The sequence below is a fragment of the Micromonospora haikouensis genome (assembly GCF_900091595.1).
GTDB lineage: Bacteria > Actinomycetota > Actinomycetes > Mycobacteriales > Micromonosporaceae > Micromonospora > Micromonospora haikouensis.
The window spans coordinates 1-112,225 of the sequence record NZ_FMCW01000028.1; the positions used below are offsets into that span (position 1 = coordinate 1).

The window sequence follows — 112,225 nt, forward strand, 5'->3', positions numbered from 1 at the left end:
CAACCTGGGTCACCTCGGCGACCGCAACGACCACGACTCCCTCGGCCTGTTCCAGCAGCGCCCGTCCAGCGGCTGGGGTTCGCCGGAGCAGATCACCGACCCGCAGTACGCGACCACGGCGTTCCTCAAGGGCCTCCGACAGGTCGACGGCTGGCAGGACATGCCCCTGACCGACGCCGCCCAGACCGTCCAGGTCTCCGCCTACCCCGACGCCTACGCCCAGTGGGAACAGCAGGCCGCCGACCTCGTCACCCAGCACTGGAACAACAGCTGACACCACACACGCACACACACGCTGCCGGCCGGGCCCCGACAACAGGGGCCCGGCCGGCAGCGTCTCCACCTCACCCAGCCGAGTGTTAGGAAGGGGCCCCTCCTATACAGAAAGCGTTAACAAGGGGCCCTTCCTTGCAAGCGCTCCTAGGTGGCGGCGATGGTGCCCGTCATCAGGAGGGCGAGCACGAGGGTGCCCAGGGCCACCCGGTACAGCACGAAGACGTAGAGGGTGTGGTGGGCGACGTAGCGCAGCAGCCAGGCGATGGCCGCGTAGCCGATGACGAAGGCGATGAGCGTGGCCACCACCATCTGCGCCCCGCTCGGCGTGGACGTCCCCGGTGCGGACGGCTCGAAGACGTCCCCGACGCTGAAGATGCCGGACATCACGACCGCCGGGATGGCGAGCAGGAACGAGTACCGGGCCGCCGCCTCCCGGGTGAGGTTGAGCAGCAGGCCGGCGGTGAGCGTGCCGCCGGAGCGGGACACCCCGGGGATCAGCGCCATCGCCTGGGCGAAGCCCATGACGATGCCGTCGCGCATCCGGAAGTTCTCCAGGGTGCGGCTCTGCCGCCCCCAGTACTCGGCGAAGGCCAGCACGAACGCGAAGACGATCAGCGTGGTGGCGACCACCCACAGGTTGCGTCCGGCGGTGCGGATCTGGTCCTTGAACAGGAAGCCGAACAGCCCGATCGGGATCGAGCCGACGATGACGTACCAGCCCATCCGGTAGTCGAGGCTGGCACGCACCGAGCGGTCCCAGAGCCCGACGATCCAGGTTCGGGTGATCCGCCAGATGTCCTTGGCGAAGTAGATGAGCACCGCCGCCTCGGTGCCGAGCTGGGTGACGGCGGTGAACGACGCGCCGGCGTCCCGGCCGAAGAAGATCGCCGAGGTGATCCGCAGGTGCCCCGACGAGCTGACCGGGAGGAACTCCGTGAGCCCCTGGACGACGCCCAGGACGATGGCCTCGATCCAGGTCACTCGCCGACCCCGGACATCTCGAGGGCCTCGGCGACGGTGCGCAGCGTCTGCACGCCGCTGTCGCGGTCGGCGACGAAGAGGGTCACCGACAGGGTGGTGACGCCGGCGGCGGCGTACTCGCGCAGGCGCTCGGCGATGCGCTCCTTGGGCCCGAGCAGCGAGGTGCGGTCGATGAACTCCATCGGCACGGCGGCGGCCGCGTCGCGCTGCCGCTTGGCCAGGTAGAGGTCCTGCACCTCGCGGGCGGCGTCGCCGTAGCCCATCCGCGTGGCGAGCTGGTTGTAGAAGTTCTGCTGCCGGCTGCCCATGCCGCCGACGTAGAGGGCGGCGTACCAGCGGACCAGCTCGGCACAGGTCGCGACGTCGTCGCCGACGACCACCGGCACCGACGGCACGACGTCGAAGCCGGCCAGCTCCTTGCCGGCCTTCGCCCGGCCGGCGGCCACGGCGGCGAGCTGCTCGTCGGCGAACTCCGGGGCGTAGAAGACGGCCAGCCAGCCGTCGGCGATCTCGCCGGCCAGCTCAAGGTTCTTCGGGCCGACGGCGGCGAGGTAGATCGGGACCTGCTCGCGCGGCGGGTGGAAGCCCAGTCGCAGCGCCTTGCCGGGGCCGTCGGGCAGCGGCAGGGTGTAGAACTCGCCGTCGTACGCGACCTCCTTGCGGGCGATGGCGAGCTTGACGATGTCGACGTACTCGCGGGTGCGGGCGAGGGGCTTGGCGAAGCGCACCCCGTGCCAGCCCTCGGAGACCTGGGGGCCGGAGACGCCCAGGCCGAGCCGGAACCGGCCGCCGGAGAGCGCGTCGATGGTCGCCGCCGTCATGGCGGTCATGGCGGGGGTCCGGGCGGGGATCTGCATCACCGCGCTGCCGATGTCGATCCGTTCGGTCTGGCCGGCGATCCAGGCCAGCATGCTCGGCGAGTCGGAGCCGTACGCCTCCGCCGCCCACACCACCGAGTAGCCGAGCCGGTCGGCCTCCTGGGCGAGCGCCACATGGTCGGCGGGTGTGCTCCACGCCGTCTGGTATCCGAGACTGAGCCCGAGTCGCACTGGTCCTCCCCCATCGGCGCACCACAGGTCGCATCAGGTTACGCAATGCGGGCCGCCCGGCCGATCACCGGCTCACCCCCCGAACCCGCCGCCCGGCCGGGTGCAGGGTGTCGCCCGGAGGGCGAGCAGGAACTTGACGGGAGCGAGGATATCCGTGGCGGCGGGTTCGAAATAAGGTTCACCCATGCAACAGCGACCGCTCGGCCGAAGCGGGCTGGCGGTTTCCCGGCTCGCGCTCGGCACCATGACCTGGGGCCGGGACACCGACGCCGACGACGCGGCCGCCCAGCTCAAGAGCTTTCTCGACGCGGGCGGCAACCTGGTGGACACCGCCGACGTGTACGGCGACGGGGACGCGGAGTCGGTCATCGGGTCGCTGCTGGGCAGCCTGGTTCCCCGCGACGAGCTGCTGATCGCGACGAAGGCGGGGCTGCGGCCGGGCAGCGGCCGGCGCCGGGACGGCTCCCGGGGTCACCTGCTGCGCACCCTGGACGCCTCGCTGCGCCGGCTCGGCACGGACCACGTCGACCTGTGGCAGGTGCACGGGTACGACCCGGACACACCCCTGGAGGAGACCCTCGCGGCGCTGGACCACGCGGTGGCCAGCGGCCGGGTCCGCTACGTCGGGGTGTCGAACTTCTCGGGCTGGCAGACGGCCCGGGCGGCGGCCTGGCAGGCGGCCTGGCCGGGGCGGGCGCCGGTGGTGGCCGCCCAGGTGGAGTATTCGCTGCTGGAGCGGGGCGTCGAGCGGGAGGTGCTGCCGGCGTGCGCGGCGCTGGGGCTGGGGGTGCTGCCCTGGTCGCCGTTGGGGCGGGGGGTGCTCACCGGCAAGTACCGGCACGGCCGGCCGGCGGACTCGCGGGCGGCGTCGCCGCACTTCGAGCCGTTCGTGGCGACGTACCTGGAGCCGCGCTGCTCCAGCATCGTGGAGGCGGTGGCCACGGCGGCCGGGGGGTTGGGCGTGTCGCCGCTGGAGGTGGCGCTCGCGTGGATCCGGGACCGGCCGGGCGTGACGGCGCCGATCCTCGGCGCGCGGACGGTCGGGCAGTTGCTCGGCGCGCTCCAGGTGGAGCGGATGACGCTGCCGGCGGAGATCATCGTCGCGCTCGACGACGTGTCGGCGGTGCCGGTGGGCTATCCCGAGCGGGACGGCTGAGCGGATCCGGCCAGGCCCCCGCGCTGCCGGGCTGGGCCGGGCGGGGCGCGGAGGGTGGCGGACGGCCGCCGGGCTGGGCAGCATGGAACGCATGGACTACGAATACGCGCCGCTGCGGCTGCCCTCGAACGTCGACCGGCTGACCGCCGCGGCGCAGTTGGCGATCCAGGCGGAGTTCTCCGGGTGGGAGCTGGCCCGGGTGCGGTTGTACCGGGACGGCACGCGGCAGGTGGTGCTGCGGCGCCGTGTGGTGAACCAGCCGCAACCCGGCCTGTCGTACTGACCCGGGCGGCACGAGCCCGGCGTCCCGGGGCCCGGCCGGCTGGCCGGGCCCCGGGACGAGCCCGGCCTAGTGGTGGTGCCCCGCGTGGTCGTGGCCCGCGTGGTCGTGCTCCTCGTCGGTCAGGTCGAGGAACGGGTGCTCGTCGAGGCGGCCCACGAGGCGGTCGTCGGCGGCCGGCTGGAACGGGCCCACCGGGTCGTCGTCGTCGAAGGACTCCAGGTCGACGGGGGTGCCGACCTCGCTGACCATCACGACCCCGTCGAGCGGCTCCAGCTCCGGCACGTCCAGCGCGGACAGCGAACCGTCGCCGCTCTGCAGCAGCTCCAGCACCGCCTCGCCGACGCCCTCGACGGGTGCGGCCTCGTCCTCCTCGGGGGTGCCCTCGCGGCGGGCGGCCTCGGCGGCCCGGATCAGCGCGGCGACGCTGGGCACCCGGTAGTCGCGGCGCTGGCGCACCGAGATGACCCGGGGGTGCGGGTCGGTCGCCTCGACGCCGTCGGCCGCGCCGAAGCGCTCGTCGGCCTCGTCGGGGTCGATGGACTCGACGTCCCAGGGTGTGACCTCGCCGAACGCGTCGAGCAACTGCTCGTCGTAGGCGAACGAGGCGTTGTTCAGGGCGACGTACGCCTGCCAGACGTCGTCGTCGTCGATGCGGCCCTGTGCGGCGCGGACGGCGGCCAGGTGGTGGCGGGCGGCGTCGATCACCCGCTCCAGGGCGGCGTCCAGCTCACCGTGCTGGTCGGTCATGTGCGTTCCCTTCGCGATGGGGGACGATCCGTGCCGGGCGGGATGGGGCGGCCGACACGGTCAGCAATTCCGGAGGAAGCGGTCGAGAACCCGCACGCCGAACTGTAGTCCGTCCACCGGCACCCGCTCGTCGATGCCGTGGAACAGGCCGGAGAAGTTGAGGTCGGGCGGCAGCCGCAGCGGGGCGAAGCCGAAGCAGCGGATGCCGAGCTGGGAGAACGCCTTGGCGTCGGTGCCGCCGGAGAGCATGTAGGGCACGGGCCGGGCGCCCGGGTCCTCCGCGCGCAGCGCCGCCGACATGGCCTCGACGAGGTCGCCGTCGAAGGTGGTCTCCAGGGCGGGCTGGCGGTGGACGTACTCGATGGCGATGTCGGGGCCGACCAGCTCGCGCAGCTGCTGTTCGAGGAGTTCGGACTGGCCGGGCAGGCTGCGGCAGTCGATGGTGGCGGTGGCCCGGCCGGGGATGACGTTGTCCTTATAGCCGGCGGCGAGCCGGGTCGGGTTGGCGGTGTTGCGGATGGTCGCGCCGATGATGTTGGCGATGGGGCCGAGCTTGGCGATGGCCGTCTCCGGGTCATCGGGGTCGAGTTCGACGCCGAGCAGGTCGGAGACCTCCTCCAGGAAGGCGCGCACGGTGTCGGTGACGACCACGGGGAAGCGGTGCCGGCCGATGCGGGCGACGGCCTCGGCGAGCGCGGTGACGGCGTTGTCGTCGTGCACCATCGAGCCGTGGCCGGGGCGGCCCTTGGCGTGCAGCCGCAGCCAGTCGATGCCCTTCTCGGCGGTCTCGATGAGATAGAGCCGCTGGGAGTCGTCGACGGTGTAGGAGAAGCCGCCGACCTCGCCGATGGCCTCGGTGCAGCCGTCGAAGGCGTCGCGGTGGTGCTGGACGAGGTAGTGCGCCCCGTAGTCGCTGCCGGCCTCCTCGTCGGCGGTGAACGCCAGCACGATGTCGCGGGCGGGCCGGACGCCGGTGCGTTGCCAGTTCCGCACCACGGCCAGCACCATGGCGTCGAAGTCCTTCATGTCGATCGCGCCCCGGCCCCACAGGTAGCCGTCACGCAGCTCGCCGGAGAACGGGTGCACCGACCACTCGTCGGCGTCGGCGGGGACGACGTCGAGGTGGCCGTGGACGAGCAGGGCGTCCCGGCCGGGGTCGGCGCCGGGGATGCGGGCGACGAGGTTGGCCCGGCCGGGGGCGGACTCGTGGATGCGGGACTCGACGCCCACCTCGGCGAGCTTATCCGCGACGTACTCGGCGGCGACGCGCTCGCCCGCGCTGGTGGCGTTGTCCCCGGTGTTGGTGGTGTCGATGCGCAGCAGGTCGCGGCAGAGGTCGACGACCTCGGCGGTGGGGTCGGGCGGGGCGGAGGCGGCGTCGCTCGTCATCGGTTCTTCATACCAGCCGCGCCGGTCGGGCAGCTCCCCCGGCCGCCCGACACCGCCGCCGGCGCCCCGGGCGGCCTGGTCGCGCGGGCCCGCCGTTTCGGCGGTACGCGGTCTGGGTACCGCCGCTGCCGTCCCGCACCGCTCACCGGGCCGCCTTCTCCTCGCAGCGCGCGCCCGCCCGCCGAGGAGGGCACCATGACCGTTCCCCTGCCGCCGCTGCCGCCCGTACCCGAGGAGGGCTACCGACCCGGCGGCCCGAGCGTGGTCGACCTCGTCGGCCGCGAGCACCGGCAGCTGCTCGACCTGGTCGACCGGGTCACCGGTCCGGACGCCGCGCCGCAGCGGCTCGCCGAGGTCGTCGAGGTGCTGACCGCCGTGGTGTCGCGGCACCTGTCGGCGGAGGAGCAGTACCTCTTCCCCGCCGTCCGGGCGGCCGTGCCCGGGGCGGCTGCGGCGGTCGACCGGGAGGCCGGGGCGGCGGCCGAGCTGCTGGCCGCCCTGAAGGCGCTGGCCGGGCCGGCGGATCCGGCGTTGGCCGACGTGGCCGACCGGGTACGCCGGCACGTCGCCGGGACGGCGGCGCTGCTGGCGTCGCTACGCGAGGTGGCCACCGCCGCCGAGCTGATCCGGCTGGGCAACCGGTGGGAGATCGCCGAGGAGGCCGCGCCCACCCGGCCGCACCCGGGGACGCCGGCGAGCCCGCCGTGGAACCGGATCGTCGAGCCGGCGGTGGGGGTGGTGGACAAGGTCCGCGACGCCGTGACGGGCCGGCCCACGTACGCGTCGGACCTGCTTCCACCCGGTGACTGACCGGATACCGGACGGTTACCAGGGGATCACCGACCGGATACCGGGCGGTCACCAATAGACATTGGCCAACTCCTATCCACTAGGGCCCTTCCATCGATCCTTCCGTGGTCATACCGTCACCGTATGAATCTGGAGCTGAGACACCTGCGGGTGGTCTGCGCCATCGCGGAGACAGGGAGCGTGACGAAGGCGGCGTCCACGCTCGGCCTGGCCCAGCCGGCGCTGACCGCCCAGCTCCAACGCATCGAGCGGGCGCTGGGCGGGCCGCTGTTCGAACGGGACCGCCGGGGCGCCCGCCCCACCGCGCTCGGCGAGCTGGTGCTGGCCCGGGCCCGGGTGCTGCTGCCGGCCATGCAGGGTCTCCAGGACGAGGCGGCCCGGCTGGCCGGCGCGGGCCCGACCCCCGCCCGGTACCGCTTCGGCGGGGTGAACAGCCCCATCCTCGGCCGCCTGGTGCACCGGCTCGCCGCCGCGCACCCACAGGCCCAGATCACCACGTACGCCTCCTGGTCCGCCGACGAGCTGGCCCAGCTCGTCGGCGGCGGCCGGCTGGACTACGCGCTGGTCGGGGTCTGCGGCGACGCCGTTCCGCCGGCCGGGTACGGGCTGGCCTGGCGGGAGGTGGCGTTGGAGCCGGTGCAGGTGCTGCTGCCCGAGCAGCACCCGATGTCCGACCACGACGAGGTGCGGCTGGTGGACCTGCGCGCCGAGCAGTGGGTCGCCGCACCGGGCGACGGCTGCTTCGGCGACTGCTTCGCCGCCGCCTGCGCCCGCGCCGGCTTCACCCCCCGCAAGGTGTACGAGGCCGACGTGCGCGGCTGCATCGACCTGGTGGAGGCCGGCGCAGCGGTGGCCCTGTGCCAGGCCACCTTCCGCCCGGTGCCCGGCCTGGTGACCCGCCGGCTGGCCGGGGCGCCGCTGCGCTGGCGGCTGCTGCTGGGCTGGCACCCCGACTCGGCCGGCGCGAGCTTCGCCGAGGAGGTGCTGGAGGCGGCGGTGGCCGTGTACGACGACTCGCTCGCCACGCACCCCGACTACCTGGCCTGGCTGCTGCGGCACCCCGACTTCGGGGTACGCCGGTCGGCCCCGGCCGGGCCGCTCGCCGGGGGCGCCGGTTCCGGGGTGCGAATCGCCTGACGGTGGGTATCACGGGCCCATGACCGATGCCCAGCCGACCGCCGACGACCGGGAGACCCTGCGCGTGGCGGCCGCCGCGCACAGCGCCGCCGCCCGGGACGTGGAGGCGTTCCTGCGCCGCCTGCCCGAGGTCCCCGGCCCCGCCGACGTGACCGAGTACGCCACCCTGCTCAGCCGCGAGGAGCGGGCGCGCGGGGAACGCCAGGCCGCCGCCGACGCCTTCGGCCTGCAGATCGGCAGCCTGGAACCGGAGTGAGCCCGGCCCGGCCGAGGCCCCGCCGCCGTCACCGGGCAGCGGGGCCTTCGCCGGTCGGGCCCGTCGCACGCGGGCCCGGCGGGCCGACGGACGGGAGGTCAGCGTTCCACGAGGGCGTCGTGGCCCAGGTCGAGCAGGGCACGCCGCCACTCGTCGTCGGCGACGCCGTCGGCCGGGCGGGCGGCGGTCAGGGACCGGATCCGGTCGACCGCCTCCCGCATCACCTCGATGTCCTCGCGGGTCAGGTCGACCTTGCGCTTGCGCAGCACGGCCAGGATCTGCCGGCCCGGCTCGGGCAGGTCGAGGTCGGGCCCCGCCCCGAACGACTCCGTGCCGGAGCCGCGGGTCAGCAGCCAGCTGCGCAGCTGCTCGGAGGTCACGTTCACCTCGGCGTGGAAGTCCTCCCAGAGCACCTCGACCTCGGGATCGAGTCGCGCCTCGCGTACCATCACGCCTCCTCTCCGGGCGGCGGCCCGGACGGCTCCGGATCGCCCGTGTGGGAACCCAGGCCCTCCGGCGGCACCCGCACCCGCGCGGGGTTGGCCGTCGGCGGTGCCTCGATCGGCTCGCTGCGGTCCGGGTCGGTCCCGGCCTCCTCGGCGGCCTCCTCGGGCTCGGTCATCTGCGGCCTCCGCCCCTTCACCGGGGGTGGGACGTCGTGGCGGCGGTGTAGCCCCGGTCGCCGGCGCCCACCTCGAAGGCCAGCGCGCCGTCGCGGGCGTCCACGGTGACCCGCTGCCCGGGCGAGACGGCGCTCTCCAGCAGCATCCGGGACAGCCGGTTGTCCACCTCGCGCTGGATCACCCGGCGCAGCGGGCGGGCACCGAACTCCGGCTGGTAGCCGTGCTCGGCGAGCCAGTCGATCCCGGCGACGGTGAACGCGACGTCGATGTCCTGGGCGTGCAGGCGGCGGCGGGTCTCCTCCAGCAGCAGCTCGGTGATCTGGCGCAGCTGCTGCTGCTCCAGCCGCCGGAAGATGATCACCTCGTCGATGCGGTTGAGGAACTCAGGGCGGAAGTTCTCCTGGAGCCGACGCATCAGCCGCTCGCGCAGCTCGTCGCTCTCCCGTTCGGAGCCGGGCTCGCCCGCGCCGAAGCCCACGGCGCGCTGGGTGCCGGTGATCAGCTCCGAACCGAGGTTGCTCGTCATGATCAGTACGGTGTTCTTGAAGTTCACCGTCCGGCCCTGGCTGTCGGTGAGCCGGCCGTCGTCGAGCACCTGGAGCAGGATGTTGAACACGTCGGGGTGGGCCTTCTCGATCTCGTCGAGCAGCACCACCGCGTACGGGCGGCGGCGCACCGCCTCGGTGAGCTGGCCGGCCTCCTCGTAGCCGACGTAGCCGGGGGGCGCACCGACGAGCCGGGCGACGGTGTGCCGCTCCTGGAACTCGCTCATGTCCAGCCGGATCATCCGGTCGGCCTCGCCGAACAGCGCCTCCGCCAGGGCCCGGCCCAGCTCGGTCTTGCCCACGCCCGTGGGGCCGAGGAAGAGGAAGCTGCCCATCGGCCGGTTCGGGTCGGCCAGCCCGGTGCGGGAGCGGCGCACCGCCTCGGCGACCGCGCCGACCGCGTCTTCCTGGCCGACGACCTTCTGGTGCAGGTGCCCCTCCAGGCGCAGCAGCCGGTCGCGTTCCTCCTCGGTGAGCTGGGCGACCGGGATGCCGGTGGCCCGGGACACCACCTCGGCGATCTCCTGCGGGCCGACGGCCGGGACCTGGGAGCCGCTGCCGTCGTCGCCCTTGGCCCGGCTGATCTGCGCCTCCAGCTCGGCGAGCCGGTCGCGCAGGGCCGACGCCCGCTCGTACTGCTCGTCGGCGACCGCCTGCTCCTTGTCCCGGCGCACCTCGTCGAGCTGCTGCTCCAGCTCCCGCACGTCGGAGGCGGGGGTGCGGGTGCGCAGCCGCACCCGGGCCCCGGCCTGGTCGATCAGGTCGATGGCCTTGTCGGGCAGGTACCGGTCGGTGACGTACCGGTCGGACAGCTCGGCGGCGGCGACCAGCGCCTCGTCGGTGAACCGGACCTGGTGATGGGCCTCGTAGCGGTCCCGCAGGCCGCGCAGGATGGCGACGGTGTCCTCGACGGTGGGCTCGGGCACCAGCACCGGCTGGAACCGGCGGGCGAGCGCGGCGTCCTTCTCGATGCTGCGGCGGTGCTCGTCCAGGGTGGTCGCGCCGATCACCCGCAGCTCACCGCGGGCCAGCGCCGGCTTGAGCATGTTGGACGCGTCCATGCCGCCCTCGCTGCCCGCCCCGCCCGCGCCGACCAGGGTGTGGATCTCGTCGAGAAAGATGATCAGCTCGTCGCGGTGGGCGCGGATCTCCTCGATGACCTTCTTGAGCCGCTCCTCGAAGTCGCCCCGGTAGCGGGTGCCGGCGACCAGGCCGGCCAGGTCGAGCTGCACCACCCGCTTGCCGATCAGCGTCTGCGGCACGTCGCCGTCGCAGATCCGCTCGGCCAGGCCCTCCACGATCGCGGTCTTGCCGACGCCGGCCTCGCCGATGAGCACCGGGTTGTTCTTCGTCCGCCGGGACAGGATCTCCACGGCCTGCTCGATCTCGGCGGCCCGCCCGATCACCGGGTCGATCTGGTCGTTGCGCGCCAGCTCGGTGAGGTCCTGGCCGTACTGGTCGAGGGTCGGGGTGCCGTGGTCGGGCTTCGGGCCGGACATCGGGCCGCGCTCGGCGCTGGCCGCCTGCAACGACTCGGGCTGGATCCGGCCGGCGGCCAGCATCCGGCCCGCCGGCGACTCCGGGTTCAGCGGCAGCGCCATCAGGATGTGCTCGGGGCCGATGTAGTTGGCGCCCATCGCGCGGGACAGTTGGTGGGCGTCGAGCAGCGCCCGCTTCGCGGCCGGGGTCAGGGACAGGTTCGGCGGCACCTCTCCCCCGGGCCTGCCCTCGCCGCGCCCGCCGAGGGCGTTGACCAGGGCGTCCGGGTCGGCGCCGGCCCGGCGTACCAGGTCACGCAGCGCCTCGCGCTGCAACGCCGCCCAGAGCAGGTGGTCGGTGTCGAGGTCGTTGCTGTGCCGCTGCGCAGCCCGGCGGGCCGCGTCGGCGAGCATCTCCCGGGCGTCGGCGGTCATCAGCCGGGTGATGTCGACCCGGTGCGCCGGCCGGCGTCCCCCCTCGCCCCGGCCGAAGTACCGGGCCAGGAACTCGTCCCACGGGTCGGAGCCGAGGTCGCCGGGTCCCATCATCGTTGTCCTCCCGCGGGTCGGGCACGCTCGCCGGTGCGGTCGCCGCCGGCACGGTCGGCGGTGGCTACCCGGCGGTCGGCGCGACAAACGCGGCCGGGGCGGGGACGGGCCGGGTGGGAGCGGGGCGGAGGCGCGCAGCGCGGGCGGTAGGGCCGGCACCGGGGCGACGGCGCGGGCGGGTGCCCCGGCGGGCCGGGCGGGGACGACCGCACGGCGGTGGCAGGCTGGGGGCATGGAGCCGACGCCGTTGCTGATCGTGGACGCCGCCAACGTGGTGGGCTCACGCCCCGACGGGTGGTGGCGGGACCGGGCCGGGGCCACCGCTCGGCTGCGCGACGCCCTCGTCCCGCTGGCCGAGTCCGGGGTCCCGCCGCACCTGCCCGGGCCGGCGGAGGTGGTGCTGGTGGTGGAGGGCGCCGCGCGGGGCGTCCCGGCCGTGCCGGGCGTGCGGGTGGTCGCCGCCCCGGGTTCGGGCGACGACACCATCGTCGGCCTCGTCGGGGCCGCCCCGGGCCGCCGCCGCCTCGTGGTCACCGCCGACCGTGAGCTGCGCTCCCGGGTGGGCGCGCTGGGCGCCGAGGTCCAGGGCCCCCGCTGGCTCCCCACCTGACCCCACCCCATTCCGGCCCCGCCGCCCGCCCCGCCGAGGGGGGCGAGTCCCGTGGGTGGGATCGGGTGACGCACGGGCGAGACATTCGGGCGCGGTTTGCGCACGTCAGTGACGTAATCGGACAGCCGGGCAGCAACACCGACAGGGCGGATGTTCTCTGCCCACGGGGGATGGGTTGTAATGGAGATCTCCCCGCCCCCAGGAGGTCCCCGTGGCGAGCGTCGCCGAGCTGAAGGCAGCCATCGATGTCGCCCTCCAACAGATCGGTGACGGGCAGACCGCAGTGCAGGCCGCCGGCGAGAAGCTGGCCGAGGCGCAGCAGACACTGGCCGGGGCGCTGGAGGGCAGCGGGCACGAGACCGTCGAGGCGGCGCAGGCGTCACTGACCCAGGCCAGTCAGGAGCTGGAGGAGTGCCTCGCGGCGACCCTCGTCGCGGTGGAGCAGGCGCAACTCTACGTTTCGACCCTGTAGGGGCGGGCGTGTCCATCATCGAGGACGTCGGGGCCCAGGTGCGGGCCGCCGCGGAGGAGTTCCCGCTGGCCCAGCTCGCCCTCGCGTTGGAGAAGTTCGGTCAGGCCACCGAGCGGCTGCGCTGGGTGCGACAGGAGTCGGCCAACCCGATGGGGGTGCCGGAGCTGTCCGCGGCCGTCGAGCACGCCGAGGCCGCCGGGCACGCGCTGCGGGTGGCCCAGGAGCAACTGTCGACGTACCTCTCGGCCATCGGCCTGGCCCCCGACGGCGCGCCGCCTTCCCGCCCGGCCGGCGACCGGCAGGTGCACGACGCCCCGCGCGACGCGCCGCCCGCCCCCGGCGACGGACCGCCCCCGGCCCGCGACGACAACCCGGTGCTGCGCCGCTGGTGGGCGGTGCGGGTGGCGGAGCTGACCGGCGGCCGGGAGGGCGCGCCAGACGAGCCGGACGAGCGGATCGGTGACTCCCGGGAGCTGCTGCGCCGGGTCGCCGACGGGGTCCGTGGCGGCGACCGGGACCGGCTGCACCGCGAGCTGCGTGCCGCGCACGCCGACGTCGGCCTCGGCCTGGCCGCGCTCGCCCCGCCGCTGCTGCGCGAGCTGGCCGGGGAACTGCTCGGGCACCCGCCCCGCGCCGACGACCTGCCCCGGCTGCGTCGGGAGCTGGACGGCCGGGTGCGCGACCTGCTGCCCGGGCTGCCCCCGCCGGTGCTGGAGACGCTGCTGACCCGGGTCTGCCGGATGCCCCCGCCGCCGCGAGGCAGCGGCGAGGAGCAGCCGCACGCCGCCGACGCGGCCGTCACCGCCGGCGTGGTCACCGCCGTGCTGCTGGCCCGCCTCGGCAAGGACCTGCCCCGCGACGAGGGGCAGGCCGACAAGGAGAGCGGGCCCGCGCAGCAGAAACGCCGCGAGGCCGAACGCGACGCCTGGGACGAGGCGACGCGGCAGCGGGCGGACCGCGAGCGCGCCGCCCGGGAGCGGGCCGCGCAGGGCCTGCCCCCCGTGCGTCCCGCGCCGCCCACCGGGCGCGCCGGCCGGGGGTCCGATGGCTGACCGCCGCACCCAGCTGGTGACCCGGGTGCGGGGGATGCTCTCCGAGGCGCTGGGCGCCACCCGGCACCGGCTCGCCGACGCCGACGCCGAGCTGGCCGCCGCCCGGGACCGGCTGGCCCGGGTGCAGCGCGCCGCGGCGGCCGTTCCGGAGAAGGTGGGGGCGCAGCGGGACCGGCGGCTCGCCGAGATCGACGCCCGGCACACCGCCCGGATCGCCGAGCTGGCCCGCCGGGCCGTCGACGCCGCCCGCCGCGAGGCGCCCGGCGCGGCCAGCGCCGACTGGGCGCGGTGGACCGTGACGCCGGCCGGTCGCGGCGAGACCCCCGGCGCCGCACGCGTCGGCACCGTGCGCATCCCCGGCGCGGAGCCGGTGCCGGCGCTGGTGCCGCTGCTCGACGCCGGGCACGTGCACCTGAGCGGGGCCGGGGCCGACGGCGGGGCGGCCGTGGTGCCGGCGCTGCTGCTGCGCAGCCTGGGCCGGGCCGACCCGGGCGCGGTGCGGCTGTTCGGCTACGACCCGGAGCACCTCGGCGGCGGGCTGGCCGGTTTCGCCCCGCTGGGCACCGCCGGGCTGCTCACCTTCGTCGGCCCCGGCGGGCTGGGCCGGCTGCTGGACGACCTGGTGGAGCAGATCCGCCGGATCAACGAGACCGTGCTCGCCGGGGAGTACCGCTCGCTGCGGGAGCTGGCCGCCGCGACGGGCCGCCGTCCGGAGCCGTGGCGGGTGGCGGTGCTGCTCGGCGGCGACGAGCTGTCCCGGCACGAGCGCGGCCAGCTCGACCGGGTCGTCCGCACCGGCGCGGCGTGCGGGGTGCACCTGGTGATCCGCGGCGTCCCGGTGCCCGACGACCCGACGGTGACCCGGGTCGTGGTGGGCCCCGACGGCGCCCGGATGGGCGGCCCGCCCGGCCTGCCGGTGACCCTGGACCCGCCGCCCCCGGCCACGCTCGTCACCGAGACGTGCCGGCAGGTCGCCGCCCGGGTCAACGCCGGCCCCCCGCCGGCCCCGTTCACCGACCTGCTGCCGCCGCCGGAGCAGATGTGGCGGGAGGATTCCTCGACGGGGCTGACCGCGCCGATCGGCGAGGGCCCGCACGGCCGCCCGGTGCTGCTCAATCTCGGCGACTATCCGCCGCACGCGCTGATCGGGGGGCCGTCCGGCACCGGCAAGACCAACCTGATCTTCGCCTGGATCGGGGCGCTGGCCTCCCGCTACTCCCCCGCCGAGCTGGAGTTCTATCTGCTCGACTTCAAGGAGGGGGTGTCCTTCGCCCGGTTCGCCCAGGGCCGGCGGGACCCGAGCTGGCTGCCGCACATGCGGCTGGTCGGGATCAACGTCAACACCGACCGGGAGTTCGGGCTGGCCCTACTGCGGTTCCTCGCCGAGGAGCTGCGCCGGCGCGCCGACGCGGCCAAGAAGCACGAGGTGACCAAGCTCGCCGAGCTGCGGGCGGTCGACCCGACCGGGCACTGGCCCCGCATCGTCGCGGTGGTCGACGAGTTCCAGGCGCTGCTGGCCGGCCGGGACGTGGTCGCCCGGGAGGCCGCCGACCTGCTCGAAGACCTGGCCCGCCGGGGCCGTTCCCAGGGCATCCACCTGGTGCTGGCCTCGCAGGACGTGCGCGGCATCGAGGCGCTGTGGGGGCGGCCGGCGCTGGTCGCCCAGTTCACCCTGCGCATCGCGCTGCCCAAGGCGCTGCGCATCCTCGCCGAACGCAACGACGCCGCCCAGTCGCTGCCCCGCCACCACGCCGTGGTCAACGCCGAGTCGGGCCTGGTCGAGGGCAACGAGGTGGCGCGCATCCCGTCGGCCAGCGACTGGGACGCGTGGAGCGAGCTGCAGCACCGGCTGTGGCGGATGCGCCCCGCCGACGCGAAGCCGGCCCGGCTCTTCGACGGCGACGCGATCCCCCGGCTCGCCGACGCCCCCGACTTCCGGGCGCTCACCCCGCCCGAGGGCGACGGGGTGCCGCGCACCCCGGTGGCGCTGCTCGGAGAGATCATCGACGTGCAGGCCCGCTCGGCGGCGCTGCGGCTGCCCCGGGCCCCCGGGCGCAACCTCGCCGTGCTGGGCACCCGCGTCGACGAGGCGTGCGCCGTGCTGGACGCCGCCGCCCGGTCGCTGGCCCGCCAGCACCGTCCCGGCACCGCCCGGTACTCCATCGCCTGCCTCGACCCCGACGCCGACCCGGCCGCCCGGGAGCTCTACGCCGACCTGGCCGACGACGCCGCCTGGTACGACGACGAGACCGTACCGGAGCTGATGGCCGAGACGGCGGCGGCCCTGGACCGGCCGGGCACCCCCGCCACCCCGCACTACCTGCTGCTGTACGCGGTCGACGCTGCGGCGGGGCGGCTGGCCGCGCGGGTCGGCGGGCGCACCGGACTGGAGCACCTGCGGCGCATCCTGCACGACGGCCCGGAGCGGCGCACGCACGTGCTGGCCTGGTGGCGCGGCGTGGCCCGGATGCGGGTCGACCTCGGCGGGCCGGCCGCCCGCACCGACCAGATCGGCGCGTGGGTGGCCCTCGACGTGCAGGGCGGCGAGCTGGGCTCGTCGCTGTACCCGGGCAGCGGCGGCCCCGACTGGTATCCCCGGCCGTGGCGGGGGCTCTTCTTCGACCGGGCGGCGCACCGCACCGGGCAGGTCATCATCCCCTACGGACCGTCGGCGTGAACGAACCGGTGACCAGTGAGACGTACGCGGCGCAGGTGCGGCGGCTGGCCGAGCTGACCGACCGGGTGCGCACCCAGCGCGCCGAGGCCCACGCCTGGCACGAGCAGCAGTGCGCCGCCGCCGAGCGGGCCGTCGCCGAGGCCGCCGAGCAGTTGCGCGAGGCCGAGCGGGAGGCGGCCGACGCGCGGGAGCTGGTGGAGCGGGTGGACGCCGAGGCGGCCCACCTGTGGCAGCAGTTGCGGGCCCGGTTGGGCGCGGGTGCCCGCCGGCTCGGCGACCCGCCAGGCCCGGCCCGGGACGCCTCGGGCGACCCGCTGCTGCTGTTGCACGGGGTGCGCGGGCTGCTGGACCGCACCCGGCAGCCCGGCGAGCTGCCCGCCTCGGCGAACCCGCTGCTGGCGCTGTGCGGGGTGGTGGGCGCGGCGCTGATGTTCGCCCTCGGCCTGGGCGCCCGGGCGCTCGGGGCGCGCAACGGCGGGGACCTGGCGGTGGGCCTCCCGGTGCTGGCGCTGGTGGTGACCCTGCTCGGCCCGCTGGTCGGGTTGGCCCTGGCCAAGCGGCTCGCGGACCGTCGGCACGCGGTGCTGTCGCCCCGGCCGGTCACGGTCGTCCTGGTGGCGGGCCTGGTGACGACCGGGGTGCTGCTGGTCCTCGCCCGCTGAGCCGCGCCGCGCGGTGCCGAGCCCCCCGCGCGGTTAGGAAGGGGCCCTTCCTATACCGAAAGCGTTAACAGGGGGCCCTTCCTTACTCCGCAGGAACCGCGATCGCCTCGCGCAGCAGACGGCGGGCGAGGACGACCCGGTCGGCGTCGTCGAGACCGGGCAGGTCGCCGACCCGGGCCACCGTGCCGGTGAGCAGCGCGCGCAGCGCCGGCTCGCAGCCGGCGGGCAGGGTGAGCACCCGGTCGAACAGTCGCAGCGCGACTTTGTCGTCCCCGGTCGGGTCGAGCCGCCAGCGCAGTCCCGGCCGGGGCGCGAGCCGGGTGTCGACGGCGACGGCGGCGAGCGCGGCGGCCTGGGCGAGGGGCCGGATCGGGGCGGGCCGGGCGGCCGGCCAGGCACGTTGGCGCAGCCGCGCGGCCACGGCGGCCGGGTCGGCGCGCAGCAGCCAGTCCCGCAGCGCCTCGACGGTCTCGGTCAGCTCCGGTTCGATCGCGTCGGGGTCGGCCACGTCGGTGCCGAACGGCAGGCCGGCGCGCAGCCGGGCGTCGGCGGCGGCGAGGGCGAGCAGCTCCTCGACGATGGCGTACCGGGTCAGCGCCCGGATGCCCACGGTCAGGTGCAGGGAGCTGGTCTCCTGGGCCTGGGCGCTGTGCAGCCAGCCGCGCGGCAGGTAGAGCGCGTCGCCCGGTTCGAGGACCACGTCGAGCGCGGCGGGGCCCTGGGCGGTCGCGGAGACCTCGTCGGCCCGGCCGCCCCACGGCTGCCGTTCGAGGGGGTCGGGCAGCACCGGCGGGTGGATGCGCCAGTGCTTGCGCCCGTCGACCTGGAGCACGAAGACGTCGTGGGTGTCGTAGTGGGTGGCGAAGCCCTGGCTGCCGGCCGGGGTCAGGTAGGCGTTGACCTGCAGCGGCTGCGCGAGGGCGGTGCCGAGGTCGCGGGCGAAGTCGATCAGGGCGGGCCAGGTGCGGTGCAGGCCCTGCAGCACCAGGGTCGCGCCGGAGGCGTACAGCTCCAGGACCCGCTCGTCGAGGACCTGGTCGCCGATCTCGGCGCCCGCGCCGCCGCCGCCGGTCCAGCGCGCCGCCGGCACGAGCTGGCCGTCCTTGGCGATGCGCAGGAAGGGGGTACGCAGCCCGCGCCGGCTGAGCAGCTCGTCGGCGTCGGCGGGGCCGAGCAGGTCGGTGAAGCCGTCGGCGTTGGGCAGCTCGGCGGCGCGGGACAGCAGCGGCGCCCGGCCCCAGTGTGCGGCGGCGAACTTGCCCGGCTCGACGGCGATGCAGCGCGCGAGGGCGCGGGCGGCGGCAGACGGGACCGCCGGGCGGCCGTGGCCGCCCGGCGGGTCGGTGATCGTCATCGCGAGGCGTCAGCCGGCGCTGCCGTCGGCGCCGCCGTCCCGGTGGCCCGGGGTGGCCCCGCCGTCGGCCGGGCCCTCCGCGCCACCGTCGGCGCCGCCGTCCTGCTGACCGGGGGTCGCGCCGCCGTCGGCCGGGCCCTCGGCACCGCCGTCGGCGCCGCCGTCCTGGTGGCCCGGGGTGGCCCCGCCGTCAGCCGGACCCTCCGCGCCACCGTCGGCACCGCCGTCCTGCTGACCGGGGGTGGCACCACCGTCGGCCGGGCCCTCCAGGCCGCCGCCGCTGGTCGTCTGGATGTCGTCGTCGTTGAGTGCCATGCGGTGCTCCTCGCCAGGTTCCCGCCCCGCCGCGCGGCGGGGGTTCGTCGTGCGACGGGTGGTACCCCCGGCACGATCTTCTCTAACCCCACCGTAGACGGCGCGTCCCGCCGGCACGTCCGGTTCGCCCGGTGTGCCGGCGGGACGCGGGCGGTCAGCCGTTGGCGCAGACCTTGCCGTTGAACGTGAAGCTGGTGGGCGACGGGTTGGACCCGGTGTGGGTGCCCTGGAAGCCGAAGCTCACCGTGCCGCCGACGGCCACGGCGCCGTTGTAGCTGGCGTTGCGGGCCAGCACCTGGGTGCCGGACTGGCTGACGGTGGCGTTCCAGGCGTTGGTGACCTGCTGCCCGGCGGTGAAGTAGAAGCCGAAGCTCCAGGCGTTGACGGGGTCGGGGCCGTCGTTGCGGATCCGGATCTCGGCGGTGAAGCCGTTGCCCCAGGAGTTCGGCACGTACGTCACCGTGCAGCTGCCGTTCGGGGCGGGCGTGGTCGGGGGCGGCGTGGTGGGCGCGGGCGTGGTGGGGGCCGGCGTGGTCGGGACCGGGGTGGTCGGTGCGGGCGTGGTCGGGGTGGTGCCGCTGCCGAGTGCCTCGGCGACCGCCTGGTACGCGGGCTTCGGCGCGTAGTTGTCGTCCCAGATCAGCGCCGCGCCCTCACCGGGGAAGACTCCCGGGATCCAGGAGTACTTGTCGGTGATGCCCCACACGGTGACGCCCTGGCACCGGGCCACGGCGAGGCAGATGTTGAAGACCTTCTTGTAGTCGGCGGCCTGCGTGGCCAGCTTCGAGGAGTTCGCCGGGGTGGACATCCGGATGTCCAGCTCGGTGACCCGCACGTCGACGCCGAGGTCGGTGAAGCGCTGGAGGTTGGCCTGCATGTCGCCGGGGACCTGCCCGATGATCAGGTGCGCCTGGAAGCCGACGCAGTCGATCGGCACGCCCCGGGCCTTGAAGTCCTTCACCAGGTTGTAGATCGCGGTGCTCTTGGCGTTGATCCCGTCGGTGCTGTAGTCGTTGATGCACAGCTTCGCGCCCGGGTCGGCGGCGCGGGCGGCGCGGAACGCCTCCTCGATCCAGCTGTTGCCGATGCGCTGCTGGAGGATGCTGTCGCGGCGTCCGCCGGAGCCGCCGTCGGCGAACGCCTCGTTGACGACGTCCCAGGCGAAGACCTTGCCCTTGAAGTGGCCGGCCACCCCGGCGATGTGGTTCTTCATCGCGGCGAGCAGGTCGGTCCCGGAGAGGTTCGACGTCCAGCCGGGCATCTGGTTGTGCCAGACCAGGGTGTGGCCGTACACCTTCTTGTTGCTGCCCGCGGCGTAATTGACGACCGCGTCGCCCTGGCCGAAGGAGAACTGGTTGCGGTTCGGCTCGGTGGCGTCCCACTTCATCGCGTTCTCGGCGACGACGAGGTTGAACTCGGTGTCGGCGATCTGCTTGTACGGGCTCTCGGAGAGCCGGTTGGGGTCCAGGGCGAAGCCGATGTCGCGGCCCTTGGCGTCGGCGAGGCTCCTCAGGCTGGCGGCGGCCTCGGCGGTGCCGGGTTGGGCGACGGTGATGCCCATGGCGAGCGCGCTCGTGGCGGCGAGCAGGCCGGCCAGCAGGCCCGACCTGGTGCGCCGACCGATGTGGTGGTGGATGCGCATGCGTTCCCTGTCCTTCGTTACGGGTCGCCAGCCACGGCGACGACGAGACGATGGGAGCGCTCCCGATATCCTGTCAGCATCGATATCCGTCGTCAACCGACCGGCCCGCCGCATGCGGCGCCGGGCGAAGGGCCACTGCCGAGCCCGGACCGACTTCCCAGATAGCAAGATAATCGTCTCTCATATCGGGATGGCGGCTAGCCTCGGGCCATGGCCGACTCCCGCCGGTGGGTCATGCTCGGCATCGGCACCGCCGCGCAGACCGCAGGCACCCTCTACCTGTACGGGCTGCCGTTCCTGCTGCCCGCGCTACGCCGCACCACCGACCTGCCGCTGTGGGAGCTGGGCCTGCTGGTGGCCTGCCCCAGCCTCGGCATGGTGCTCGCCCTCATCGGCTGGGGCGTCCTCGCCGACCGGCGGGGCGAGCGCCTCGTCATCGGCCTGGGCCTGACCGGCGGGGCCGCGTTCCTGGCCGGGGCCGCCTCCGCCGCCGGGCCGGCCCTGTTCGTGCTCCTGGCCCTCGCCGGCGCCGCCGGTTCCGCCGTGTACGCCGCCAGCGGCCGGGTGGTGACCGGCTGGTTCGCGCCCGGCGAGCGGGGCCTGGCGATGGGCATCCGGCAGACGTCTCAGCCGCTGGGCGTGGCGGCGGCCTCGGCGGTCCTGCCGGTGCTGGCCGACTCCGGCGGCCCCCGCCGGGCGCTGCTGGTCGCCGCCGTGGTCTCCGCGCTGACCGGGATCGTGGCCGCCCTGCTGCTGGTCGACGGGCCGAGGTCCACCGCCGGCCGGACCAGCGCCGCCTCGCCCGCCGCCGCCCGACCCGCCAGCGGTTCGCCCAGCGCCGCCCCGCCCGCGAGCGGCTCGCCCGGCTCCGACACCGGCGGGGCCGGCGCGCGGTCGCCGTACCGGTCGCCGACGCTGTGGCGGGTGCACGGGGCGAGCGCCCTGCTGGTCGTGGCGCAGTTCGTCGTCGGCGCGTACGCGCTGGACTACCTCGTCACCGAACGCGGCTGGCCGGTGCGTACCGCCGGGCCGTTGATCGCGGGGGCGCAGCTCGTCGCGGCGGCGGCGCGGGTGCTCGCCGGCCGCTGGTCGGACCGGTCCGCCCAACGGCTCCGGCCGCTGCGGGTCATCGCCGCCGGCACCGCCGGCGCCCTGGGGGCCCTCGCCGTGGCCGAGACGCTGCACGCCCCGCCGGCGGCCCCGCTGCTGCTGGTCGCCCTCGTCGCCACGGTCAGCTGGCACGGCGTCGCGTACGCGGCCGTCGCGGACGTGGCCCCGGCGAGCTGGGCGGGCCGGGCCACCAGCGCACAGACCGTGCTGCAGAACGTGGCCGCCACGGCCACCCCGCCGCTGTTCGGGCTGGCCGTGGCGGGGCTGGGCTTCGGGCCGGGGTTCGCCGTCGCCGCCCTGTTCCCGCTGGCCGCCGTGGCGGTGCTGCACGGCCTCACCGTCGACGCCCGTCCCTCGCCCCGCCCGCCCGACGCGGGCGGCCCCGCCGGGGCCGACGCGGCCGACCGACCGCCGTCGTCGGGGTCGGCCGGCCGGCGTCCGGGCGTCAGGGAACGAGTTGGGCCAGGTCCCCGGGCATGGTGGAGCGGACGTCCTCCCACTCCCCCTGGGTGACGTGCCGACGCAGGGTGTCCAGCACCACCTGGACCACGCGCTCCGGGCCACCCTCGACGTCGTACGGGAAGCCCTGGCGGACCTCGTAGAGGAAGTCGTCCCGGTTCAGCTTGATCGGCACGTCCGACGGCTGCCAGCCGTCGAAGTAGATGCCCCGCAGCAGCACCGGCAGCTGCGCGGCGAACTCCACGCTCTCCTGCACCGGCATCCGGTCGCGCAGCAGGTGCAGCACCGTGCGCAGGGCCGCGTACGACTGGTTGCGCTGCTCCTTCGGCCAGCCGTACGCCGCCTCGATGTCCTTCAGGATCAGGTTGGTCTTGTCCAGCGAACTCTCGAACGCCGAGATCAGCTGCTCAGCCATCTGCCCACCCCCGTAGGTCGATCGTGTCCGGTGTCGGTGGTCGTCACCGTCGGTCGTCTTCGCGGCGCGGCGGTCCGGCCGGGCCGCGCCACTGCCGAACGGGGCTGACCCGACCGGGCCGCGCCACCGCGCGCGGGCGGTCGCCGGCCGACCCGACCACGTGCAACACGTCGCTGCGCCGTCGATCCGGCACGTCCCGAACCGTCATCGCGCGCACCCCCTGCCCAGCTCGCGTGGCCCACCGACGGGCCACGCACACCGCCCACCCTGCGCCCCGCCCGGGTGAGGCCGCCTCACCCGGTGGGGGTGAGACCGGCCGCCGGCAGCTCGCAGGGCACGGGCAACGTCAGCCGCCGGTGCCCTCCGCCGCGCCGTCGGGGGCGATGGCGCCGCCACCCGGACCGGCGTCCAGGTAGACATGCTGGTGGCCCTGGCCGGTGTCGATGTTGACCTGATCGAGCTGGGTGGCCGCGACCGACCAGGCGGCCACCGCCTGCGCCGCCTGTCGTTTCGCCAGCTCCGTCAGAGCGCCCCGCTGGGCCGGCAGCCCGGTGACAGCGAGGAGATACGACTCGACAGCAAGGGATGCCTGCTCCACAGCGCCCTTCAGCCCTGCGCGCGCCACGTTGGTGGCGGTGGTGCCCGACGGAGGGTCGGCGAACGGCTCCGCTGCCCGAAGCAGGGTCTGTCGCCACTGGCGGGCCTGCTCCGGGCCCGGCTGCCCACCGTCCGACGGAGCCGCCCGGATGGCGCCGAGAATGGGAGAGATCTCGTCACGTAGGCGTCGGGCCGTCGTCGTCAGCTCGGCCACCTGCTGGATGTCACGCTCCACCTCGGCCTTGCGCATGTCCGCCACAGCCGATTCGACACCGTCCGGCCGGCTGGCCGTGTAGCCGGTGGCGCCGCCCACGAGAACAGCCGCGAGCCCGATCGCCGCCACGATGACGGCCAGACGAGCCTTGCTGCGGCGGCTCGTGTCAGACGCCGCCACCAGGTAGGAGGGCTTGCCGGTACGGCGCGACACGACTTCTCCTCGGGCCGACGAAAGTTAGGTCGCAGCGTAGCTTTCTCCGCCGGCATTAGTCGATAGTCCGCTGCGCCAGGCCGATGCCGCCCACGTCGGCCCGGGACCCTAGGGGTAGCCGACCAGGAAGTTCAGGGATCCGCCCGGGACGGGCCGCCGGCCACAAGCGAGGACCGGTCCCTACGCTGTACGGCGTGACACTCATCGCGACCGAGTCGCTGACCAAGACGTACGGGGGCGGGGTCACGGCGTTGGCCGACCTGACCGTCGCGGTCGAACCGGGCATCATCGGGCTGGTCGGCGCGAACGGCGCCGGCAAGTCCACCCTGATCAAGATCCTGCTCGGTCTCCTCACCCCGACCAGCGGCCGGGCCCGGGTGCTCGGCCTCGACCCGACCACCGACTCCGCCCGGGTGCGCGCCCGGGTCGGCTACATGCCCGAGCACGACGCCCTGCCACCGGACCTCTCCGCCGCGGAACTGGTCACCCACCTCGGCCGGATCAGCGGCCTGCCGCGCACGGTCGCCCGGGAACGGGCCTCGGAGGCGCTGCGGCACGTCGGGCTCTACGAGGAGCGCTACCGCCCCGTCGGCGGCTACTCCACCGGCATGAAGCAGCGGGTCAAGCTCGCCCAGGCCCTCGTGCACGACCCCGACCTGCTGCTGCTCGACGAGCCGACCAACGGCCTCGACCCGGCCGGCCGGGACGCGATGCTGACGCTGGTGCACCGCATCGGCACCGAGTTCGGCATCTCCGTGCTGGTCTGCTCGCACCTGCTCGGCGAGGTGGAGCGGATCTGCGACACCCTCGTCGCCATCGACGGCGGGCGGCTGCTGCGCGCCGACCACATCTCCGCCATGACCTCCGCGACCGACGTGCTCGCCGTGGAGGTCAGCGAGGGCACCGAGGAGCTGGCCGCCCGGCTGGCCGCGCTCGGCCTGCCGGTGCGCCGGGACGGCCGGCTGCTGCTCGTCGAGCTCGTCGACGACGCCACCTACGACCTGATCCTCGGCGCGGTCGCCGAGCTGGACCTGCCGCTGCACCGGCTGGACCAGCGCCGGCACCGGGTGGCCGAACTCTTCGCCACGAGGGAGCCCAGCCATGCCTGAGCCGACCGGCGTCATCCACGACATCGGCTACCAGCGGTACACCGGCCCCCGGCTGGGCCGCCGGGCCGTCTTCGGCGCGCTCTACCTGCACGGCCTACGGACGGCGTTCGGGCTGGGACGCAGCGCCAAGGCCAAGATCTTCCCGTGGCTGGTGGTCGGCATCGTCACGGCGGTCGCCGCCGCCCTCACCGCCATCCGCGCCCAGATCGGCGAGGCGGTGATGACGTACGCCCAGTTCGCCGACAACATGAGCTGGCTGGTCATCTTCTTCGTCGCGGTGGCCGCGCCCGAGCTGGTCTCCCGTGACCTGCGCAGCGGCGTGTTGCCGCTCTACTTCTCCCGGCCGCTGCCGCGCGCGGACTACCCGCTGGCCAAGCTGCTGGCGCTGGCGACCGCGCTCTGGCTGCTGCTCGGCGGGCCGCAGTTCGTGATGTTCCTCGGCGCCGCCTTCAGCACCGGCGACGGCATGAGCGGCGTCGCGGAGGAGCTGCTCGACCTGCTGCCGAGCCTGCTCTACGCCGGGCTGTGGGCGGTGGTCTTCGCCTCGGTCGGGCTGCTGGTCGCCTCCCTCACCGGCAAGCGGGCGTTCGCGGCCGGTGGGATCGTCGCCGTGTTCCTGATGACCACGCCGATCGTCGGCACCCTGTCGGTCATGCCGTCCCGAACGGTCAACGAGCTGGCCTTCCTCGCCTCGCCGTCGACGCTGGTCGGCGGCGTGGGCTCCTGGGCGCTCGGTGACCTGCTGGTCTCCGAGGACCAGCGGGGAGTCCCCATCGGCGGCTTCGGGCCCGTCTACGCGGTCGTCGCCGTGCTGCTCGTGTCCGGCTGCGTCGCCCTACTGTTGCGTCGATACCGGAAGGTGGCCGCCCGATGACCACGACCAGCGCCGCCCCGGCGACGGGGACGCCCACGGCCGCCACCGTCGCCCTCGACCTCGCGGGCGTCTCCCGCTGGTACGGCAACGTGGTGGCCGTCAACGACGTCAGCATGAGCCTCGGCCCCGGGGTCACCGGGCTGCTCGGCCCCAACGGCGCGGGCAAGACGACCCTGCTGCACATGATGGCGGGCTTCCTGGCCCCGTCGCGCGGGATGGTGACCCTGGGCGGGCGGCCCACCTGGCGCAACCCCGAGGTCTACCGCCGGCTCGGCCTGGTCAGCGAGCGCGAGGCGGTGCAGACCTACCTGACCGCGTACGAGTTCGTGCTGGCCAGCGCGAAGCTGCACCGGCTGGCGGACCCGGCCGCGGCGGCCCGCCGGGCGATCGCCCTGGTGGAGCTGGAGGGCGCGCGGGACCGCCGGATCGGCACGTACTCGAAGGGCATGCGGCAGCGGGCCCGGGTGGCCGCCGCGCTGGTGCACGAGCCCCAGGTGCTGCTGCTCGACGAGCCGTTCAACGGGATGGACCCGCGGCAGCGGCTGCACATGATGGAGCTGCTGCACCGCCTCGGCGACGCCGGCCGCACCATCCTGTTCAGCTCGCACATCCTGGAGGAGGTCGAGCAGGTCTCCGGCACCGTCCAGGTGATGGTCGCCGGCCGGCTGGCCGCCTCCGGTGACTTCCGCACCATCCGCCGGCTGATGACCAACCGGCCGCACGTGTTCACCGTGCGCTCCACCGACGACCGGGCGCTCGCCGTGGCGCTGATGGCCGAGGCGTCGGTGACGGGCGTCGAGCTGGGCCGCGCCGGGTTGACGGTGCGCGCCGGCGACTACGGCGCGTTCACCCGCGTGCTGCCGAAGATCGCCCTGCGGGAGGGTGTCCGGGTGCGCCAGCTGGTGCCCGAGGACGAGTCCCTGGAGAGCGTCTTCTCCTACCTCGTGGAGGCCTGAACCCCATGTCCACCGTTTCCTGGCTCACCCTGCGCGGGCTGTTCGGGCGTCGCCGTTTCCTCCTGCTGCTGCCGCTGCCCGTGGTGCTGGTCGGCCTGGCGGTGCTCTCCCGGTGGCTCGGGGTCACCCCGCGCGACTGGGGCCCACCGGTGCTGGTCGGCCTCGGCCTGGCCGTGGTGCTCCCGGTCGTCGCCCTGATCGTCGGCACCGGCGTGCTCGGCGCCGAGATCGACGACGGCACGGTCGTGCACATCCTGACCAAGCCGCTGCCCCGCTGGCAGATCGTGCTGCCCAAGCTGGCGGTGGCCACCGCGGTCACCGGGGTCACCGTCGCCGTGCCGCTCTGCGCCGCCGGCCTGCTGGCCGACTCCGCACGGCTCGGCCTGGCGCTGGCCGCCGCGTCGGCGGTCGGCGCGTTGGCGTACTCGGCGCTGTTCCTGGCGCTCAGCCTGCTCACCCGCCGGCCGGTGCTGCTCGGCCTGGTCTACGTGCTGATCTGGGAGGGGCTGCTCGGCAGCGTCGTCAGCGGCACGCGGGTGCTCTCCATCCAGCAGTACGTGATCACCCTCGCCGACCGGATCGCGCCCACCGACCTGCTGCTGGGTGACGTGTCGGTGCCGGTGGCGGCGTCGATGAGCGCGCTGATCAGCGTGGGCTTCACCGTGCTGGCGATCGACCGGCTCCGCTCGTTCAGCGTGGCCGGCGAGACGAGCTGACCCCTGCCCGGTCAGGGGCAGCCGCGCCGGTTGCGGGGGCGCACACCGGGGCCGGCGTGGCGGGCGTGGGTCGCGGCGGCCAGGTCGAGCAGGCGGCGGAGCCGGTAGGACAGCACCCGCCCCTGGTCGAGGGTGAGCATCAGCTCGCCGGGCTCGGCCCCGCCGACGGCGACCACGAGCACCGGGCCAGCGCCGGGCACGAGCGCCTGCGCCAGCGCCACGTCGGCGGGGGCTTCGACGGGCGGGGCTCCGGTCGCCGGGCCTCCGGCGGTCGGGCCTTTGGTCGCCGGGCCTTCGGCGGCCAGGAGGCCCGTGGGCGGTGCCGGCGAGCGCGGCGTCAGCGGGAGCCGCGTGGAGCGGTGCCGTCGCCTCGCGGCGCAGCCGTCCCGGTCGCACCAGCGGGGATGGGCGTCGCCGGGCGGGTCGGCCAACCCACCGGTCGGGTACCGGTAGACGTGCCCGCAGGGCCGGCCCGACTCGGGGACGAGCGACGTCGGACAAGCGGACCACCCGGCGGCCTCGATCGTCACGGCGATCGGGGCCGCGTGCCCGGCGCACGCGTACGCGGCGGCGTCGAGGCCACCTCCCCCGTACACCTCGATCCGGACGCTGGCCAACTCCCCGCACCCGGGCAACGGCGGAAACACACTCACGGTAAGAACCTCCCCTGTCGACCCAACCCTTCTATGCCAACAGAGTAGTCTCCTACTGGCCAATACTAGAACACTTGCCTGGCCAGTTTCTCGACCGATAAATGGCCAAGATCGCTGGTGTGACAGTGTGACGGCGTGGCGAAGGATCTGGCTTCGGTGACGGCGGCCTACCGGGCTGCCCAGAACGCCGTGGACGCCGCCAAGGCTCAGGTGCGCACGAGCCAGGACGCGCTGCGTCAAGCGCGGCGGGACCTCGGCGAAGCGATCGTGGCGGAAGCGCGGGCCGGCACCCGCATGCGGGACCTCGTCGCCGCCACGGGCCTGTCCCGCGAGTGGATCCGCACCCTCCTGCGCCAGGCAGGCGTGGAGCCAGACTAGGACTCTTGCCGGGGGCGCGGGAAGAGACACAGCCTGTACCCCGCGACTACAAGCGCACGGCCTACGCCGACGAGCCGTGACCGGGGCAGATCTTGGAAGATTTCGGCCCCTGGAGGGGCCGTCCGCTTCCAAGATCTGCTATTCGCGGCGTGGTCGGCGGCGTCGAGGCGGGGCAGCGCGGGAAGATCGTGCTCGATCGCGGAAAGAGTGGCCTCCGCGCCAGGGTGAGGCCACTCATTCCCTGATCGAGCGCGATCTCGCACCCGTTCCCCGCGCGGGAGACCAGGCCGGCGTCAGGGGCCGGCGGCCAGGAGGGACTGGAGGCGCTGGCCGTTGCGCTGGGCGTAGTCCCGGTAGCAGTTGTTCATGAGCACGTGGGTCTCGCCCGCGTCGTCGGCGAGCGCGCGCAGCTTCGGGGCCCAGTCGCGCAGCTCCCGGTCGGAGTAGTCGTAGCCGAACTTCTCGTGGATGTCCTTGCTGGTCCACTTGGCACTGTGGCCGTGGAAGCGGACCACGGCCAGGTCGGCGGTGGCCGCCAGCACCGGCGGCACCGACGAGCGGTGGCCCTGCGGCATGTCCACGCAGACGTACGCCAGCTCGTGCCCACGCAGGAAGCCGAGCGTCTCGTCGCGGTTGTCCCCCGCGAACCAGGAGGCGTGCCGGAATTCGAACACCGGCCGCAGGGGCGCGCACCGGCGGGCCACCTCCAGCAGGTACTGCTTGTTGTCCCGCTTGATAGTGAACCACGGCGGGAACTGGAACAGCAGCGCGCCGAGCCGGCCCGCCTCGACGAGCGGGTCGAGGGCGGACAGGAACCGGGTCCACACCTCCTCGTACGCCTGCGCGGGCAGGTCGCCGGGGTAGACGTTGCGCTTGTCGGTGTCCGGCCGCAGGTCCTTGTAGAGCGCGGAGACCCGCGTCGGTCGGCCGGTCAGCAGGCTGAACGCCTTGACGTTGAAGGTGAACCCGGCCGGGGTGCGCTCGGCCCACAGCCGCGCCGTGCGTTCGGCGGGCGGCGAGTAGTAGGTGGCGTCGACCTCGACCAGCGGGAACTGCTTCGCGTAGTACGACAGGCGCTTCTCCGGGTTGTCCGCTGCCTGCGGATACCACCCGGAGTCGAGCAGGGTCCGGTCGGTCCAGGACGCGGTGCCCACCTTGATCTCACCCATGGGTGGAGTGCACCGCGTCCGCTACCGACCGGCGACCGGAGGGGGCGCCTCAGGCGGCCCGCCGCTCCCGGCTCTGCTTGCAGGTGACGCAGGCGGTGGCGGAGGGGAAGATCTCCAGCCGTTCCACCGGGATCGGGGCCGAGCAGCCCTCACAGAAGCCGTACGTGCCCTCGTCGAGCCGGCCCATGGCCCGCTCGAACTGGGCCCGGCGGTCGAGGATGGTGCGCAGCAGCGACTGCGCGGTGTCCCGCTCGGCGGTCTTGGTGCCGCTGTCGGCCTGGTCGTCGCCGGCGGTGTCGCCGACCTCCACCAGGCGCAGCACCTGGCTCTGCAGCACCGCCTGCTCGTACTCGGCGGAGAGCTCCTCGTAGCGAGCCCGCAGGGACGCCCGGATCTGGTCGGTGTCCGCCTGCGATCGGCCGGTGGCTACCGTGTCGTGGACGAGCATCGCTGCCTGCCTTTCCTGGCTGGTGCGCCGGGGTGGTGCCCGGCCCGGTCGCTGCGTGAGGCGGGTGGAGATCACTCGCGCTCTGTGAGCCGGGCGATTACCCCGAGTGTGGTCGCGCCAAACCACCGAATTCTGGAATCTCCGGCCCGCCTCCCGGGGCGGCGCCCCAGGGGGCGTGCGGCCCCGGGGTCACCGGGCGGCGTCCGGCTCCACGAGGGCGGGGTGGCGGGGGTCGTCGATGCGCACCACCACGTCGGCGAAGCCGGCCGGGGCGACCTCCTCGGCGTAGCGGGCGAAGGCCGGCAGCGTCCAGCGCAGCGCGGGGTCGGTGCGCCGGGCCAGGGCGGCCGGGGAGAGTTCCAGGTGCACGGCGAGGTCGACGGGGAGCCCGCCGCCGAGCAGGAGCGCCCCGCTGACGAGGACGACGCCGTGGGGCGGCAGCGTGACGTAGCCGGCCCGGCTGGCCCGGTCGGTGCGGGGGTCCCAGAGGGACGGCAGGATCCGGCCCGAGCCGCCGGGCCCCGCCGGGTCGAGGACCTCGCGGCGCAGGCCGGGCTCGTCGACCCACCCCTCGTAGTAGGCGTCGGGATTGGTCCGGCCGAACTCCAGCCGCACGGAGGCCGGACGGAGGAAGTCCGCGGCCCGCACGTGCAGCACGGGGCGGCCGAGGGCGCGCAGCGGGTCGACCAGCGCGGCGGCCAGTTCGTCGGGGCCCGCCGCCGGGGCGCCGTCCACCGCGACACGCAGCCGGCCGGGCGGGTCGGCGGCGACGAGCCGCTCGGTCAGCTCGGTGACGAGCCGCTCGGGGGTGATGGGGCGCACGCGCATCCGACCATCGTGCCCGGTCGTCGGGCGCGACGCGGGCCGGGCGGCGGGGCCGGCGCTGACGGGCCCGGCCGGTGGGGTCGTCAGCCGCTGCGGTCGATGGTCACCCGGGCGTCGTCGGCGAGCCGGTAGCCGACGCCGTAGACGGTGGTGACCAGCGGCACGTCCACGCCGACCTTGCCGCGCAGCCGGCGCACGTGCACGTCGACGGTGCGGACCCCGGCGTGTTCGTAGCCCCAGACGGCGTTGAGCAGTTGCAGCCGGGTGAACACCCGCCGGGGGTGGGCGACCAGGTGCAGCAGGAGGTCGAACTCCAGCCGGGTCAGGGGCAGCGGCTCGTTGTCGCGCAGCACCGACCGGGACGACGCCAGGATGTGCAGCGCCGGGATGGTCGGGGCCAGGGGACGCGGCGGCGTGCGCCCGGCGGGCACCTGGTCGGGCCGCCGTTCGGGAGCGGGGCCGGCGGTGACGACCCCCTCGCCCCGCTCCAGCATCTCGCGGGCCGCGTCGAGCAGGCGGCGGGCCGCCGGGGTCAGGGTCTCCTCGGCCACGAGCGGGATGCTGAGGGTCACGGTGAGCACGGGCGTGGTGCCGTTGACGGGACGGCGCTGACCGCCGGGGGGCCGACCGGGAACCGCGGGTTGGGACGTATGCCATCCGGCGCGCGGCGATGCGGGGCTGACCGACATGGTCCTCCTTGGCTGGTCCGGGTATCTCCCCACGGCCCGGGACGCCGCTGCATCGATGCTTCCCGGCGCCCACCTGGCGGTCAAGGGGCGGCTACGTTGCATGAATGTGACAATTGACGAACACATCGGAGCCGGATGCTCGCTCTGCGTACGAGGCCTGATGATTACAGCAGAGTCACCATGATCGTGGGAGACGGGGGGGTACCCGCGCGGCCCGCCGTTCGCGCTCGGGCCGCAGGGTGACCGGCCAGGCGGCGCAGACGTCCGACACGCGGACGCGGCGCACCCCGGAGCCGGGGTGCGCCGCGTCGCCGGCTGCGCGGCGGACGTCTCAGCGGTGCGGGTCGACGCTGACCCGCGCCTCGTCGGCGAGCCGGTAGCCGACCCCGTAGACGGTGGTGACCAACGGGGTGGCGGCGCCGAGCTTCGCGCGCAGCCGTCGGACGTGGACGTCGACGGTGCGGGCGATGGCGTGCTCGTAGCCCCAGACGTTGCTGAGCAGCTGCAACCGGGTGAAGACGCGGCGGGGGTGCTCGGCCAGGAAGTGCAACAGGTCGAACTCGATGCGGGTCAGCGGGATGACGCGGGGGCCCTGCCGCACCACCCGCGAGGCGGCCAGGATGCGTACCTCCTCGGGGTCCTCGGGGGGCGGCGGGGCGGCGGCGGAGACCCGGGGCACGAGCGGTCGCGGCCCCGCCGGGTCGGCCTGTGCCGACCGGAACTCGACCGGGCGGGGCCGGCGCTCCGCCGGGGCCCACGGCTCCGGTGCGCGGCGGCCCTGTTCCGTGGAGCCCGCCAGCAGCGTGCCCTCGCCGGACTCGGCCAGCTCCCCCAGCAGCTCGACCAGCCGGGCGAGGCGGGGCGTCAGCTGGCCGGGGGCGAGTTCGACGGTGACGGTCAGTGTCGGCACGGACCGGGCGTGTCCCGGCGACGGGACCCGGTCGACCCGGCCTGCCGGCGCGCGGTCGGGGCGGCACTGGGGGGCCCGCTCGGCCCGGCCCGGCGGGTGGGGGCGCGAGGAGATGGCGACGACGGACATGGTGCCTCCTCAGATGGCGGTGCCGACCGCCGCGTCCGGTGGGGCGCGGCGGTCAGTGGTGCGCCCGGCCGGCGGTCACCGGCGGCGCGACGGACGGGGAACGGGGCGGGGGCGTGGGGCCGAGCGTGGGCAGGCCGGCGATGCGCCAGGCGGCGAAGCCGCCGACGACGTCGGTGGCGCGGTGCAGGCCGATGTCCTGGAGCGCGGCGGCGGCGAGCGAGGAGGTGTAGCCCTCCTGGCACAGCACCACCACGGGCACGTCGTAGCCGACGGCCTGGGGCAGCCGGGCCGCGCACCGGGGGTCGAAGCGCCACTCGAGCACGTTGCGCTCGATCGCCAGCGCGCCGGGCACCGTGCCGTGCGCGGCGCGCTGCGCGGCCGGCCGGATGTCGACCAGCAGGGCGCCCTCGCGGTACGCCAGGTGCGCCTGCTCGGGGTCGAGCCGCCGCAGCCGGGAGCGCGCCTCGGCGAGGATCTCGTCGATGCCCCGGGAGCCGGGGGGCGGCACGGGCCGTGGACAGCTCTCGGCGCGGGCGGGGTGGTGCGGCATGATCGGGTCCTTCCAGGGAGTCGAGGTGGTCAACGATGTCACCACGCGACGCCGGCCTCGGCGACCTCGGCCACCCGCAGCAGGCCGTCGACGAGGCGGTAGCGGGTCATCCGGGTCAACGCGGGACGGTAGACGTGCACGCTGACCGCCGGCTGGTCGTCGCGGTTGGTGACCACGTGCACGTGGCGGGCGCCGAAGCGGCGGCCGGCCCCGGCGGCGAGGCGGTGCGGGCGCAGCCGACCGCCGCTGACGGTCTCCTCGGTGAGGACGCCGTCCACGACCAGGAAGGCCCCGGAGGAGCCGCCGTGGTCGTGCAGGTCGGTGCCCTGGCCGGGAAGCCAGCTCAGCGCCCAGACCTCGTGGTCGGCGGCGACCGCGAGGCGCGCGTACCACCGGTGTTCGGGGTGGAAGCGCAGCGGCACCGACCAGCCGGCCGGGTCGGCGGCGTACCGGGCGGCGACGGCGAGCAGGTCGGGCTCGGGACGGCGGCTGACTACCATGCGGGACCTCACGGGATCGGTGCGGAGCGTGCGACCACCAGCATAGGAGGTAAAGCCTATAGGTTTAGTAGGTAATACCACATGCTGGGACATCCCGTGACCTCGACGCGCGCCTCAGCGGCGCACCGGCGGCTCCACCCGGTAGCCCGGCACCGACGGCCAGCGCACGGTCAGCAGCACCGACTCGCGCTCGGCGCACCAGGAGTGGTCCACGCCCCGCCCCCACACCACGTAGTCACCCGGCTCGGCGAGCAGCACCGTGCGGTCCGGCAGCTCGACCCGGAACCGGCCGCCGCTGACCAGCACCAGCAGCGCCGTGCGCCGTTCGTCGGTGGCCCACCGCGAGCGGGCCTCCCCCGCCGCGTGCACGCCCCACTTCACCTCCACGTCGCCGCTGCGCCGCGGATCGCCCTCCGGCATGAAGTGGCCCAGCAGCCAGCCGCCCTCCCGGGGGCCGTCCACGTCCGCCTTGCCCACGTACACCCTGTCGTCGCCCATCGCCCCTCCCGCGCCGGCCCGGCAAGCTACCAGGCGACGCGCCGGCCCCGCTCGCGGCGCGCTGGCCGCGCCCGGCCGGGTATACAGGGTCGGTGGACGATTCCCTACCCGAACAGATGCGCGCGGCCGGCACCGCGTTGCTCGGCGCGCTGGACGAGTCGGCGCGGGCCCGCGCCACGCACCGGTTCGACGACGACGGGGCCCGGCGGTGGCTGGAGTACCGTCCCCGGCCGCGCCCCGGGGTGTGCCTGGCCGACCTGGACCGCGCCGGCCGCAAGGCCGCACACCGGCTGCTGGCCACGGCCCTGAGCCCGGCGGCGTACGCGCAGGCGATGGCCGTCGTCGCGCTGGAGGAGGTGCTCGACCGGGCCGAGGGCTGGCGGCGCGGGCGGCACAGCGGCGACTACTGGGTGGCGGTCTTCGGCGACCCGGCCCGCGACGACCGGTGGGCCTGGCGGTTCGAGGGGCACCACCTGTCGGTGAGCATGACCGTGGTCGACGACCAGGTCTCCCCCGCGCCCGTCTTCCTCGGCGCGAACCCGGCCGCCGTCCGGCACGCCGGGCACCCGGTGTCCCGGCCGCTCGGGGTCGAGGAGGACCTGGGGCGGGCCCTGCTCGACGCCATCGGTCCGGCGGGACGGGCGGCGGCGATCGTCGCCGACGACGCCCCCGCCGACATCGTCAGCGCCACCCGTCCCCGCGTCGCCGGGCAGATCGCGCCACTGGGGGTGCCCGCCGACCGGCTCGGCCCCACCGGCCGGGCCCTGCTGGACCAGCTCGTCGCCGTGTACCTGGACCGGTTGCCGCCGCAGTTGGCCGCCCGGGAGGCCCGCCGGCTCGCCGGCGGGCCGCTGCACTTCGCCTGGGCCGGCCCCACCGGGCCCGGGCAGCGCCACTACTACCGGGTGCAGGGCGACGACCTGCTGATCGAGTACGACAACACGGCCGACGACGGCAACCACGCCCACACCGTGCTGCGCCGCCCGGCCAGCGACTTCGGCGCGGACGTGCTCGCCGCGCACCACGCCGAGGCGCACGGCTGACCGGAGCCACGCCGACCGCGGGCAGGGGCACCGCGGCGGTCCCCACGGTCCCCACGGCCGGCGCGGGCGACGCCGGCCGTGGGTCGGCCGGCTCAGGCGGCGGGCCGGACCGCCTCGATCAGGAAGCGCCGGGCGTGGGCCACGAACGGGCCGTCGGCCTCGATCCGGTCGTGCAGGCGGGCGAGCTGGGGTCGGTAGCGCTCGACGGTGAACCCGGGGACCGTCCAGACCACCTTGCGCAGGAAGTAGACCACCGCCGCGACGTCGTGGAACACGGTGCGCAGCCGCGCCTCGCGCAGGTCGAGCACCGTCAACCCGGCCGCCTCGGCGGCGGCGACGGCCTGGCCGGGGAGCTGCCGCTGCGGCGGGGGCAGCGGACCCAGCATCGCCTCGCTCAGCTCCCGCATGGTGCCGCCGCGGATCTGCTGGGACAGGAACGTCCCGCCGGGCCGCAGCACGCGGGCGATCTCGTCCCAGGGGGTGTGCACGGGGTGTCGGCTCACCACGAGGTCCAGGGCGGCGTCGGCCACCGGCAGGCCGCCCTCGGCGACCTGGAGCACCCTCGCGCCGACCGCGCGCAGGTTGCGCCGGGCCACCTCCACGTTGGGCGGCCACGCCTCGGTGGCCAGCAGCACCCGGGGCGGGCGGGGCACCTCGGCGAGGACCTCCCCGCCGCCGGTGTCGACGTCCAGCGCCGCGTCGGCCCGGGCCATCCGGTCGGCCACGAGCCGGGCGTAGCCCCACGGCGGTCGTTCCTCGCTGGCCCGCCCCAGCAGCCAGGAGAAGTCCCAGCCCTGCACGGGCACGGACGCGCCCTCGGCGAGCAGCTCCTCGAATCCCCGCTTTCCGCTCATGGGCGGAAGCATCGTCGCACCCACCGCGCCGGGACAACCGGGTTTCAGGCGCGGGGCCGGACGATCTCCACGGTGGAGCCCGCCACCGGGCCCAGCGCGTCGAGGGTGCCCGTCTCGGCGCGCCCCGCCTCGAACTGACGCATCAGGCGGGCGCCGAGCCACACGCCGGCCCCGCCCAGCCCGAGCGCGACCAGTTCGGCGGCGAGCATGACGCCGGTCGCGCCCCGCTGCGGCGAGTGCGCCCGGATGAGGCAGGTCAGCAGGAACAGCGCGGCCATCGCCGCGTTGACCAGGTTGAAGGTGATCTTGGTGCGGCGGGTCGACTCGCCCGCGGCGTCCCACAGGTCGACCATCCCCGCGACGGTGGACAGCGCGGCCGCCACCAGGGCGGCGACCGAGGTCCAGTAGCCGACCTCGCCGAGGAACGCGGGACCGCCGACGACGTCGGCCAGGTCGAAGACGGTGGCGCTGACGAAGAGCCCGAACGGGAACGTCACCAGCATCGGTTGGATGGGATGCCCGTGCACCCGCAGTCGGCTCTCCATCGCGCCCTCCCCTGGTCGCTTCAGCTCACCAGTCCAGGGTGCTACCCGCCGGTCGCCGTGGGGAAACGGCCGGCCGTCGGATCACCGACAGGCTGGTGGCCGGCGGGCCCGACCGCCCCCGGCCCGGCGCTAGCCCTCCCGGGGCCGGGCGACCGTGGCCACCAGGCGTTCGGCGACCTCGCGCAGCGGGATGTCCAGCGACGTCGCCGCGCTGCGCAGCACCTCCAGGGCCTCCGGAGCGGGGCAGCCGCGCTGGGTCATGATGACGCCGATCGCCTGCCCGACCACCCCCTCGCCGAGCAGCGCGGCGTCCCGCTCGGTGGCCTCGGCGGCACGCCGCTCCCGGCCCCGGACGGCGGCCAGCAGCAGCCCGGCGTGCTCGGCGAGGAGCATCGCCGTGAGCTGGTGACGGGTGGTCAGCGCGTCCGGCGTCGAGGCGTACAGGTTGATCGCCCCGATGACCTGCTCGTCGACGTCGACCGGCGCGGAGATGACGCCACGCACCCCCGCCTGCCGGGCCCGGGCCGTCCAGGCCGGCCAGCGCGACTCCCGCCCGAGGTCCTCGGCGAGGATCATCTCGCGGCGGTGGATGGCGCTCATCGCCGGCGTGTCGGGGCCGTCGCTGAGGTCGTCCAGGCCGGCGAGGGCCGGGTCGGAGGCGGCCACCCCGGCCGGCTCGCCGGCCCGCAGCGCGGTGAAACCGCACCAGGCGACCCCGGCGACGGCCGCCTGGGTGAGCCCGACCAACTGGACGAGCGCCGCATCGAAATCCGTCACCTCGATCAGGCCGGCGGTGAGCTCCCGCAGCAGCGCCGCCGTCTCCAGCACGCTCAGGGTCTCGGTGCCGGCGGCCTGCGCCTCCAGGTTCACCGGGCCACTGCCCCCGCCGGGAACGCCGACCACCGGCGCCCCGTGCCGCCCCTGCGCTGTCTCATCGTCTGTGCTCTCCCGATTCTTTCGACGCGCGCTAGTACCCCCGGCAAGCCGGGTCGAAACGGCCGAAAAGTCGCACCTCAGCGCGGCGCGGCGCTGAGCCGACGCCCCACCGAGGCGATGAGCCGGTCCAGCTCCGAGCCGAACGGGTTGTCGTGGACGAGGTACGTCCACGTCGCCGACGGCCGCACCAGCGTCGAGGCGTCCGGCTCCCAGTCCTCGTCGAACTCGGTCTCGGTGAACGTGGCGATGGTGCGGGCCTCGATCTCCGGCACCAGCGCGTTGAACGCCGGCACGGCCGCCCGGTGGAACTCGTCGAGGGGGTCGAGCCGGCCCAGGGCGCGCAGGTGCACGCCCTCGCGCACCTCGGACAGCTCGGCGAGGTGCTCGGCCCACAGCCGGTCGAGATGGAAGAGGGCGATCGACCGGGCCGCCCGGGCGAGCAGGTCCTCGTCCATCTCCTCGGCCTTCTCCGGCACCCGCTCCAGCAGCATCAGCGCGGCGATGTCGCTGGTCAGCAGCCGCTCCCGCCGCTCGGCGAGAGCCTTGCGCTGCTGCTCGATCACCACGCTGTAGCGCCAGGTGTTGCGGTGGATCTCGTGGTTGACGCCCTCGGCGACCCGCTGGGCGTGCTCCACGGCGTAGTCGACCTGCGGGTCGGTGACCAGGCCGTCGGCGTTCATCCGGGGCGACGCCGGGATGGCGTCGCTGGCGTGCCGGACCACGAGGTCGTCCTCCAGGCTGACGAAGAACACCGACCCGCCCGGGTCGCCCTGCCGGCCCGCGCGGCCGCGCAGCTGGTCGTCGACGCGGCGGCTGTCGTGCCGGCCGCTGCCGATGACGTAGAGGCCGCCCAGCTCGGCGACCCGGTCCCGGTCGGCGGAGTCGCTGCCGCCGAGCCGGATGTCGACGCCCCGCCCGGCCATCTGGGTGGAGACGGTGACCGCGCCGTACGCGCCGGCCTCGGCGATGATCGCCGCCTCGTCGTCGTCGTTCTTGGCGTTGAGCACCACGCAGGGCACCCCGGCGGCCTCCAGCCCGACGGCGAGCTGCTCGGACTCCTTGACGTCGAGGGTGCCGACCAGCACCGGCCGGCCCTTGTCGTGGCAGCGCCTGATCTCGTCGACCAGCGCCTCGTCCTTCTCGGCCCGGGTGGCGTAGATGCGGTCCGGCTCGTCGGAGCGCACGCAGGGGGTGTTCGGCGGGATCACCGCCACCTCCAGGCCGAAGAACTCGCGCAGCTGGTCGCCGACCAGCACCGCCGTGGCGGTCATGCCGCACACCTTCGGGTAGAGCGCGATGTACGCCTGCACGGCGATGGTGCCCAGCACCTCACCCTCGGCGGTGGCGTCGAGCCCCTCCTTCGCCTCCACGGCGGCCTGGAGGCCGTCGGGCCAGCGGCGGCGCTGGGCCACCCGGCCGCGCATCTCGTCGATCAGCTCCACCGAGCCGTCCCGCACGATGTAGTCGACGTCCCGGTGCAGCAGGGCGTGCGCGTGCAGGGCCACGTTGACGGCCGAGAGCTGCCCCACGTGCTCGGTGTCGTACAGGTCGATGCCGCCCAGCTTGGCCTCCACCGCGGCCAGGCCGGCGGAGGTGAACGCGACGCTGCGGCCGTCCTCGGCGACGGTGTAGTGCTTGCCCTTGCGCAGGCCGCGCACCAGCGCCGCGGCGGCGTGCACCGGGTCCTGCTCGCCGCCGACCGCGCCCGCGAGGACCATCGGCACCCGGGCCTCGTCGATCAGGATGGAGTCGGCCTCGTCGACGATCGCCGTGCGCAGCGCCGGCTGGACCCGGTCGTCGAGGTCGGTGACGAGCTGGTCGCGCAGGTAGTCGAAACCGGCCTCGCTGACCGAGACGTACGTGACGTCGCACGCGTACGCGTCGCGGCGCTCCTGCGGGGTGGACGCCTCGCTGACCGAGCCGACGGTCAGCCCGAGCAGGGTGTAGACCGGCTCCATCCAGCGGGCGTCACGGCGGGCCAGGTAGTCGTTGACGGTGAGCACGTGCACCGGGCCGTTGCCGAGCCGGACGTGCCCGTACGCGGCGATCGTGGCGGTCAGGGTCTTGCCCTCACCGGTGGCCATCTCGGCGACCTTGCCGGAGAGCAGGGCCATCGCGCCGAGCAGCTGCACGTCGTACGGCCGCTGGTCCAGCCCGCGCCGGGCGGCCTCGCGGCCGATCGCGCAGATCTCCTCGTAGCCCGTGGCGGAGCCGGCGGCCTCGGTGAGCTCGGCGTCGGTCAGCGCCGACAGCTCCTCCTCACGGCCCTCGATGGCCGGCAGCAGCTTCTCCAGCGGGCCCAGGTCGACCGTCGTCCCCGGGCGCTGGAGGAACCGACGGAACCTGCTCTTCAACCGTTGCGACACACCCATGAGCCGCAACGGTACGCGACCCGGGCCGGATCGTGCGGCCCGGTCAGCCGGTCAACACCACCTGCAACTCCTGTCGGCGGCGTTCGGCCAGGTCGGTGAGCAGCTCCGGAGCCTCATCGAAGGGCACCACCGCCGACACGAGATGCGTGCGGATCCGATCACCGTACGCCCGCAGCAGGTCGACGGTCTCGGCCGACAGCCGCTCCCGGTCCCAGGTCGGGGCGAGCCCGCGCGGCACCCGGCCGATCTGGGCGCAGCGCAGCGACAGCCCGTTGTGGTGGAACTCCTCGCCGAAGCGGACGGCGTCCGCGCCCGCCTGGTAGAAGGCCAGGTCGATCACGGCGCCCTGGGGGCGCAGCAGGCGCAGCGCGAGCTGCAACGCCCACGCCTGCCCCCGGCACTGGAAGACGACGTCGGCGCCCCGGTCGCCCGCGGCGTGGTTCCACCGGGTCTTCAGCACCACCGCCGGGTCGTCGGCGGCCGGGTCGAGGGTCTGCAGGCCGAGCGCCTCGGCGACCGCCCGCCGCTGCGGGGTCGGGTCGAGCACCACCACCGACGCCGCGCCGTGGTGCTGGGCGAACAGGGCCGTGAGCAGGGCCACCACGCCGCCGCCGACCACCGCGACCCGGCGGCCGGCCACCCCGTCGCGCAGCGAGCGCACGTCGGTGCCGTGCAGGTCGGCGGCGGCGTGCAGCAGCCCGTTGGCGCAGATCGGGCCCATGTGCGCGACGTAGACGCCGAGCAGGGGGTCGAGGTCGTCGGGCAGCGGGACGAACCGCTCGGCGAGCGGGTCGGCGACGTGGCCGGTGCGGTGGCCGTACGTCATCGCGCCGACCGTGCCGACGGCGACCGCCGGCGTGCGGCTCTCGACCACCCGCCCCACCTGCATGTAGCCCAGCCGGGTCACCGGGTACGGGGTGCTCGCCTCCCCCGGCTGGAACAGCCCCAGCCCCGAGTTCCAGGTGACGTTGAGGTACGGGTTGGTGCCCTTGACGAAGCTCAGCTCGGTGCCGGCGGAGACCCCGCTGTAGAGGGTCCGCACCCGGAACGTGCCGTCGCGCAGCTCGTCGGCGTCCTGCTCGACCAGTTCGACCCGCCCCGGGCCGCTGACCACCACCACCCGGTCACGCATCGACGCCCACCCGCGTCGCGGTCGGCACGACGGCGTGGGGAGACGCGGCGGCGTGGGGGGACGCGGCGGCGTGGGGGGACGCGGCGGCGTGGGGGGACGCGGCGGGACCGGTCGGCAGGGACACCGGTCGCCCCGTGCGGGCCGACTCGGCGATCGCGAGGGCCAGCCGCTGGGTGCGCAGCGCCTCGGCGTACGGGACCCGCACGTCGTCGCCCACGCGCCGGACCGCGTCGACGAAGGCCCGGTCGACGGCGGTGCGGGCGGCGTCGGGATCGGCGGACAGGTGGCGCTCGCCGTCGGCGTCGCGGACGGTCAGGCCGTCCTCGGTCAGGCTCAGGGCGAGGCCGTCGGCCAGGATCTCCAGCCCGGCCCGGTGTTTCCAGCCCAGGACGCAGGCGGCGGAGACGGTGCCGACCGCGCCGGCGGCGAAGCGCAGGGCGGCGGTGGTCACCGAGTCGACGTCGGCGCCGTCGACCGGCGGCGGGGTGCCGTCGCCGTACGCGGTCACCTCCGTCACCTCCCCGACGAGCACCCGCATCAGGTCCAGCACGTGCGCGGCCTGCTCGACCACAGGGCCGCCGGAGCGGTCCCGCCGCGTCCACCAGGCGACCGGGGGCACCTTGTCCAGCCAGGCGCCGCCGACCATCCGCACCGGCCGGTCGGCGAGCAGCTCGCGGGCGTGCCGGACCACGTGCAGGTACCGCCAGTGGTGGCCGACGCCGGTGAGCAGCCCGCGCCGGGCGACCAGGTCGGCGATCCGCTCGGCGGTGTCCAGGTCCACCGCGACGGGCTTCTCCACGAACATCGGCACCCCGGCGGCGATCACCGCCTCCTCCACCGGCCCGTGCGCGAACGGCGGCACGCACACGTACACCGCGTCGGGGCCGGCGGCGAGCAGCTCGTCGACGTCGGCGAAGGTCCGTGCCCCGTGCGCGTCGGCCAGGGCGGTCGCGGCGTCGCGCGCCACGTCGGTCACGCCGAGGATCTCGACGTCGTCGAAGCCGTCCAGCACCCGGGCGTGGCGCTGCGCCACCCCGCCGGCCCCGACCAGTCCCACCCGGCACCCGCGCATCGGCACACCCTTTCGCCACGCTGTCGCATTCGCGCGATGCACACTCCCCGGTGGGGCGCGCAATCAAACGTTCACCTGCCGAAAACCGGTGGCGGCGCGGCCCGTGATCAAGCTGTTAGCGACAATCCGGTTAGCGTGCGGGCGGAATTGGGAATTCCGTCCTCCGCGTTTTCCGCCACGATCTGGGGGTGCGTCAGTGCGGGATGCAGAGGCGAGTGTGACACCGGTGGTGGAGGCATGGGCGACGTATCGGACCAGTTCGGCGGCCGAGTGGACGTCGCGGCGGCTGCTGCGCGCCAAGGGCGACAGCCGGGTCAGCGTGGTCCTGCCGGCGCGTAACGAGGAGGCGACGGTCGGCGCGATCGTGTCGACCATCCGCGAGCACCTGATGGACCGGGTGGCCCTGGTCGACGAGCTGATCGTGGTGGACTCCCGGTCGACGGACCGGACCGCGCAGGTGGCCCGGGCCGCCGGCGCGGAGGTCGTCGGCCAGGACGAGATGACGCGGGGGCTGCCCCGGCTGACCGGCAAGGGCGACGCGCTGTGGGCCGGGCTGGCGGCGGCCGAGGGCGACGTGGTCGCGTTCGTCGACGCCGACCTGCACGAGTTCCGCCCGCACTTCGTCACCGGCCTGATCGGTCCGCTGCTGACCGACCCGTCGGTCGACTTCGTCAAGGGGTTCTACCACCGGCCGCTGGTGGGGGCGGCCAGCGTGGAGGCCGACGGGGGCGGCCGGGTCACCGAGCTGATGGCCCGCCCCCTGCTCAACCTGTTCTGGCCGGAGCTGGCCGGCTTCGTCCAGCCCCTCGCCGGCGAGTACGCCGGCCGCCGCGACGTGCTGGAGCGGGTGCCGTTCGTCTCCGGGTACGGGGTGGAGACGGCGATGCTGATCGACCTGCTCGACCTGGTCGGCCTGGACGCGCTCGCCCAGGTGGACCTGGGTGAGCGCCGGCACCGCCACCAGGACACGGCGGCGCTGGGCCGGATGTCGGCGCAGATCATGCTGACCGCCTGGTCCCGGTTGCAGCGCCGGGGCTGGGCCAACCCCGGCGCCGTGCCGGCCGGCCTGCTGACCCAGTTCCGGCGGGGCGGCTCCGACGCGCTGCCGAACCTCGACCGGGAGATCGTCGTCAGCGACGTCTCGGTCGAGGAGCGCCCGCCCCTGGCGGAGCTGCGGCACCGGGTGCCGCGGCGCCGGGTGCCCGCGTGACGAAGCCACCGGTGGCCGGCGCGCCGAAGCCGGATGCCGGTGCGCCGACACGAACGGGGTGGCGGCGCGCCGGAGCGTCCGCCGGCGCGACCCGACGGCCCGCCGAGGGAAGGAATCCCGCATGAGCCTCACCGTCCTGATGAACGCCGGCCCGTGGCTGTCCGTGCCGCCGCCCGGCTACGGCGGGATCGAGAACGTCGTGGCCACCCTCGTGCCGGAGCTGCGCAGGCTGGGCGTGCGGGTGGTCCTCGCCTCCGTGGACAGCAGCACCCTGCCCGTCGACGAGAAGATCGCCGTCTTCGACGACGGCCAGTTCCACGCCCTGCAGCGGCCGTACAACCAGGTCTGTGGCATCTCCCAGGCGCACCTGGGCGGCGTGGTGCGCGCGCTGCACGCCCGCGACGACATCGATCTGGTGCACGACCACGTGGAGGCCGTCGGCCTGGCCACCCTCGCGGCGATGGGCCCGCAGGCCCCGCCGGTGCTGCACACCCTGCACTGGGACCTGGCCAAGCACCCCGACCTGTACGGCAACCTCGACGGCGGCGACCGGGTCCGGGTCAACGGGGTGTCCGCCGCGCAGCTGGCCCGCGCCCCCCGCGCGCTGCGGGAGCACTCCGTCGGCCACGTGCACCTGTCCACCCCGCTCGCCGTCGACGCCGACCGGCGGCCCCGGCCGGACAAGGGCGACTACCTGATCATCCTGGGCCGGATCAATCCGGGCAAGGGTCAGGACGTCGGCGCCCGGCTGGCGCGGCGGGTCGGCGTGCCGCTGGTGCTCGCGGGGCCGGTCGGGCCCTACCACCGGCCGCAGGACCTGGCCGCGGCGGGCGACGAGGCCCGGCAGAACCCGGACGTGCGGTTCTTCTACGACGAGGTGGCCCCGCACGTCGACGGCGACCTGGTCCGCTGGGTCGGCACGGTCGCCGGGCAGGAGCGCGACGACCTGCTGGCCGGGGCCCGCGCCGCGCTGTTCCCGCTGCGCTGGGAGGAGCCCGGCGGCACGGCCGTGGTCGAGTCCCTGGCGCTGGGCACCCCGGTCGTGGCGACGGCCCGGGGCTGCCTGCCGGAGCTGATCGAGCACGGCCGCACCGGGCTGCTCACCGCCGACGAGGACGAGCTGGCCGACCTGCTGCTGGCCGCGAGCGTGCTCGACGGCGACGAGTGCCGCCGGGAGGCCGCCACGCGGTTCACCCCGGCGGTGATGGCGCGCGCGTACGTCGGGCTGTACGAGCAGGTCCGGCAGACCGCGGCCCGCCCCCTGCAACCCGCCTGACGGCGGGGTAAGGAAGGGCACCCTGTTAACGCTTTCTGCATAGCAGGGGCCCCCTGCAAACACTGCCGACACTGCCGGCGCGGACCGCCCGCGTTTGCCCGGGGCGGTGGCGGGAACGCGTCGCGCGGCCGGCTGGGCACGCCCGCCCGGCGGTCGGCGGCTCGCGGTGGGCTCGCGGTGAGGAGGTCGTGGTGGCCGGTCCGATGGCCCACGCGCGGGCCCGACGCAACCCGGCCGACGGCCGGGCGCCGGTGCGGCGTGCCGCAGCCACCGTCGGCGTGGTCTTCCTCCTGGTCGGGCTGGTCGGCTTCGTCCCGGGGATCACCACCGACTTCGGCGACCTGCGCTTCGCCGGCCACGGCTCCGGGGCGAAGCTGCTCGGGGTGTTCCAGGTCTCGGTCCTGCACAACGCCGTGCACCTGGCCTTCGGGCTGGCCGGCCTGGCGCTGTCGCGCACGTGGGACGGGGCGCGGACGTTCCTGATCGGCGGCGGGGCGATCTACCTCGTGCTGTGGCTCTACGGCCTGGTCGTCGACCACGGCAGCGGCGCCAACTTCATCCCCGTCAACAACGCCGACAGCTGGCTGCACCTGGTCCTCGGCGCCGGCATGATCGCGCTGGGCGTGCTCACGACGCGCGACCGCCGGCCCCGCTGAGCGCGCCGCCGTTCCGTTTCACCCGGCACCACGCCGGGTACGTCCGGGTCACCCCGAGACGGAAACGAGGACCACGCATGCCGAGCCGGATCACCTGCGAGGTCCGCGACGAGTCGCCCGTGACCGTCGTACGCATCGCCGGCGCGCTCGACCTGGCGACGATGCGGACGGTGCACCGGGTGCTCGACCGCTGCCTCACCGCCCAGCCGGACGCGCTGGTGGTCGACCTCCACGACCTCACCGTCCGGGACGGGCTCGCGCTGTCGGTCTTCGCCGCCGCCGCCCGCCAGGCGGCCGGTTGGCCGGCGGTGCCCGTCGTGCTCTGCGCGCCACCGGCGCGAACGGCCAGCTGGCTGACCCAGTCGAGGGTGTGCCGGGGGCTGCCGGTGCAGCGGGACTGCGCCGAGGCGACCCGGACGGCGGGGGCCGCCGCCGCGCCCCGGCTGCGGGTCCGCCTGGAACCGGTGGCGGGCGCGTGCCGGCGGGCCCGGGAGCTGGTCGCCGACGCCTGCGGCCGGTGGCACCTGCCGGAGCTGGTCGGCCCGGCCTCGGTGGTGCTCAGCGAGCTGGTCGGCAACGTGGTCCGGCACGCCGGCACCCCGATGCAGGTCACGCTGACCCTGCGCCGGCCGTACCTGCAGGTGGCCGTCGCGGACGGCAGCCGCGCCGCGGCGCGCGCGGCGACGCGGACGGACCTGCGGGCCGAGGGCGGCCGGGGCCTGCTGCTGGTGCGGGAGCTGGCCCAGCGCTGGGGCAGCGCGCCGGTGGTCGACGGCAAGGTGGTCTGGGCGATGCTGCCCGCCACCTGACCCGCCGGGTCGCCCGGCTGCCGGTGGACGCGGTCGTGTTCACGGTGACGGAGACCCGCCCACCTGCGAATTGACCGAAATTACCGCTCTCGCCTGGTTACATAGGGAGAGGGGCGGGTAGGCACGCCCGTCCCTTTCTGTCGCCACGACGGGGTGAGAAGCATGCCCAAGCGGGTAACCACGGAGCCTGCCCGAGACCGAGGGCCCGCGATCCTCGCGCCGGCCCGCTTCGGCGGCTTTCCCGGCCCGGTCCGCCCGGCCCTGCCCGGAGCCAAGCTGATCAAGCTGATCGGGACCACCGACGCCAAGCAGATCGGCCTGCTCTACCTGGTCACCTCGTTCGTCTTCTTCCTCATCGGCGGGGTGCTGGCCTTGCTGCTGCGGGCCGAGCTGGCCCAGCCGCGCATGCAGTTCCTCTCCCCGGAGCAGTACAACCAGGCGTTCACCATGCACGGCACGATCATGCTGCTGCTGTTCGCGACGCCGCTGGTGTTCGCGTTCGGCAACTACATCGTCCCGTTGCAGATCGGCGCGCCGGACGTGGCGTTCCCCCGGCTCAACGCCTTCGCGTACTGGCTCTACCTGTTCGGCGGGACCCTGGTCGTCGGCGGCTACGCCACCCCGGGCGGGGCCGCCGACTTCGGCTGGACGGCGTACACGCCGCTGAGCCGGATGGAACACTCCCCCGGCATCGGCGGGAACCTGTGGATCGTCGGCCTGGCCATCTCCGGCCTCGGCACCATCCTCGGCGCGGTCAACCTGATCACCACCACGCTGACCCTGCGCGCCCCCGGCATGACCATGTTCCGGATGCCGATCTTCACCTGGAACATGCTGCTGACCAGCGTCCTGGTGATCCTGGTCTTCCCGCTGCTGGCCGCCGCCCTGTTCGCCCTGGCCGCCGACCGGCTGCTCGACGCGCACGTGTTCGACCCGGCCACCGGCGGCCCGATGCTGTGGCAGCACCTGTTCTGGTTCTTCGGCCATCCCGAGGTCTACATCGTGGCGTTGCCGTTCTTCGGCATCATCACCGAGATCATCCCGGTCTTCTCCCGCAAGCCGATCTTCGGCTACACCGGGCTGGTGCTGGCCACCGTCGCCATCACCGTGCTGTCGATGAGCGTCTGGGCGCACCACATGTTCGCCACCGGCCAGGTGCTGCTGCCGTTCTTCAGCATCCTGAGCTACCTGATCGCCGTGCCCACCGGGGTGAAGTTCTTCAACTGGATCGGCACCATGTGGAAGGGGCAGCTCACCTTCGAGACGCCGATGCTGTTCGCCGTCGGCTTCCTGGTCACCTTCCTGCTCGGCGGGCTCACCGGGGTCCTGCTGGCCAGCCCGCCGGTCGACTTCCACGTCACCGACTCGTACTTCGTGGTGGCGCACTTCCACTACGTGCTGTTCGGCACCATCGTCTTCGCCGCGTTCGGCGGGGTCTACTTCTGGTTCCCGAAGATGACCGGGCGGCTGCTCGACGAGCGGCTGGGCAAGCTGCACTTCTGGACGATGTTCGTCGGCTTCCACGCGACGTTTCTGGTGCAGCACTGGCTCGGCAACGAGGGCATGCCCCGCCGGTACGCCGACTACCTGCCCGGCGACGGCTTCACCACGCTCAACATGATCTCCACGGTCGGGTCGTTCGTGCTCGGCGCGTCCACGTTGTTCTTCATCTACAACGTGTGGAAGTCCTGGCGGTACGGGGCGATGGTGTCGGTCGACGACCCGTGGGGCTTCGGCAACTCGCTGGAGTGGGCGACGACCTGCCCGCCCCCGCTGCGCAACTTCGACCGGATGCCCCGGATCCGCTCCGAGCGCCCCGCCTTCGACGCCAAGTACGGCCGCCTCGTCTCCGACCTGGGCCGGGACCTGCCGCAGCGCACCACGAAGCCGCCGCAGAGCTTCGCCGAGGAGCTGCACCACGAGCGGCACGCGCCCGAGTCGCCGGCCGCCGAGGGCGCGCACGGCGCCCGGGAGGCCGTCGCGTACCAGCCCGCGCCGCAGTCGGGCGCGCGGCCGGTGGACGTGCCGGAGCCGGAGGAGGTGCGCCGGCCCAGCTTCGACGAGTCCGACGCCCCGGAGCCGGGCGGGCTCGGCGCGGAGCGGGCCCCGCAGGAGAACGAGCGGTGGCGGCACCCGCACAGCCGCGGCGACTCGACGGAGCCGTGAGCCCGCCGGGCTCCGGGGTGTGAGAAGGGCTCCCCTCTCTACCTCAGGCGTTAACAGGGGGCCCTTCCTTTCGCCTCAGCCGCGCTTCGTCACCGGTTCCGTCTCGGCCGGGCCGTTCTGCCACGGCGGCGGGGCGTCGGCCAGCATCGCCTGCCGCAGCCAGGTCAGCGCCCGCGACAGCAGCCGGGACACGTGCATCTGGGAGATGCCGAACCGGGCGGCGATCTCGGCCTGGGTCTGGTTGCCGTAGAAGCGCATGGCGAGGATCCGCCGCTCCCGCCAGGGCAGCCGGTGCAGCAGACCGCTGACGGTCACCCGGTCGTCGACCGACTCCAGCGCGTTGTCGCTCTCGCCGACCAGGTCGCCGAACTCGGCGGAGCTCTCCCCGCCGACGGGCGCGTTGAGCGAGGCCGGGCTGTAGCCGGCCGCCGACTCCAGGGCCGCGAGGATCTCCTCCTGCGGCGTCTCCAGCCGCTCGGCCAGCTCGGCGACGGTGGGGGCCCGGGACAGCTCGCTGGTCAGCGCGGCGGTGGCCTGCCCCACCTCCAGGATCAGGTCGCGCAGCCGGCGGGGCACGTGCACCCCCCAGGTGCGGTCCCGGAAGTGGCGCTTGATCTCCCCGACGATGGTGATCGCCGCGTACGCGGTGAACGAGCCCCGCTCCGGGTCGTACCGGTCGACCGCGTTGACCAGACCGAGGCGGGCCACCTGCTCCAGGTCCTCCAGCGGCTCGCCCCGCCCCCGGTAGCGGCGGGCGAGCCGGCCGGCGAACGGCAACGCGAAGCGCACCAGGTCGTCGCGGGCCTCCTGCCGCCGCTCGGGGGGCAGGCCCTCGATCCGCGCCGCGTACGCCAGCGCCGCCGCGTCGAGATCCTCCAGCCCCCGGTCGGTGGGGGGTGGTGCCGTGGTCGTGCTGGGCTGTCCGAACATCCGCGCCTCCCTCAGGAAGGTCCCCCGCCCGGGTCGGGAAACCGGACGTGCGCGTGGTCGAGCCACGCACCGGGCCGGAAGTGGGTCACATGACGGGATCCGTCGAGGAGCGGCGACAGCGGGCTGCGCAGCCTTGCCCGGCCGTCGCAGCCAGCGGTGTTCCCGCTCCGTAGGTACTCAATCACGCCGGCCCGGGTTCGCGAGGATGATTCGGCCGGTCGGTGCGACCGACTGGGCGCGCCGCCCGGGACGTCCCGCGGCGCGGCGGACGAACCGGTCAGCCGACCACCAGGCCGTGCCGGGCGCCGCCGGCCCGGAACGCCTCGACGGCGGTCGCGGCGGGCAGCGGCGGCGGGGCCGGCAGGTCGTACGGCTGGGCGCGGAGCACCTCGGTGGCCCGGCGGGTCGGCACCGTCGCGACCGGGTAGCCCCGGGCGGCGGTGCGGTCCAGGGCCCGGCGGCGGCGGCCGAACGCGGCCACGGCCAGCCACTGCGGCAGGCCCGCGAGGGCCGGCGAGCGCATCCCCGGCGACTCCGGGAGCACGTCCACGGAGCTGAACGGCTCGCTGCCGGCCAGCCACCACTCGGCGGCGTCGACGGTGCGCCGGGTGGCGTTCTCGCACCAGTACGGCACCAGCCCCGCCCGCACCACCTGCCACGGGTCGAGCAGCCGCCCGCACTCCACGACGAGGCGGTCGCCCGTCTTGCCGGCCCGCCGCAGCCATCCCCGGTACAGGTCGGCGACGGCGGCGCTGAGCGCCTCCGGCCGGGGGAAGAGCACCCGGTGCACGCTGTTGCCCCGCCGCCCGGCCCAGTCCCGGACGGCGAGCTCGAAACCGGGCTCCACGCCGTGTTCGGCGTAGCCCTGCGGGCAGGCGACCTCCGGGGGCTGCCAGCGGGCCCCGTCGCCGCCGACGCAGCGGAGCACCTGGCGCAGGATGTGCGAGTCCGGGTGGAAGTCCACCGGGTCCAGGCCGCTGGCCGGGGAGCCGGCCTGGAAGCTGTGCCCCCGTCCGGCGTCGTACACCGGCCAGGTGCGGGCGTCGCGCAGCAGCAGCACCGGGGCGTCGGGCGCGAGGCGGTCGGCGAGGAACCGGGCGTACGCCGTCGGCAGCGACTGCCAGCGCACCGTGAGGGAGACGGTCGCCCCGGACAGCGGGCCCCGGCTGGCCGGGCAGTGCACCTGGCGTACGTGCACGTCCGGGTTGTCGGCCAGCAGCCGGCCGGCGAGCGCCGCGCCGTGGTCGAGGGCGGCGTCGGGCCGGTCCACCGCGCCGCCGCTCCAGTGCACCGTCGTCTCGAAGGCGGCGGGCAGCCAGGGCACCCCGAGGGCGACCGCCAGGTGCACGGCCGCGCCGTGCGGCGAGCCGAGCACCACGCCCGGGTAGCACCGGCGCGGGTACTGGTCGACGATCCACCGGGCGACCCGGTCGGCGTCGACCTCGGCCGCCTGGTCGGGGGTGAGGGCCACCCGCCCGGCCGCCCGCGCGGCCGCGCCCCGGCGCACCGGCTCGGGGGCGCCCGGGAAGCGGGACGGCACGCCCGGGTTCCACAGGTCGGCGCAGTCCTCCCCGCGCAGGGCGCGCACCGCGGCGGCGACCATGATCCGGGCCGTGCTGCCCGCCGTCATCACCCGGTCGCCGGCAAGTCCGGCCCCGTCCGCCGTGAGGTCCGGGCGCACCGTGTGCGCCGGTCCGGACCCGCCTCGTTCGCTCACCACGCGGCCCGGCTTCCCGTCCCGATGGGGTCTAAACGGGGCGTCCGCCCTCGCGCGTGCCCGCTGGGCGGGTCGTCCGGAGCCGGACCGCGGGCCGGCCCTGGGGCGTACGCGCGGGCGGCGTGGCGGTCCCCGGAATCCCGAGACCGCCACGCCGCCCGGCGTGCCGTAGGTGGGTCACGCGCCTGGCCCGGGGCGGGCTACACGAGGTCCTCCGCCTCGACGGCGACCCGGTTGTCGAGCATCCGCCCGTGGACCCGCCGGGCCGCGTCGCCGCCGGCGAAGAGGCCGCGCAGGTCGGCCAGGGCCGGTTCCGGGGGGCGCAGCGCGACGGTCGGGTCGACCACGGCCTCCAGCACGCTCGGCCGGTCCGCCGCGAGGACCTCGTCCCACGCCGCGCCGACCAGCTCCGGCCGGTCCACCCGGACCCCGTGCAGGCCCAGCAGGCGGGCCCAACCGGCGTACGGGACGTCGGGGCGCCGGCCGGCCACCCCGGCCGGCGGGCGGCCGTCGCCCACCCCGGAGTTGTCGCGGTTGTTGAGCACCAACACGACCAGCCGGGGATCCGACCACTCCCGCCAGTGGTGGGCCACCGTGATCAGCTCGGCCAGCCCGTTGAGCTGCATCGCGCCGTCGCCGGCGAGGGCGAGCACCGGCCGGTCGGGGCGGGCGAGCTTCGCCGCCACCGCGTACGGCAGGGCGCAGCCGGTCGACCCGAGGGTGCCGCAGAGGTGGGCGGTGACGCCGGGCGGCAGCTCCAGATGCCGGGCGTACCAGTAGACGACCGAGCCGACGTCGACGGCGACGGCCGCCTCCCGGGGCAGCCGGGCGGACAGCTCGTGCAGCACGAGCTGCGGGTTGACCGGCCCGGCAGGCTCGGCGGCGCGGGCCGCCGCCGCCTGCCGCCACCGGTCCACCGACGCCTCCACCGTCTCCCGCCACGCCCGCCGGGGCCGGTCCGCAACGCGGGTCAGCAGGGCCCGCAGTGTCTCGGTGGCGTCGCCGACCAGCGGCACGTCCACCGGGTAACGGTTGCCGATCCGCCGGCCGTCGATGTCGATCTGGACGGTGCGGACCTGGCCGGGCAGCGGATAGTAGTCGGTCCACGGATCGTTGGTGCCGACCAGCAGCAGGGTGTCACAGCCGCCCATGAGCTGGGCCGCTGCGGTGGTGCCCACCTCGCCGAGCACCCCGGCGTGGAAGGGCAGCCGCTCGTCGAGCACCGGCTTGCCGAGCAGGCTGGCGGCCACCCCCGCGCCGAGCCGGTCGGCCAGCGCCACGATCTCGTCGCCCGCGCCGTGGCCGCCCTGCCCGACCAGGATCGCCACCCGGTCGCCGATGCCGAGCACCGACGCGGCGGCGGCCAGGTCGGCGTCGTGCGGCAGCACCCGCGCCAGGGGCTCCCCCGGCGTCGCCGACATCACCCCGGCGAACTGCGGGACCAGGTCGGGCACCGGGGCCACCTGCAACTCGCGGGGCAGCACCACGCAGGTGGGGCTGCGGGTGGCGGCGGCGGTGCGGAACGCCTGGTCCAGCACGGCGGGCACCTGAGCGGGGGCGCGCGCGTAGCGGACGAACTGGTTGCAGACGTCGCCGAAGAGGCGGCTCAGGCCGATCTCCTCGTGGGCGCCGCCGAGCGGGCCGCCGATGTCCTCGCCGACGATCGCCACCACCGGCTTGCTGTCCAGCTTGGCGTCGTACAGGCCGTTGAGCAGGTGCACGGCGCTCGGGCCCTGGGTGGCCAGGCAGACCCCGATCTCGCCGGTGAACTTGGCGTGCCCGCTGGCCATGAACGAGGCCGTCTCCTCGTGCCGGGCGGGGACGAACTCCGGGTCCCCGCCCGCACGGTCCAGGGCGGCGACGAGCGGGGCGACGGCGGCGCCCGGGCACCCGAAGGCGCGCGGCACCCGCCACGCCCGTAGCCGCTCCACCACCAGGTCGGCGACCGTACGCTCAGCCATGTGACCGGCCGGGGGTGCCGGCGTCGACGTAGCGCAGCACCGCGCCCACCCCGTCGGTCAGCTCGGGCGCCTCGTCCGGCGCGAGCACGGTCAGCTCGGCGTCGGTGCCGACGAGCGCCCGCACCAGGGCCGCGTCGGCGCGTACCCGCCGGGGGTCGGCCACCGACACGGCGGTGAGCTGGCCCGGGTCGGTGGCGATGTCGGTCGGCTCGGGGCCGACCCACAGCTGCGCCGTCGACGACGGGTCGTCCACGATCAGCATCGTGTCGACCTGGTTGCGACGCAGCGCCGACACGACCGCGTCGAGGCCCGCCCCGACGTCCTCCTGCACGCCGAAGCGGTCCAGCGTCGCGGTGACCCGCTGGTCGGCCACCTCGGCGATGGTCTGCACGGTGACGTCGTCCATCAGCGCCGGGTCCGCCCCGGCGTGCCGCGACCCGGCGTCGGTACGCACCAGCACGTCCTGCCAGCGCTCCGGCAGCTGGGCGGCGATCATGCCGGTGGCCCGCACGTCGCCGGCGACCACCACCACCTCCGCGCCGACCTTCTCGGCCAGTTCCACGGTGGCCGCCGCCGCGTCGCCGGCGTTGTGGTGCCAGGCCTCCATGGCGGCCCGCTGGTAGCGCGACTGCGACCAGCCGCCCGGGCTGACGCGGCGCAGCGGGAAGTCCTCCCGCCCGGTGACGTGGGCGCGGCGGGGCACCCCGCCGGCGCTGACGGCCACGGCGTCCGCGCCCCTGCGGTCGGCCAGCACCCGCACCCAGGCGACCTGTTCACCGCGCTGGGCGAGCAGCGGCATGGTGTGCGGCAGCTCCGACACGGTCGCCAGGTCCCGCAGCGGCGGGGCGGACAGGTACTCGGTGAGCACCGCGCGGCCCCGGGTGGCGAACACGGCGATGCCGTAGTCGCCCGCCATCGGGTCGTGGCCGCGGACGACCCGTTCGACGGCGTCCACGGTCGGCGCGTCGGCGCCCTGCTCCAGCAGTCGCCCCTTGAGGGCCCGCCAGCGCAGGTCCAGCGCGGGTCGGGCGTCGTGGGTGTCCCGGGAGGCGTCCAGGTAGACCGAGCACCACGGCCCGGGACGGTCGTAGAGCGGGCGCAGGAAGGACAGCTGCATGCTCGACCCCTTTCCGGCTCGGCCCCCCGCATACCCGCGCCGGTCGCCTTGTCACCTCACCCGGCGGCCCCGTACGCAAGCGCGCCACGAACATGACTCGCGTTCATTCATGTCGTTCGGCCGCGCCGCCGGATACGATCGGTGCAGCGAATCGGACTCTCCGTGGTGAACGACTCTCGGTGGTGGACAATGGACGGCGACCTCGACTACCGGCGGATCGCTCGCCCGACGCAGCGGATCGTCACCGGCCGCGTCGTCCGGTTGCTCGACGGCTATCCGCGTGAGCTGAAGATCGGCCAGCCCGTGCTCGTCGCCGTGGTGACGGCCGCCAGCGTGATGGGGCTGCTGCTGCTGGCGTTCCGTTCGCTGCTGTCCAGCGGCGGTGGCGGCGCCCGGCGCACCTGGAAAGAGCTGCGCAAGGGGCCGGAGTTCCTGGTCACCCCGCTGCGGCTGCGCGACTCCAACGACCAGCTGTGCGAGGTGGAGCTGCACGGGCACCTGGCGCAGAGCGCGCTGCATCCGGCCGACTGGGTGCAGATCACGCTCAAGCCGCAGGATCCGGACCTGCCGCCCCGGGTCGAGCAGATCGTCAACCTCACCACCGGGCAACTGCTGCGCCCCCGCCACGCCACCCTGTGGAGCCACCTCGGGCCGCCGCTGCTGCTCCAGGCCATCCTGGGCGCGCTGCTGGTCCTCATGGTCGCCGCGGCGATCCTGCTGATCTGAGCTTTGCGGCACCCGGCACTCGGCACCCGACACGGGGCACGGGGCGCGCCGGGCGGTCAGCCGACCGGGGTGAGGGGGCGGTCGGGGTCGGGCGCGGTGCGCAGCATGCCCCGGCGGGCCGCCCAGCGTTCGAAGACCAGGGTGGCGAACGGCGGCACGGAGCAGGCCAGCGCCACGAGGGTCGGCCACGTCCGCCACCGGTGCAGCCGGGCGACGGCCAGCACGAGCACGCCGTACGCGACGAACAGGCCGCCGTGGATCGGGCCGAAGATCTTCACGCCGATCTCGTTGCCCGGCGGCCCGTACTTGACGGCCATGCCGACCAGCAGGGCCAGCCAGGAGCACGCCTCGGCGACCGCCGCCGCGACGAACAGCTTCGTGATCTTCTCGCGCATCGTCTCCCCCACCGGTTGCCGGCCATGCTAGCCAGCCCGTCCGGCACCTCGTCGGCGCGGGGAGCGGAGGCGACGGGGATCACGCGGGCCACAGGTGGGTACGTAGAGGGACCTTCGGGTCTTCCCCCGGGCCACCGAGGCGTGCGAGGTTGGGGGAACCAACGGTGACAGGGCGGTGACCATGGGCGAGGAAGTCGGGGCGCGCACCTTCAGTCGGGAGGACCGGGCCCGCTACCGGGAGAAGGTGCACCGGTGTCTGGACGTCTTCGCCGAGATGCTCCGGGAGTCCCGGTTCGACGTCGAGCGGCCGATGACCGGGCTGGAGATCGAGCTGAACCTGGTCGACGAGGAGTCCATGCCGGCGATGCGCAACGCCGACGTGCTCGCCGCGATCGCCGACCCCAGCTTCCAGACCGAGCTGGGGCAGTTCAACGTGGAGATCAACGTCGCGCCGCGCCGGCTGGCCGGCACGGGCACCGCCGCGTTCGAGGAACACGTGCGGGCCAGCCTCAACGCCGCCGAGACCAAGGCCCAGGGCGTCGGCGCGCACATGGTCATGATCGGAATCCTGCCGACGCTGCGCCCTGAGCACCTGACCGCCGAGACGCTGTCGACCAACCCGCGCTACCAGCTGCTCAACGAGCAGATCTTCGCCGCACGCGGCGAGGACCTGCGGATCTCCATCAGCGGGGTGGAGCGGCTCGCGACCACCGCCGACACCATCACCCCGGAGGCGGCCTGCACCAGCACCCAGTTCCATCTCCAGGTCAGCCCCGCGCAGTTCGCCGACCACTGGAACGCCGCCCAGGCGGTCGCCGGCATCCAGGTCGCCCTCGGCGCGAACTCACCGCTGCTGTTCGGCCGGGAGCTGTGGCGCGAGACCCGCATCCCGCTGTTCCAGCAGGCCACCGACACCCGGGCCGAGGAGATCAAGGCCCAGGGGGTACGCCCCCGGGTGTGGTTCGGCGAACGCTGGATCACCAGCGTGTTCGACCTGTTCGAGGAGAACGTGCGCTACTTCCCCGCGCTGCTGCCGGTGTGCGACGCGGAGGACCCGGCCGAGGCCCTGGCCCGGGGCGACGTGCCGAAGCTCGCCGAGCTGCGGCTGCACAACGGCACCGTCTACCGCTGGAACCGGCCGGTCTACGACGTGTACAAGGGCCGCCCCCACCTGCGGGTGGAGAACCGGGTGCTGCCCGCCGGCCCGACCGTGCTCGACACCGTCGCCAACGGCGCGTTCTACTTCGGGCTGGTCCGGGCCCTCGCCGAGTCGGACCGGCCACTGTGGTCGCAGATGTCGTTCAGCGCCGCCGAGGAGAACTTCAACGCCTGCGCCCGGCACGGCATCGACGCCCAGGTGTTCTGGCCCGGCCTCGGCTACCTGCCGGTCACCGAGCTGGTGCTGCGCCGGCTGCTGCCGCTGGCACACCACGGCCTCGACCGCTGGGGGCTCGACCCGGCCGAGCGGGACCGGCTGCTCGGGATCATCGAGCAGCGCTGCCTCACCGGGCGCAACGGCGCGACGTGGCAGGTGGAGACGCTGCACCGGCTGGAATCCGCCGACCACCTGGACCGGCCCGAGGCGCTGCGCGAGGTCGTCCGCCACTACGTGGAGCTGATGCACAGCAACCGCCCCGTCCACGAGTGGCCGATCCCCTGACCGTGCGGTCCCCTGACCATCCGGGCCCGGCCCGGGACCGGGCGAGGAGCCCAGGCCGGCGGGCCCGCGCTCGGGGCTAGGGTGGTCCGGTGCCGAACACCGACGCGGCGATCGACGCCGCCCTCGCCCGGCTACGCTCCCTCGGGGAGCAGCTTCCCTACCCCGGGGACTGGCTCCCGGCCGCCCGCGCCGACTCGACCGGGGTGGTCCTCGCCGAGGACGAGGGGCTGTCCCGCCTCGTCGTCGACCCGGCCACGGGTGCGGTGTCCCTCGTCGACGCCGACGGCGCAGAGCCGGTGAACTCCACGCTGGACGCGCTCGTCGCCTGCGCGGAGGCGTACCTGGCGGCCCGCGTCGAGGCCGACGCGCTGCCCGACGACGCCGACGACGACCTCGAGGCGGTCGGCGAGCGGCTCACCGACCGGTTCCGACAGCTCGACCCGGCGTCGGTCGCCACGAGAACCGCTTCTGGTCGGTGGCCGCCGAGGAACTCGGCTACGGGATGACCTGACGGGTCGACCTCCCCCGGCGGCAACCCGGTCTGCCGGGTCGGCGATCTGACGGGTCGGCGCTTCCTGGTCGCTACGCCCCGGGCGCGTCGACCATCGCCTCGTACCGGTCACCGGCGTCGCTGACCGGGCGGTAGTCCTCGTCGGCCGCCAGTCGGTGCAGCGCCTCCAGCAGCCCGTCGGCCTCCGGCAGGTCGAGCGCCTGCCGCAGCCGCGCCCGTTCCGCGTCCAGCTCCGGCCAGTCCTCGCGGATCTCCTCGTCGGCGCGGGCCAGCCACTCCCGCAGCCGCGCGCCGCCATCGTCGCCGTACGGGACCGACGTCGCGTCGTGGACGCTGGAGAGCCCGACGACGAGGGAGAGCGCGGCGCGCAGGTCGGTCGCGATCAACCCGCCCTCGCCCTCCGAGCCGACGTACAGCACGGGCCGGGCGACGCCGTCGCCGTTGTCGTCGCCGTTGTCGTCGCCCACCAGCATGAAGGCCCCGCCCGAGGCGTCCCCGGCGATCATCTCCAGGGGCTCGCCGTTGGGCAGGTGCACCGCCTCGGGCGGCCCGTCGGCGGCCCGGTCCAGGTCGAAGTCGAACCGGCGCAGCAGGTCGACGATCCACGCCTCACCGGCGATCCGCCCCAGCAGCAGACTCTTGGCCCCTGCGGCCCGCTCGCCCCCTGCGCCCTCCTTGGCCCCTGCGGCCCGCTCGTCACCCACCCCGCGACGCTACCCCACCCCTCAGGCCCCCTCCCTCGCTCCTCCGCTCGCCCCGCTCACCCCGCTCGCCCCCGCGATCTTGCACTTGTGGCCCCCTGTTCGCCCGTTATCACCGTTATGCGGGGGCCGAAACTGCAAGATCGCGGAGAGCGGGGGCGCAGGCGGGGCGCGGGATTCAGGAGAACGGGGGGCGCGGGCGGGGCGCGGGAGTCAGGAGGGGGTGGGGGTGGGGGTGGGGGTGGGGGTGGGGGTGGGGAGGTCGTGGGTGGCGTGGAAGACGACCGCGCCGAGGACCTCCGCCGGGGCGCGGAACCTGTCGAGGCGCGCGTCGGCGAAGGTGACGTCGCCGTGGAACGAGGCGCGCCCCTCCGGGCCGCCGAGCCGGAACACCGCGCCCTGGAACGTGGACCCGTCGAAGCGGGTGACCCCGTGGAACTGGGCGGCCGTGAAGTCGGCGTAGTCCACCGCGCACCCGCTGAGGTCGAGGTCGACGAGGGTCGCGCCGGACAGCGACAGGCTCATGCCCGCCCAGTGCACCGCCCCGGAAGCCGGCCCGCCCGGCCCATCCGGCCCATCCGGCCCATCCGGCCCATCCGGCTCGTTCGGCTCGTTCGGCTCGTTCGGCCCGCCCGGCTCATCCGGCCCGCCCGGCCCGTTCCGCTCGTCGGGCCTGCCCGAACCGCCCGGCTCACCCGGGGCACCGGCCCCCTGGCGCAGGCGTGCGGCGAGGAGTCGCTGGGCGGCGCGGCGCAGCTCCACCTCGCCGGCCTGCCCGGCGGTCAGCTCGCCGGTCACGGGGAACGGCAGCGGGGCGCGCAGGTAGCCGCAGACGGCGTCCACCACCCGCTGGCGCAGCTCCGGTCGCGCGTCGCCCAACTCGCCGAGGACGCGCAGGCCGACCCGACGCACCTCGGGATCGCCATCGGCGAGCTGGCGGGCGTACGGCGCGACGGAGCCGTCGGGCACGAGCACCGCCGCGCCGCCCGGGGCGGCCGGTCCCTGTGCGCCGGACGGCCCCTGCGGACCGTCCGGTTCGTTCGCGTCGTCCGGGCCGAGTTCCGACGTCCAGCCGAGGGGCCAGCACATCGGCTCGTCGTCGGCCGAGCCGGCCCACCGGGCGTCGGTGAGGTCCACGGCTGGCTGGTCCAGGTGCACAGGCCCACCGAACCACGCCCCCCCGAAGGTCGCCTCCGCGCCGAAGCGCGCCTTGTAGAACCAGGCCGGGCCGGCGAAGCGGGCCCGGTGGAACGAAGCCGGGCCGACGAAGCGGGCCCCGTCACCGCCTTCGGTCCACTCCTGGTAGTCGCCCATCAGCACCGCCACCGGCCAGCCGGGGTCGTCCTCGTTCGGCTCGTCCCACTCAGCGGGCCGGACCTCCTCGATGGTGTCCCAGGCCGGGTCGTCCTCCCAGAACTCCTCCTCGCCGCGCCCGAACCAGGCCAGCCCGCCGAACGCCGCGCCCGCGAAGCTCGCCGGCCCCCGGAACCGGGCCCGCCCGAACACGGCGTCGGCGGCGAAGTGCGCCTCGTCGAAGCGGGCAGCTCCGTGGAAGAGCGCGCGAGCGAAGATCGCGTCGCGGGCGAACCGGGCCCCGGCGAAGGAGGTCGTCCCGAGGAAACGGGCGTCGTCGAACCGGGCCCCGGCCAGCACGCAGCCGCCCAGGTCGGCGTCGACGAGGGTCGCCCCGGCCAGGTCGACGCCGACGGCTGACGCACCCGCGTCGGGCCGGAGCAGCCCGGCGAGCACGCGCCCCGCCACCCGCCGCCCGTCGGCGTCCAGGTTGGCAGGACCGTCAGCCGGCGTACGCAGGTATGCGCACACCGCGTCGGCGGCATGCTGCCGCAGGTCGGGGTGGGCCGCGCCAACCTCGGCGAGCCGCCGCAGGGCGGCCTCCCGCTGCCCACCCGCCGCAGCCAGCACCTGCCGGCCGGCCGCCCGGCACTCCTCGACGCCCGCCGCATCGTCCACCACGTGACCCCCTCCACACCCGACGGCCGCCACGCGCACCGGCCACGACGCCGGGCCGGCCCCGACACGCCGGCGCAGGATAGCCGCAACGACCGACACCGGCGGGGGCACTGGGGAATCGGGACCTGCGCCCCGCCCGCCGGCACACGGTCGGGTCGAGAGTCGATGTCGGGCAAAGGTCGTGCTCGATCAGGGCAAGTGCGGAGGCCACCGGGCTTCGCGGTCACCGGGACAGGCCGACCAGCGTCGCCAGCCGCGCCACGCCGGCCGGCGCCGGGCGTGCCGACGCGACCTCGGCGAGCACCGTACGCGCCACCGGCCGGCACCGGACCTCGGCCGGCGCGACGCCGTCCGCGTCGACCAGCACCCGCCCGGCCCCACCCGGGTCGCCAACCCGGAGGTACGCCCGCGCGGCGTCCACCAGATACGCCGCGCGATACTCGGCCGGCAGCAGCCGCCAAGCGTCCCGCCGTACCACCTGCTCGTGCCGGACCACGGCCGCCCGGGCGTCGCCCAGCTCGACCGCCGCCACCACCTCGGCCAGCTCGACGGTGACCGGCCCGAAGCCGGTGCGGTGCGGGTCGTCGGCGGCGACCCGGGCGGCGACCTCGGCGGCCCGGCCGGTCAGCTCCCCGGCGCGGTGGGCGTCGCCGCAGCCGGCGGCGGCGAGGGCGGCCTGGAGCAGCAGGGTCCCGTGCACCGCCGTCGCCGCTGGCCCCGCCGGCGACGTCTCCGGCCCGGGTGGAGGCGCGGACGCGATGCGGTGCGCGGCGGCCAGCGCCGCCACCAGCGCCAGCCGGTCGTACCCGAGCGCGCGCAGCGCCTGGGCTGCCGAGATGGTCGCCGCCCCGGCCAGCACGCGGTCGCCGCCGGCTGCGGCCACCGCCCGGTCGGCGGCCAGCCAGCCGAGGTCGGCCTCGCCGAGCTTCACCAGCACCGACGACGCGATCCGGTACGCCTGCACCAGCAGCTCCGGCTCCGCCGACCGCACGCCCTGTGCGGCGTGCAGCAGCCTCGGCAGCAGGCGTATCACCTGGTCATACCGCGCGTGCTGGTACGTCAGCCAGGCGTGCCCCACGTGCCGACCCGTCTCCGCCACGGACCCCGTCGGGTGCGGCACGTCGTAGCGGGCGAGGGCCGCCCGGATCCCGTCGACCCCGTCCAGCCGGCCGGCCCCGGTCGACGGCGTCGTACGGCGCTCGCCGAGCAGCACCAGCGGGTCGACCCGCAGCACCTCGGCGACCTCCTGGATCACCGCGTACCGGTCCAGTGCGCGCACGCCCCGCTCGACCTTGTCCACCCAGCTCTTCGACCGGCCGAGCCGGTCGGCAAGCATCTGCTGGGTCAGCCGCCGCCGCGCCCGCCACCGGGCAACCCGACGACCGATCGGCTCGTCACCGCTGGTCACGCCGCCACCGCCGGTCGGGGACCGCCCGCGTGGTCTCCTCCACGGGTACGCGCTCCGCCTCGGCCACGGCGAGCAGCCGCTGCCTGGCCGCCTCCCGCTCGGCCTCCTCGATCCGCTCGCCTCGGCTCACCGTAGGTTCGTCACCACGCATGGGTGCCTCCGTCAGGGCGGCGCATCAGGGGCTTCGATGGCGGCAGATCACGCTGCTGGGGCTGGTACCACTTCCATCTGGACATACCGCTCCTTGCTGAGCATCCATCCTGGCGCAGCCCACTCTACTGACAGAGTAGACAGAGTAAGCACTGCTGCAAGAAGTGACATACTGGACATGGTCATCGGTGCACACTGATCTACTAGGGTGATGAGCGGCTACATCCCGACCTTCCGAGTCGTCATCAACGACATCAGGAAGTCGATCGCCTCGGGGCAACTCAAGGAGGGAGACAAGCTCCCCTCCCTACCGGAACTCGCGGAGAAGTACGATTGCTCCATCGGCACGGTAAGACGCGCGATCGAGCATCTTCAAATCACCGGGGAGCTTCAGGGCCGCCAAGGCAAGGGAACCTACGTGACCGGAAGAATGCCGGAGGAATCCTGACCTCCTCGCCTGAATACGACGGCGCGAACCGGCAGGGCGACCGACCGAGTCGGGTCCGAAAAGCCGCCCGCGTTAAGGTCCGGCACATGGTTGACGAGATGTCCCCGGTGGCGTTCTACGTACAGCTCGCAGAACTTCTGACCAAGGAGATCGAGGCAGGCAAACTCAAGCCGCGCCAGCCTCTGCCGAGCGAGAGCCACCTTCAACAGCAGTACGGAGTCAGCCGGGGAACCGTTCGGGCCGCCATCCGGCTGCTCCGCGATCGCGGCATGGTCGTGACGTTCACCGGACGCGGCACCTATGTCGTCGATCGCCCCTGACACCAGCACCAAGCCGAACGGAATCGCGGCTCCGAGGAGCGCTCGGGTAGCCCGGTCCAAGATCGGGAGCTGTCGGCTAGCGTCACCAAGGTGACCTGGACGGAGCCCGCCACCTGGTACGCCAACCTGCCCGCCTTCTACGCCGCCACAGCCGCTTTCATCACCGACTCCGCGGGCAACATACTGCTGGTCAAGCCCACCTATCGCGATCACTGGGCCTTCCCTGGCGGGTATCTGGAAGATGGAGAGTTCCCGCATGTGGGATGCGCCCGGGAAGTCCAAGAGGAGTTGGGCGTTTCCGTAACGGTGGGAACTCTCCTCGTCGTGGACTGGGCTTCCCCTGCCGGCGAACGGCCACGCTCCCTCATTCACTTCACCTTCGATTGCGGGATCCTCAGCGACCAGAGCGACTTCGACCTACCCAGGCAAGAACTGGAAGACGTTGCCTTCTTCCCGCCCGGCGAGGCTGAGCAGCGCCTCCCGGACAGCGTTTCCCCACGGATAGCTGCGGCTGCCGGAGCGCGAATCAGGCTAACCCCGGTCTACCTCACCGATGGGCATGCTCCTCGCCATCAGTCCCCAGGGTGGGAAGCACGGGAAGCATGAAGCCCAGTGTTGTGCCATGCGCTCCCGAGGGCACCCTCGGGCGGAGCCGTGCCGGCGTTCGTGCAGCGACTCTGCGGGGGTTCTGCCCGGCGTCCTGCGGTCGAACGGCTACGTTGGCCGCGTGGAAGCCACGCCGATCCGCGCCGCCCGGCGGTACCAGAGCCGACCGGGTCGCTGCGCCGTGGTCGTCGATGATCTCGCTGCTCTGGTCGGGCCGACCCACAGCGGCGTTGAGCTGCCGCACCGCCTGCTGTGGCGTCCTGACCGACAGGTAGACCTTGATCAGGAGTGGGCACTCACCGCGATGTACGAGACCGTCCTGACCGAGGCGGTTCGGGTTGACGAGCTGTCCGCCTGGCTGGACGGCCCGACGCTGATCCGGGTGTGGAACGATCTCTACCTGCCGCGTGGTGTGCGCCGCGCGTGGGAGGAGCGTCACCCGGTGCTGCGCCAGGTCGCGCGCGCCGCCTGATGCCCGATCCCGAACACACCGAGATTGCGCGCGTCGCCCTCGCTGTAGCCAGCAACACGAGTTCACTCCCGACGTAGTGCGGCTCCCGCAACGCTTCGCCGCCTGGCCCCGTCAAGCCCAGCGCAGTGATCAAGAGAAAAGCGTCAGAGTTGATCTCGACGATGACGCTTTCCTCTTGATCACGAGGGCGGGCGGGCCCGGCCACCGAGGAGGCGCAGGCGGGGCATGATCGTCTGCTGGTTATGGAGAACTTGTCCGGCGTGTCGTCTCACAAATCAGCAGACGATCACGCCGACCAGCCCCGCTCCCCTCACAGGGCGACCACCGCCGCCGACTCCGGGGGGAGTTCGATGCGGTCGCGGGTGACCGAGACGCCCTCCTCCGTGGTCAGCAGCACCCGCCGCGCCACGCCCGGCAGGGTGATCCGCTGCGGCCGGCCGGCGAGGTTCGCCACCACCATCCGCTCGCCCCGGTGCATCACCAGGAACTGGTCGCCGTGCCGGACGTCGACGGCGTCGAGCCGGGGGTCGGACAGGTCGGGGTCGCTCTTGCGCAGGGCGATGAGCCGCCGGTAGAAGTCGTACATCCGGCGGTGTTCGGGCTTGTCCAGCTCGGCCCAGTCGAGCCGGGAGCGCAGGAACGTCGCCCGGTCCTGCGGGTCCGGCACGTCGCCGGCCGGCCAGCCGTGCGCGGCGAACTCGCGCCTGCGCCCGGTGGCGACGGCGGTGGCCAGCTCCGGCTCCGGGTGGCTGGTGAAGAACTGCCACGGGGTGCTGGCCGCCCACTCCTCCCCCATGAAGAGCATCGGGGTGAACGGGCCGGTGAGCAGCAGCGTCGCGCCGACCCGCAGCAGCGCCGGGGAGAGCGTCGCGGAGATCCGGTCGCCGGTGGCCCGGTTGCCGATCTGGTCGTGGTTCTGCAGGTACGCCACGAAGCGGTGCCCCGGCACGCGCTGCCGGTCGACGGGCCGGCCGTGGCTGCGCTGGCGGAAGCTGGACCAGGTGCCGGCGTGGTAGAATCCGCCGGTCAGCACCTGCGCCAGGCACTCCAGGGAGCCGAAGTCGGCGTAGTAGCCCTGCCGTTCCCCGGTGAGCAGGGTGTGCAGGGCGTGGTGGGCGTCGTCGTTCCACTGGGCGTGCAGGCCGTACCCGCCGGCCTCGCGGGGGGTGACCAGCCTCGGGTCGTTGAGGTCGGACTCGGCGATCAGCGACAGCGGCCGACCCAGCCGGGTCGACAGGGCCTCCACCGCCACCGCGATCTCCTCCAGCAGATGGGTGGCGCGGGTGTCGGGCATGGCGTGCACGGCGTCGAGGCGCAGGCCGTCGACGTGGTAGTCGCGCAGCCACATCACGATGCTGTCGACGATGTAGCGGCGTACCTCGTCGGAGTGGGGGCCGTCGAGGTTGACGGTGCGGCCCCAGGTGTTGCTCCGCTCGGTCAGGTACGGCGCGAACATCGGCGCGTAGGCCCCGGAGGGCCCGAAATGGTTGTAGACGACGTCGAGGATCACCCCCAGCCCCTTGGCGTGGGCGGCGTCGACGAACCGTTTCAGCCCGTCGGGGCCGCCGTACGGTTCGTGCGGGGCGAACCAGCAGACCCCGTCGTACCCCCAGTTGTGCTCGCCGTTGAAGGCGTTGACCGGCAGCAGCTCGACCAGGTCGACGCCGAGGTCGACGAGGTGGTCGAGGCGTTCGATCGCCGCGTCGAAGGTGCCCTCGGGGGTGAACGTGCCGATGTGCAGCTCGTAGAGGATGCTGCCGGGCAGTTGCCGGCCGGTCCAGCCGGCGTCGCCCCAGCGGTGGGCGGCGTGGTCGTAGCGCCGGCTCGGCCCGTGCACCCCGGCGGGCTGCCAGGGCGAGCGGGGGTCGGGCAGGGCCCGGCCGTCGTCGCCGAGGACGAACGCGTAGTCGGTGCCGGGGCCCGCGCCGGGCACCTCGGCCCGCCACCAGCCGCCCGGCTCGGGGCGCATCTCGTGGTCGTCGTCACCGGCCAGCCGCAGCCGGACCCGGGCGGCCTCGGGCGCCCACACGGTGAACTCGGTCATGCGGCAGCCTCCACGGAGTCGGTGGGTGCGAGGAGGGCGACGGGGAGAGTGTCGAGCAGATCGTCCAGCAGCAGCTCACTGCCGCTGTAGACCCGCCCGGTGAACACGTCGGTAACACTGTTGCCGCCCAGCGACAGGCGGGTGCCCCGCCAGCCGCCGGCGCGGGCCAGCCGCAGCGGCAGCCGGGTCGCCACGGCGACCGCCCCGGGCGGGTGCAGCCCGCCCGCAGCGGAGAGGTCCGCAGCGGAGGCTCCCCGGTCGAAGGCGACGACGTGGGCGGCGGCGGGGCCGTGCGCGGGCACCGGGCGGTAGCCGGCGAACAGCTCCGGGTGGTCGCGGCGCAGCCGCAGCGTCCGCGACACCACGAGCAGCTTCGCCGCGCCGGACGCGTCCACCGCCGGGGGCAGGCCGGCGTCGAGCCGCGCCAGCTTCTCCCGGCGTACGCCGAAGTCGACCGGGCGGCGGTTGTCGGGGTCGACGAGGGAGTTGTCCCACAGCTCGGTGCCCTGGTAAGTGTCGGGCACCCCGGGCATGGCGAGCTGGACGAGCTTCTGCCCCAGCGAGTTGGACCAGCCGGCGGGGGTGATCTCGGCGGCGAACGCGGTCAGCTCGGCGTGCAGCTCCGGGTCGTCGTACATGCGGTCGACCAGGGCGTGCACGGCGCGTTCGAAGCCGGGGTCGGGGTCGGCCCAGCTCGTGGCCACCGACGCCTCCCGGGCGGCCTTCTCGGCGTACGCGTGCAGCCGCTCCCGCTCGACGGGCCACGCGCCGACGGCGGTCTGCCAGAGCAGGTGGGCGAACGCCGGGTCGGGCAGCGGCGCGGCGGCCGTCCACCGGGTGACCCGCTCGGCCCAGCGGTCGGGCAGCTCGGAGAGCACGGCGAGGCGGGCCCGGACGTCCTCGCCGCGCTTGGTGTCGTGGGTGGAGAGGGTGGTCATGGCCGCCGGCCAGCGGACCTGGCGGGCGGCGGCGAACCGGTGGAACTCGGCCGGCGGGGTGCCGAAGTGGGCGGGGCTGCCGCCGACCTCGTTGAGGGCGACGAACCGGCTCCACCGGTAGTAGGCGGTGTCCTCGACGCCCTTGGCCATCACCGCGCCGCTCAGCTGCGGGAAACGTACGCCCAGCTCGTCGTCGGGGTCGCGGAGCCGGCGGGTGACCGCGTCGAGGGCGGGGGCCAGGTCGGGGCGGCGGCGGCCGGCCTCGGCGCGGGCGGCGGCGAGGTGGCGGGCCCCGTGCGGCGGGTAGCCCCGGTAGACCGGGAAGCAGGCGGCCAGCTCCGCCAGGGCGGCGCGGGCGGAGTCGGGGGCCAGCTCGGGGGCGAGCGCGGCGAGGCGGGTCAGCTCGGCGGCGAGCAGCCGGGTGGCGGCGGCCAGCTTGGTGTCGTGGGTGAGGTCCTGCCAGGAGGTGTGCCGGCCGGTGAGCCGGGCGTCGAGGGCGGTGAAGTCGGCCTCGGCGGCGCCGTCGACGAACAGGCCGCCCACGGCGGCGAGGGCGTCGTAGCCGGTGGTGCCGTCGACCGGCCAGTCGGGCAGTTCCTCGCCGTACTCCAGGATCTTCTCCACCAGCAGCCACGCCTGTGGCGCGGCGGCGCGCAGCCGAGCCAGGTAGCCGGCGGGGTCGCGCAGCCCGTCGGGGTGGTCGACGCGGATGCCGTCGACCTCGCCGGCCGCCGCCCACCGCAGGATCTCGGCGTGGGTGGCGGCGAAGACCTCCGGGTCCTCCACGCGCAGGCCGGCGAGGTCGGCGACGGCGAAGAACCGGCGGTACGTCAGCTCGCGGTCGCCGCGCCGCCAGGAGACCAGCTCGTAGTGCTGCCGGTCGTGCACCTGGCGGGGGCTGCCGTCGCCGGTGCCGTCCGCGATCGGGAAGCGGTGCTCGTGGTAGCGCAGCTCCCCGTCGGCGATGGTGAGGTCGTCGAGGGCGTCGGGGGTGTCGGCGAGCACGGGCAGCAGCAGCCGGCCCCGGTCCCAGTCGATGTCGAACCAGCGCGCGTACGCCGAGTCGCGGCCCCGGCGCAGCACGTCCCACCAGGCGGGGTTGGCCGCCGGCCGGGCCACCCCGGCGTGGTTGGGCACGATGTCGACGACGAGGCCGAGCCCGGCGGCGCGCAGCGCCCGCACCAGCCGCACCCGGGCGGCCTCGCCGCCCAGCTCGGGGTTGACGGCCCGGTGGTCGACCACGTCGTAGCCGTGCGGCGAGCCGGGGGTGGCGGTGAGCAGCGGGGCGCTGTAGAGGTGGGTGACGCCGAGGTCGGCCAGGTAGCCGGCGAGGCCGGCGGTGGTGTCGAGGTCGAAGCCGGGACGGACCTGCACCCGGTAGGTCGAGCCGACGGGCACGGAGGGGGTGTCGGGCATCGGCTCAGACCGTCCTCTCCAGGACCACGAGGCAGCGGTCGGGCACGCAGATGGTGCCGCCCGCCTCGACGAGGGTCGGCTTCTCCGGGTCCGGGTCGGCGGTGCTGATCACCTGTTCCCAGCGCTGGCCGAACTCCTCCCCGGGCAGGGTGAAGTCGAGCGGGGCGTCGTGGGCGTTGAAGCAGAGCAGGAAGGACGAGTCGTGGTGGCGCTGGCCGTACTGGCCGCGTTCGCGGATGCCGTCGCCGTTGACGAACAGGGCCACCGAGCGGCCGAAGTCGTTGCCCCAGTCCTCGCCGGTCATCTCCCGGCCGTCGGGGGTGTACCAGGCCAGGTCGGGCAGCCCCGAGCCGGCGGCCCGGCCGCCGACGGGCAGGCCGGTGAAGAAGCGGCGGCGGCGGAACACCTGGTGGTTGCGGCGGAAGTCGACCAGCTTCCGGACGAAGTCCAGCAGCGGCTCGTCGGCGTCGTCCCAGTCGACCCAGGCCAGCTCGCTGTCCTGGCAGTAGGCGTTGTTGTTGCCGCGCTGGGTGCGGCCCAGCTCGTCGCCGTGGCCGAGCATCGGTACGCCCTGCGACAGGATCAGGGTGGCCAGGAAGTTGCGCCGCTGCCGCTGCCGCAGGGCCAGCACGCCGGGGTCGTCGGTCTCCCCCTCGACGCCGCAGTTCCAGGACCGGTTGTGGCCCTCGCCGTCGCGGTTGTCCTCGCCGTTGGCCTCGTTGTGCTTGTCGTTGTACGACACCAGGTCGTTGAGGGTGAACCCGTCGTGGCAGGTGACGAAGTTGATGCTGTGGAACGGGCGGCGGCCGTCGTCCTGGTAGAGGTCGGCGGAGCCGGAGATGCGGGAGGCGAACTCGGCGAGGGTGGCGGGCTCGCCCCGCCAGAAGTCGCGCACCGTGTCGCGGTACTTTCCGTTCCACTCGGTCCACAGCGGCGGGAAGTTGCCCACCTGGTAGCCGCCGGGGCCGACGTCCCACGGCTCGGCGATGAGCTTGACCTGGCTGACCACCGGGTCCTGCTGGACCACCTCGAAGAACGTCGACAGCCGGTCGACCTCGTAGAACTCGCGGGCCAGGGTGGCGGCGAGGTCGAACCGGAAGCCGTCGACGTGCATCTCGGTGACCCAGTAGCGCAGCGAGTCCATGATCAGCTGGAGGGAGTGGGGGCTGCGGACGTTGAGGCTGTTGCCGGTGCCGGTGTAGTCGACGAAGTACCGCCGATCCTCTTCCGAGAGCCGGTAGTAGCTGGGGTTGTCGACGCCCTTGAAGCTCAGCGTCGGGCCGAGGTGGTTGCCCTCGGCGGTGTGGTTGTAGACCACGTCGAGGATGACCTCGATGCCGGCGGCGTGCAGCGTCTTGACCATGCCCCGGAACTCCTGCACCTGCTGGCCGAGGCCGCCGAGGGCCGCGTACCCGTGGTGGGGGGCGAAGAAGCCGATCGTGTTGTAGCCCCAGTAGTTGCGCAGCCCCAGGTCCGCCAGCCGGTGGTCGTGCACGAACTGGTGCACCGGCATCAGCTCCACGGCGGTGACCCCGAGCCGCTGGAAGTATTCGATCATGACCGGGGAGGCGATGGCCGCGTACGTGCCGCGCAGCTCCTCGGGGATGCCGGGGTGGCGCATGGTCAGCCCGCGCACGTGCGCCTCGTAGATCACCGAGTGGTGGTACGGGGTGCGCGGCGGCCGGTCGTTGCCCCAGTCGAAGTACGGGTTCACCACCACCGACTTCGGCATGAACGGGGCCGAGTCGGTCTCCGACATCCGGTTCTCGTCGCCGCCCACCTCGTAGTCGTAGACGGCCGGATTCCACCCGACGTCACCGTCGACGGCCTTCGCGTACGGGTCGAGCAGCAGCTTGTTCGGGTTGCAGCGGATCCCGTTCGCCGGGTCCCACGGGCCGTGGACCCGGTAGCCGTAGCGCTGCCCCGGCTCGATGCCCGGGATGTAGCAGTGCCAGACGTACGCGTCGACCTCGCGCAGCTCGACGCGGCGCTCGGCACCGGTGTCCCACTCGTCGAACAGGCAGAGCTCGACGCGCTCGGCCACCTCGGAGAAGATCGCGAAGTTCGTGCCCATCCCGTCGTGGGTGGCTCCCAGCGGGTACCGCTCGCCCGGCCAGACCTGCATGTCGCTCCTCAGCCCATGATGATGAGCGCCCCGGACGGGGCCGTGCCCGCCGGGTGCGCACGCCGCTAATGCCCCGCCGTCGGTCGGCCCAATCCACCCGTTGGTGCCGTAACCATTTCCACCCACCTGATACCGACTAGACCTTTGGGTGGTGTCCGTCACCTTGGGCCCTCTCAGGATGCGGTTCGGGCCCGGATGCCCTTTCCTTGATGCGGGGGCGTGCGGAAGCGCGCGTTCCCGCTCGGCCCTCGGCCACCCCACCATGTCCTGTCACGCCGCCATCGTTGCCGGCGCGGTCCACCCTGCACGGACGGAGTTCGATGTGACGACCCTGCGGGCCGGCGAGCAGACCGCCACCGCCGCGGACCGGCTCTGCCGGCCCAGCACCACCTCACGGTCCCTGACCCCGCAGCCGGCGCTCCCGCAGCCCGTCGGCTCCGGGGTGCCCCCGCAGACCCGCCGCATCCTCATGCTCTCCTGGGAGTACCCGCCGGTGCTCGTCGGCGGCCTCGGCCGCCACGTGCACGCCCTCTCCGTCGCCCTCGCCGCCGCCGGCCACGAGGTCACCGTCGTCACCCGCCACACCGACGGCGCACCCCTGGAGGAGTACGCCGACGGCGTCCGCGTCCTGCGCGCCGCCGAGGACCCCGTCGCCTTCCCCCTGGCCACCGGCAGCCTCCTCGCCTGGACCATGGCCTTCAACCACACCCTCACCCGCGCCGCCCTGCGCGCCACCGAATCCGGCTCATACGACGTCATCCACGCCCACGACTGGCTCGTCGCGCACACCGCGATGACCCTGCGGGACCACCTCGACATCCCGCTGGTCAGCACGATCCACGCGACGGAGGCGGGCCGGCACCAGGGCTGGCTGCCGCAGGAGATGAACCGCACCATCCACGGCGTCGAGCAGTGGCTCAGCGGCGAGTCCAACCGGGTGATCGTCTGCTCGGCGTACATGCGCGACGAGGTCGGCGCGCTGTTCGACGTGCCGGCCGCCCGGGTCGACGTGGTGCCCAACGGGGTGGAGCCGCACCGCTGGAAGGTGCCGACGTCGGCGGTCGCCTCGGCGCGGGCCCGGTTCGCCGGGGACGGCCCGCTGGTCACCTTCGCCGGCCGGCTGGTCTACGAGAAGGGCGTGCAGCACCTGCTGGCCGGGCTGCCCCGGCTGCGGGAGCGGCACCCGGGGCTGCGCGCGGTGATCGTCGGCGACGGGCCGTACAAGCCGGCGCTGGAGGCCGAGGTGCACCGGCTCGGCCTCGGCGGCACGGTCAGCATGCCGGGCTTCCTCGGCGGCACCGACCTGCCCGCGGTGATGGCCGCCTCGGACTGCTTCGCGGTGCCGAGCATCTACGAGCCGTTCGGCATGGTCGCCCTGGAGGGGGCGGCGGCCGGCGCGCCCCTCGCGGTCGCCTCGACGGGCGGCCTGGCCGAGATCGTCGAGCCGGGCGTGACCGGAATGACGTTCGCCCCGCAGGACCCGGCGGGGCTGACCGAGGCGGTGCACGCCCTGCTGTCCGACACCGAGCGCGCCCGGGCGCTGGCCCGCCGGGCCCGCAGGATGGTCCACGAGCAGTACGGCTGGGCCGCCATCGCGCGCCGCACGGCCGACGCGTACGCCTCGGCGATCGCCAAGGCCCCGGCGTTCACCGCCGAGCGCGCCGAGCGGCGGATGAGCGGGGGCGGCTCCCCGCTGCGGGTCGCCGAGGGCAACCTGCTGGCCGCCGCCGGCCTGCGCTGAGGCGCAAGGAAGGGCCCCCTGTTAACGCAATCTGCATAGCAGGGGGCCCTTCTTAACAGCGCACAGGCAGCGTCAGCGGTCGGCGGGCCGCTCGTACGCGCGCTCCGGGGAGCCGATGTAGATCTGCCGCGGGCGGCCGATCTTGGTCTCCGCGTCGCCGAGCATCTCGCGGTACTGGGCGATCCAGCCGGGGAGCCGGCCGAGGGCGAACAGCACGGTGAACATCTTCGTCGGGAAGCCCATGGCCTTGTAGATCAGGCCGGTGTAGAAGTCCACGTTCGGGTAGAGCCTGCGGGAGACGAAGAAGTCGTCCGCGAGGGCGATCTCCTCCAGCTGCATCGCGATGTCCAGCAGCGGGTCCGGCTTGGCCATCCGGCCGAGGACGTCCTGCGCGGCCTTCTTCACGATCGCGGCCCGGGGGTCGTAGTTCTTGTAGACCCGGTGGCCGAAGCCCATCAGCTTGACGCCGTCCTGCTTGTCCTTGACCTTGCGGACGAAGGACTGCACGTCGCCGCCGTCGAGCTGGATCTTCTCCAGCATCTCCAGCACGGCCTGGTTGGCGCCGCCGTGCAGCGGGCCGAACAGGGCGTTCACCCCGGCCGAGACCGAGGCGAAGAGGTTGGCGTTGCTGGAGCCGACCAGCCGCACGGTCGACGTGGAGCAGTTCTGCTCGTGGTCGGCGTGCAGGATGAACAGCATGTCCAGCACCTTGGCCATGACCGGGTCGACCTCGTACGGCTCCGCCGGCACGCCGAACGTCATCCGCAGGAAGTTCTCCACGTAGCCCAGGGAGTTGTCCGGGTACAGCAGCGGCTGCCCGATCGACTTCTTGTACGCGTACGAGGCGATGGTGGGGACCTTCGCCATCAGCCGGACCGTGGACATCTCGACGTGGTCGGAGTCGAACGGGTCCAGGCTGTCCTGGTAGAAGGTCGAGATGGCGCTGACGGCCGAGGAGAGCACGGCCATCGGGTGCGCGTCGCGCGGGAAGCCGTCGAAGAACCGACGCATCTCCTCGTGCAGCAGCGAGTGCCGCCGGATCCGCTCGCTGAACTCGTCGAGTTGCTGCTGGCCGGGCAGCTCACCGTAGATGAGCAGGTACGAGACCTCCAGGAAGGAGGACTTCTCGGCCAGCTGCTCGATCGGGTAGCCCCGGTACCGCAGGATGCCCGCGTCGCCGTCGATGTAGGTGATCGCGGAGGAGCAGGCCGCGGTGTTCACGAAACCGGGATCGTACGTTGTCATCCCGGTTTCCTTGAGGAGCTTGCTCACGCCGATGCCGGCGGGGCCCTCGACCGCCGACTGCACCGGCATCGACAGCTGCCCACCGGGGTGATCGAGCTTGACTTCCGTCATGTGTTCCTCGCTTCGCCGGCAGATCTACGTTGAAATTGCCTTCGCTTTTACCGTAAACACGGTTGCGGGGACACCGCCCGTCGTGGTTCCGCAGGTGAGGTATGCGTCACCCGATTCCCGGGAGGTGGGCGCGGAAACCCGGGGGCCGGGGACCGACCTCGAACGGGGCCAATGTGACAAAAGGCCCCCGATCGCGCACGAAGCGTGACCGGGGGCCCGGTGGGCAGCGGGAACGAAACTCTCAGGAAATACTCAGGTGACGCAGCTCGCCGCCCGGGCCGATCTGGTACAGGTCCACGCGGTTGTCCCCCGCGCGGAACAGCCGGTCGTCGGTGAGGAAGGCCGCGAACCGGCGACCGCCGGCATCGGGCGGCACCACCGGGACGACCGCCCCGATCCGCCCGTTGACGGCGACGGCGAGCAGCGTGCCGTCGCGTACCGAAGCCGGCACCGTGCCCCAGACCAGGGCCGGCAGCTCGCCGGTGTCCGGGTCCACGGCGCGGAAGGCGGCGAGGTCGGCGACCCGCGCCGACCCGCCGGCCGGCCGCTGGCCCACGGTCGTGCCGACCAGCGGGTGCGGCTTCGGCAGCAGCGGCGGCGCGGGCACCCCGCCGGAGATCGTGACCGGCTCCGCCGGCTGGTCGTAGAAGCGCTTGTCGGCGCGCTCGCGCGGGGCCTGCCGGGCCGAGCGCCCGTCGACCTGCCAGGGGATCCGCACGTGTGCGTAGTCGGCGACGGTGGGCAGCAGGTCAACGTGCTCCCAGTTGCGGTCGTCGACCCGGCCGGCGCGCTGCCCGGGCTCCTTGACGAACATCGGCACCCACGCCACCTGCCCGGCCGCCGCGCGGATCGCGTCCATCCCCCGCCCCTGGGCGCCGTTGTCGAAGCTGACCCCGTGGTCGGCGGTGACCATGACCAGGGCCCGGTCGTACAGGCCGGTGGCGCGCAGCGTACGCAGCGTCTCGCCGATCAGCCGGTCGGTGTACTCCAGTTGGGCCAGGTGCCGCCGCCGGGCCAGGTCGACCCAGCCCGCGCCGTCGTTGGGCAGGTCCTCCGGGGCGGCGTAGCGGGCCCCCGAGGGCAGGAACTGCCACGGCGCGTGCGGCATCAGCAGGTGCAGGAAGTGCAGGGTGGGCCGGTCGCCGGGGCGCAGCCCGGCCAGGAAGCTGGCGAACCGGGCCGGCTGGTTGGCGTTCAGCCGGTCCCAGCGGAACTTCGGGTCGGCGGGGACGGGCTCGGCGGCGTCCAGGCCCGCCTCGGCGGCGGTCTGCTCGCGGTAGGACTCCTCCGGGTCGACGTGGCTGTCGACCGGGGCGGTGACCTGACGCAGCAGCTTCCCGCTCTCCCGGACCAGGGTGCCGAGCCCCTGCCGGGGGCTGACCGGCTGGTCGCACCGGCTGGGCGGGCAGAGCCGGGTGATGCTCTCCTCGGCCCGGATGTCGTACAGGCCGCCGAGGGCGGTGAACAGGTTGTCCGGGTACTGCGAGTAGTGCGGGGCGACCGGCTTCGCCGGGTAGCGGCCGGTGAGCATGGCCGGCAGCGCGTACGGCGTCCAGCCGCTGACCCCGGTGGCGTTGCGGTACCAGGTGGAGCCGCCGGCCAGCTCGGCGAAGTGCGGGTAGCGGGCGGCGTCGATCCGCCCGTCGGGGCCGAGCAGGGAGACCAGGGGCAGCTCGTCGAGGATCAGCATGACCACCGGCGGGTGCCCGCCCGGGGCGGCCACCCCGGCCGCGCCGGCGTCGCCACGCGGCAGCACCACCGCCGAGGCCGGCGAGGCGAACAGGAACAGCGCCACGAAGGCCGCCGGGCCGGCCGCGGCCACCCGCAGCGCCAGGCCCGGCCAGCGCCACCGCCGGTGCGCCGCCGCCCCGGCCGCGCCGGCCAGCACGGCGACCACCAGCAGCGGTACGCCCCGCAGCGGCGTGACGTGCCGGCCCACCTGCACGGCGAGGGCGGCCAGCAGCAGGCCGACGAGCACCGTGTGCACGGCCGAGCGGGCGGACCGCCCCGCCAGCCGGCTCGCCGCCCCGAGCAGCGCCAGCGCCACCGTGGGCGCGACGGCGATCAGCGCGACGAGGGCCAGGATCTCGCCCCGGGTGGCCCGGTGGAACAGGAAGAAGTCGGGGCTGCGGCCCAGCACGTCCAGCATCGGCTGGGTGACCACCAGCCCGACCAGGGCCGTCACCTCCAGCAGCCGGCGCAGCTCGGCCCGCCACCCGGCCGGCCTTCCGGGGCGGTCCGGGGTCGCCGCGGCGGCGGGCGGCGCGGCGGCCGGCGGTACGGGCGCGAGGGCCGCGTCAGCCACCCACCACCGCCTGGTAGAGCGTCCGGGTGCCGCCGGGCAGCTCGACCCGCCGCTCGACGCGGCACCGGGCGGCGAGCAGCCGGGCGAACTCGTCGGGCCGGTAGTCGGGGAAGAGACCGGCCGGCTTGTTGGCCAGCAGCCGCCGGGCCATCGGGTCCTCGGGGTGGACGAACTCGACCACCAGCCGGCCCCCGGGGAGGCAGGCGTCGGCGAGCTGGTCGACGACCTGCGCCAGCGGCACGTTGCGCCCGATCGCCAGGTGGTGCACGACGGCGAGGGCCAGCACCAGGTCGGCCCGTCCTCGGGTGGCGAACGCGGCCCGCTCGACACCGCGCCAGCCGCCGCCGGGCGACGGGTCGGCCAGGTCCAGCACCAGCGGCAGCACCCGCCGCTGCTCGTCGGCGCGCAGCGCCGCGTACAGCTCGTCGACCACGGCCGGGTCCTGCTCGACGGCGACGACGTAGCCGGCGTACCGGGCGGCGAGGCGGGCGTACCGGCCGTCGTTGGCGCCGAGGTCGAGCACCAGGCGGGGCGGTCCCGCGGCGGTCAGCGCCAGCTCGACGAAGCGCTCCTTGGCAGCGCGGTCGGCGGCGGAGTAGCTGCACGTGCGCTGGTAGTCGGCCCAGTGGCTGCGCACGTGGCGGGGGCGCAGCCGCCGGACCAGCCGCTCGATCCGGCGGACGGCGGCCAACGCCAGCTCCCGGGAGAAGCCGGCACCGCGCAGCTGCTCGCGTACCTCGCCGCTGGCCGCGTCGGCGTTGCGCTGCTGCATCGCCGAGTGCAGGTGCACGTGGGTGGGTACGCCGGGCAGCAGCCGCCGGACGCCGGTGAACAGCCGGCGCATCTGCTCCGGTGGGATGCCGTCGACCTGGGCCCGCAGCCAGGGCTGGAAGTCCACGCCGAGGTGCGCGGTGAGCAGCAGCGGGTAGAGCATGGTCTGGCAGAACTGCCGGTAGCCGGCCCAGGGCTCGCCGTCGCGGGCCGGCTCGAACGAGCCGACGTCGATGAAGACCGGCTCGACGCCGCGCCACTGCAGGTTGTAGGCCGAGCCGTCCTTCGTGGTGAAGCCGGCGGTCAGCGCGGCGCGCAGGATCTCCAGGTGCAGCAGGGCGGCGTCGCGCAGCATGCCGAACGACCACTCGTACGGGTGGGAGACGAACGGGATGCGTTCGTGGCGCAGCACCGCCGCCCACTGCGCGCCGGCCACGGCGGCGAACCGGGCCGGTTCGACGGCCTCGGTGCCGCAGACCTTGCCGGCCGCGAGCAGCGGCGGGAAGAAGTCGCTGGCGGACAGGGCCCGCCAGTCGCGCGCCGCCCGGGCGTCGAGGCCGCGCAGCACCTCCCCGTCGGCGTAGAAGACCCGGTTGGCCGGGTCGCGGAACGAGCCCGGATCGGTCCGGACGTCGGTGTGCGGGATGGTCATCGCCGGTGTCCCCGCTCAGGAACGGTCGGTGCGCTGGCGGCGGTACCGGGCCGTCAGCCGGCGCCAGTACAGCTTCGCGGCCACCGCCGCTCCGGCCACCCCGCCGACCACCGCCTGCACGATCAGGCTGCCGGATCCCGCATCCAGGTAGGCCAGGTGCATCACGGCCGCTCCTTCCCCTCGCCGTCTCGGAGCCGACCCGGGCACCCGCCACTCTGGGGTGTTCGTGCCCAAAAGCCGGACTTGTCTCATTGCCACCGTACGCGACGCTCCGTCCCGTCGAGGCAACACCGGCCACTCCGGCCCGCCCGATCGGCGCGGTGTCCGTTCCGTTCAAGACGCCCGGCCACCCCGGCCGTACGGTCGGCGGTATGACACCTCAGTTCGATCTCGTCGGCACGACGGTCGCCGACATGGCCCGCACCCTCGACTTCTACCGCCGCCTCGGGCTGGACATCCCGGCCGGCGCGGAGGCCGAACCGCACGTGGAGCTCACGTTGGACAACGGGCTGCGGCTGGCCTGGGACACGGTGGAGACGATCCGTTCCTTCGACCCGGGCTGGACGCCGCCGACCGGCTCGCCCCGGATGAGCCTGGCGTTCCGGTGCGCGGACCCGGCGGAGGTGGACCGCCGCTGGGCCGAGCTGACCGGGGCCGGGTTCCACGGCCACCTGCCGCCGTGGGACGCGGTCTGGGGCCAGCGGTACGCCGTCCTGCACGACCCCGAGGGCAACGGGGTGGACCTGTTCGCCCCGCTGCCGACGGCCGGCTGACCGGACCGCCTCGCCCCGGCGGCGGGGCCGGGCGGCCGGGGCGGTTCAGCCGCGCAGCAGGGCGGCGGGCGCGACTCCCGCCAGGTCGCGCACGTCCCGGCTCAGGTGCGCCTGGTCGGCGTAGCCGCTGGCGGCGGCCACCTCCGCCAGCGGCGTCCCGGCCCTGGCCAGGGCGAGCGCCCGGCGCATCCGCAGGATGCGGGCGAGGGTCTTCGGGCCGTACCCGAACAGGGCCCGGCAGCGTCGGTGCAGCGCCCGGGGGGTCAGGCCGACCTCGGCGGCGGCCCCGGCGACCGGCCGCCCTGCGGCGAGCAGCCCGGCGACGCGCGCGCCGAGCGGGTCGGGGCCGCCGGCCGCGGCGAGCCGGTCGGCCGCGAGCGCCGCCAGCCCGGCGCCGGTGGGCGGTCCGCCCAGCCGCTCGGCGGCCTCGCGGGCCGCCCGGCCCCACAGCGCCTCCAGCGGCACCCGGGCGTCGCGCAGCTCGTCGGCGGGGACGCCGAAGACCGCCGGGCCGACGCCGGGCGGCAGGCGCAGCCCCAGCCACCGCTCCCCCGGCGCGGAGACGCTCAGGTGCGCCGTGCGGTCGGGGCCGGCGACCAGCAGCCCGGAGCGGCTGGACCAGAGCAGGTCGAGGCAGCCGTCGGGCAGCACCCGGCTCGGGGTGCCGTCGCTGGTGGCGGTCCACAGCACCGCTCCGGGCAGCGCCGCCGGCCGTTCCTGGTACATCCGGCCCAGCATCCCACGCCGCCACCGCATTGCCATCCGCACCGCCTTCCGCTCCCGCCGCTCCCGCTTTCACGCCGCCCAGTCTCGCCTGCGCCGCCAGCATTCGGTCACGCTCCGCAGCGTCCGGGTCCGACGTTGCGCTCCGTCACGACCTCCGGACCTCGTCCCACGCCTCGCGCCTCCTTTGCTCTGCACCCACATCCGCAACATGCGGCTGAGCTTGACCTTCATCGGATCAGGTCGGGCGGGACGCGTCGCCGCCGGTTACGCAGCGTGCACCGTTGCGCATGCGGGTGCAGAGCAAAGGGGTTCGCCGGGAGTGGAGCCAGTCGATCGGAGATCACCCAGCGTCATGAGCCGGCGGAGTGGCCGCCTCGCTCACCGGCGCGGGCTGGTCCCGGTGCCCGGCGACGGCGGCCGGCGATCGGCGGTGGTGCATCGCGGCGCGCAGCAGGACGAAGCGCAGGGCCGTGGCGGCCAGGTTGGCCGCCACCAGCACCGTGAGCTCGACCGCGCGGGGTGGTGCCGCCGCGACGGCGTGCAGGGCCGCCAGGGAGCCGCTGGTCAGCGCCAGGCCCAGGCCGAACGCCAGCAGGCCCTGCAGGTGGTGACGGCCGGCGTGCCGGCCGCCGCTGATGCCGAAGGTCAGCCGCCGGTTCGCCGCCGTGTTCGCCACGGCCGTCACCAGCAACGCCGTCAGGTTCGCCCACTGAGGGCCGAGCGCTCCCCGGGTGGCGACGAAGAGCACGAGGTATGCCAGCGTGCTCGCCACACCCACCGCGGCGAACCGGGCGAGCTGGCGCGGCAGCCCGACCGGCACCCGGGCCGGCGGCGGGGCCAGCGGGGCCCGGCCGAGTTGCGCGCGCAGCTCCGCCAGGGGCAGCGACCCGGTCAGCAGGGCCCGACCCAGCCGCCAGATGCCCCGCAGGTCGGCCAGGGCGGTGGCGACGATGTCCACCCGGCTGTCCGGGTCGTCCACCCAGTCGACCGGCACCTCGTGGATGCGCAGCCCGGCCCGCTGGGCCAGCACCAGCAGCTCGGTGTCGAAGAACCACCCGGTGTCGCGCACGAGCGGCAGCAGCCCGGCGGCCACGTCCGCGCGGATCGCCTTGAACCCGCACTGGGCGTCGGAGAAGCTCACCGCGAGGGTGCCGCGCAGCAGCAGGTTGTAGCCGCGCGAGATGACCTCCCGCTTCGTGCCCCGCACGACCCGGGAGGTGCGGGCCAGCCGGGTGCCGATCGCCAGGTCGGAGTGGCCGGAGATGAGCGGCGCGACCAGTGGCAGCAGCGCGGCCAGGTCGGTGGACAGGTCCACGTCCATGTACGCCAGCACCGGCGCGTCCGACGCCGACCAGGCCGCCCGCAGCGCCCGGCCCCGGCCCTTGGCGTCCAGGTGCCGCACCGTGACCTGCGGCAGCTCGGCGGCGAGGCCGTCGGCCACGGCCAGGGTGCCGTCGGTGCTGGCGTTGTCGGCGACGGTGATCCGGAACGGGTACGGGAAGTGCGCGGTGAGGTGCGCGTGCAGCCGCCGCACGCAGGGCCCGAGGTCGGTCTCCTCGTTGTAGACGGGGATCACCACGTCGAGCACCGCGGGCGGGGCGGCGACGCGGGCGTCCCCGGTGGGGCGCGGCTCGGTGGATGCGGTCATCGGCTCAGCCCTCCTGTCCGCTGGTCAGGTCGTAGACGGTGACGCCGTCGACGGTCTTCGCCTCGAAGGTCTCGGCGACCCAGGCGGCGATCTCCTGCGAGGCGGAGCTGCCACCGTTGGCGCGGAACCCGCTGCCGCCGACGAAGTAGTGGATCTTGCCCTCGGCCACGTACCGCTGGAACTGCACGAGCGTCGGGGACGGGTCGCTGCCGTTGAACCCGCCGATCGACATGACCGGTTCGCCCGTGGCGAGTTGGTAGCCGGAGGCGTTCTGGGAGCCGATGGTGGCCGCCACCCAGGTGTAGTCGACGGCGTTGGCCTCCAGCAGGCTGCGCAGCTCGGCGCTGGGCTCCCGGGAGTCCAGCAGGCCGCCCACGCCGCCGCCGGCCGGGCCACGGCCCTGGCCGCCCCCGCCGGGCAGTTGGCCGCCGCCCTGGGCCTGACCACCAGCCTGGGCCTGACCGCCGCCGGGGGCGCCGGGAACCTGGCCGCCCGGTGCCTGGGCACCGCCGGGGAAGGCGAACTGGCCGTCGGTGCGGTTCTGGCCGCCCGGCGCGTTCTGGCCGCCGTCACGCATCCGGCCGCCGCCGGGGAAGCCGCCCCGACCCGGGCCGGAGCCGCCCTCCACGGCGGGGCCGGCGCTGGGGATCGACCCGGTGTGCGGGGTCGCGGCGGTCTGGATCGAGTACGCCACCGGGCCGGCGAGCGCCGCCGTCGCGCCCAGCGCCACGAGCACCGGGACGGCCCGTCGGGCCAGCCGGTCGGCGACGACCAGCAGCACCGCCGCGGCCAGGCCGCCGGCCAGCACGGCCGTGCGCAGCCAGGGGTACCAGTCGGGGCTGCGGCCGAGCAGCCGCCACGACCACCAGGCGGTGACGGCCAGGGTGACGGCCAGGGTGACGGTCGCCGCCAGCGCCTGCCAGCGGGGCACGCCCGGCGCCCGGCGCTGCCACAGCAGGGTGACGCCGATGCCGACGAGGGCGCCGACGGCCGGGGCCAGCGCCACCGAGTAGTACGCGTGGAAGATCCCGGACATGAAGCTGAAGATGACGCCGGTGACCAGGAGCCAGCCGCCCCACAGCAGCAGCCCGGCCCGCCTGCGGTCGGTACGCGCCGCCCGCCCGGCCAGCAGCAGGCCGGCGACCAGCAGGATCAGCGCGGCCGGCAGCAGCCAGGAGATCTGCCCGCCGTTCTCGGTGTCGAACAGCCGCCCGAGCCCGGTCTGCCCGGACGCCGGCCCGCGACCGCCGACGCTGCCCTCCTCCGCGCCGGTGATCCGGCCCAGCCCGTTGTAGCCGAGGGTCAGCTCCAGGATGCTGTTGCCCTGCGAGCCGCCGATGTACGGACGGGCGCTGGCCGGCACCAGTTCGACGATCGCCACCCACCAGCCGGCGGCCACCACGACGCCGAGGCCGGCGGCCAGCACCTGCCGTACCCGCCGCCAGAAGCCGGTGGGCGCGGCCAGCAGGTAAACGCCCGCGAAGACCGGGATCACCAGGAACGCCTGGAGCATCTTGGTGAGGAAGCCGAAGCCGACCAGCGCTCCCGCGAGGACGATCCACCGGGTGCCGGCGGTCTCCACGGCCCGGACGGTGGCGTACGCGGCGCCGATCAGCAGCAGCACGAGCAGGGCGTCGGGGTTGTTGAACCGGAACATCAGCGTCGCCACCGGGGTGACGGCGAGGACCGCGCCGGCGATCAGGCCGGCCGCCGGACCGTACCAGCGGCGGACGGTGGCGAACAGCACGCCGACGGAGGCGACGCCGAGCAGGGCCTGCGGGACGAGGATCGCCCAGCTGTTCAGGCCGAAGACGCGCACCGACAGCGCCATCAGCCACAGCGACGCCGGCGTCTTGTCGACGGTGATCGCGTTCGCCGCGTCCGACGAGCCGTAGAAGAACGCCTTCCAGCTCTCCGATCCGGCCTGGACGGCGGCCGAGTAGAACGAGTTGGCCCAGCCGGACGCGCCCAGCCCCCACAGGTAGAGCAGCGCGGCGGCCAGCAGCAGGGCCGCCAGCGCCGGGCGTACCCAGGCCGGGTCCCGCCGCCCACGCGCGGGCGGGCCGGCGGCGGCCGTGGCGTCCGTCGGCGTGGGGCCGGTCGACGCCGGCGGGGGCAGGGTCAGCAGGCTCTCTGTCTTGTCCATGCCGCCACTCTGCGCGGCCCCACTGGCGACGGGCCGTGGGCGGCCTATGCGGTGGCTGTGGGGTCCGTGAACGCCGGCAACACGACGGTGAACGCCGTATGACCGGGGCGGCTGGAGACCTCGACCCGGCCGTGGTGGGCGTCCACCACGGCCGCCACGATGGCCAGGCCGAGGCCGGTGCTGCCGTGGGCGCGCGAGCGGGAGCTGTCGCCCCGGGCGAAGCGTTCGAAGACCTCGCCCTGCAGGTCGGGCGGGATGCCGGGGCCATCGTCGGTGACGGTGAGCACGACCCCGTCGGGCTGGGCGGCGAGCCGGGCGGTGACGGTCGTGCCGGGCGGGGTGTGCACCCGGGCGTTGGCCAGCAGGTTCGCCACCACCTGGTGCAGCCGGGCGGCGTCGCCCGGCACCACCAGCTCCGCCTCGGGCAGGTCGAGCTGCCAGTGGTGCTCGGGGCCGGCGACGTGGGCGTCGCTGACCGCGTCGACGACGAGGGCGGTCAGGTCCACCGGCTCGACGGCGAGGGGCCGGCCGGAGTCGAGCCGGGCCAGCAGCAGCAGGTCGTCGACGAGGCTGGTCATCCGGGTGCTCTCCGACTCGACCCGGCGCAGCGCGTGCGCCACGTCCGGCGGGACGCGGTCGCGACCCCGGCGGGCGACCTCGGCGTACCCCCGGATGGCGGCGAGGGGGGTGCGCAGCTCGTGGCTGGCGTCGGCGACGAACTGGCGTACCCGCGTCTCGCTGGCCTGCCGGGCGGCGAGCGCGGCGGCGACGTGCCCGAGCATCCGGTTGAGTGCGCCGCCGACCTGGCCGACCTCGGTGCGCGCGTCGGTGTCGGCGGCCGGCACCCGCACCGACAGGGCCACCTCGCCGCGGTCCAGCGGCAGCTCGGTGACGCGGGTGGCGGTGGCGGCGACCCGGCGCAGCGGGCGCAGGGTGGCCTGGACGATGAGCGCGCCGAGGCTCCCGGCGACGAGCAGGCCGGCGGTGGCGACGCCGGCCTGGGCCAGCACCATCCACCAGACCGTCTCCTCGACGCCCTCCAGCGGCAGGGCGAAGACCAGCGTCTGGCCGTCGACGTACTGCCGGGCCACGGCCCGGTAGTCGCCCCGTTCGCCGAGGTCGATGGTGCGGGGGCGGCCGTCGGGCGTGAGCCCGGCCAGCGGGGCGGCCGCGTCGGCGGCGAGCTGTTCGGTCGCGTCGGCCGCGGTGCGGGTGGTCGCCGACTGGACGCGGCCGTCGACGACCCGGGCGGCGATCGAGCCGGCCGGGAAGCCGGGCGGCAGCTCGACGGGGCGCTGCGACGAGGGGGGCGGGTTGGTGAACCACGGCGGCCGGTCACCGGGGCGGCGGCGCTGGTCGAAGGTGAGCTGGTCGTCGACCTGGGCGATCAGGAAGTGGTGCAGCGCCACCGTGGTCAGCGCGCCGATGCCGACGCTGACGAAGGCGAGCAGCGCCACCACGGTGACGACCAGCCGGGTGCGTAGCGACCAGCCGGCCAGCCAGCGGCGCGCCCGGTCAGTCGGCGGGTTTGAGGACATACCCCGCGCCGCGCAGCGTGTGGATCATCGGTGCCCGCCCGGCGTCGATCTTCTTCCGTAGGTACGAGATGTAGAGCTCGACGACGTTGGCCTGCCCGCCGAAGTCGTAGTTCCAGACGTGGTCGAGGATCTGCGCCTTGCTCAGCACCCGGCGGGGGTTGCGCATGAGGTAGCGCAGCAGCTCGAACTCGGTGGCGGTGAGGGTGATCAACTGGTCGCCGCGGCGCACCTCGTGGCTGTCCTCGTCGAGGCTGAGGTCGCCGACGGTCAGCACGGCGTCCTCCCGGGTGGCGATCGCGAAGCCCGAGCGGCGCAGCAGCGCCCGCAGGCGGGCGATCACCTCCTCCAGGCTGAACGGCTTGGTGACGTAGTCGTCGCCGCCGACGGTGAGCCCGGCGATGCGCTCCTCGACCGCGTCGCGGGCGGTGAGGAAGAGCACCGGCACGGTCGGGGTGTGCTCGCGCAGCCGGCGCAGCACCTGGAAGCCGTCGAGGTCGGGCAGCATCACGTCGAGCACCACCGCGTCCGGCTGGAACTGGCGGGCGGTGCTCAGCGCCGCCATCCCGTTGCCGGCGGTGCGGACCTGCCAGCCCTCGTAGCGCAGGGCCATCGAGAGCAGGTCGGTGAGCGTGGGCTCGTCGTCGACCACCAGCACCCGGACGGGCTCGCCGTCCGGTCGGCGCAGCTCGATGCGGCCCTGCGCGGCCTGCCCCTCCATGACCATGCCCCCCATCGTGGGCACGCCCGCTGTGCCCCACCCCAGCAGATCCTGTGTACCAGCTGTGGGAGTCGGGCGGGGCCCGATCCGGCCCGCCGCCGCACAGCCCGGGCACAGCCGCGCCCCATGCCCGGTCCAGCCGGGCCCGGCAGGCTGCCCGGCATGGACAGGGAGCCGGGCCACACCTGGGAGAGCCGCTGGACGCACCGGGGCCGGCCGGTGCGGGTGGCGGTGACCGACCGGCACGTGCTGCCGGCGGCCCGCCGGGAGCTGACGCTGTTGCTGGCCGGTCTGCGTCGCGGCGACGCCACGCTGGCCCGGGCGCTGCGGGCCGCCGGCCGGCCGGTGCCGGTCGGCCCGCTGCTGCGGGACCTCGTCGGCGTCGCGCTCGGCGCGGCCGAGGCCAGCGACGGGGCGGTGGACCCCACCGTCGAGGCGGCCCGGCTGCGCCGTCGGCGGACGCCGGGGCTGCTGCCGGTCTGCGGCGGCGCGGCGGCCGGCCCGGTCCCGGTGGCGAACTGGCGGGCGGTGACGCTCGCCGGGGACCTGCTGGCCCTGCCGCCGACCCTGCCGCTGGGCCTGGCCGCCACGGCGACCGCCCAGCTCGCCCGGCGCTGCGCGCAGCGGATCTCGGCCCGCACCGGGGTGGGGGTGCTGGTCGGCGTCGGGAACCGGGTCGCCGTCGCCGGTCCCGCCCCGCCGGGCGGCTGGCCGGTCGCCGCCGGCGACCGGGTCGTCGCGCTCACCGCCGGCGGGCTGGCCACCGCCGACGTGCGGGTCGACGGCGGGGTGCTGGATCCGCGCACGGGCGCGCCGCCGGTCTCGCCGTGGGCGTCGGTCACGGTGGTCGCCCCGGACGCGGTCCGCGCCGCAGTGCTCGCCGTCGGGGCGCTGGCCCACGGCCCGCACGGCCCGGACTGGCTCGCCGCGCGGATCGGCGACGGCGTCGCGTACCCGACGCCCGGCTGTGCGGTGGCGGCGGCCCCGGCTGAGCGGTAGGCGGCGGGCGGGACCGTCCCGCCGGGGATCCGGGGCGACACCCCCGGCGGTTTGCCCAGCTCGGGGGCCGGGTATCGGGGCAGGCAGCGCCGCCGTCGACGGGCGGCGTCGGGGCGCGAGCGACGAGGAGCGGTCGATGAGGACGCTGGACGGGCGGTACCAGCTCGAACAGCGCATCGGCGTCGGCGGGATGTCCGAGGTGTGGCGGGCCCACGACACCGTGCTGGACCGGCCGGTCGCGGTGAAGCTCATCTCCCCCGGGCGCGAGGACGTCCCGGTGGAGCGGATCCGGGCCGAGGCCCGCTCGGCGGCCCGGCTGGTGCACCCGAACGTGGCCAGCGTGCACGACTTCGGCACGTCCTCGACCCTGCCGGGCCGGCCGGTGCCGTACATCGTGATGGAGCTGGCCGAGGGGGAGACCCTCGCGGCGCACCTGCGCGCCGGGCAGCTGGACTGGCGCATCGCGGTACGCGTCTGCGCCGAGATCGCCGCGGCGCTGGCCGCCGCGCACGCGCACGGGATCGTCCACCGGGACGTGAAGCCGGCCAACGTGATCCTCACCCCGTGCGGGGTGAAGGTGCTGGACTTCGGCATCGCCACCCCGGCCGGGGTGCCGGACGAGGCGCCGGCCGGCATCGTGGTGGGCACCCCCGCGTACCTGGCCCCCGAGCAGCTCGACCGGCAGCCGGCGACCCCGGCGGCCGACATGTACGCCCTCGGGGTGCTGCTCTACTACTGCCTCGCCGGGCGGCTGCCGTACCCGGCCGACAGCACCACCGAGCTGCTGGGGGCGCGCTGCCGGCGTCCGGCCGAGCCGCTGCCGCCGATCGACGGCCTGCCGGCGGAGGTGGCCGGGCTGTGCCGGCAGCTGATGGCCGACGACCCGACGCGGCGGCCGAGCAGCCTGATGGCGGCGCTGCTGCTGGCCGAGGCCGTCGACGCCCGGGTGTACGTGCCGATGCTCGCCACGGCCCCGCCGAGGCAGCGCGGCGGCGCCGGGGTGTCCCCGTGGACCCGGGAGGCGGCGGCCGAGGCGACCCAGGCGGCGACGGTGGGCGGAAGCCCCGGTTTCGCCGGGCGCGCGTCGGGTAGCCGGGCGGGTGACTGAGGGGGGACGCGATGCCGGATCCGAGTTCCTGGCTGCACGAGGCCACCGCCACCGCCGAGGGTGGTCACGTCCGCACCGACGACGGCGGGTTGTCCACCGCGCTGGCGTCCCCGCTGGCGCCGCACTGCACGGGGCTGACGCCGGAACAGCTGCTGGCGGCGGCGTTCGCGTCCTGCCTGCACCACGCCGCGGTGGAGGCGGCCGGGCAGATCACCGACGAGGCGCACACGGTGCAGGTGCGCGCGGAGGCGAGGCTGGGTCGCGACGACGACGGTCGCTACCGCGCCGACGTGCACGCCTCGATCTCCTCCGCCGGGCTGAGCCGTCAGCAGCTCGCCGAGCTGGTCGCGCACGCCGACCGGTTGTGGCCGTTCTCCAGCGGTGACAACAGCCGGCACCGGTTGACGGTCACGCCGGCGGAGAACGGGCGCGGCTGACCTTCTCCGCGACCGCCGGGACCGGCGTCGGTCGGCCCCGGGTCGGCCCGTCCGGTCGGGCACCGGGCCGTCGGCCGAACGCCCGACCCCGGCGTCGCCGCGCGAGCGCGTGGCACGCCCGCCGACTCGACGCCTTTCCGAACGGCGAATCGGTCATACCGTAAACGGGGCATTGGCGAGCTTGGACCGGGTTGCCATCCTTCTCGGGCGGCTCGTCCGGGGGGAAACCCGCAAATTGTGACGCATGCCACCAACCACCCCGGTGGCAGGGCGCTGCGGACTATCTAGCCTCGGCGGGTGCGTCCCTACGAACCCGCCGAACCGAAGCAGGCCCACGACCGAGCGGATGGCCGACCGGCCGAGGCCGCCTCCGCCGAACGGGCGATGGGCCGGCACCGGCGTCCCGACCCGCCCCGGCGCGCGCTGCTGACGTCCACCCGGGTGCGCGCGGCCCTGGTCACGGGGGTGAGCTGCTGCCTCGGCGTCGCCGCGTTCGCCGGCACCCGCCAGGCCGACGGCCCCGCGGAGCCGGTCCAGGGGGCCCTCGTCGATCGGGCCGCGGCCGCCGCCGAGGCCGCGCAGCGCGCCTCCCGCTCCCTCGACCGCTCCCCGGCGGTCCCGGTCACCATCTCGCCCAGCCCGACAGCGAAGCCCAGCCCCAGCGCCACCCGCAAGCCGAAGCCGAAGCCCGCCAAGCCGGCGCGCCCCCGCCCCGTCGCCGGGCTCAGCCAGCTCCAGATGGACAACGCGAAGACCATCGTCGACGTGGGCCGGGACATGAAGCTGCCCCGGCGGGGACTCGTCGTCGCGGTGGCCACCGCCATGCAGGAGAGCGACCTGCACAACCTGGCCAGCGACGTGCTCCCCGAGTCCGCCAACTACCCGCACCAGGGCAGCGGCTCCGACCACGACTCGGTCGGGCTGTTCCAGCAGCGGCCCAGCAGCGGCTGGGGCACCGTCCGGGACCTGATGCGCCCCGCGTACGCGGCCCGCGTCTTCTACGAGGCGCTGCTGGAGGTGCCCGGCTGGGAGGAGATGAGCGTGACCGCCGCGGCCCAGGCCGTGCAGATCTCGGCGTTCCCCGACGCGTACGCGCAGCACGAGGAGCGGGCCACCACGGTCGTGGCGGCGCTGACCTGAGCCGGCTCAGGCGACCCGGCTGCCCCAGTCGCCCGGCGGCTCGACGGTGACGCCGGCCGTGCCGACCCGGGTGCTCGGCACGCCGCCGCTCGGCACGGCCGCCGCGGCCGTGGGCGTGTCCACCGCGACGGCCGGCCCGGCGAGGATCTCGTCCACCCGGGCCTCCCGGCGTCGGCGCGCGGCCAGGGCGGCCTCGAAGTCCCGGCGGGCGCTCAGCGCCTCGGCGTACACCTGCTCGCGGACACGCCGGGCCTCCTCGCGGGCCGCGTCCAGCTCGAACCGGGCCTGGGCCAGGATCCCGGCGGCCTCCCGCTCGACGTCGCCCAGCGCCGCCCGCGCGCCGTCGGCCCCGGCGGCCAGCTCGGGCCGGTGCTCGACCAGCTCGCACAGGCGGGCCGCCTCGTCCCGGAACCGGTCCCAGTCCCGGCCCGCCCCGGCGGCGCCCTCCGCGCGCGCCGCCAGCCGGCTCAACCGGACCGCCAGCTGATCGAGGCAGGAGTCGACCTGCCGCCGGTCGTAGCCGAACTCCACGACGGAGAACCTCATACTGTCGCCCCCAGGCAGCCGGTGTTTCTTCCCCACCTGGAATCCTCGGCGGCGCGGGCGGGCGGCGTGGGCGTTCGGGAAAAATGTTCAGCATCCGAGCGGCGACGCCCCGGGCGGCGTCAGCCGGGGCGCGGGGTGGGGCGTCAGCCCGGGGGCGCGGGCGTCAGACCCGCTTGGGCAGCACGACGACCCGCCCGAAGAACTCGTCGATGCGGCGCACCACGTCGTTGAAGTCGTCCAGGTCGATCGGCTTGGTCACGTACGCGTTGGCCTGGAGCGTGTAGCTGCCCACGATGTCGGTGTCGGCGTTGGAGGTGGTGAGCACCACGATCGGGATGGTCCGCAGGTCGTCGTCCTGCTTGACCTCGCCGAGCACCTGCCGCCCGTCCATCCGGGGCATGTTCAGGTCGAGCAGGATCACGTCCGGCCGGCGGGCCTCGGTGTGCCGGCCGGACTGACGCAGGAACTCCATCGCCTCCTGGCCGTCGCTGACCACGTCGATCACCTTGTCGACGTCGGAGTCGGCGAGGGCCTCCTCGATCATCAGGACGTCGCCCGGGTCGTCGTCGACCACGAGGATACGAACGGGGCCGGGGGTGCTTCCAGCCATGGGAACCTGCCTCGGGTCGACGCGGACGGCGACCTCACGATCGCCTGCTGGCGGGGAAATCTAGCCCATCACGGAGCGGACCGCACTGTCGGGTGGCCCGTGTCGGGCGGGTAGCCCAGCACCTCCGCCAGCCCCGTCAACCGCAGCACCCGCTCCACCCGGCCGGTGGCGCCGGTGACCCGCAGCCACCCGCCCCGAGCCGTGGCCCGGTTGTCGCCCCGGACGAAGGCGGCGATGCCGGTGGAGTCGCAGAAGGTCAGCTCGGCGAGGTCGACCAGCAGGTGCCGCTCCCCCTGCTCGGTGAGCCGGTCGAGCACCGCGGTGAGCTCCGGCGCGGTGCTCATGTCGAGCTCGCCGGCGAGTCGCAGGCACGCCCCACCGCCGTCCCGCTGGGCGTACGTGACGGTGAACGTCAACGTGGTCCCTCTCGCTCCATCGCAGCCGAATGCTTGCAGTGCAGCAAGTATAAGCAGGGGGCCGCCGGGGGCCGGCACGCCACGGTCACCGCGCCGACGCGCCCGCCTGCTGGGCGAGCAGCGCCAGCCCACCGGCCAGGAAGCCCACGGCGCGCGGGAAGTCCCGCAGCTCACCCGCGAGGTGGTCGAGGGTGAGGGCCACCGCCGCGGCCGGCACCCCCCTGCTGACCAGGATGCCGGTCAGCCACTCGACGAACTCGGTGAACAGCGTGCCGTCGTCGACGAAAACGGCGGCGGCGAGGAAGTCGACGATGTGGCCGAGGTCGCTGACGGTCGAGTCGAGCTGGACCGCGTCGTACTCCCGCACGCCCGGCACCCGCGCGCGCAGATCGCCCAGGGCGCTGTCGATCAGCGCAGCCCGCCGCTTCACGAGGCTCGCGTACTCGTCGTCGGCGAGGTGGGCCAGGTCGACCGGGGGGACGCGGCGCAGGGCCCGCTCGTCGGCCACCAGGTCGGCCGCCGCCGGCGCGTCGGGCGCCCACGCCACCCCGAGGCGGCGGGCCCACCGCCCGTCCCGGCCGAAGCCGCGCCCGCCGACCACCACCGGCACGTCGGAGCGGCGGCACGCCTCGACCATGCGGTACGCGTGCGGCAGCCGCATCGGCAGCGCGCAGGCCAGCGCCACGGCGTGCGCGTCGTGCCGGTGCAGGTACGACACCAGGTGCGCCGCCGGGACGCTGGCCCCGAGGAACGTGACCTGCCAGCCGCGCAGCCGCAGCACCTCGGCGACCAGCCGGGGCGGCAGCGCGTGCCACTCGCCGTCCATGCACGCCACCACGATCCGCCCCCGGGTGGCACGGGGGTTGGCGCGGGCCGCGACGGCCGCCACCACCCGCTCGCTGATGTGGGTGGCCGCGTGCTCCTGGGCGACGCTCCACGCGTTGCTGGCCCACCGCCGGCCCACCTCGACCTGCGCGGGGGCCACCAGCTCCAGCAGCACCCGTTCGGCCGGCACCCCCGCGTCGACCAGCCCGAGGGCGGTCTCGATCGCCGCGTACTCGTCGGCGGACTCCAACGCCAGCAGGAAGCCGGGGCAGGCGTCGGCCGGTGAGCCGACGGCGGCGGGGACGGTCACGCGGTGGTCTCCTTCGGGCGATGGAGCGGTCGGGCGGGCGGTCAGGGCAGCGCCGGCACCGCGTGCAGGTGCCGGGCCGGACGGCTGTGCGGCCCGGTCGCCCGCAGCGCGAGCACCGCGATGTCGTCGTGGTCGCCGTGGGCCAGCCAGTCGCAGGTCACCTGCTCGATCCGTTCGGCCAGCGCCGGGGCCGGCATCCGGTGGCAGCCGCCGAGCGCGTGCAGCAGCCGGTCGACGCCGAACTGCTCGTCGCCGCGCCGGCCGCCCCGGGCCTCGGTCACCCCGTCGCTGTAGAGCAGGCACGTCTCGCCCGGCGCCAGCTCGACGGTCACCTCCCCGATGCGGGGGTCGGGCACCACGCCGATCAGCATGCCGCTCAGGCCGACCGTCTCCACCTCCCCGCAGGAGCGCAGCACGAGCGGCGGCAGGTGGCCGCCGCCGGACATGGTCAGGGTGACGCCGCCGTCGCGCCGGGGACGCACCACGCCGAGCACCATGGTGGCGAAGCGGCCCTGCCCGTGCGCCAGGGTGGTCTCCAGCAGCGCGTCGTTGAGCAGCCGCAGCAGCCGGGCGGGGTGCGACTCCACCCGGTGCAGGGCCTGCAGACACTGGCGCAGCTGGCCGGTGAAGACGGCCGCCTCGACGCCCTTGCCGGCGACGTCGCCGAGGAAGAACACCGCGCCGCCGTCGGGCAGCCGGTGCGAACCGTAGAAGTCACCGCCGATGCGCAGCCCCGCCTGCGCCGGCCGGTAGGCCGTGCCCCACTGCACGCCGGGCACCTCGGCCGGCTCCACCGGCAGCAGGCTGGCCTGGAGGGTGTCGGCGACCTCGGCCTGGTCGCGGTAGAGCACGGCCGTGGTCAGCGCCGCGCCGGCCCGGGCCGCGAACGCGCGGAGCAGGTCGACGTCGGCCTCGTCGTAGTAGCGGGCCGAGCGCCGGGCGACGAGCAGGGCGCCCGCCGGCAGGTCCCGTCCGGGCAGCGGCACCACGCGCACGCTGACGTCGACGGCGTCCAGGCCGGGCAGCCAGCCTGCCTCGACCGCCTGCTCGACGAGCCAGTCCAGCGTGTGCGGCTCGGCGCCGACCAGCCCCTCGTCGATGGCCGCCGGCAGGTCGACGGCGTTGAGCACGCCGCTGTCCACGCCCGGGGCCTCGTCGTCGGCCCGGGTGGCCCGCCACCAGCGCGCCCGCCCCGACCGGGGGGCGAGCACCAGCACGGCCACCTCGGCGAGGGTCGGCACGGCGAGCCGGACCACGGCGGCGGCCGCACGATCCGGGTGCAACGGGTTGCCGAGCTTCTCCCCCACCACGGCCAGGAAGGCCGAACGGGCCCGCTCGGCCAGCAGGGCGTCGGCCCGGGTGACGCTCTCGGTGACGTCCTCGACGTAGTGGCAGCTCCGGCCGGCGGACAGCGGCACCTCGCGCACACGCAGCCGGCGGCCCCGGTGGCCGAACTCGCCCCCGGCCGGCGGCGTCCGCAGGCCCGCCACCCCGGACGCGGCGAGCAGCTCGCCGACGGCCACCTCGGGCAGCAGCCGCTCGGCGACCGGGCTCAGTTGGCGTACCACGCCGGCGGCGTCGCAGACGATCAGGCCCTCGCGGAAGTGCTCGACGACCTCCGCCCAGTCGGGCGCGGGCGGGCCCCGGTCGGGGGCCAGGGGCGGCAGCGCGGCGGGGGGCCGCACCGGCACGTCGGCGGACCATGCCGGGGCCCGGGCGGCACTCGGCGTGGAGATCCGTCCGTCGCCCGGGTCCCAGTCCCTGACGTCGGCAGCAGTCACCAGCTGAGCCCCACTCCCTCTCGACACCCGCCCGACACCCGCGGGCCACCGGAAACGACGTATGTGGTCCAATCTCCTCACCCCACCCTACGCCGGTCCACCGGTACCGCCACCCCACGCTGCCCTGAGCTGCCGAATCGGTCTCGACGGGCGACACCCGCCGGGGATTGTTACGATCCGAGACGAACCTGCCCGACCGGCAGCCCTGCGGAAAGGCGTGATCGTGGTACCCCAGGGGAGGAAACCCGAGGCGACGCCGCTGACCATGTCCGTCGATCTGACCGAGCCCGGCGCGCCCCTCATCCGGGTCGGTGGTGATCTCGCCTTCACCACCGCCGCGCCGCTGCGGCACGAGGTCGACCGGCGGCTCGCCGAGCACCCGTCGGTGCTCGTGCTCGACTTCGCCGACCTGCAGTTCATCGACAGCACCGGGCTCTCGGTGATCGTGCACGCCTGGCGGGAGGGGCAGCAGAGCGGCACCACCCTCCGGCTGCGCTCGACGCCCCGGTTCCTGGACACCATCCTCGACATGACCGGCGTCACCGGGCTGCTCGCCCGCCCGCTGCCCGACGGCGAGCAGTCCGTGGGAGCGCCCGGTTCGCGCCGGTCGGCGGCGTCCGCCTGAGACCCCCAGCGTTTGTCGATCACCCTAGGCTGGGAACATGGAGGCATGGCAGCTCCGCTGTTGACCATCGAGGTGAGCTGGCCCGCCCCCGGGCGCGCCCGGCTTCGGCTGGCCGGCGAGCTGGACTACGACACCGCGCCGGAGCTGGTGGAAGCCGCCGCCCGGGTGCGCCGGGACGGCTGCACCGAGCTGGAGATCGACCTCGGCGCGATCACCCTCTGCGACTCCTCCGGCCTGAGCGCGCTCGTGGTGATCCACCGCAACGGCACCGGGCCGATCCGGTTGACCGGCACGAGCGACCAGCTCCAGCAGCTGCTCGACCGCACAGGCCTCGCCGAGGTGCTCGCCACCGCCCACCACCCCGCAAACCCCGCCGCCACAGCCTGACCCCAGCCCCCGCCCCGCCGCCGGCCGCTTCGCCTCGGTGATCAAGAGGTTTGCGTCATCGTAGAGATCAACCTTGACGCTTTTCTCTTGATCACCGGGCCGAAGCGGGGTGGGGGTGGCGGGTCGGTGTTGTCGGTGTTTGGAGAGGGAGTCGCGTGATCTGGATCCGTTGGAGGGTGTCCCTGGGGGCGGTGCTCGTGGTGGGCCTGGCGGCCGGATGCACGTCGGCCCCGGACACGGCCACGCCCGGGGCCGCCACCTCCGGGTCCACCTCCGCGCCTGGTGCCGCCACGTCCGGGGTCACCGCGTCCGCGGTTCCCCCACCCGCCGAGCTGACCGCCCTGGAGCGGCGGTTCGACGCGCGGCTGGGCGTCTACGCGGTCGACACCGGCACCGGACGCACGCTCGCCCACCGGGCCGACGAGCGGTTCGCGTACGCCTCGACGATCAAGGCCCTCGCGGCCGGCGCGCTGCTCGCCGCGACGTCGGAGGCGGAGCTGGACCGCGTCGTCCGCTACGACCGCGCCGACCTCGTGTCCCACTCGCCGGTCACGCAGCGACACGTCGCGGACGGGATGACCCTGCGCGCGGTCGCCGACGCGGCCGTACGCCACAGCGACAACACCGCCGCGAACCTGATGTTCACCGAGCTCGGCGGCCCCGCCGGGCTCGGGCGGGCGCTGCGCGGCATCGGCGACACCGTCACCAACCCGGTGCGCACCGAGACGAGCCTCAACGAGGCCGCACCGGGCGACCTCCGCGACACCAGCACGCCCCGCGCGATGGCCGGCTCCCTGCGGGCGTACGCGCTCGGCGACGCCCTGTCCGCGGCCGACCGCGGCGTGCTGGTCGACTGGCTCCGGCGCAACACCACCGGGGCGACGCTGATCCGGGCCGGGGTGCCCGCCGGCTGGCGGGTCGGCGACAAGACCGGCGCGGGCGGATACGGCACCCGCAACGACATCGCCGTGCTGTGGCCGCCCGAGGGTGCCCCGATCGTGCTCGCCGTGCTGTCCCGCCGCGACGCGAAGGACTCGCAGCCCGACGACGCCCTGATCGCCGAGGCCGCCCGGGTGACGATCGACGCGCTACGCGGCCCCGGCTCCTGACGCGGCGGCACGAGTACGGGGCCTGTGCCGACCCGCCCGGTGCCGACCCGCCCGGTGCTGCCCTGCCCTGTGCTGTGCGCCGATCTTGCACTTCGGGCCCCCGCGATGGGCGTTTTCAGCCGCTTTTTCGGGGCCGCAACTGCAAGATCGCGGCTGGGTGAGCGGCGGGACGCGGCGCCTACGGCCGGCGAAAGCCGACAGCCCGGCCGCCGTGGGTGGCGCCGGGTTCGGGTGCCCTCACCTGGGCTGGGTGAGCGACACCCGACGGTGTGTGGCGGGGCTCCCCGGGCCGTTTCGGGCCCGACCGGGCCGGGAACGCGACCGCCGAGACAGGAGACGGAGACAGCGGACCGGAGAAGGAGCGAGGTGTGTCATGCGCAAGCAGATGGAGGGGGACAACCAGCGCCGCCGGGCACTCGCACGTCAGGCCCGGGAGCGCGGCCGCCAGGCCAGCGAGACCGGTGCGAGCCTGAGCGCCTCCAAGCAGCTCACCCACCTGGACCAGAGCAAGCGGGCCGGGCCGCCGCCGGCCGGGCGGCACAAGCCGGACAGCACCCGGGGTGGTCCCGCCCCGCCGCCCGCCGCGCCGCCGCCCACCACTCGAGCCCGGTCCGAGCGTGGCCCTGGCACGACGCCCCGGTCCGAGCGTGGCCCCGGCGCGACGCCGGCGGCGGCCGGGATCGGCTACCGGGAACTGGTCGACGACGTGGGCCGACGGGCCGGTGTCGACTTCGACACGGCGAAAGTCGCGGCCGAGGCGACGGTGCTCGCCCTGGCCTGGGCGCTGGACCAGGGAGCGCGGGAGCGGCTGCTCCAGGCGGTGCCCGTGAAGCTGCACGACGTGGTGCCCGTCGACGGCATCGAACGCCACCGGGACCTGCCGGGCTTCGTCGGCGAGGTGGCCCGGATCAGCGGGCGTACCCCGGAACAGGCCCGGCGGCAGGCGGAGGCGACGCTCGCCGCGCTGGCCGACCACGACGGCGACCTCGTCGCCGCGCTGCACGTACCGGACGGGCTGCGCGATCTGCTCGGCCCGGCGGCCGGCGGTTGAGCGCGCGGGCCGGCGGGCCCCCGCGCCCGCCGGCCCGGCCGGCGGCTTCGGTGCCGGTGCGCCCGCCGGCTACGGTGCCGGGATGCACTCCGCCGCCGAGGGACCGGAACTCGTGGCCGACCCGGCCCGCCGCACCGGGCGCACCCTGCTCGCCGGGGGCGTCGCCCAGTCCTACGTCGACGTCGCCGACCCCCGCCACCTGCACTTCGAGTACGTCCGCCGGATGGCCGCCGTGGTCGATCTCGCCGCGCCGCCCGGCGCGCCGGTCGCCGCGCTGCACCTCGGCGGGGGCGCGCTGACCCTGCCCCGCTACGTCGGGGCGACGCGGCCCGGCTCGGCACAGCTCGTGGTGGAGCGCGATCCGGCCGTCGTCGACCTGGTCCGCCGGGAACTTCCCGCGCCACCGCCGGGGGTACGCGTCGACGTCGCCGACGCGCGCGCGGCGGTGCAGGCGGCCCCGGCGCAGGCGTACGACCTGGTCCTCGCCGACGTCTACCGGGCCGCCCGGATGCCGGGGCACGTGGCGACCGTCGAGTTCGCCGCCGAGGTGGCCCGGGTGCTGCGCCCCGACGGGATCCTCCTGGTCAACGTCACCGACCTGCCGCCGCTCGTGTTCACCCGCGCCCGGGTGGCCACCCTGCGGGCCGAGTTCGCCGACGTCTGCCTGCTCGCCGACCGGCGGATGCTGCGCGGGCGGCGCTACGGCAACCTGGTGCTCGCCGGAGCGCGCCGGCCGGGCCGCCTGCCGGTGGGCCGGCTGGCGACGCGGGCGGCCCGCGACCCGGTGCCGGGGCAGGTGCTGCACGGCGCGGCCCTCGACGAGTTCGTCGGCGGGGCACGGCCGGGCACCGACGCGGCCCTCGGCGTCGGCTGACGCGGCAGCGGAGCGCCCGCGGGCGGATGCGGTGGCGGGGGCCGGCCCGAACGGGTGACCGCGGCACCGGGCCGGCCGGGGCGTCGCGTCGGGGTTTCCGTCGCGCCGGCCGGGGTAGCCGCGCCGGATGAGGAACGCCGAGGACCAGGCGACCGCCCGGCGGGCAGCCATCATCATCGGCCTGGTGCTGGCGACCCTGGTCGTGTTGGCCCTGGCCTGGGCCACCCGGCGGGTGCTGACCTGGACGGTCGTCGCCGTCTTCTTCGCCGTCGCGCTGAAGCCGCCCGTCGACGCCCTGCAACGACGCCTCGTGCGGCGCCGCGCGGTGGCCACGCTGCTGGTCTTCCTCGCCGCGTTCGGCCTGCTCGCCGCGCTGGTGGCGGGGATCGTCCTGCCCCTGCTGGACGAGCTGGGCCGCGCGGCCGACCGGGCCCCGGACGTGCTGCGGGAGACCCGGGCCGGTCGGGGGCCGTTCGGCGAGGCCCTCGAACGGCTGCGACTGCGGCAGTACGTGGTCGGGCACTCGGCGCAGGTGCAGCAGTACGGCAGCCGGCTGCGCGATCCGACGGTGGGGCTGGTCCGCAGTGTGCTGGAGACCCTCGCCGGGCTGGTCACCGTGGTCGTGCTGGCGTACCTGATGGTGCTGGAGGCCCCGAAGATCATCTCGTCGGGGCTGGGGCGGCTCGGCCAGGGGCCGGCGCGGCGGGCGCGGCGGGTCGGTCAGGGCGTCTCCCGGGTGGTCACCGGCTACCTGAGCGGGAACCTGCTGATCAGCGTCATCTGCGGCGCGCTGACGTTCCTGGTGCTGGTCCTGACCGGGGTGCCGTTCGCCGGGGTGATCGCGCTGCTGGTGGCGATCGCCGACCTGGTGCCGCTGGTCGGGGCGACCATCGGCGCCATCCTCGCCGGCGGCGCCGGTTTCCTGCACTCCCCCACCGCCGGCATCGTGGTGCTCGTCTTCTTCGTGGTCTACCAGCAGGTGGAGAACCACCTGCTGCAACCGCTGATCATGTCCCGGGCGGTCCGGCTGAACCCGCTCACGGTCCTGGTCAGCGTGCTGTTCGCGGCGGAGCTGGCCGGGCTGGTCGGCGCGCTGCTGGCCATCCCCGTCGTCGGCGTGGGGCAGGTGCTGCTGCGCGAGCTCGCCCCGCGCCGCGGTTAGGCGGGCGCGGGGCGAACTCGCTCGCGCGGGCGGGAGCGCGTCAGCGGGGGTAGGCCGGGACCTCCGGCGACGAACTCTCCAGCGGCACCGCGTTGGCCGGCACCAGGCCGAGCTGCATCGCCGGACGGGGCAGGGCGGCGTCGAGCAGCCAGTCCGCCCCGACCCGGGCCCGGTTGCCGGGCATCGCCAGCAGGTGGTAGCCCCGGGTGACGGCCTTGGCCGGCAGGCCGGCCAGCGAGACCTTCAGCGGGTTCGCCGCCGCGTCCTTGCCGCCGAGGTCGACCACCCAGCCCAGGTCGTGGTGCTTGTACGGGCGGCGCCGGCCCTGTCCGTAGGAGGCGGCGATGTTGTGCGCCACGAGCTTGCCCTGCCGCTGGGCGTGCTGGGCGGTCATCGTGCAGATCTTGCCGGGTCGGGTCAGGTCGGGCACCGCCGCCGCGTCCCCGCAGGCGTACACCTCGGGGAAGCCCGGCACGGTGAGGTACTCGTCCACGACGAGGCGGCCCTTCTCGGTGCGCAGGCCGAGCTCGGCGACGAACGGGTCGGGCCGCACGCCGACGCACCAGATGAGGCTGCACGTGGGCACGTACTCGCCGTCGGTGAGCATCACCCCGTCGGGGGTGGCCTCCGCCACGGAGGTGCCCATCCGCACGTCGACGCCGCGCCGCCGCAGCACCCGGTCGGCGGTACGGGACATCCGCTCGTCCAGCTCCGGCAGCACCCGGGAGGCCACGTCGAGCAGCATCCAGCGGGGGCGGACGTCGAGGTGCGGGCGCTGGGCGACCAGGCGGTCGGTGAACAGCTGCCCGTGGGCGGCGACCTCCGTGCCGGTGTAGCCGGCGCCGACGACCACGAAGGTGGTGCGGGCCCGCTGCTCGGCCGGGTCGTCGGTCAGCTCCGCCAGCTCGACCTGGCGTACCACGTGGTCGTGCAGGTAGAGCGCCTCGGGCAGGCCGCGGAACCCGTGGGCGTACTCGGTCACGCCGGGGATGGGCAGCAGCTTGTTGACGCTGCCGACGGCGAGCACCAGCCGGTCGTAGGCGAGTCGGCCGCCGTCGCCCTCCGGCATCCGGTAGCCGACCCAACGGTTCTGCAGGTCGACCCGGTCGGCCTCGCCGACGACCACCCGCACGCCGTCGAGGGTGCCGCTGAGCGGCACGCTGAGCCGCCCGGGTTCGACCACGCCGGCGGCCACCTCGGGCAGCAGCGGCAGGTAGAGGAAGTAGTCGGTCGAGTTCAGCAGCACGATCTCGGCCTTGTTGCGGGCGGTCCGGCTCAACGTCTTCGCCGCGTGGTAACCGGCGAACCCGGCCCCCACGATCACCACACGAGGTTTCGTCATGACGGGTGCCGTTCCCGCCCTCGCCGGGGACAAACGTGGCAGAGCGTACCGGTCGACGGCGGGCGGCAACCGCTAGGGCACCATCCAGGACAGCACCGGCGTGGCCTGCAGCCCCACCAGCAGACACATCAGGGCGAGCAGCAGCACGCTCCAGCCGAACATCCGCCGGAACAGGTCGCCCTCCCGGCCGCTGAGCCCGACGGCCGCAGCGGCGATGGTGAGGTTCTGCAGGCTGATCATCTTGCCCAGCGTGCCGCCCGAGGCGTTGGCGGCGGCGAGCAGGACCGGGTCGAGGCCGGCCCGCTGCGCCGCCGCGACCTGCAGCGCGCCGAACAGCGAGTTCGACGACGTGTCCGAGCCGGTCAGGGCGACCCCGAGCCAGCCGAGGACGGGCGCCAGGACGGCGAACAGGGTGCCCGCGCCGGCCATCCAGACGCCGAGGGTGGCGATCTGCCCGGACGCGTTCATCGTGAACGACAGCGCCAACAGCCCGACCACCGTCAGCACGGCCCACCGCAGCTCGTACAGGGTGCGCCCGTAGAGCCGCCCGGCCTCGCGGGGGGACACCCGCAGCAGCGCCATCGTGACCAGGCCGGCCACCAGCAGCAGCGAGCCCGGCGCGGCGAGCCAGGCGAAGCGGAAGGTCGACAGGGGCGACGGGGCGCCGGCGGCGGTGAGCACGTGCAGGCCGGGCCAGGAGACCGCGAGCGTGCCCGCGTCCAGCAGGCGCTTGACGGCCGGCACCTGGGAGACGGCGAAGACGGCCACGATGGTCACGTACGGCGCGTACGCCAGCCACGCCCGGCCCGGCGGCGGCGTGACGCCCTGCGGCGACCCGGCGGACCCCGGTCCGCCCGCCGGCGACGCGGCGGGCTCCGGCGGCGCGGCGGGCTCCGACGGGCCGTCGCCGGCCGGTACGGGCACCGGCCGGCGCGCCCGGCGGGTGACGAGCAGCAGCACGCCCGCCCCCGCGAAGGCGGCCGCGATGTCGGCGAGCGCGGCCGTCAGGAAGTTCGCGGTGGCGAACTGGGCCAGCGCGAACGCGGCGCCGCAGGCCAGCGCCGGACGCCACAGCTCCCGCAGGCCCCGGCGGCCGTCGACGACGAGGAGCAGCACGAGCGGGACGACGACCGCTACCACGGGGACCTGCCGGCCGGCCATCATGCCCAGCTCCGTGGCGGGTAGCCCGGTCACCCCGGCCAGGGTGGTGATCGGCAGCCCGAGCGGGCCGAACGCGGCCGGCACCGTGTTGGCGACCAGCGCCACGGTGGCCGCCCGGACCGGGGTGAACCCGAGGGCCAGCAGCATGACCGTGGTGACGGCCACCGGCGTGCCCTGACCAGCCAGCGCCTCCAGCAGCGACCCGAAGCAGAACGCGATCACCATGGCCTGCACGCGCCGGTCGTCGCTGATCCGGGCGAAGCCACGCCGCAGCGTGTCGAAGTGTCCCGTGTGCACGGTCATCCGGTAGATCCAGATCGCCGTGCCGAACGTCCACACGAGAGGAAACAGTGCGAACGTCGCGCCCTGGCCGGCGGCCAGCAGCGTCTGCGCCAGCGGCATCCGCCACAGCGCCCAGGCCAGCACGACCGCCACGGCCAGCGCGCCGAACGCCGCCACCCAGGCCCGCGCGCGCACGACTCCGAGCAGGAGGAAGAGGGTCAGCAGGGGCAGCGCGGCGCAGGCGGCGCTCAGCGCCAGCGACCCGGCCACCGGTTGCAGGGGCTGCTGATACATCGAGACCACCTCGGGTGCGACGCCCCCCGGTCCCGGCGGCGTGGAGTAGGGCTCATCCCACCCAAGACCCCCGCGCGACGCTTCTTCGAGGTTGCCCTGCCGCCGGGCCGGTTGCGCAACCTCGGAGAGGACACCCCGCCCCGGGCCGCCTACCGTCGCAGCATGAGCCGAGCGGGCAACGCCGTGGTGCTGGGCGCCAGCATGGCCGGGCTGATCGCCGCCCGGGTGCTCAGCGAGGCGTACGACAGCGTCACGCTCGTCGATCGCGACGCGCTGCCCGACGCGGTCGCGCACCGGCGCGGGGTGCCCCAGTCGCGGCAGCTGCACGTGCTGCTGGCCCGGGGCCGGGCGGCGCTCGACGAGCTGTTCGACGGCCTCAGCGACGAGTTGCACGCCGCCGGCGCGCCGCTGGTCGACCTCAACGGGCAGGTGCACTGGTACAACGACGGCTACCTGCTGCGCCGGTCCGCGTCCGACCTGGTCGGGGTGGGCGTGAGCCGTCCCCTGCTGGAGCGCACGGTGCGGGCCCGGGTGGAGAGGCTGGCCAACGTCCGCTTCTGCCCGCCCGCGGAGGCGACCGCCCTGTGCGGCTCCGACGACCGTCGCCGGGTCACCGGGGTCCTGCTGACGCCGCGCGGCGGGGCGGCGTACCGGCTCGACGCCGACCTGGTGGTCGACGCCTGCGGCCGGGCATCGCGCAGCCCCACCTGGCTGGCCGCGCTCGGCTACCCGGCCCCGGCCGAGCAGCGGGTCGCCGTCGACGTCACCTACGTCACCCGCACCTACGAGCGGGACCCCCGCCACCTCGACGGCCTGCTCGGCGCGTTGACCAACGCCGTACCGGGACGCCCGCGCACCGGGATCGTCGCCGCGCAGGAGGACGGCCGTTTCGCGGTGGCGCTGAGCGGCGTGCTCGGCGAGCAGCCGCCCCTGGACGACGAGGGCTACGCCCGGTTCGCCGAGTCGCTCGGCCAGCCGCTGATCAGCCAGGTGGTGCGCGAGGCCACCCCGGTGGGCGGGCCGGCGCTGATGCGCTACCCGGCGAGCGTGCGGCGGCGCTACGAGCGGCTGCGCCGCTTCCCCGACGGGTACCTGGTGTTCGGCGACGCGCTGTGCAGCTTCAACCCCGTCTACGGTCAGGGCATGACGGTCGCGGCCGGCGAGGGGCTGCTGCTGCGGCGGCTGCTGGCCGGCGACCGGCGTCGGTTGTGGCGGCGGTTCTTCCGCGGCGCCGGCCGGCTGATCGACGGGCCGTGGTCCATCGCGGTCGGCACGGACCTGCGGTTCCCCGAGGTGGCCGGGCCCCGCACGCCGCGGGTCCGGCTCGTCAACGCGTACGTGCACCGGCTGCACGCGGCGGCGCGCACCGACGCGGTCCTGGGCACCGCGTTCCTGCGGGTGCTCAACCTCGTCGACCCGCCGCACCGGCTGCTGCGGCCGGCGATCGTCGCCCGGGTGCTGCGGGGCGGCTCCCCGGCCGGATGAGTGCCATCGTGTCCGGCCTCCCGGCCAGACCCCGATGGGGTACGCCGCACCAGGCGACCCGCCGGGACGGCTCGTTGCCCGGCTGGAGGTTCGCCGCCAACCGCTGATGTCGACGTACCCGGCGATCGCCCGCTGGCCCGGTAGCAGACCAGGTAGCCGGCGTGGTCGCGGCGGTGGACCCGGCAGGCACGCCATGTACGCCTCGGGGGGTGTCCGGGGCGGTCAGCCACGGGTGGTGCAGGTCCCGGCTGCGCCGGGCGGCGGCCACGAACTCGGCGGCGTCGGCGGGCCGGGACGACGGATGGCGGCGGGCCCACCGGTGCGCAGGTGTCTCACGGCCGACCACTCCGACCGGCGGAATCGAGTTCCGCAAGGTCATTGCCGGGCCACTGCGGTCGCACAGCTCGCGCCAAGATCGGCCTGGCCTGATGAACAGGACGTTAATCCAGGACGAAGGAATGGCCGTGAATCAGTTGACCGCAGTCGCCGCCGATCTCGTCGCGATCTCCGTACTCGTGTTCGGCGTCTACTTTCCCCGGCACCACCGCCGCGATCTCGTCACCGCCTTCCTGGGGGTGAACATCGGCGTGGTGGCCGTCTCGATCGTCCTCGGCAACTCGGGCGTGGGGGTCGGCCTCGGGCTCGGGCTCTTCGGGGTGCTGTCGATCATCAGGTTACGCTCCGACGAGATCGCCCAGCACGAGATCGCCTACTACTTCGCCGCGCTGGCACTCGGGCTGGTCTCCGGCCTCAGCGGACCGCCCGGCGTCCTTCCCGGCGCGCTCATGACGCTGATCGTCGCCGGGCTCTTCCTCGGCGACCACCCACGCCTCTACGGCCGCCACCGCAGCCAGAACCTGCGCCTGGACGTCGCGCACACCGACGAGAACGCCCTGCGGGGCCACCTGGAGATGTTGCTCGACGCCCGGGTGGTCGGCGTGGTCGTCCGAAGCGTCGACCTGGTCAACGAGACCACCCTCGTGGACGTCCGATACGTCGTACGGCCCCGTTCCGGCGAGCGCGACCGTCAACGGACGCGGGGGCCGGCGGTCGAGCGGATGGCGTCCGTCGGATGAACGCCGCCGACCCGCGGACCGGTTTCCGCCCGATCGACCTGGACGAACTGGTGTCCCGCGCGGAGCTTCTGCGCCGCGTCGACCGAAAGTACGTGCTTGCCGCCCGCGACCTCCCGGCGTTCCTGGGCGGACTGCCGGCGCAGACCCGGATCCTCGACATCGGCGGGCGGCGCGCGTTCGGCTACCGGTCCGTGTACTTCGACACTCCCGGCCTGGACAGCTACCTCGCCTCCGCCCACCGGCGCCGACGCCGCTTCAAGGTTCGAATCCGCAGCTACGTCGAGACGGGCGCACGATACGCCGAGGTGAAGCTGCGCGGGCTGCGGAGCACGACCGTCAAGGAACGCGTCCCCTACCACGGCAGCGAACAGGAGCTGGGCCCCGAGGCGTGGACGCACGTGGACGAGGTGCTCGTGACCGCCGGGCTGCGGCCCGACCGGCTGAGCCTCGCCCCGGCGCTGACCACCCGCTACCGCCGCACGACGCTCTTCCTGCCCGCCACCGGCAGCCGGCTGACCGTCGACGAGGACGTCACCTGGGTCCTGCCCGACGGCACCGCCCGGCTCCTGCCCCACCACGTCATCGTCGAGACCAAGTCCGAGCGGGCCGGCGCCCCCGTCGACCGGCTCCTGTGGTCGATGCGGCACCGGCCGTGCCCCGTCTCCAAGTACGCCACCGGGCTGGCCGCGCTCCGCCCCGACCTGCCCGCCAACCGTTGGCAGCCGCTGCTGCGCCGACACATCGCCCCCGCCACCGAGGAGAAGAAGCCATGAGGGTCCTCCGCAAGAAGCTCGTCGCCGCCGTCGCGTCCGTGGTCCTGACCGCAGGGCTGCTCAGCGGATGCGCCGACGGGAACGGCTCGACGGCCTCACCGGCCGCGTCGACGACCCCGGCGGCGGTCGCCGTGGACGGCACGCAGACCGCCGATCAGGTGCTTGCGGCCAACACCGCCGATCACGCCGCCGCCGACGCGGTCGACTACGACGAGTCGTCGGTCGTGGAGATCATCCTCGACGGCACCTCGGCCAGCGCGGACGGCGACGGGGTCAAGGTCGACGGCGCCACGGTCACCATCACCGCCGGTGGCACGTACCGCATCAGCGGCACGCTGACCGACGGGCAGGTCGTCGTCGCTACCCCCGACGCCACCGTAAGGATCATCCTGGACGGGGCGGCGATCACCAGCTCCGGCAGCGCCGCGATCGCCGTGACCGAGGCCGAGCAGGCGATCGTGATCCTCGCCGACGGCAGCCGGAACACCCTGACCGACACCTCGTCGTACGCCTCGGACGCCGACGTCAACGCGGCCCTGTTCAGCGCCGCCGACCTGACCGTCACCGGCGGCGGCGCGCTGACCGTGCGCGGCGCCGGCAACGACGGCATCGCGAGCAAGGACGGCCTGGTCATCGCCGCCGGCACGATCACCGTCGAGGCGGTCGACGACGGGATCCGGGGCAAGGACTACGTGGTCGTCGACGGCGGCACGATCACCGTCAACGCCGGTGGCGACGGCGTCAAGGCGGACAACACCACCGACGCCGACGCCGGGTACGTCGCCGTCACCGCCGGCGCCGTCACGGTCACGGCGAAGGGCGACGGGATCGACGCCGCCACGGACCTGGTCGTCACCGGCGGGACGCTGGCCGTCACCAGCGGCGGCGGCAGCGGCACCCGCCCGGACGAGGAGACCTCGGCCAAGGGCCTCAAGGCCGGCGTGATCGCCGTCCTGGAGGGCGGGACGGTCAGCGTGGACGCCTCCGACGACGCGCTGCACAGCGACGGCTCCGTCCGCCTCGGCGGCGCGAGCGTCACGCTGGCCAGTGGCGACGACGCGGCGCACGCCGAGAACGCTTTGGTGATCGACGGCGGCACGGTTGAGGTCACCGCCTCCGTGGAGGGCCTGGAAGCGGCCGACATCGTGCTGAACGGCGGCGACGTGCACGTCGTCGCCAGCGACGACGGCCTCAACGCGGCGGGCGGCTCGTCCGGACAGCAGGTCGGCGCGGGCGGGCAGCAGGGCGGCGGACCCGGCGGCGGGGGCGAGGCGGTGGGCGATTACTCGGTCACCATCACCGGCGGCACCCTGGTCGTCGACTCCGGCGGCGACGGCCTGGACTCCAACGGCACCGTCACGATGACCGGCGGCACCGTGGTGGTCAACGGCCCGACGGCCGACAACAACGGCGCGCTGGACGCCAACGGCACGTTCACCGTCAGCGGGGGCGTCCTGGTGGCCGCCGGCAGCGCCGGCATGGCCGTCGCGCCGAACAGCGACTCGACGCAGGGCTGGGTCTCCGTCACTCTGGACTCCGCCGTCGAGTCGGGTACGACCCTGCACCTCGTCGACTCCGACGGCACGGTGATCGCCACGTTCGTCACCTCCAGGACCGTCCAGAACATCGTCTTCTCCTCCTCGGCCATCACCAGCGGCGAGGAGTACACGCTGCGCAGCGGCGGCACGGCCACCGGTGGCAGCATCGGCGGGCTCGCCGAGTCGGGCGAACCCGGATCCGCGTCGACCATCGCCACCGCCACCGCGGGCGAGGCCCCGGCCGGCAGGGGGCCCGGCGGCGGCGCTCCGGGTGGTGGCGGCCCGCAGGGCGGCGGCCCCAGCGGCGGGAACTGAGGCGACGATGAGCCGCAGGATGAGCCGACGGGCGCTGCTCGCGGGCGGACTCGGCGCGTTCGTGGCGGCCGGGGGCGGCGCGAGCGCCTGGGCCCTGGACCGCTACGTGCTCGACCACGTCGAGGTCGCGAACGCCTCCGACCTGACCGCCTCCCACGCCACAGTGGCGCAGCCCGCCGAGTCCGGCACCGGCACCGCGACGACCTACGCCAGCAGCACGGCGTCGATCTCGATCGAGACCGTGCGGACCGGCACCGGCAGGCAGCAGGTGACCTACTTCGTCGCCGACGTCACCGTGACCGACGCGACGATCGTCAGGTCCGCCTTCGCCAACGACCAGTTCGGCGAGAACATCGTCGCCGATCCCTCCGACATCGCGGCTGACGTCGGCGCGGTACTGGCCGTCAACGGCGACTACTACGGCTTCCGGGACACCGGCATCGTCATCCGCAACGGGGTGGCCTTCCGCGACCGGGGGACCCGGCAGGGCTTCGCCCTGTACACCGACGGCTCAGTCCGCCTCTACGACGAGACCACCACGACCGCCGACGAGCTGGTCCGGGCCGGCGTCTGGCACACGTTGTCGTTCGGGCCGGGCCTCGTCGCCGACGGCGCGGTGATCGACGGCATCGACCACGTCGAGATCGACACGAACTTCGGCAACCACTCCGTGCAGGGCAACCAGCCGCGTACCGGAATCGGCCTGATCGACGACAACCACCTGCTCTTCGTCGTCGTCGACGGCCGGAGCGCGGGCTACAGCCAAGGAGTGACGATGACCGGGTTCGCCCAGATCTTCGTCGACCGGGGCGCCGCCGTCGCGTACAACCTCGACGGCGGCGGATCGGCCACGATGATCTTCAACGGCGAGCTGGTGAACAACCCGCTGGGCCGTGGCGAGGAACGCGGCACCAGCGACATCCTCTACGTGGCCGGCTGAGGCATGGCCACCGCGGTCGTCCTCGTTCCCGCGTACGAGCCGGACGAGAAGCTCCTGCACCTGATCCGCGACCTGGACCGGCACCGCGTCGTCGTCGTCGACGACGGCAGCGGGCCCGGTTACGCCGACCTTTTCGCCCGGGCTGCCGGGCTGGGCGCGGAGGTGGTGACCCTGCCGGTCAACCGGGGCAAGGGCCACGCGCTACGGACAGGATTCGCCCACCTTCGCGACCACCACCCGGGCCGGGACGTGGTCTGCGCCGACAGCGACGGCCAGCACCGGCCCGAGGATGTCCGAGCGGTCGCCGACCGCCTCGCCGCCTCGGGCGCCGACATGGTGCTGGGCGCGCGGCGGTTCACCGGCGGCGTCCCGGCGCGCAGCCGGTTCGGCAACGCGGCCACCCGCCTGGTCTTCCGGGCGGCGACCGGACGGACGCTCCGCGACACCCAGACCGGCCTACGCGGCTACCCGGCCCGCATGCTCGGCTGGCTCGGCACCGTCGGCGGGGACCGCTTCGAGTACGAGGTGCGGCTGCTGCTGCGCGCCGTGCGGGAAGGGCTGCGGATCGAGGAGGTGGAGATCGCCACGGTCTACCTGGCCGGCAACGCGTCCTCACACTTCCGGCCGCTGCGGGACTCGGCGCGGATCTACCGTCCCCTGTTCGCCTTCACCGCGTCGTCGCTGCTCGGTTTCAGCATCGACGCCATCCTCTTCCTCGTCTTCGCGGGCACGACCGGCAGCGTCCTCGTCGCGGCGGTCGCCGCCAGGCTGATCAGCGCCACCGTCAACTTCACCGTCAACCGGTGCTGGATCTTCGGAGGTGGCCGGGCCCGGGCCCCGATCGTGGCCTCGACCGGACGTTACGCCCTGCTGGCGCTCACGGTGCTCGCCGCGAACGTGGCCATGATCGAGTCGCTGGCGATGCTGACCGGATCGGTCGTGGCCGCCAAGGTCCTCACCGAACCAACGCTCTTCGCCGCCGGCTTCCTGGCCCAGCGGTACGTCGTCTTCCCCCGTCCCGCCCGCCCCGTTCCGCCGCACCGTCACGCCGACGACGACATGGGCTCCCGTTGGCCGCCGAGGACGGCGAGCAGCCCCTCGGCGAAGGTGCGCCGCCAGTTGACGTAGTCGTGCCCGCCCCGGTACTCGGCGTAGGTCACCTGGTGGCCGCGCGCGACCAGCAGGTCCCGGAACCGGCGGTTGACGGAGAGCTGGTCGACCTGCCCGGGGCGGGGCCAGGTGTTCTCCCGGTCCCCCACGTCCAGGTAGAACCGCACGGGCGCGGCGGGCCAGCCGGCGTACGCGCGGGTCAGCCACTCCCGCTCGTCGGGCTGCGTCGACGCCGGCCACCAGAAGCTGCCGGACTGGGCGATCACCGCGCCGAACGCCCTGGGGGCGGCCAGCGCCACGTACGCGGCGGCGAGCCCGCCCAGCGACGAGCCCGCGATGACCCGCCGGGCGGGGTCGTCGGTGACCGCCCAGCGCCGGCGGGCCCAGGGCAGCAGCTCCCGGGTGACGAACGCGCGCAGCGCGGCCGACGGGCGCAGCTCGGCCATCCGGCGCGCCCCGCTGGGGGCCGAGACGAACAGCGCCAGGGTCGGCGGGATCCGCCCGGCGGCGATGAGGTTGTCCAGCGTCGCGGGCACCCGCAGCAGCGCCCGGGACAGGTAGCCGTCGAAGACCACCAGCAGGGGCAGCGGCCCGGCGGCCGGGACCGCCGGCCGGTAGACCGCGACGCGTCGCCGGCCGCCCCACGCGGCGGTGCGCACGCCCGTGCTCAGCACGGTGCCCCGGGGCACGCCGGGGTGGTGCCGGATCCAGGGCTCGTCGGGGGCCTTCGGCAGTTCCAGCAGGGACGCCCACAGCTCCCGGTCGTTGGGGTCGGCGGGGTCGGCGGGCAACCGGAACGGGTGGTGGTTGAGCAGGTCGAGGTGGGTGGGGCCCCGGCCGGTGGCGTCGGTCGGCAGCTCCGGCGAGCCGTGCCGCAGGAAGTAGATGGTGCGCAGGTCGACCGGCAGCCGCTGGGAGCCGTGCCACAGGTCGGTGCCCGGGACGCGGCGCAGCGTCAGGTCGATGCCCCAGCCGGTGGTGGTCTGGGCCGCCTCGCCCCGCCACAGGAAGGTCACCAGGGCGCTGTCGCCGTCGATCCGCTCGATCAGGGGCGTGCCCCGGGCGGCGACCTCCCGCCAGAAGTCGGCGAGCACCTGCGCGCCGCCGGCGCGCAGGTCGTGCAGCAGGCGGGCGATGCGGGGGCTGGTCTCGGGCACGGCTGGTCCCTGTCTGTCTGGTCGATCGGGTCGGAGGGGCGGGTGGTGTATCGGGGTGGTGGGGCGGTGGATCAGGGTGCTGGGGGCCGACGCCCGGGGCGGGGCGGGCGCGGCGGCGGGGCGGCCGACGGCAGCCGTCGCCGCCGCGCCGCCGACACCGGCACGCCGAGGGCGCGCCGGCGGGGCCCCGGCTCAGTTGCCGCTGGGGTTGCTCGCACTGGTCGTCTCCACCTTGTCCAGCTTCCGAATGACGATCTGCTCCACGTCTCTCACCTCCCTCCCGTCGACTCGTGACCGGCCATCCCCGCCACCGCCTCCGGCCCGGCCCGGCGGGCGCGGCGACGGGCGTGCAGCCGCCGCCCGTGCCGCCGCCACCACGCCCAGCCCCACACCGCCCAGGAGCCGCCGAACACGGCGGCGGTGACGGCGGCGTCGAACCGGTCGACCGGGTCGCCGCCCGGGCGCAGGCCGCCGGCGGCGTCGACGAGCAGCGCGAGGGTGAACGGCACGGTGACGGTGGCGGCCACGGCGAGGCAGGCGGCGGTGCCGACGACCAGCAGCAGCGCGTACCAGCGGACGGCCGAGCGTTCCCGGGCGGGCAGCGCCAGGCTCGGGTCGGCGCCGGGCCGGCGGGCCGCCCGCCGCAGCCACCACCGGGCGTACGCGGCGCCGTCGGCGTAGAGGTTGCGCGCGCCCGCCACGTCCTGCAGGACGAAGTAGACGTCGGTGCGCATGAAGACGAGGAACTGCACCGGCAGCGGCAGCACGGCGAGCAGCAGCACCACGGCGGCGGCCCGGTCGACCGGGGTGCCCGGCGCGGCGGCGGCCCGGACGAGCACGGCCACGGACGCGACGACGACGTTGACCACCATGCCGGCGAGGTAGACGGTGAGCCGGGCCGACCGGGGCGCGGCCCAGATGCCGCTCACGTCGGTCTGGGCGACCAGGAACTGCAGCCGGGTGCCCAGCCCCAGCCGGCCCGGCACCCCGTGGGCGCGCGCGGTCAGCAGGTGTGCCAGCTCGTGCAGCAGGATGATCGACCAGGCGACGGCCGCGTTGCCGGCCAGCACGAGGCTGGCGTGTGGGCTCCAGAGCAGGTCGCGGTGGCTCGGCAGGACGCCGGGGGCGAGCAGCGCCGTCACCGCGGCGGCCCCGGTCACCGCCAGCGCCGCGCCGGCGACGGGGCGGGTGACGAGCCACCGCACGTGCCGCGGGCGCAGCCGGGGCAGGGTCGGCGCGGGCACCGGCGCGCCGGGCACCGGCCGGCCGTCGACGGCGGCGACGAAGCCCAGCCCGACCAGGTCGCGGACGAACCCGGCGACGTCGATCTCGCGCCCCCGCTCGGCGCGCAGCCGCCGGTGGGTCTCGTCGACGCTGTGGCCCGCCCCGAGCAGCCGCAGGGCGGCCGCCGCGATCTCCGGCACGGCGACGAAGTCACCGGTGTCGACCCGCCCGACGATCCAGTCGTCGCCGTCGGGGCGGATGCGCAGCTCGTGCAGCAGGATCCGGCAGGAGCCGGCCACCTCGACGCTCACCGGCGCTGCGTCCGGCCGGTGGCGACCACCGCGTCGACCTCCTCGCCGCCGCAGCCGGCCGGGCAGCGCGGGTGCGGCGGGTGGGCGATGAGGAAGTGCTGGTCGGCGGCGACCAGGTTGATCCCCTGGAGCTGGCCGGGGCGCACGGCCGGCACGCCGGTGAGCAGCGCCGACGCCAGGTGGGCGGCGAGGTGGCCGGAGAGCCCGGCGGAGGCGGCGCTGACGGCGCTGCTGCTCTCCCGCTCCACCGTGTACTCGGCGGCCGGGTCGTCGCGGCGGCGCTTGTCGTGCTCGGCCAGCCAGAAGCACTCGTAGCAGGGCCCGAGACCGGGCAGGTAGGCCGCCGCCGTCACCACCGGGCCGTGGTAGCCGGCGTCGACCCACGGGGTGCCGGTGTCCAGGCAGACCCGGTTGGCCCAGGCCCGGATGGCACCCGGCCGGTCGGCGCAGAGCACCAGCACGTCGCGGTCGGCGGCCAGCCGCCGCAGGTCGGCCGGCCCGCGCACTTCCGCCCGCTCGCCGGTGACCTCGATGTCGGAGTTGAGCTGGCGCAGCCGGGCGACGGCGACGTCCACCTTGGGCCGGCCGATGTCGTCCTCGACGTACACGGTCTGTCGGTTGAGGTTGGACAGCTCGACCACGTCGGGGTCGACGCAGTGCAGCCGTCCCACGCCGCTCGCGGCGAGGGCGAGCGCGACGGCCCCGCCGGTGCCACCCAGCCCGACGACGACCGCCCGGGCCCGCTTCAGGGCCACCTGCGGCTCCCAGGAGGTGGCGCGCGGGACCATGTCGATCCACCGGTGGAGGCGGCGGCTGCGGTCGTAGCGTTCCCGGTCCCGGTCGGTGAGCTCCGGCGGGTCGGGGGCCGCCGCGTCGTCGAGGTAGCCGGCGGCGGCGAACTGGTCCAGCGCGGCGCGCACCGCCCGCGCCGTCTCGGTGGGGTGCGCGGCGAGGACCCGGGCGACGATCTCCTCGGCGCTGCGGGTGCCGTCGGCGGCGCGCAGCGTCGTCCAGATCGCGCCGGTGGTGTCGAGCACCTCGGCGGCGATGCCGTAGACCGAGCCGCCGATGCGGACCCGCCCGCCGGGCAGCCGGTGCAGACCGTGCTCGGGTTTCACCTGCGGATACCACCCGGACGTGATGAGTGAAGCCATCGATCCTCGCCCCCGTACGGCAGATCGCTGTCTTGGCGATCAGCCTGGCGGACGGCGGCGACGAATGCAACACCCCGTGTCCGAACGGTTACCCGACGGTAGGCCGCGCCGTCCGCGGGCCCGGCCCCGGCCGTCGCTAGGCCGGCGGCAGCGGCACCTGGAGGAAAGTGATGCCGCGCAGGTCGAGCCAGGCCCGGTCGGGCCCGCGCACCAGGCGCAGCATCACCTCCGCGCAGGCCGGGCAGCGGGCCACCAGGCCGGGCGCGTGGGAGTAGACCCGCAGGCCCGCCATCGGACCGGTCGCGCCGCACGACGCGCAGCGCCCGGTGGCCCCGCTGACGTCCACCGCGAAGACCTCCCGCAGCGGGCCGTCGAGCATGTTGCCGTCCAGGTAGGACATGTCGGTCATGGGGTCTCCTCGTCGGCGGTCAGCCGGTGGGGCCGAAGCGTTCGGTGCGGACGCGGCGCGGCGGGTGACCCAGCCCCACCAGCAGGTCCGCCACCGTCTCCACGAAACCGGTCGGGCCGCAGACGTAGCACAGCGGCTCCAGCTCGGCCGGCCAGCCGTGGGTGTTCACGTCGGCCAGCCCGATGCGGTGTGGCTCGCCCCGCCAGCCGTCCGGGGCGGCGCGGGTGTAGACGTACGCCACGTCGAGGCCCTGGTCGTCGCGGGCCCGGCGGCGCAGCTCGTCGGCGTAGATCACGTCGGCCTGCGTGCGCGCGGAGTAGATCAGCCGGAACGGGGCCCGGCTGCCGGCGGCGCGGCGCGCGCGGACCATCGCCATCAGCGGCACCACGCCCGAGCCGCCGGCGACCAGCAGCACCGGCGCGGTCTCGGTCGGCCGCCACACGAACCACCCGCCGACGGGGCCGCGCACCTCCACCGGGTCGCCGGTCGCCCAGGTGTCGATCAGGTACGGGGAGACCTCCCCGTCGGGCACGCGCTGCACGGTCAGCGCGACGCGGTCGCCCTCGGCGGGCCCGGCGAGGGAGTACGACCGGGCGGCCTGGTAGCCGTCGGGGGCGGTGAGCCGGACGTCGACGTGCTGGCCGGGCAGGTGGCCGGGCCAGCCGGGGACGTCGAGCACGAGGGTCTGCGCGGTCGGCGTCTCGGTGCGGCGCTCGACGAGCCGGGCCACCCGCCAGC

The 112,225-nt window shown here is 74.9% G+C and carries 106 protein-coding genes and 2 pseudogenes (1 of these 108 cut by a window edge); 48 read left to right on the forward strand and 60 right to left on the reverse strand.

The genetic code is table 11. The annotated features are described in order from the left end of the window. Positions 1–274: pseudogene (locus GA0070558_RS24930) on the forward strand (hypothetical protein); the annotation flags it as partial. A 146-nt stretch (positions 275–420) separates the two neighbouring features. On the opposite strand, the gene GA0070558_RS24935 reads toward GA0070558_RS24930, so the two are convergent. Both GA0070558_RS24935 and GA0070558_RS24940 read right to left on the reverse strand, forming a co-directional pair. Further along, entirely contained in the window at positions 421–1,257 is an 837-nt protein-coding gene (locus GA0070558_RS24935; protein WP_091284112.1) for an undecaprenyl-diphosphate phosphatase, read from the reverse strand. After that, complete coding sequence (locus tag GA0070558_RS24940) at positions 1,254–2,306, reverse strand: LLM class F420-dependent oxidoreductase (RefSeq protein WP_091284114.1); 1,053 nt, start codon at positions 2,304–2,306, stop codon at positions 1,254–1,256. The genes GA0070558_RS24935 and GA0070558_RS24940 overlap by 4 nt, the downstream gene beginning before the upstream one ends. Before the next feature lie 184 nt (positions 2,307–2,490). Between GA0070558_RS24940 and GA0070558_RS24945 the strand changes: the two genes are divergently transcribed. Both GA0070558_RS24945 and GA0070558_RS24950 read left to right on the forward strand, forming a co-directional pair. After that, positions 2,491–3,462 carry an aldo/keto reductase gene (locus tag GA0070558_RS24945; protein WP_043968769.1) on the forward strand — a complete coding sequence of 324 codons (972 nt, stop codon included), beginning with the start codon at positions 2,491–2,493 and terminating at the stop codon, positions 3,460–3,462. A gap of 91 nt (positions 3,463–3,553) precedes the next feature. Next, positions 3,554–3,745 (forward strand): DUF5703 family protein, encoded by a 192-nt coding sequence (locus GA0070558_RS24950; protein ID WP_043969542.1) that lies wholly within the window; start codon positions 3,554–3,556, stop codon positions 3,743–3,745. 66 nt (positions 3,746–3,811) lie between these two features. Here GA0070558_RS24950 and GA0070558_RS24955 read toward each other — a convergent pair whose 3' ends face one another. Both GA0070558_RS24955 and GA0070558_RS24960 read right to left on the reverse strand, forming a co-directional pair. Continuing rightward, a complete protein-coding gene (locus GA0070558_RS24955) occupies positions 3,812–4,492 on the reverse strand; it encodes a hypothetical protein (RefSeq protein WP_077939955.1) in 681 nt (226 codons plus the stop codon). A gap of 60 nt (positions 4,493–4,552) precedes the next feature. Further along, entirely contained in the window at positions 4,553–5,881 is a 1,329-nt protein-coding gene (locus tag GA0070558_RS24960) for a M20/M25/M40 family metallo-hydrolase (protein ID WP_091284115.1), read from the reverse strand. A 195-nt stretch (positions 5,882–6,076) separates the two neighbouring features. Here GA0070558_RS24960 and GA0070558_RS24965 point away from each other — a divergent pair, with 195 nt between their 5' ends. The 3 genes from GA0070558_RS24965 (at position 6,077) to GA0070558_RS24975 (ending at position 8,084) form a co-directional block, all read left to right on the forward strand. Next, positions 6,077–6,691 carry a hemerythrin domain-containing protein gene (locus GA0070558_RS24965; protein WP_091284117.1) on the forward strand — a complete coding sequence of 205 codons (615 nt, stop codon included), beginning with the start codon at positions 6,077–6,079 and terminating at the stop codon, positions 6,689–6,691. A 123-nt stretch (positions 6,692–6,814) separates the two neighbouring features. Then, a complete protein-coding gene (locus tag GA0070558_RS24970; protein ID WP_091284119.1) occupies positions 6,815–7,828 on the forward strand; it encodes a LysR family transcriptional regulator in 1,014 nt (337 codons plus the stop codon). A 19-nt stretch (positions 7,829–7,847) separates the two neighbouring features. Continuing rightward, positions 7,848–8,084, forward strand: coding sequence for a hypothetical protein (locus tag GA0070558_RS24975; protein ID WP_077939951.1), 237 nt, complete (start codon positions 7,848–7,850; stop codon positions 8,082–8,084). 98 nt (positions 8,085–8,182) lie between these two features. Here the strand turns inward: GA0070558_RS24975 and GA0070558_RS24980 are convergent, their stop codons facing one another. From GA0070558_RS24980 to GA0070558_RS24985, 3 genes are read right to left on the reverse strand one after another with little or no spacing between them, the layout of a single operon-like run. After that, positions 8,183–8,533 (reverse strand): DUF3140 domain-containing protein, encoded by a 351-nt coding sequence (locus tag GA0070558_RS24980; protein ID WP_043968760.1) that lies wholly within the window; start codon positions 8,531–8,533, stop codon positions 8,183–8,185. Continuing rightward, on the reverse strand, positions 8,533–8,706 hold the full coding sequence (locus GA0070558_RS33550; protein ID WP_158229503.1) for a hypothetical protein: 174 nt from the start codon (positions 8,704–8,706) through the stop codon (positions 8,533–8,535). Before GA0070558_RS33550 ends, GA0070558_RS24980 begins: the two co-directional genes overlap by 1 nt. 17 nt (positions 8,707–8,723) lie before the next feature. Continuing rightward, entirely contained in the window at positions 8,724–11,279 is a 2,556-nt protein-coding gene (locus tag GA0070558_RS24985) for an ATP-dependent Clp protease ATP-binding subunit (protein WP_091284121.1), read from the reverse strand. A 232-nt stretch (positions 11,280–11,511) separates the two neighbouring features. Between GA0070558_RS24985 and GA0070558_RS24990 the strand changes: the two genes are divergently transcribed. The 5 genes from GA0070558_RS24990 (at position 11,512) to GA0070558_RS25010 (ending at position 16,752) form a co-directional block, all read left to right on the forward strand. Beyond that, positions 11,512–11,889, forward strand: coding sequence for a PIN domain-containing protein (locus GA0070558_RS24990; protein WP_043968756.1), 378 nt, complete (start codon positions 11,512–11,514; stop codon positions 11,887–11,889). 211 nt (positions 11,890–12,100) lie between these two features. Then, positions 12,101–12,361, forward strand: coding sequence for a hypothetical protein (locus GA0070558_RS24995; RefSeq protein WP_007076395.1), 261 nt, complete (start codon positions 12,101–12,103; stop codon positions 12,359–12,361). Between the two features lie 8 nt (positions 12,362–12,369). Then, positions 12,370–13,413, forward strand: a complete 1,044-nt coding sequence (locus GA0070558_RS25000) for a hypothetical protein (RefSeq protein WP_256092114.1) — start codon at positions 12,370–12,372, stop codon at positions 13,411–13,413. Further along, positions 13,406–16,090 carry an FtsK/SpoIIIE domain-containing protein gene (locus GA0070558_RS25005; RefSeq protein WP_091284124.1) on the forward strand — a complete coding sequence of 895 codons (2,685 nt, stop codon included), beginning with the start codon at positions 13,406–13,408 and terminating at the stop codon, positions 16,088–16,090. The genes GA0070558_RS25000 and GA0070558_RS25005 overlap by 8 nt, the downstream gene beginning before the upstream one ends. After that, entirely contained in the window at positions 16,087–16,752 is a 666-nt protein-coding gene (locus GA0070558_RS25010; RefSeq protein WP_091284127.1) for a hypothetical protein, read from the forward strand. The genes GA0070558_RS25005 and GA0070558_RS25010 overlap by 4 nt, the downstream gene beginning before the upstream one ends. Before the next feature lie 82 nt (positions 16,753–16,834). Here the strand turns inward: GA0070558_RS25010 and GA0070558_RS25015 are convergent, their stop codons facing one another. From GA0070558_RS25015 to GA0070558_RS25025, 3 genes are all read right to left on the reverse strand, one after another. Beyond that, complete coding sequence (locus tag GA0070558_RS25015) at positions 16,835–18,106, reverse strand: cupin domain-containing protein (protein ID WP_091284129.1); 1,272 nt, start codon at positions 18,104–18,106, stop codon at positions 16,835–16,837. A gap of 9 nt (positions 18,107–18,115) precedes the next feature. After that, positions 18,116–18,421 (reverse strand): hypothetical protein, encoded by a 306-nt coding sequence (locus tag GA0070558_RS25020; RefSeq protein WP_091284132.1) that lies wholly within the window; start codon positions 18,419–18,421, stop codon positions 18,116–18,118. A 154-nt stretch (positions 18,422–18,575) separates the two neighbouring features. Next, the gene (locus GA0070558_RS25025) at positions 18,576–20,063 is read right to left on the reverse strand and encodes a glycoside hydrolase family 10 protein (protein WP_091284133.1); all 1,488 of its coding nucleotides are present in this window, start codon (positions 20,061–20,063) and stop codon (positions 18,576–18,578) included. Between the two features lie 210 nt (positions 20,064–20,273). On the opposite strand from GA0070558_RS25025, the gene GA0070558_RS25030 reads away from it, so the two are divergent. Then, entirely contained in the window at positions 20,274–21,686 is a 1,413-nt protein-coding gene (locus GA0070558_RS25030; protein WP_091284135.1) for an MFS transporter, read from the forward strand. Here the strand turns inward: GA0070558_RS25030 and GA0070558_RS25035 are convergent. Together GA0070558_RS25035 and GA0070558_RS25040 are read right to left on the reverse strand one after the other, a co-directional pair. After that, a complete protein-coding gene (locus tag GA0070558_RS25035; RefSeq protein WP_091284136.1) occupies positions 21,619–22,047 on the reverse strand; it encodes a DUF2267 domain-containing protein in 429 nt (142 codons plus the stop codon). The two genes, GA0070558_RS25030 and GA0070558_RS25035, sit on opposite strands and share 68 nt — an antisense overlap. 346 nt (positions 22,048–22,393) lie before the next feature. After that, positions 22,394–23,071: a hypothetical protein gene (locus GA0070558_RS25040; protein WP_091284138.1), complete on the reverse strand. Its 678-nt coding sequence runs from the start codon at positions 23,069–23,071 to the stop codon at positions 22,394–22,396. Positions 23,072–23,265: 194 nt separating this feature from the next. Here GA0070558_RS25040 and GA0070558_RS25045 point away from each other — a divergent pair, with 194 nt between their 5' ends. From GA0070558_RS25045 to GA0070558_RS25060, 4 genes are read left to right on the forward strand one after another with little or no spacing between them, the layout of a single operon-like run. Next, the gene (locus GA0070558_RS25045; RefSeq protein WP_091284140.1) at positions 23,266–24,180 is read left to right on the forward strand and encodes an ABC transporter ATP-binding protein; all 915 of its coding nucleotides are present in this window, start codon (positions 23,266–23,268) and stop codon (positions 24,178–24,180) included. After that, positions 24,173–25,054 carry an ABC transporter permease subunit gene (locus tag GA0070558_RS25050; protein ID WP_091284142.1) on the forward strand — a complete coding sequence of 294 codons (882 nt, stop codon included), beginning with the start codon at positions 24,173–24,175 and terminating at the stop codon, positions 25,052–25,054. The genes GA0070558_RS25045 and GA0070558_RS25050 overlap by 8 nt, the downstream gene beginning before the upstream one ends. Then, a complete protein-coding gene (locus GA0070558_RS25055; RefSeq protein ID WP_091284144.1) occupies positions 25,051–26,010 on the forward strand; it encodes an ABC transporter ATP-binding protein in 960 nt (319 codons plus the stop codon). Before GA0070558_RS25050 ends, GA0070558_RS25055 begins: the two co-directional genes overlap by 4 nt. Before the next feature lie 5 nt (positions 26,011–26,015). Further along, on the forward strand, positions 26,016–26,726 hold the full coding sequence (locus GA0070558_RS25060; RefSeq protein WP_091284145.1) for an ABC transporter permease subunit: 711 nt from the start codon (positions 26,016–26,018) through the stop codon (positions 26,724–26,726). A gap of 11 nt (positions 26,727–26,737) precedes the next feature. On the opposite strand, the gene GA0070558_RS25065 is transcribed toward GA0070558_RS25060, so the two are convergent. Further along, positions 26,738–27,379, reverse strand: a complete 642-nt coding sequence (locus GA0070558_RS25065) for a hypothetical protein (protein ID WP_141722316.1) — start codon at positions 27,377–27,379, stop codon at positions 26,738–26,740. Positions 27,380–27,514: 135 nt separating this feature from the next. Between GA0070558_RS25065 and GA0070558_RS25070 the strand changes: the two genes are divergently transcribed. Further along, positions 27,515–27,757: a hypothetical protein gene (locus GA0070558_RS25070; RefSeq protein ID WP_141722317.1), complete on the forward strand. Its 243-nt coding sequence runs from the start codon at positions 27,515–27,517 to the stop codon at positions 27,755–27,757. 293 nt (positions 27,758–28,050) lie between these two features. Here GA0070558_RS25070 and GA0070558_RS25075 read toward each other — a convergent pair whose 3' ends face one another. The 8 genes from GA0070558_RS25075 to GA0070558_RS25110 all read right to left on the reverse strand — a co-directional run bounded on the left by GA0070558_RS25075 (position 28,051) and on the right by GA0070558_RS25110 (position 33,475). Then, positions 28,051–28,926: a DUF72 domain-containing protein gene (locus GA0070558_RS25075; protein ID WP_091284149.1), complete on the reverse strand. Its 876-nt coding sequence runs from the start codon at positions 28,924–28,926 to the stop codon at positions 28,051–28,053. Between the two features lie 49 nt (positions 28,927–28,975). Next, entirely contained in the window at positions 28,976–29,374 is a 399-nt protein-coding gene (locus GA0070558_RS25080; protein ID WP_091284151.1) for a TraR/DksA family transcriptional regulator, read from the reverse strand. Between the two features lie 189 nt (positions 29,375–29,563). Beyond that, positions 29,564–30,202 (reverse strand): nucleoside/nucleotide kinase family protein, encoded by a 639-nt coding sequence (locus GA0070558_RS25085; protein ID WP_091284153.1) that lies wholly within the window; start codon positions 30,200–30,202, stop codon positions 29,564–29,566. 80 nt (positions 30,203–30,282) lie between these two features. Further along, complete coding sequence (locus GA0070558_RS25090; RefSeq protein ID WP_043968732.1) at positions 30,283–30,888, reverse strand: winged helix-turn-helix domain-containing protein; 606 nt, start codon at positions 30,886–30,888, stop codon at positions 30,283–30,285. A 331-nt stretch (positions 30,889–31,219) separates the two neighbouring features. Continuing rightward, positions 31,220–31,927: a winged helix-turn-helix domain-containing protein gene (locus tag GA0070558_RS25095; protein ID WP_091284154.1), complete on the reverse strand. Its 708-nt coding sequence runs from the start codon at positions 31,925–31,927 to the stop codon at positions 31,220–31,222. A gap of 52 nt (positions 31,928–31,979) precedes the next feature. Next, the gene (locus tag GA0070558_RS25100) at positions 31,980–32,477 is read right to left on the reverse strand and encodes a rhodanese-like domain-containing protein (protein ID WP_091284157.1); all 498 of its coding nucleotides are present in this window, start codon (positions 32,475–32,477) and stop codon (positions 31,980–31,982) included. A 38-nt stretch (positions 32,478–32,515) separates the two neighbouring features. Next, a complete protein-coding gene (locus GA0070558_RS25105) occupies positions 32,516–32,977 on the reverse strand; it encodes a cysteine dioxygenase (RefSeq protein WP_077939925.1) in 462 nt (153 codons plus the stop codon). Positions 32,978–33,091: 114 nt separating this feature from the next. Beyond that, positions 33,092–33,475 (reverse strand): cupin domain-containing protein, encoded by a 384-nt coding sequence (locus GA0070558_RS25110; protein ID WP_091284159.1) that lies wholly within the window; start codon positions 33,473–33,475, stop codon positions 33,092–33,094. A 116-nt stretch (positions 33,476–33,591) separates the two neighbouring features. Here GA0070558_RS25110 and GA0070558_RS25115 point away from each other — a divergent pair, with 116 nt between their 5' ends. Beyond that, positions 33,592–34,518, forward strand: coding sequence for a DUF3500 domain-containing protein (locus tag GA0070558_RS25115; RefSeq protein ID WP_091284161.1), 927 nt, complete (start codon positions 33,592–33,594; stop codon positions 34,516–34,518). Between the two features lie 92 nt (positions 34,519–34,610). Here GA0070558_RS25115 and GA0070558_RS25120 read toward each other — a convergent pair whose 3' ends face one another. The 6 genes from GA0070558_RS25120 to GA0070558_RS25145 all read right to left on the reverse strand — a co-directional run bounded on the left by GA0070558_RS25120 (position 34,611) and on the right by GA0070558_RS25145 (position 41,429). Next, positions 34,611–35,372 carry a class I SAM-dependent methyltransferase gene (locus tag GA0070558_RS25120; RefSeq protein ID WP_091284164.1) on the reverse strand — a complete coding sequence of 254 codons (762 nt, stop codon included), beginning with the start codon at positions 35,370–35,372 and terminating at the stop codon, positions 34,611–34,613. 44 nt (positions 35,373–35,416) lie between these two features. Continuing rightward, the gene (locus GA0070558_RS25125) at positions 35,417–35,917 is read right to left on the reverse strand and encodes a DUF2231 domain-containing protein (protein ID WP_091284166.1); all 501 of its coding nucleotides are present in this window, start codon (positions 35,915–35,917) and stop codon (positions 35,417–35,419) included. 129 nt (positions 35,918–36,046) lie between these two features. Beyond that, positions 36,047–36,787 carry a GAF and ANTAR domain-containing protein gene (locus GA0070558_RS25130; RefSeq protein ID WP_077939931.1) on the reverse strand — a complete coding sequence of 247 codons (741 nt, stop codon included), beginning with the start codon at positions 36,785–36,787 and terminating at the stop codon, positions 36,047–36,049. Between the two features lie 143 nt (positions 36,788–36,930). After that, positions 36,931–39,225, reverse strand: coding sequence for an accessory Sec system translocase SecA2 (gene secA2, locus GA0070558_RS25135; RefSeq protein ID WP_091284168.1), 2,295 nt, complete (start codon positions 39,223–39,225; stop codon positions 36,931–36,933). Between the two features lie 43 nt (positions 39,226–39,268). Next, positions 39,269–40,357, reverse strand: a complete 1,089-nt coding sequence (locus tag GA0070558_RS25140; protein WP_091284170.1) for a zinc-binding dehydrogenase — start codon at positions 40,355–40,357, stop codon at positions 39,269–39,271. Further along, a complete protein-coding gene (locus tag GA0070558_RS25145) occupies positions 40,350–41,429 on the reverse strand; it encodes a Gfo/Idh/MocA family protein (protein WP_256092115.1) in 1,080 nt (359 codons plus the stop codon). Before GA0070558_RS25145 ends, GA0070558_RS25140 begins: the two co-directional genes overlap by 8 nt. A 229-nt stretch (positions 41,430–41,658) precedes the next feature. Between GA0070558_RS25145 and GA0070558_RS25150 the strand changes: the two genes are divergently transcribed. The 5 genes from GA0070558_RS25150 to ctaD all read left to right on the forward strand — a co-directional run bounded on the left by GA0070558_RS25150 (position 41,659) and on the right by ctaD (position 47,546). After that, positions 41,659–42,639, forward strand: a complete 981-nt coding sequence (locus GA0070558_RS25150; RefSeq protein WP_256092120.1) for a glucosyl-3-phosphoglycerate synthase — start codon at positions 41,659–41,661, stop codon at positions 42,637–42,639. A gap of 121 nt (positions 42,640–42,760) precedes the next feature. Then, positions 42,761–43,915, forward strand: a complete 1,155-nt coding sequence (locus tag GA0070558_RS25155; RefSeq protein ID WP_091284174.1) for a glycosyltransferase — start codon at positions 42,761–42,763, stop codon at positions 43,913–43,915. A gap of 203 nt (positions 43,916–44,118) precedes the next feature. After that, positions 44,119–44,571, forward strand: coding sequence for a DUF4383 domain-containing protein (locus GA0070558_RS25160; protein ID WP_091284271.1), 453 nt, complete (start codon positions 44,119–44,121; stop codon positions 44,569–44,571). Between the two features lie 77 nt (positions 44,572–44,648). Next, positions 44,649–45,380 (forward strand): ATP-binding protein, encoded by a 732-nt coding sequence (locus GA0070558_RS25165; protein WP_091284175.1) that lies wholly within the window; start codon positions 44,649–44,651, stop codon positions 45,378–45,380. Positions 45,381–45,542: 162 nt separating this feature from the next. Beyond that, the gene (ctaD, locus tag GA0070558_RS25170; RefSeq protein ID WP_091284178.1) at positions 45,543–47,546 is read left to right on the forward strand and encodes an aa3-type cytochrome oxidase subunit I; all 2,004 of its coding nucleotides are present in this window, start codon (positions 45,543–45,545) and stop codon (positions 47,544–47,546) included. A 75-nt stretch (positions 47,547–47,621) separates the two neighbouring features. On the opposite strand, the gene GA0070558_RS25175 is transcribed toward ctaD, so the two are convergent. From GA0070558_RS25175 to GA0070558_RS25190, 4 genes are all read right to left on the reverse strand, one after another. After that, positions 47,622–48,476, reverse strand: a complete 855-nt coding sequence (locus GA0070558_RS25175; protein WP_074473317.1) for a SigB/SigF/SigG family RNA polymerase sigma factor — start codon at positions 48,474–48,476, stop codon at positions 47,622–47,624. Between the two features lie 277 nt (positions 48,477–48,753). Further along, positions 48,754–50,106 (reverse strand): hypothetical protein, encoded by a 1,353-nt coding sequence (locus GA0070558_RS25180; protein ID WP_091284273.1) that lies wholly within the window; start codon positions 50,104–50,106, stop codon positions 48,754–48,756. Between the two features lie 287 nt (positions 50,107–50,393). Next, complete coding sequence (locus GA0070558_RS25185; protein WP_091284180.1) at positions 50,394–52,154, reverse strand: thiamine pyrophosphate-binding protein; 1,761 nt, start codon at positions 52,152–52,154, stop codon at positions 50,394–50,396. Next, a complete protein-coding gene (locus tag GA0070558_RS25190) occupies positions 52,147–53,271 on the reverse strand; it encodes a baeRF2 domain-containing protein (protein ID WP_091284182.1) in 1,125 nt (374 codons plus the stop codon). The genes GA0070558_RS25185 and GA0070558_RS25190 overlap by 8 nt, the downstream gene beginning before the upstream one ends. A 189-nt stretch (positions 53,272–53,460) precedes the next feature. Between GA0070558_RS25190 and GA0070558_RS25195 the strand changes: the two genes are divergently transcribed. After that, positions 53,461–53,997 (forward strand): hypothetical protein, encoded by a 537-nt coding sequence (locus GA0070558_RS25195; protein ID WP_091284184.1) that lies wholly within the window; start codon positions 53,461–53,463, stop codon positions 53,995–53,997. A gap of 56 nt (positions 53,998–54,053) precedes the next feature. Here the strand turns inward: GA0070558_RS25195 and GA0070558_RS25200 are convergent, their stop codons facing one another. Further along, entirely contained in the window at positions 54,054–54,392 is a 339-nt protein-coding gene (locus tag GA0070558_RS25200) for a DUF3817 domain-containing protein (protein WP_043969534.1), read from the reverse strand. 181 nt (positions 54,393–54,573) lie between these two features. Between GA0070558_RS25200 and GA0070558_RS25205 the strand changes: the two genes are divergently transcribed. Continuing rightward, on the forward strand, positions 54,574–56,052 hold the full coding sequence (locus tag GA0070558_RS25205) for a glutamate-cysteine ligase family protein (RefSeq protein ID WP_091284275.1): 1,479 nt from the start codon (positions 54,574–54,576) through the stop codon (positions 56,050–56,052). 89 nt (positions 56,053–56,141) lie between these two features. Then, the gene (locus GA0070558_RS25210; RefSeq protein WP_091284186.1) at positions 56,142–56,558 is read left to right on the forward strand and encodes an SUKH-4 family immunity protein; all 417 of its coding nucleotides are present in this window, start codon (positions 56,142–56,144) and stop codon (positions 56,556–56,558) included. Between the two features lie 76 nt (positions 56,559–56,634). Here the strand turns inward: GA0070558_RS25210 and GA0070558_RS33555 are convergent, their stop codons facing one another. The 4 genes from GA0070558_RS33555 to GA0070558_RS33560 all read right to left on the reverse strand — a co-directional run bounded on the left by GA0070558_RS33555 (position 56,635) and on the right by GA0070558_RS33560 (position 60,794). After that, entirely contained in the window at positions 56,635–57,267 is a 633-nt protein-coding gene (locus tag GA0070558_RS33555; RefSeq protein WP_091284188.1) for a hypothetical protein, read from the reverse strand. 210 nt (positions 57,268–57,477) lie between these two features. Then, positions 57,478–59,238 carry a pentapeptide repeat-containing protein gene (locus GA0070558_RS25220; RefSeq protein WP_091284189.1) on the reverse strand — a complete coding sequence of 587 codons (1,761 nt, stop codon included), beginning with the start codon at positions 59,236–59,238 and terminating at the stop codon, positions 57,478–57,480. 220 nt (positions 59,239–59,458) lie between these two features. Further along, positions 59,459–60,643, reverse strand: a complete 1,185-nt coding sequence (locus GA0070558_RS25225) for a helix-turn-helix domain-containing protein (protein WP_091284192.1) — start codon at positions 60,641–60,643, stop codon at positions 59,459–59,461. Further along, the gene (locus tag GA0070558_RS33560) at positions 60,630–60,794 is read right to left on the reverse strand and encodes a hypothetical protein (RefSeq protein ID WP_176734368.1); all 165 of its coding nucleotides are present in this window, start codon (positions 60,792–60,794) and stop codon (positions 60,630–60,632) included. The genes GA0070558_RS25225 and GA0070558_RS33560 overlap by 14 nt, the downstream gene beginning before the upstream one ends. Before the next feature lie 210 nt (positions 60,795–61,004). On the opposite strand from GA0070558_RS33560, the gene GA0070558_RS25230 reads away from it, so the two are divergent. From GA0070558_RS25230 to GA0070558_RS25245, 4 genes are all read left to right on the forward strand, one after another. Continuing rightward, entirely contained in the window at positions 61,005–61,241 is a 237-nt protein-coding gene (locus tag GA0070558_RS25230) for a GntR family transcriptional regulator (RefSeq protein WP_091284194.1), read from the forward strand. A gap of 86 nt (positions 61,242–61,327) precedes the next feature. After that, positions 61,328–61,561 carry a GntR family transcriptional regulator gene (locus tag GA0070558_RS25235; RefSeq protein WP_091284195.1) on the forward strand — a complete coding sequence of 78 codons (234 nt, stop codon included), beginning with the start codon at positions 61,328–61,330 and terminating at the stop codon, positions 61,559–61,561. Positions 61,562–61,651: 90 nt separating this feature from the next. Then, a complete protein-coding gene (locus tag GA0070558_RS25240) occupies positions 61,652–62,167 on the forward strand; it encodes an NUDIX domain-containing protein (protein WP_091284197.1) in 516 nt (171 codons plus the stop codon). A 121-nt stretch (positions 62,168–62,288) separates the two neighbouring features. Then, positions 62,289–62,639, forward strand: coding sequence for a hypothetical protein (locus tag GA0070558_RS25245; RefSeq protein ID WP_256092116.1), 351 nt, complete (start codon positions 62,289–62,291; stop codon positions 62,637–62,639). 310 nt (positions 62,640–62,949) lie between these two features. Here GA0070558_RS25245 and treZ read toward each other — a convergent pair whose 3' ends face one another. The 3 genes from treZ to glgX are packed head-to-tail and all read right to left on the reverse strand — an operon-like array spanning position 62,950 to position 69,162. Beyond that, positions 62,950–64,683 carry a malto-oligosyltrehalose trehalohydrolase gene (gene treZ / locus GA0070558_RS25250; RefSeq protein WP_091284199.1) on the reverse strand — a complete coding sequence of 578 codons (1,734 nt, stop codon included), beginning with the start codon at positions 64,681–64,683 and terminating at the stop codon, positions 62,950–62,952. After that, the gene (treY, locus tag GA0070558_RS25255) at positions 64,680–67,037 is read right to left on the reverse strand and encodes a malto-oligosyltrehalose synthase (RefSeq protein WP_091284201.1); all 2,358 of its coding nucleotides are present in this window, start codon (positions 67,035–67,037) and stop codon (positions 64,680–64,682) included. The genes treZ and treY overlap by 4 nt, the downstream gene beginning before the upstream one ends. Positions 67,038–67,041: 4 nt before the next feature. After that, on the reverse strand, positions 67,042–69,162 hold the full coding sequence (glgX, locus tag GA0070558_RS25260) for a glycogen debranching protein GlgX (RefSeq protein ID WP_091284203.1): 2,121 nt from the start codon (positions 69,160–69,162) through the stop codon (positions 67,042–67,044). Positions 69,163–69,484: 322 nt separating this feature from the next. Between glgX and GA0070558_RS25265 the strand changes: the two genes are divergently transcribed. After that, entirely contained in the window at positions 69,485–70,903 is a 1,419-nt protein-coding gene (locus tag GA0070558_RS25265) for a glycosyltransferase family 4 protein (protein ID WP_091284205.1), read from the forward strand. 72 nt (positions 70,904–70,975) lie between these two features. On the opposite strand, the gene GA0070558_RS25270 is transcribed toward GA0070558_RS25265, so the two are convergent. The 4 genes from GA0070558_RS25270 to GA0070558_RS33565 form a co-directional block, all read right to left on the reverse strand. Then, positions 70,976–72,259, reverse strand: coding sequence for a citrate synthase (locus GA0070558_RS25270; RefSeq protein WP_077939903.1), 1,284 nt, complete (start codon positions 72,257–72,259; stop codon positions 70,976–70,978). 241 nt (positions 72,260–72,500) lie between these two features. Further along, entirely contained in the window at positions 72,501–74,564 is a 2,064-nt protein-coding gene (locus tag GA0070558_RS25275; protein WP_256092117.1) for a sulfatase-like hydrolase/transferase, read from the reverse strand. Next, complete coding sequence (locus tag GA0070558_RS25280) at positions 74,557–75,987, reverse strand: class I SAM-dependent methyltransferase (protein ID WP_091284207.1); 1,431 nt, start codon at positions 75,985–75,987, stop codon at positions 74,557–74,559. Before GA0070558_RS25280 ends, GA0070558_RS25275 begins: the two co-directional genes overlap by 8 nt. A 15-nt stretch (positions 75,988–76,002) precedes the next feature. Further along, positions 76,003–76,152, reverse strand: a complete 150-nt coding sequence (locus GA0070558_RS33565) for a hypothetical protein (RefSeq protein ID WP_165949904.1) — start codon at positions 76,150–76,152, stop codon at positions 76,003–76,005. A gap of 206 nt (positions 76,153–76,358) precedes the next feature. Between GA0070558_RS33565 and GA0070558_RS25285 the strand changes: the two genes are divergently transcribed. Continuing rightward, on the forward strand, positions 76,359–76,760 hold the full coding sequence (locus tag GA0070558_RS25285; RefSeq protein ID WP_043968687.1) for a VOC family protein: 402 nt from the start codon (positions 76,359–76,361) through the stop codon (positions 76,758–76,760). A 45-nt stretch (positions 76,761–76,805) separates the two neighbouring features. Here GA0070558_RS25285 and GA0070558_RS25290 read toward each other — a convergent pair whose 3' ends face one another. From GA0070558_RS25290 to GA0070558_RS25310, 5 genes are all read right to left on the reverse strand, one after another. After that, positions 76,806–77,486: an AraC family transcriptional regulator gene (locus GA0070558_RS25290; RefSeq protein ID WP_091284279.1), complete on the reverse strand. Its 681-nt coding sequence runs from the start codon at positions 77,484–77,486 to the stop codon at positions 76,806–76,808. 340 nt (positions 77,487–77,826) lie between these two features. Then, the gene (locus GA0070558_RS25295; RefSeq protein ID WP_091284209.1) at positions 77,827–79,134 is read right to left on the reverse strand and encodes a bifunctional glycosyltransferase family 2/GtrA family protein; all 1,308 of its coding nucleotides are present in this window, start codon (positions 79,132–79,134) and stop codon (positions 77,827–77,829) included. Positions 79,135–79,138: 4 nt separating this feature from the next. Beyond that, positions 79,139–81,280 carry an ArnT family glycosyltransferase gene (locus GA0070558_RS25300; RefSeq protein WP_091284211.1) on the reverse strand — a complete coding sequence of 714 codons (2,142 nt, stop codon included), beginning with the start codon at positions 81,278–81,280 and terminating at the stop codon, positions 79,139–79,141. Positions 81,281–81,324: 44 nt separating this feature from the next. Next, entirely contained in the window at positions 81,325–82,818 is a 1,494-nt protein-coding gene (locus GA0070558_RS25305) for a sensor histidine kinase (protein WP_091284213.1), read from the reverse strand. Beyond that, complete coding sequence (locus GA0070558_RS25310; protein ID WP_091284281.1) at positions 82,796–83,536, reverse strand: response regulator transcription factor; 741 nt, start codon at positions 83,534–83,536, stop codon at positions 82,796–82,798. The genes GA0070558_RS25305 and GA0070558_RS25310 overlap by 23 nt, the downstream gene beginning before the upstream one ends. A 162-nt stretch (positions 83,537–83,698) precedes the next feature. Here GA0070558_RS25310 and GA0070558_RS25315 point away from each other — a divergent pair, with 162 nt between their 5' ends. From GA0070558_RS25315 to GA0070558_RS25330, 4 genes are all read left to right on the forward strand, one after another. Then, the gene (locus GA0070558_RS25315; protein WP_176734369.1) at positions 83,699–84,535 is read left to right on the forward strand and encodes an FAD:protein FMN transferase; all 837 of its coding nucleotides are present in this window, start codon (positions 83,699–83,701) and stop codon (positions 84,533–84,535) included. A gap of 136 nt (positions 84,536–84,671) precedes the next feature. Next, positions 84,672–85,643 (forward strand): serine/threonine-protein kinase, encoded by a 972-nt coding sequence (locus GA0070558_RS25320; RefSeq protein WP_091284216.1) that lies wholly within the window; start codon positions 84,672–84,674, stop codon positions 85,641–85,643. An 11-nt stretch (positions 85,644–85,654) separates the two neighbouring features. Next, positions 85,655–86,080: an OsmC family protein gene (locus GA0070558_RS25325; RefSeq protein ID WP_077939895.1), complete on the forward strand. Its 426-nt coding sequence runs from the start codon at positions 85,655–85,657 to the stop codon at positions 86,078–86,080. A gap of 297 nt (positions 86,081–86,377) precedes the next feature. Further along, positions 86,378–87,220, forward strand: a complete 843-nt coding sequence (locus tag GA0070558_RS25330) for a hypothetical protein (protein WP_439709632.1) — start codon at positions 86,378–86,380, stop codon at positions 87,218–87,220. A 6-nt stretch (positions 87,221–87,226) separates the two neighbouring features. Here the strand turns inward: GA0070558_RS25330 and GA0070558_RS25335 are convergent, their stop codons facing one another. The 5 genes from GA0070558_RS25335 to GA0070558_RS25355 form a co-directional block, all read right to left on the reverse strand. Continuing rightward, entirely contained in the window at positions 87,227–87,766 is a 540-nt protein-coding gene (locus tag GA0070558_RS25335; protein ID WP_091284218.1) for an ATPase, read from the reverse strand. 163 nt (positions 87,767–87,929) lie between these two features. Then, complete coding sequence (locus tag GA0070558_RS25340; protein WP_043968664.1) at positions 87,930–88,376, reverse strand: response regulator; 447 nt, start codon at positions 88,374–88,376, stop codon at positions 87,930–87,932. 68 nt (positions 88,377–88,444) lie between these two features. After that, positions 88,445–88,792, reverse strand: coding sequence for an STAS domain-containing protein (locus GA0070558_RS25345; RefSeq protein ID WP_077939893.1), 348 nt, complete (start codon positions 88,790–88,792; stop codon positions 88,445–88,447). Between the two features lie 85 nt (positions 88,793–88,877). Further along, positions 88,878–89,927, reverse strand: a complete 1,050-nt coding sequence (locus tag GA0070558_RS25350; protein ID WP_091284220.1) for a cobalamin B12-binding domain-containing protein — start codon at positions 89,925–89,927, stop codon at positions 88,878–88,880. Positions 89,928–89,968: 41 nt separating this feature from the next. Next, a complete protein-coding gene (locus tag GA0070558_RS25355; RefSeq protein WP_091284222.1) occupies positions 89,969–91,708 on the reverse strand; it encodes a PP2C family protein-serine/threonine phosphatase in 1,740 nt (579 codons plus the stop codon). A 217-nt stretch (positions 91,709–91,925) separates the two neighbouring features. On the opposite strand from GA0070558_RS25355, the gene GA0070558_RS25360 reads away from it, so the two are divergent. The 6 genes and pseudogenes from GA0070558_RS25360 to GA0070558_RS25385 all read left to right on the forward strand — a co-directional run bounded on the left by GA0070558_RS25360 (position 91,926) and on the right by GA0070558_RS25385 (position 96,916). Then, on the forward strand, positions 91,926–92,333 hold the full coding sequence (locus tag GA0070558_RS25360) for an STAS domain-containing protein (protein WP_256092118.1): 408 nt from the start codon (positions 91,926–91,928) through the stop codon (positions 92,331–92,333). A 45-nt stretch (positions 92,334–92,378) separates the two neighbouring features. Beyond that, positions 92,379–92,720: an STAS domain-containing protein gene (locus GA0070558_RS25365; protein WP_091284226.1), complete on the forward strand. Its 342-nt coding sequence runs from the start codon at positions 92,379–92,381 to the stop codon at positions 92,718–92,720. Between the two features lie 155 nt (positions 92,721–92,875). Further along, positions 92,876–93,829, forward strand: coding sequence for a class A beta-lactamase (gene bla, locus GA0070558_RS25370; protein ID WP_439709633.1), 954 nt, complete (start codon positions 92,876–92,878; stop codon positions 93,827–93,829). Between the two features lie 373 nt (positions 93,830–94,202). Further along, positions 94,203–94,877, forward strand: a pseudogene (locus GA0070558_RS25375) (DUF2267 domain-containing protein); the annotation flags it as partial. A gap of 85 nt (positions 94,878–94,962) precedes the next feature. Continuing rightward, the gene (locus GA0070558_RS25380) at positions 94,963–95,754 is read left to right on the forward strand and encodes a spermidine synthase (RefSeq protein ID WP_091284230.1); all 792 of its coding nucleotides are present in this window, start codon (positions 94,963–94,965) and stop codon (positions 95,752–95,754) included. Between the two features lie 127 nt (positions 95,755–95,881). Next, positions 95,882–96,916, forward strand: coding sequence for an AI-2E family transporter (locus GA0070558_RS25385; RefSeq protein WP_091284232.1), 1,035 nt, complete (start codon positions 95,882–95,884; stop codon positions 96,914–96,916). Positions 96,917–96,956: 40 nt separating this feature from the next. Here GA0070558_RS25385 and GA0070558_RS25390 read toward each other — a convergent pair whose 3' ends face one another. Next, positions 96,957–98,258, reverse strand: a complete 1,302-nt coding sequence (locus tag GA0070558_RS25390) for an NAD(P)/FAD-dependent oxidoreductase (RefSeq protein ID WP_091284234.1) — start codon at positions 98,256–98,258, stop codon at positions 96,957–96,959. Positions 98,259–98,330: 72 nt separating this feature from the next. Next, a complete protein-coding gene (locus GA0070558_RS25395; protein ID WP_091284236.1) occupies positions 98,331–99,995 on the reverse strand; it encodes an L-lactate permease in 1,665 nt (554 codons plus the stop codon). A gap of 162 nt (positions 99,996–100,157) precedes the next feature. Between GA0070558_RS25395 and GA0070558_RS25400 the strand changes: the two genes are divergently transcribed. The 6 genes from GA0070558_RS25400 to GA0070558_RS25425 all read left to right on the forward strand — a co-directional run bounded on the left by GA0070558_RS25400 (position 100,158) and on the right by GA0070558_RS25425 (position 107,250). Next, positions 100,158–101,480 carry an FAD-dependent oxidoreductase gene (locus GA0070558_RS25400; protein ID WP_091284238.1) on the forward strand — a complete coding sequence of 441 codons (1,323 nt, stop codon included), beginning with the start codon at positions 100,158–100,160 and terminating at the stop codon, positions 101,478–101,480. Between the two features lie 464 nt (positions 101,481–101,944). Further along, positions 101,945–102,556: a DUF4956 domain-containing protein gene (locus GA0070558_RS25405; protein WP_091284286.1), complete on the forward strand. Its 612-nt coding sequence runs from the start codon at positions 101,945–101,947 to the stop codon at positions 102,554–102,556. Beyond that, positions 102,553–103,329, forward strand: coding sequence for a polyphosphate polymerase domain-containing protein (locus tag GA0070558_RS25410; RefSeq protein ID WP_091284240.1), 777 nt, complete (start codon positions 102,553–102,555; stop codon positions 103,327–103,329). The genes GA0070558_RS25405 and GA0070558_RS25410 overlap by 4 nt, the downstream gene beginning before the upstream one ends. Next, positions 103,326–105,182, forward strand: coding sequence for a carbohydrate-binding domain-containing protein (locus tag GA0070558_RS25415; RefSeq protein WP_091284242.1), 1,857 nt, complete (start codon positions 103,326–103,328; stop codon positions 105,180–105,182). Before GA0070558_RS25410 ends, GA0070558_RS25415 begins: the two co-directional genes overlap by 4 nt. A gap of 19 nt (positions 105,183–105,201) precedes the next feature. Continuing rightward, the gene (locus GA0070558_RS25420; protein ID WP_218107088.1) at positions 105,202–106,122 is read left to right on the forward strand and encodes a phosphodiester glycosidase family protein; all 921 of its coding nucleotides are present in this window, start codon (positions 105,202–105,204) and stop codon (positions 106,120–106,122) included. Positions 106,123–106,125: 3 nt separating this feature from the next. After that, positions 106,126–107,250: a glycosyltransferase gene (locus GA0070558_RS25425; RefSeq protein ID WP_091284246.1), complete on the forward strand. Its 1,125-nt coding sequence runs from the start codon at positions 106,126–106,128 to the stop codon at positions 107,248–107,250. Here GA0070558_RS25425 and GA0070558_RS25430 read toward each other — a convergent pair. The 5 genes from GA0070558_RS25430 to GA0070558_RS25455 form a co-directional block, all read right to left on the reverse strand. Continuing rightward, positions 107,166–108,389, reverse strand: a complete 1,224-nt coding sequence (locus tag GA0070558_RS25430; RefSeq protein ID WP_091284248.1) for an alpha/beta hydrolase-fold protein — start codon at positions 108,387–108,389, stop codon at positions 107,166–107,168. The two genes, GA0070558_RS25425 and GA0070558_RS25430, sit on opposite strands and share 85 nt — an antisense overlap. Positions 108,390–108,658: 269 nt before the next feature. Next, a complete protein-coding gene (locus tag GA0070558_RS25440) occupies positions 108,659–109,924 on the reverse strand; it encodes a hypothetical protein (protein ID WP_091284252.1) in 1,266 nt (421 codons plus the stop codon). Further along, a complete protein-coding gene (locus GA0070558_RS25445) occupies positions 109,921–111,078 on the reverse strand; it encodes a ThiF family adenylyltransferase (RefSeq protein ID WP_218107089.1) in 1,158 nt (385 codons plus the stop codon). The genes GA0070558_RS25440 and GA0070558_RS25445 overlap by 4 nt, the downstream gene beginning before the upstream one ends. 136 nt (positions 111,079–111,214) lie before the next feature. Continuing rightward, positions 111,215–111,487, reverse strand: a complete 273-nt coding sequence (locus GA0070558_RS25450) for a DUF6510 family protein (protein WP_091284256.1) — start codon at positions 111,485–111,487, stop codon at positions 111,215–111,217. Positions 111,488–111,506: 19 nt separating this feature from the next. Then, positions 111,507–112,225: the 3' portion of a ferredoxin reductase gene (locus GA0070558_RS25455; protein ID WP_218107090.1), read on the reverse strand. 16 nt of this gene lie beyond the right edge of the window; 719 of the gene's 735 nt are visible here — the last part of the coding sequence; its start codon lies off the right edge, out of view; the stop codon is at positions 111,507–111,509.

Coding starts and splice junctions, on each gene's coding strand:
- GA0070558_RS24945 (WP_043968769.1), top strand. CDS start 2,491: ATGCAACAGCGACCGCTCGGCCGAAGCGGGCTGGCGGTTTCCCGGCTC.
- GA0070558_RS24950 (WP_043969542.1), top strand. CDS start 3,554: ATGGACTACGAATACGCGCCGCTGCGGCTGCCCTCGAACGTCGACCGG.
- GA0070558_RS24955 (WP_077939955.1), bottom strand. CDS start 4,492: ATGACCGACCAGCACGGTGAGCTGGACGCCGCCCTGGAGCGGGTGATC.
- GA0070558_RS24960 (WP_091284115.1), bottom strand. CDS start 5,881: ATGACGAGCGACGCCGCCTCCGCCCCGCCCGACCCCACCGCCGAGGTC.
- GA0070558_RS24965 (WP_091284117.1), top strand. CDS start 6,077: ATGACCGTTCCCCTGCCGCCGCTGCCGCCCGTACCCGAGGAGGGCTAC.
- GA0070558_RS24970 (WP_091284119.1), top strand. CDS start 6,815: ATGAATCTGGAGCTGAGACACCTGCGGGTGGTCTGCGCCATCGCGGAG.
- GA0070558_RS24975 (WP_077939951.1), top strand. CDS start 7,848: ATGACCGATGCCCAGCCGACCGCCGACGACCGGGAGACCCTGCGCGTG.
- GA0070558_RS24980 (WP_043968760.1), bottom strand. CDS start 8,533: ATGGTACGCGAGGCGCGACTCGATCCCGAGGTCGAGGTGCTCTGGGAG.
- GA0070558_RS33550 (WP_158229503.1), bottom strand. CDS start 8,706: ATGACCGAGCCCGAGGAGGCCGCCGAGGAGGCCGGGACCGACCCGGAC.
- GA0070558_RS24985 (WP_091284121.1), bottom strand. CDS start 11,279: ATGATGGGACCCGGCGACCTCGGCTCCGACCCGTGGGACGAGTTCCTG.
- GA0070558_RS24990 (WP_043968756.1), top strand. CDS start 11,512: ATGGAGCCGACGCCGTTGCTGATCGTGGACGCCGCCAACGTGGTGGGC.
- GA0070558_RS25005 (WP_091284124.1), top strand. CDS start 13,406: ATGGCTGACCGCCGCACCCAGCTGGTGACCCGGGTGCGGGGGATGCTC.
- GA0070558_RS25015 (WP_091284129.1), bottom strand. CDS start 18,106: ATGACGATCACCGACCCGCCGGGCGGCCACGGCCGCCCGGCGGTCCCG.
- GA0070558_RS25020 (WP_091284132.1), bottom strand. CDS start 18,421: ATGGCACTCAACGACGACGACATCCAGACGACCAGCGGCGGCGGCCTG.
- GA0070558_RS25025 (WP_091284133.1), bottom strand. CDS start 20,063: ATGCGCATCCACCACCACATCGGTCGGCGCACCAGGTCGGGCCTGCTG.
- GA0070558_RS25030 (WP_091284135.1), top strand. CDS start 20,274: ATGGCCGACTCCCGCCGGTGGGTCATGCTCGGCATCGGCACCGCCGCG.
- GA0070558_RS25035 (WP_091284136.1), bottom strand. CDS start 22,047: ATGGCTGAGCAGCTGATCTCGGCGTTCGAGAGTTCGCTGGACAAGACC.
- GA0070558_RS25050 (WP_091284142.1), top strand. CDS start 24,173: ATGCCTGAGCCGACCGGCGTCATCCACGACATCGGCTACCAGCGGTAC.
- GA0070558_RS25055 (WP_091284144.1), top strand. CDS start 25,051: ATGACCACGACCAGCGCCGCCCCGGCGACGGGGACGCCCACGGCCGCC.
- GA0070558_RS25060 (WP_091284145.1), top strand. CDS start 26,016: ATGTCCACCGTTTCCTGGCTCACCCTGCGCGGGCTGTTCGGGCGTCGC.
- GA0070558_RS25075 (WP_091284149.1), bottom strand. CDS start 28,926: ATGGGTGAGATCAAGGTGGGCACCGCGTCCTGGACCGACCGGACCCTG.
- GA0070558_RS25080 (WP_091284151.1), bottom strand. CDS start 29,374: ATGCTCGTCCACGACACGGTAGCCACCGGCCGATCGCAGGCGGACACC.
- GA0070558_RS25085 (WP_091284153.1), bottom strand. CDS start 30,202: ATGCGCGTGCGCCCCATCACCCCCGAGCGGCTCGTCACCGAGCTGACC.
- GA0070558_RS25090 (WP_043968732.1), bottom strand. CDS start 30,888: ATGTCGGTCAGCCCCGCATCGCCGCGCGCCGGATGGCATACGTCCCAA.
- GA0070558_RS25095 (WP_091284154.1), bottom strand. CDS start 31,927: ATGTCCGTCGTCGCCATCTCCTCGCGCCCCCACCCGCCGGGCCGGGCC.
- GA0070558_RS25100 (WP_091284157.1), bottom strand. CDS start 32,477: ATGCCGCACCACCCCGCCCGCGCCGAGAGCTGTCCACGGCCCGTGCCG.
- GA0070558_RS25105 (WP_077939925.1), bottom strand. CDS start 32,977: ATGGTAGTCAGCCGCCGTCCCGAGCCCGACCTGCTCGCCGTCGCCGCC.
- GA0070558_RS25110 (WP_091284159.1), bottom strand. CDS start 33,475: ATGGGCGACGACAGGGTGTACGTGGGCAAGGCGGACGTGGACGGCCCC.
- GA0070558_RS25115 (WP_091284161.1), top strand. CDS start 33,592: ATGCGCGCGGCCGGCACCGCGTTGCTCGGCGCGCTGGACGAGTCGGCG.
- GA0070558_RS25120 (WP_091284164.1), bottom strand. CDS start 35,372: ATGAGCGGAAAGCGGGGATTCGAGGAGCTGCTCGCCGAGGGCGCGTCC.
- GA0070558_RS25125 (WP_091284166.1), bottom strand. CDS start 35,917: ATGGAGAGCCGACTGCGGGTGCACGGGCATCCCATCCAACCGATGCTG.
- secA2 (WP_091284168.1), bottom strand. CDS start 39,225: ATGGGTGTGTCGCAACGGTTGAAGAGCAGGTTCCGTCGGTTCCTCCAG.
- GA0070558_RS25140 (WP_091284170.1), bottom strand. CDS start 40,357: ATGCGTGACCGGGTGGTGGTGGTCAGCGGCCCGGGGCGGGTCGAACTG.
- GA0070558_RS25145 (WP_256092115.1), bottom strand. CDS start 41,429: ATGCGCGGGTGCCGGGTGGGACTGGTCGGGGCCGGCGGGGTGGCGCAG.
- GA0070558_RS25155 (WP_091284174.1), top strand. CDS start 42,761: ATGAGCCTCACCGTCCTGATGAACGCCGGCCCGTGGCTGTCCGTGCCG.
- GA0070558_RS25160 (WP_091284271.1), top strand. CDS start 44,119: ATGGCCCACGCGCGGGCCCGACGCAACCCGGCCGACGGCCGGGCGCCG.
- GA0070558_RS25165 (WP_091284175.1), top strand. CDS start 44,649: ATGCCGAGCCGGATCACCTGCGAGGTCCGCGACGAGTCGCCCGTGACC.
- ctaD (WP_091284178.1), top strand. CDS start 45,543: ATGCCCAAGCGGGTAACCACGGAGCCTGCCCGAGACCGAGGGCCCGCG.
- GA0070558_RS25175 (WP_074473317.1), bottom strand. CDS start 48,476: ATGTTCGGACAGCCCAGCACGACCACGGCACCACCCCCCACCGACCGG.
- GA0070558_RS25180 (WP_091284273.1), bottom strand. CDS start 50,106: ATGACGGCGGGCAGCACGGCCCGGATCATGGTCGCCGCCGCGGTGCGC.
- GA0070558_RS25185 (WP_091284180.1), bottom strand. CDS start 52,154: ATGGCTGAGCGTACGGTCGCCGACCTGGTGGTGGAGCGGCTACGGGCG.
- GA0070558_RS25190 (WP_091284182.1), bottom strand. CDS start 53,271: ATGCAGCTGTCCTTCCTGCGCCCGCTCTACGACCGTCCCGGGCCGTGG.
- GA0070558_RS25195 (WP_091284184.1), top strand. CDS start 53,461: ATGGACGGCGACCTCGACTACCGGCGGATCGCTCGCCCGACGCAGCGG.
- GA0070558_RS25200 (WP_043969534.1), bottom strand. CDS start 54,392: ATGCGCGAGAAGATCACGAAGCTGTTCGTCGCGGCGGCGGTCGCCGAG.
- GA0070558_RS25205 (WP_091284275.1), top strand. CDS start 54,574: ATGGGCGAGGAAGTCGGGGCGCGCACCTTCAGTCGGGAGGACCGGGCC.
- GA0070558_RS33560 (WP_176734368.1), bottom strand. CDS start 60,794: ATGCGTGGTGACGAACCTACGGTGAGCCGAGGCGAGCGGATCGAGGAG.
- GA0070558_RS25230 (WP_091284194.1), top strand. CDS start 61,005: ATGAGCGGCTACATCCCGACCTTCCGAGTCGTCATCAACGACATCAGG.
- GA0070558_RS25235 (WP_091284195.1), top strand. CDS start 61,328: ATGGTTGACGAGATGTCCCCGGTGGCGTTCTACGTACAGCTCGCAGAA.
- treZ (WP_091284199.1), bottom strand. CDS start 64,683: ATGACCGAGTTCACCGTGTGGGCGCCCGAGGCCGCCCGGGTCCGGCTG.
- treY (WP_091284201.1), bottom strand. CDS start 67,037: ATGCCCGACACCCCCTCCGTGCCCGTCGGCTCGACCTACCGGGTGCAG.
- glgX (WP_091284203.1), bottom strand. CDS start 69,162: ATGCAGGTCTGGCCGGGCGAGCGGTACCCGCTGGGAGCCACCCACGAC.
- GA0070558_RS25270 (WP_077939903.1), bottom strand. CDS start 72,259: ATGACGGAAGTCAAGCTCGATCACCCCGGTGGGCAGCTGTCGATGCCG.
- GA0070558_RS25280 (WP_091284207.1), bottom strand. CDS start 75,987: ATGACCATCCCGCACACCGACGTCCGGACCGATCCGGGCTCGTTCCGC.
- GA0070558_RS25285 (WP_043968687.1), top strand. CDS start 76,359: ATGACACCTCAGTTCGATCTCGTCGGCACGACGGTCGCCGACATGGCC.
- GA0070558_RS25290 (WP_091284279.1), bottom strand. CDS start 77,486: ATGTACCAGGAACGGCCGGCGGCGCTGCCCGGAGCGGTGCTGTGGACC.
- GA0070558_RS25295 (WP_091284209.1), bottom strand. CDS start 79,134: ATGACCGCATCCACCGAGCCGCGCCCCACCGGGGACGCCCGCGTCGCC.
- GA0070558_RS25300 (WP_091284211.1), bottom strand. CDS start 81,280: ATGGACAAGACAGAGAGCCTGCTGACCCTGCCCCCGCCGGCGTCGACC.
- GA0070558_RS25305 (WP_091284213.1), bottom strand. CDS start 82,818: ATGTCCTCAAACCCGCCGACTGACCGGGCGCGCCGCTGGCTGGCCGGC.
- GA0070558_RS25310 (WP_091284281.1), bottom strand. CDS start 83,536: ATGGAGGGGCAGGCCGCGCAGGGCCGCATCGAGCTGCGCCGACCGGAC.
- GA0070558_RS25315 (WP_176734369.1), top strand. CDS start 83,699: ATGGACAGGGAGCCGGGCCACACCTGGGAGAGCCGCTGGACGCACCGG.
- GA0070558_RS25320 (WP_091284216.1), top strand. CDS start 84,672: ATGAGGACGCTGGACGGGCGGTACCAGCTCGAACAGCGCATCGGCGTC.
- GA0070558_RS25325 (WP_077939895.1), top strand. CDS start 85,655: ATGCCGGATCCGAGTTCCTGGCTGCACGAGGCCACCGCCACCGCCGAG.
- GA0070558_RS25335 (WP_091284218.1), bottom strand. CDS start 87,766: ATGAGGTTCTCCGTCGTGGAGTTCGGCTACGACCGGCGGCAGGTCGAC.
- GA0070558_RS25340 (WP_043968664.1), bottom strand. CDS start 88,376: ATGGCTGGAAGCACCCCCGGCCCCGTTCGTATCCTCGTGGTCGACGAC.
- GA0070558_RS25365 (WP_091284226.1), top strand. CDS start 92,379: ATGGCAGCTCCGCTGTTGACCATCGAGGTGAGCTGGCCCGCCCCCGGG.
- GA0070558_RS25380 (WP_091284230.1), top strand. CDS start 94,963: ATGCACTCCGCCGCCGAGGGACCGGAACTCGTGGCCGACCCGGCCCGC.
- GA0070558_RS25385 (WP_091284232.1), top strand. CDS start 95,882: ATGAGGAACGCCGAGGACCAGGCGACCGCCCGGCGGGCAGCCATCATC.
- GA0070558_RS25390 (WP_091284234.1), bottom strand. CDS start 98,258: ATGACGAAACCTCGTGTGGTGATCGTGGGGGCCGGGTTCGCCGGTTAC.
- GA0070558_RS25395 (WP_091284236.1), bottom strand. CDS start 99,995: ATGTATCAGCAGCCCCTGCAACCGGTGGCCGGGTCGCTGGCGCTGAGC.
- GA0070558_RS25400 (WP_091284238.1), top strand. CDS start 100,158: ATGAGCCGAGCGGGCAACGCCGTGGTGCTGGGCGCCAGCATGGCCGGG.
- GA0070558_RS25410 (WP_091284240.1), top strand. CDS start 102,553: ATGAACGCCGCCGACCCGCGGACCGGTTTCCGCCCGATCGACCTGGAC.
- GA0070558_RS25415 (WP_091284242.1), top strand. CDS start 103,326: ATGAGGGTCCTCCGCAAGAAGCTCGTCGCCGCCGTCGCGTCCGTGGTC.
- GA0070558_RS25420 (WP_218107088.1), top strand. CDS start 105,202: ATGAGCCGACGGGCGCTGCTCGCGGGCGGACTCGGCGCGTTCGTGGCG.
- GA0070558_RS25425 (WP_091284246.1), top strand. CDS start 106,126: ATGGCCACCGCGGTCGTCCTCGTTCCCGCGTACGAGCCGGACGAGAAG.
- GA0070558_RS25445 (WP_218107089.1), bottom strand. CDS start 111,078: ATGGCTTCACTCATCACGTCCGGGTGGTATCCGCAGGTGAAACCCGAG.
- GA0070558_RS25450 (WP_091284256.1), bottom strand. CDS start 111,487: ATGACCGACATGTCCTACCTGGACGGCAACATGCTCGACGGCCCGCTG.